Here is a 115343-nt window from a genome sequence, read left to right on the forward strand (position 1 = left end):
TAGTTATTGGGGGCGTAGCAGGGGGAGCATCTGCTGCAGCACGTATTCGTCGTTTAGATGAACAAGCAAATATTGTCATGTTTGAAAAAGGTCCACATGTCTCTTTCTCAAACTGTTCATTACCATACCATTTAAGCGGTATTGTTGAAAATAGTAACCGTTTAGTACTCATGAATCCAGAATCATTTGAAGCAAAATATAATATTGACGCACGTGTTGAAAGTGAAGTGGTGAAAATTAACCGCGCTGACAAAACCGTGACAGTCAAAAATTTAGCAACAAATGAAACATATGACGAAAGCTACGATGAACTGATTCTTTCTCCTGGTGCCAGTCCAATTGTGCCAAGATTAGAAGGTGTAGATTTACCGCATGTATTTACGGTGCGTAATGTAGTCGATATTGAACGTTTACAGCAAGCGATTGTCGAAAAAGAGGCAAAAAATATTGCGGTCATCGGTGGTGGCTTCATCGGTGTTGAGGTGGCAGAAAATTTAAGACTGGCAGGTCGTGGTGTCACACTCGTCGAATTTGCGCCACAAATTTTAACACCATTTGATGACGATGTGGTGCAAATCTTGCATAAAGAAATGGTGGATCATGGTGTCGAGTTAATTGTCAACGACGGCTTAGCGAAAATCACAGAAACAAGCATTACGTTAAACTCAGGCAAAGAAGTTAAGGCAGATATTGTTGTGCTAGCCATCGGTGTTCGCCCAGAAACAACGCTAGCAAGTGAGGCTGGCCTTGCAATTGGTGAAACAGGTGCGATTAAAGTAAACCAGTTCTACCAAACATCAGACCGACATATTTATGCAGTGGGTGATGCGATTGAAGTGTATCACCGCATCATGCATAAACCAACTCGTTTAGCGTTAGCTGGTCCAGCACAGCGCCAAGCACGCGCTGTTGCCGATCATATTTACGGTATCCCTACGACAAATAAAGGGGTTATTGGTTCATCGAGTATTCAAGTGTTTGACTACGCAGCGGCAGCAACAGGCTTAAATGAGCGCACAGCGAAACAAATAGGCTTAAATGTAGAGGCAGTTTATATCATTGCACCAGACAAAGTAAGCTTAATGCCATCGAGCAATGTGTTACATTTTAAATTGATTTATGAAGTACCAACAGGACGTATCATTGGTGCACAAGCGATTGGTAAAGGGAATGCGGATAAACGTGTTGATGTCATTGCAACTTTAATTACGATGAATGGCACAATCGAGGATTTAAAGGAGCTAGAGCTTTCTTACTCACCGATGTTCAGTACAGCAAAAGATGTGGTAAATCTCGCTGCACTGGTAGCCACAAACATTATGCAAGGTCGATTCAAGCAAGTACGTGTTAGCGATGTACGGGATTTAGTAGAACAAGGCGCTGTCATTATTGATGTACGTGAGGAAAATGAATTCGCAGCGGGTCATGTAAAAGACGCTAAAAACATTCCGTTAAGTCAGTTCCGCGAACGGATGGATGAAATTCCAAAAGACGTGCCCGTATATGTACATTGCCGTTCCGCACAACGTAGTTATAATGCAGTGATGGCATTAGAAAACAGTGGCTATGACCATGTATTTAATATTTCAGGATCATTTTTAGGCATATCTTTATACGAATACTATAAAGACCAAACGGAAAACCGCGAACCAATCGTTACAACATATAACTTTAAATAATCAATGTGGCAGGAATAGCATAGTGCTTTTCCTGCCATTTTAATAGGTAACAAAAGGGTAAGGCACAAGCTCAATTAGATTGAGCTGTGCTTTTCTAAAAGGGGACATATCCAGTTATTAGCCATTACGTACAGTATTATTCATTTTTCATCATTATATTTTTATATTAATACAATTTTCACAATGAATCGTTAAGCTACAAAGTAAGGGAGGGAAGTAAATGAAAAAAAATATACTAGGGCTACTCATTGTATCGTTACTTTTAGTTTTTGTAGCGGTCAATTTGTTAACAAGCGATGAAACGGCATCTTCACTTGAAATACAACAAGCCGAAAGTAAAGTAGGGGAAGAGACGGTCGAAGTAAATACAGAGGTCAATGCCGAAATACCGTATGCGAAAGATTTTACCTTACCCAATTTGCAAGGTGAGGAAGTTAATTTATCTGATTATAAAGGACAAATTGTCATTTTAAACTTTTGGGCAACATGGTGTCCGCCATGTAAAGAAGAAATGCCACATATGCAAAGTTTTTATGAAAAACAGGATGATATCGAAATAGTAGCCGTCAATTTAACGAGTATGGATGTAGGGTTAGATAAAGTGAAGCAATTTGTAGATGCCTATGGACTCACTTTCCCCATCTTATTAGATGAAGAGGATATCGTCGGTCAGCAATACGGCATTATTACTATCCCAACGACGTATATTATCGACCGGGAAGGAAAGGTATTCCAAGAAATTGTTGGCGCTGTCGATGAACAGATGTTAGAAGAGATGATTGATGCATTAAAAAGTCATGATGAATAATTGTGAAAGGGAGTGTCCGAGAAGGTATTCTGGGACACTCCCTTTACGCCGAGGATGGTGGGAATTTTATTTCTACCACCGCAGAAGCACCGCCTGCAGCGGATATTGAACATACGAACGAAGCACTGTCCGAAAAAGTAACACTTTTCGGACAGCCCCGATAGTTTATTTTGAATTGGTTAATAGCTGTTTATATTCTTCTTCAATACGCTTTGTATCAATGCGTTCAAACAGTGGGGATACGTGCCCGATTGTCGTTGGTAGCAACGTATGTTCCTGCCATTTTTGCTGCTTGATATTGAATAATTGGTATAAACGTTGTGTTGTAAATGGTAAGAATGGTGCTAATAATGTAGCTAAGTTCACAATCATATAGCTACATGTTCGTAATGTTTGTTCGCATCCTTTTAGATCTTCGTTTAATTGAATCCAAGGTTTTTGCGCATCGAAATATTTATTGCCTGCTCGTACATAGTCAAAAACAGCTTCGAGTGCTTGCTTGCAATGTCCCTTTTCAATGAGCATGCCAACTGTATCGTACAGCGCTTGCGTTTGAACTTGGATGGCCGTATCAATTGTCCCTACAGGAATGTGTGAGCTAAAGGATTTTTCGATAAATTTCAATGTCCGATTGACAAAATTACCAAAAGCACCGAGTAACTCACTATTATGACTGTATATAAACTCACGCCAAGAAAAATCCGTATCCCGCTGTTCAGGCGCATTGATAGTCAAAAAATAACGAAGCGAGTCTGGATTGTAATTTTCTACTATATAGGGTACCCATACAGCCCAATTCTGACTAGTCGATAGCTTACGTTTTTCTAGTGTCAAATACTCATTTGAGATAATATGTGTTGGCAGAGCCTGTTGACCGATGCCCATTAAAATAGCTGGCCAAATGACGGTATGAAACGGGATATTATCTTTTCCATGAATATAATAAGAAATCGTATGTTCATTCCACCAATTGTCAATGGATTCATTATGTTGCTTTGCCCATTCTAAGCTTGCCGTTAAATAGCCAGAAACGGCCTCAATCCATACATAAATTTTCTTTTCTTCAAATCCTTCGACAGGGACATCGACACCATTCGGTAAATCTCTTGTAACAGCGCGGTCACGTACACCTTCAGCTAAATAGCGTTTTGTTAATCGGATTGCGTTATCTCGCCATAAGCGGCTTGTTTCTGCATGTTGAACGAAGCTTTCGAGCTGTTGCTGTAGCTTACTAAAAGCAAAGTAAAAGTGCTCTGTCGAACGAATAATAGGCGCATTGCCACAAATTTTGCAACGCTTTTCGCCTAAATCAAGTGGGTCTAAAATAGTAGAGCAATAATCGCATTGATCGCCGCGTGCCTTCGATCCACATTGTGGACAAATGCCTTCCACGAAACGATCCGGTAAAAACTGTTTGTCTGTTTCACAATAGGCTTGTTCAATTACTTTTTTATACAGCCAACCGTTTTCTAGTAATGTTAAAAAGATGTGCTGTACGGATTCGTGATGATGTGTAGCATCTGTTCTTGTGTACAAATCGTAGCTAAAGCCGAGCTTCGTAAAACAATCGACAAATTCTTCATGATATTTAGTCACAATCGCTTCCGTTGTCGTTCCTTCTTGAGTTGCCCGAATGGAAATAGGTGTTCCGTTGCAATCACTGCCCGATATGTATAAAACTTTTTCTCCTTTTAAACGATAATATCTTGCTAAAATATCTCCTGGTAAAAGTGCTGAAATATGCCCGAGATGTAAAGAGCCATTTGCATACGGCCAAGCGCCGCCAATAACGACTGTCATAAAAAAATTCCCTCCTAAAAATAAAAAAAACGCCCTAATCTATAAAAGATTAGGACGATCTAGTCGTGTTACCACCTAAATTTACAAACTGCTCACACAGCTTGCCTCTGCCAGTACGTCAAAAGAGATACCGCTTCCGTTGTAACGAGTGTCATCTCGTCGTAGCCTAACTAAATAGCTCGGTACGAACGCTCCAAGGCCATTTTCAGTAAGGTTCAAATGCTTCATTTCCACCAGCAGAAGCTCTCTATCAAAATCCACTTACGTACTTTCCTTTTCATCGCGTAGGTTATTTAATAGACTATTATAGAGGAACTGTTTGAAATTTTCAACAAAATAGTAAGGAGTGAGCAAATGACGATTAACAGCTGGCATGTGACATACGAAGGGATCACATTCCGAAACAGATTCAAAATAACTTTTTAGCCATGGCTTACAACAAAGAGACGCTGCAGAAACGTCGTGAACAAACACCGTTCTATGTAGCAGAGGAGAATGGTAGCATTAGTGGCTTTGCTAATTTTTCAAATGTCAAAGCCCATGGTGAGGTGGAGCTTACGGCTATTTATTTACTACCTGAAGTTAAAGGAAAAGGAGTCGGCTCAAAGCTACTAACATTTGGGATTGATCAATTATGCCCTAATGCCGTTTACATCCATGTTGAATTGGACAACCAAGTAGGCAAGCAATTTTACCTCGCTAGAAACTTTAAAGTAATCGATGAATTTGAAGAAAATTTTGATGGTCATTTATTACAAACGACGAGAATGGTTTTAGAAGTATTACGCTGACAGCACCAGAGCTTGATGGTATGCATATGATGTGTTTAAGTTGGTCTTATTTTGTGGATATGGAGGATTGGCTGATGAACAATGAAAAAGACTCTAGTTTGAATAACCAAATCCTTGATGCAGAAAGCCAAGCAGCTAGACTCGCTATTATTGCCAGTACGATTAGCATATTTGGTGAATCATTAGGAACGATAGCAGCTGCGCTTGCATTAGAAGAGGCAGAACAGAAAAAGGCGAATAATAACAAAGATATGGAGACGATTAAAAAGCAGTTAGATTATTTGACCTATGAAATGAAGCAAATTAAAAAGAGGTTGAGGTAATTGTGTCGGGGAAGTACCAGGTACGTACCACCGTGGTACCAGGGAAGTACCAGGTACGTACCATCGTGGTGCCAGGGAAGTACCGAGTACGTACAGTACATAGGCAATCGAAAAGAAAACGGATTTGAAAAAATCCGTTTTCTTTTCGTCCTTTTCACGTCGAGCATCGTTTGTAATAGAGAGGGGGGAGACAGATGAGAGATGAGGAAGCAATAAATCAGCTAATGTTGATACATACGTCCCTACTATTTCGAATCGCCTATTATTATACGAAAAACTTACATACAGCTGAAGATATCGTGCAAGATGTCTTTATTAAATTTTTTCAAATGGATATCCCATTGGCTGAACACGAAGTCAAACCTTATTTACTGAAAATGACAGCCAATAAAGCAAAAGACTATTTAAAGAGCTGGCATTACCGAAAATTAATTTTACAAGAAAAATGGTTTCTCCATAAAACAATGACAGAAAAAGATGCCTTAGTGCAGCAAGATGAGGAGGAGGAAATCAGCAAAGCTATTCTTTCCTTACCGCTCAAACAACGAGAATCGATTGCTTATTACTATTTAGAAGGATTGAACATTAAGGAAATTGCTTCTTTGTTACAAGTTCCAGACAGTACCGTAAAATCGCGCCTGTCGAAAGGGCGAGCACAGTTAAAAGAAAAGCTGAAATCCATTGAGTGGGAGGTGCTTTTGCATGAGTCCATATAAATTAAAAGAGCTACGCAATACAGAGCGACACGAACAGGCGATTATCCAACAGGTAAAACAAAATCTTTATAAGAAAAAAAAGAAGACCTATATTTTAGCGCCTGTATTGGCAATAATCGTGACCGCAGCCACATTTTTATTTATCATTGGGCAATTGAAGGGCGATACAGAATATTATCAAATGGCTTCAGGTTATACGCTATTAAATGTCTTTGAACAGGTTGATGGAGACGGGGTCGCCTATAGTGAGCTATTTAAGGATTACGATTCTCAATATTTGCGCCAGTTAACGTATTTCAAGCCGGTCGTATTAACAGAATTTATTCATGCGAATCATGTAAAAATCCCTAAAATAATCGAACCATTTCAAGAAGCGAATGCAGAAGTGCTAGCTGTAAATGATGGTATGCAAACAGAACTACAGTTTACATTTACAATTGAAAATGAAAACACGGAAAAGCCCGAGTATATTATCATTTCGGTTGCTAAACATTTTATGGATATTATGAAGACGAATGATTTTTCGACTTTACATGAAGATGCTGTAGGCAACTTAGTGTTACATGAGCTGCTAGATGAGACGACACCGCTTATGCACCAAATACGTACAACCAATAGTGCGCTTGTCTATCGCTATTTCACATATGATGAAGGTTCGAATAAAGTGAATGTAACAGCAACAAGTGCCAATGAGTTATACACGTATTATAACGGCTTTATTTATCATGTAGGCTATGATGTGGAAGGTAACTCGCATAAGGTGGTTTCCTATGTGAAGGACTTTATATTACACAACAATTTACATGAGCTCAATATGGAACAAAACACAATGGGTGAGAAAGAACAGGCAACAGGAGGACAAAGCATCATGATGGCAATCGGGATCTTATTGATTGGGCTCATAGTAGCTATTGTATTAACGAAAGGGACAACTAGCAAATATAAGCAAATTATTTGGGGCATTACGACGATGTTGGTCATTGCACCATTATTATCTTGGCTTTTAGGCATAAGCTACGGGATTTACGAGGGAGAAGGTTTTGCTGCAGCGGGAGTTATCGTTATTTTATTCCCAATTTTATTTTTAACGGGGCTTGTACTTATGATAAGAGGAATCTTCAAAAAAGAAGTCATGTAATCGAGGTGCCGAGTGGGTGAACCGCGAAAAGCCCCTATTTGCTCCGCTTTCGTCATAAATGAATTAGGATAATATAGTAAAATTATTAATTATTTAGGTTTTTATTCTGTCGTATTATTCCGCTCTTTCCTGTATATTGTATATGTTTGTTATACTCATTTAATAGAAAAGAGGAACATAATGAAAAGGGCCATTTTCTTCGTTTTATTTTCCGTTTTTTTAGTTGCGTGCAATTCTAGTATGAACAATGTTCGGCAAGTTCCTGAAGGGAAAATGATTATAGATGACCAAGAATATATAATGGAATCTTATCGATATAACTGGAAAGAAAAAAATACTGAAATGAAACATATTCGAGCTAACACGATAGAGGAGCTAGCTGAGGAACTTCAAAACATATCGGTTGCTAAAAATAGTAAATTAAAATTTAGCTTCGAAAAAAAGCCGCTCTCCATTTCAGTGTATCAACATGATCAAGAGAAGAAACTGACAACAGTAGATGTAAAGGAAAATGAGCTAACATTACCAGCTGATGAGGGGTACTATATGTATGAAGTAACGGCAGAATGGCAACAAGGTGTAATCACTTTTATATTCGATGTCGAGGTAAAATAATGAGGTAGGTGGAAGTGATCTGCCCATATTCTATTTTGATAAACTTGTAGCACAACCTCTCGGAATTTTTCGGTTTTCTTCTATCATTAATTGTGAAATTTTAGAACGATCATAAAATCAAATTCAAATGTTTAACCTATTATTTGAATAATTGTTTTTTATTTTAGTATAGTAGTGTGGTGCTTACAAATCTTTTCGAAAGAGGCGATACAATTGACGGAATTGAAGAAAATGACAATTCACCGCGCATTAACAGAACTAAAGATGTTACATAACCGAATTGAGAGCGTTACAGGACAAGTAATGGCTGCGGCAGCCCATCGCAAAAGCGAGACAAAAATCAATGGTGTTGACATAGATGAGTTTATGAAAAATATGCAAGGCTCCTATGATAAAGTGGTAGGGTTAATTGCCTATCGAAATCGATTAAAAGCATTAGTTGTGGAATCAAATGCGAAAACAATAGTCAAAGTTAATAACGAACAAATGACGGTTGCGGAAGCGATTGAACGAAAGCAATCGATTCAATATGAAAAAGAGTTATTGGGCATGCTACATAAGCAATATATGAGTGCGATGCAAAGAGTAGCAACGAACAACAATGCTCTACCCGAAAAGCTTGAAACATATTTAGTGAATATTTTAGGGAATAAAGACAAGCAATCACCTGAAGAAGTAAAGCTACATACGGAAACCTTTATGAAACGGAACGAGTATGAATTACTCGACCCACTAAATGTAAAGAAGGTAATCGATACATTAGAAGCGAAGATTGACGAATTTGAATCAGAAGTAGATGCGGTACTCTCTGAATCAAATGCCACAACATTTATCGAAGTACAACAATAAATCCTTTGCATAGTCTTGCGAAAACAGAAAACGATTAGTCACTCGTTTTTGGTGTGCACGAGTTAAAATAATGAACACCCTTACAAATACTTTTAATCAACTAATATAATTAATAAAGGCTCAAAGCTAAAAGTTTAAAAGTTAAAATTCACGCTTCAAAGTTCTTAAAACATCAACGTTAAAAGTTTAACGCTAAAGCCTCTTTCAAATCCTGGGGCACTGGTTGAGGTAATGACTAATCAGGACCGTCTGTAATCCACCAGGCAGCTTGTGCTGTGCATATACATATAGAAAATCAAGATTGCGCATTACGTAATCTTGATTTTTTTATTTTAGTATGGAAGCAGTGAATAATTTTCTCTTTTTGAGCTATACAATCAATAAGCAAAGAGGGGAGGCTACTCATTTGTCTATCGCCAATAGTGTTGGAGTATTATTTTTCTTTGTAATGTTTGTCGTCGGCATGATGTTTTCCAGTCAAATCCCGTTTTTAATCGTTGTGGGAATTGTCGGTTTAGTTGGTACTTCCTATTATATAACGCGTATCGTCTCGGCTATGCTGAGGGATATGCGAAGGAGAAATTCGTAGCTGGTGCCACCGAGGTACCACCATTGTACCAGGTACGTACCAGCGTTGTACCACCCTTCTCCCTGGTACAACAAAACAAAAACCCGGAAACTAACTTCCGGGTTTGATTTCACTGAACTCTTCATAATAATTTAAAACTGTCGAGCTTTTGCTTCTGATCTCAATATTTGGTTATGAAGAGAAATCTCCGTTTGTCCATTTACTTGAGATTTAGCGTGCTTGATATTGGTCCAGTTCTGGTGGATCTTCTGAGATTTTGGATCTAAATAGTCCTTCTTGCTCATCGGTATCTCCTCCTTAATAATTATGAAGATTTCTAATGTGAAACCGCAGTTAGTATAACTCCATTTATCGATATTATGCCTCGTAACATAGCTCTATTTGAAAAAACTATTACTATATAGAAGGCATTTGTTTTTTAGAGTCACAAAGAGTATTTGAAATAGGTGAATGCACTACCTTTGTTAAATCAGCCTCCTTTTTTAACTCTAAATTTTAAAAACCGACTATATAGTTTTGCAAACAAATACGTAAATCCCCTTCCCTTATTTACCAAAAGATTTTTAATAAATTCAAAAATAGCGTAACTTCCTCTCCAGTTAATAGTCTAAATTTATAACAACAATGCACGAGGAGGGAGCGTATGCGGAGTAAACCGTTAGTAGCTGCTACAAGTTTACTAGTTGTATTCATGATTTTTTATTTACCGAGCCAAGCATTAGGGACAAGTTGGGCGTATTCATTTGTTGTATGGGATGATCATATTTATGTCATAAGTGATGAATACGTTACACATATAAATGATGAGATCGGTCATGTAACGAACTATTCGGATATGGAACAGTATGGTGGCAACTTTTCAAACACCTATAAAAAAGGAACAAAATACTATTCAATTCAAGGAATCAGCACAGATGTAGCAATAGCCGTAAAAGAAGGGAATGGAAAGTATAGAAAGGCAATGAGGGAAGGGGAGTACACTTACAACAAAGGAGTATCTGCCTATGCAATGTCTGTTTTAGGTACGGTAGCAGTCCTCCTCATTTTGTTTCTTGTTTATACGCGTTTTTTTTAAAAAAGAAAGGTGCCTACTTGTCTTTTCTCAGCGAAGGCACCTAGTCAACTATTATTATTTTGGATTCAACAACTGCAAAATCGAAAAAGCTTGTTGTCTATGCAAAGTCATGGCATACATCGCTGCTTGCATCAAAATACTTACCTTTGTCATATTCATCATTTCTTTCGCAATATCGGCATCACGAATGCGAGATTCAGCAGCTGTTAAATTTTCTGCTGTGTTTTCTGTCACATTATAAGCATGCTCTAACCGATTATAATAAGCACCTAATTGCGCACGCTCATGTGAGACGTTTTTTAATGAGTCATCTAATGCTGAAATGGCTGCATCTGCATTTTCCCTTGTTTTTATATCCAAGCTATCGAGACCAATGGCTGCTCCGCTCATTCCATTAATAAAAATGTCAATAGACTGTCCGCTATTCGCACCGACTTGAATTTTGAGTGGGTCACTAGCATGATCCCCATTTAATAGTGTTTTCGTATTGAATTCAGTATCTCTTGACACACGTGTAATTTCTTCTTTTAACTGCTGGAATTCGATGTCGAGTAGCTCACGGTCTGCATCGGTTAGCGTGTCATTGGCAGCTTGTACGGATAGCTCACGCATGCGTTGAATCATCGCATGTGTTTCGTTTAAGGCACCTTCTGCTGTTTGCAATAATGACATCCCGTCTTGAATATTTTTACTCGCCATATTTAATCCTCTAATTTGAGCCCGCATCTTTTCAGAAATAGCCAGCCCTGCTGCATCGTCAGCGGCACTATTAATACGATACCCCGATGAAATGCGGAGAAGAGCCTTATTCATCGCATTCATATTCCGCTGGTAATGACTATACATCATCATCCCCATTGCAGACCAATCACCAATACGCATATCGCCACCCCCCTTTCCATATTGTATCGGTATTTCCATTTTTATTTAAAGACTAGTCAGTACTAGATTTCTTACCAAAGATATTGTGGGTCATCTGTAAACTGAGCTAAATATGGAGGCAGAACGATACTGAAAATGATGGAGTACCAACCGAATATCCCAATTAAAATAAATAACGGAATCCCTAGTAGCCCAAATATAATATAGCCCGCAATAAACACCCCTGAAGCAAGGTGAAACTTTCTTTTAGATTGTTTAGTAAGGTAAAGCCTTTCATCGCAATACGGACATGTTTCCTTAGCAGAATATCGCAGTCTCCTAGTAATGAATTTTTGGGGTAACGGTTCTTTGCAACATGGGCAAGTAGGATGAGGCGCATCTTTTACAAGCCATAATAAAAGAAGTGTAGCATGAATGTTATAAAGTAACAGAAAATAACCGTGCAGGATCGAAAGGGATTCCGTTACGATTACAGCACCACTGGCGATACATAAAACCAGTCCAATCGCGAAAATAAACAAAATCAAATGATGATTTTTCTTGAATGTCAATAAGCGTCGACCATATTGAATGGCACGTACATTATTCCAACGTGTAGATTTGAATAGTAAAAGAACAGCGAATACGCTTGCTAATACAAAAGAGATAAGGGTAGCAACACCCCATTGGATTATATTTTTCGGCATGTCACTGATAAATGATTCACCTGCATCACTTGCTGTAACAATCGCATTTTCACTACTAGGCTGTAGAGAGATAAATAATAGAAAAAGGGTCATTGCTACAAATGAGGCGAGGACAGCCGGATATGTATAGTTTTTTGGCGCACGCTTTGTATAAATCGTTGTTTGTAGCTGCTTTTTTTGTGCGGCCGATAAACGGATTTCTTTTAGCTGTTGTTCAAATTTATTTAACTCATTATTCATCAAATAACACCTCCCAGTCGATTTTGGCAAGTTTTGGCTTCAGCTCCTGACGAGCACGTTGTAGTCGAGATTTAATAGTCGATTCGGGTGTAGCAAGAAAATGTGCAATCTCCTTTGTTGTCATATGTTCATAGTAATAAAATAAGAGCACCTCTCGATATTTAACAGGCAATGTTAACACAGCCGATACGACTTCCCCCCGTGCTTCCTTTTTCAAAAGCGGTTGATCGGCCCGCTCCACCTTTGACTCAAATAGCTGAAATAATGGAAACGTCCGTGCCTTCCAGCTTCGTAAATAATCATAGCTCCGATTAATCGTCATTTTCACTAAATAGGTTTTCAACGAACTTTTGCCTTGGAATTGTTCACGCTTTTTGTAATAAGTAAAAAAGACATCCTGCACAACTTCCTCTGCTACTCGCTCATCCTTCACATAAATGAAAGCAATTTGATACAAATAATCACTGTAAGTTTCAATCAATTGTTCCAGCTCCATTCGGCAACCTCCTTTCTACTATAATAGACGGATAGTAAATCGGTTTGGACGAAAAATCCACGAAATTATAAAATTTTACCAAATTTATATCATTGAAAGTTGAATAGGGGGTTTTTCAATGCTCTTAAAGTTTAGATGAACAAACCCCTGAACTGAATCCAAATGAACGGATTGGGTTGAGAGGCATTTTGTCGACACTGGCGCAAAGTAAAATAATTTTATTGTCGACTCATATTGTGTCAAATATCGAGTATATTGCAAAAAACGTAATTTTTTTAAAGCATGGGAAAGTTGGGGGAATGTGTAATTTCTTATAGGAGTTTGCTATTGATCAGGCAAACTATGCCGTTTCTAATATCCAATACAATCAATCGAGTATTACGATTTGATGTATATCACATGAAAATCCACATACAGCAGCTATAACTGTACAACCAAGATGTGTATTATTTTGGCACGCACTAAATTGAAGCGAGGTGATAAACGCTTTCGGTAGGGATATTTGGGCAGGTATTATGATCATCTATTAAGGGAGGAGAAACAATGAGAAATGTGGCGAGTGTTCTATTGGTAGCCCTTTTGTTGTTCGGGTCACCATTTTTGAGCAATCAGGAAGTTCCATCCATTCTGTTTTTGTTTATTGGTATTGTCCTTCTCATTACAATAGTAGCGATTGTATATATCCATCAAGCATACCCAAATAAACATAAAGCAATGCTGAAATTGAGTGTGTATGTCTTTATTGTTGTCATATTTGTGCCTTGTTTTGCAAGGATAAACATTTTAGACGAGACGATAACGGATTGGACGTTCATCCGCTATGTAGCAATATTTATCACTGCACCAATCATTTTAGCGAGTACTGTTATTTTTGGTTATCGTCATCATTTAATGTTGAAAAAATAATACGATTAACTGTTCTTTGAATAATAGACAGTATTATTCGAGGGGCAGTTATTTTATATATTTTGAATCACAAAAGGTTCAATTATCCTTTTCTCCTATGAAGATAGTACGATATTCGTCGAGGGTGTGCCGTATTGCATGGATACATCGATAAAGTGTTCTAAACTTTCTACAGAATTAAGTAACTACTTTTGTTTGCTAACGCTTTACAATCTTTTGATTTAAGCAATATAAGGACCCAAATAGGACGGTTCATTTTTTGAGAGAGACATGTGCATAATATCCTTCAATCATTTGTTGTTCCTCTAATTTAAGACAGCTAGAGAAGATAAATGAACAGCCACCGCTAGTTCCTTCGTCGAAATTTTTGCATTCCCCTGTAATATTTTGATCCATACATTTCGGTATTAGAGCATATAAGTTAAGTACGTAACAGCAATATATAGAGTAGGGTCTTGTGAAAAGGAGGCAGGTTAAGTGACGGTGGAATGGGAGTATTTAAAAGTGATTCGAGCTAGATTTGAAAGTGTGAAAAAACTTGGGGATGGTGCTATTCAACAGGTAACGAAAGAAGAAGTCCATTGGCAGCCGAACGAGGCATCTAATAGTATCGCCATAATAGTAAAGCATTTAAGTGGGAATATGATATCAAGATGGACCGATTTTTTAACGACAGATGGTGAAAAGCCCGATAGAAATCGTGAACAAGAATTTCAAGATACGATATCCTCATTAGAACAACTTTATTCACTATGGGAAGAGGGATGGGCTACGGTTTTTGATACGTTAAATACATTACAAACAGATGATTTGTTAAAGACAGTAGTGATTCGTGGGGAAAAACATAGTGTAATTGATGCATTAGAAAGACAGTTGGCTCATTATGCGTATCATGTAGGGCAAATGATATATATTGGGAAGCAATTGAAGGGAGTGAATTGGGCAAGCCTTAGTATTCCTGTTGGGAAATCAGAAGCATATTTGCAAGAGATGTTAAAAAAGCATAATGCAGAATAGGGGGATTGTATCATCATACGAAACGGCGACGCAAAAATAAAAGTCGCCGTTTTGCTTGTCCTTCTGCTTTAAGTTTTTGGAATAATATTAATCGCAATCGTTCTTGTTTCTGCTTCTTCCGTTAGGTTGTTCATTTGATAGTATTTTGTCACTAAACCGTTGAGCTCTTGATGAAAATATGTGAATTGCTCGTCTGTTAATGTTAGCTCTATGAATGAAAAGGTAGCTGAATCTTCATCTTGTGCTTTATCCTCAAGCGATTGTAAATAATGTTGATATTGGGATAGTAATACTAATTGATAGTTGGAGATGTAATTTATTTTTTGTTCTTTCGATAAGCCTTTCCAGTCGGCATCATTCAGTCGAGCTGCCCCTTCATGTAAAGAATAAAATTTCTCCGTGACGGAACGTACTTTTCTTTCTTTAATAACGTGAATAATATTTTCATCCACTAATATTTGAATATGTCGATATAAAGTAGCTTGCGGAACATCTTTAATGACGGTAATCATCTCCAATGTACTTAAACCACCTTCTTTATTTTGCATAAGTGCCTGTAAAATTTTCATTCTCACAGGGTGCATTAACACTTCTGCTTTGCTTCGCATCATGAGCGCCTCCGAATCATTTAAAAGTTGTAATCACTGCAATAACCAATCATTTTTATAAAAAGTGATAATGTTATCACAAAAGATAATACAGAATAAATGGCTTGTAAAGTTAAAAAAAGATAGTGAATTTCCTTCACCTTTATATTATCATTATTGATAATGATAACAAAAGGGGATGAAAATATGCAACTGCACTATGGATTTGATGAACTAGGGGAAATTGAGTGGGGCGTGATTTTGCCCATTTTAATTCCATTTGTCGTATTGTCACTGTTATTAATTATGATTGCTTTAATGGACTTATATCGTCATCGAAAGGTACGCGAAAATGTCTTAAAGTGGACGGTCATTATTTTATTATTTAATACGATTGGACCGATTTTATATTTTACTACAGGTAGAAAGGATGTAAGTAAGCGTGCGATTAGAGATTAATAACATTACAAAGAAATTTAAACAACGAACGGCTGTCGAACAGTTTTCAATGGTGATCGAGAAGAATGAATGTGTAGGGTTAATTGGACCAAATGGGGCAGGTAAAACAACGCTAATACAAATGATTGCCGATATTTTAGAGGCTGATGAAGGAAATATTTTATTGGATGGTCAAAAAATAGCTGCTCAGAAAAATCAAATTGGTTATTTGCCTCAGTATCCTAGCTTTTTCACATGGATGACAGCTTACGATACATTGCAGTTTATGGGGACTTTATCGGGGATAGCGAAAGAGCAATTGCATATGGACATTCCAAAAATTTTAGCCAACGTAGGATTAGCAAATGAAGCACAAGCCAAAGTGGGAACCTTTTCAGGGGGGATGAAGCAACGTTTAGGGATTGCACAAGCCTTGCTGCATAAACCAGCGTTACTTATTATGGATGAACCTGTATCAGCGCTAGATCCGATTGGCCGAAGAGAAGTGTTAAATTTGCTAAAAGACATTAAAAAGGACACGACGATTTTATTGTCTACACATATTTTAGGGGATGCGGAAGAAATTTGTGAGCGCTTTGTCATGATGAAAAACGGGAAGAAAATAGAAGATGCTACAAAAACGGACCTACTGAATCAACAGCGGGAAAATGTCATTTATATAACAATCCAATTAGAAGATGAGCAAAGGTTAAAAAGGCTGGAACAGTTGCCATATATACAAAAAATAGAACATGTACATGGGCGTTTTAAAATTTTTATAGATGATGTAGAAAAAAATACACATCATTTCTTGCAGCATGTACTAAAAGAACATATTCGCTTTCAAAAGTTCGAAATAGGCGGCAACGAAAGCCTGGAAGAGAAATTTTTATCATTGGTGGTGGATGTATGAGTACATTTTTTGCACTAAGTAAAAAGGAAATCAGTCAAATGATGCACGACTATAAAATCATTTGGCTACCTATTGTGTTTATATTGTTAGGGCTAACTCAACCGATACTGATGTTTTATTTGCCTGTTATAGTAGAAATGTTTGGTGGAGTAGAAGGCATTACAATTGATCCGGCTATGACTAATTATGATGGACAGGAAGTACTCGCCTCTACATTAAGCTCACAATTTGATCAACTTGGTATTATCATTCTTGTCATTGCAACGATGGGCGTTATTCAAGCAGAAAGAGCCAATGGCATGCTGGCATTTATTTTAACAAGACCCGTTTCCATTGCTTCTTATTTAGGGAGTAAACTGATTACACACTATGTATTAGCTGCTAGTTGTGTAGCAATTGGTTATTTTGTGTCATATAGTTACACAGGCTTTTTGTTTGCTGCTGTACCACTTGCCAATATGCTACTTGCATTAGCGGTTTATAGTGTTTGGCTCCTATTTGTCATGACGTTTGTAGTCATGCTTAGTGCTATGTTTCATAGTCAGGCATTTATTGCGTTAGTGAGTATTGTCGTGCTTTTGTTGTGTCGATTCACTGCGGGGCTACATCCATTGCTTGATCTAATCAATCCTGGCAGTATGAGCGTTCGAGCCATTTCGACGCTAATGGTCGGTAGTATGGGAGAGGCATGGCTCCTGAATATGGCTGTAACACTTCTCATCATAATTGGCATGGTGCAAATGATGCACTACTGGATTGGAAATAAAAAATATTAAATGAAAAATCCTTTACTTTTCTAAGTAGTGTGACATATTATATAGTCAACAGTTAATATTCAACGTTGAGTATTTGTTGTTGACTAAAAGGGGGTTAATAATAATGTATATTCAGGCAATAAATCTTCAAAAGTCGTATAACAAGCGTAAAATTGTGAAAGGGATTCATTTGGAGATTGGGCAAGGGGAGATTTTAGCTGTTATTGGTCCAAATGGTGCAGGGAAATCAACGACACTCGAAATATTGATTGGTCTTAGAAAGGCAGATGCAGGGGAAATCAATTATTGGTTGGATGCATACAAAGAAAAAATTGGCGTACAGCTTCAGGCAGCACCATTTTTTGTAGGTCTCAATGCCTTTGAAAATTTAAAGCTTTTTGCTGCTTTTTATAAAAAAAAATTAACAGATTGCCAAGTGAATGACATGCTAAAAATATGTGGTTTATATGATGTAAGGAAAGTGGATGCGTCCAAACTTTCGGGTGGACAGCAAAAAAGATTAGCGATTTCGATTGCACTCATTCATAATCCAGACCTTATCTTTTTAGATGAACCGACAGCAGCGCTCGATCCACGTGCGCGTCAGGAAATTCATCATCTCATCAAGCAGCTTCATAAGCAGAATAAAACTGTTGTTTTTACTTCACATGATATGGATGAAGTCGACAAGTTAGCTACAAGGGTGATGATGATTGACGAAGGAGAAATCATTGCACAAGGAAATCCAAGTGCATTATGTAGGGAGCATCATGTATCGAATTTGGAGCAATTGTATTTGAAATTGGCTATTGGAGGGGAACGCAATGTTTCAAGTAATTTTTAAATCGATGCTTGTTACGGCTGTAAGAGATAAGATTACGGTATTTTATTCATTAGCCTTTCCGTTACTCCTGATGATTGGTTTAGGCTATTATTTCGATCAAGGTCAACAGCAACTGCAAATTGTTGCAGGGATTACAGCTATCAGTACAATATTTTGGGGAATGCAAGGGATTGCGTTCCAAGTACATGCACAGCGAAATCGGGGCGTGTATAAATTAGTAAAGCTAACACCTATGCCACTCATTTTATTTATCTTTATCATGGTACTGGCAAGGACATCTGTTGGTGTACTCATTAATTTCATCGTATGGCTCACGGGTATTTTATTGTTTGATATAAATGTAACGGGCAGTACACTCCTGCTAACGTTTTTACTAATTGTCATAGGGACACTTTGTTTTACAAGTATCGGTTTTGTTATAAGTAATTTTGCGCGTAATGAAGCACAAATTAGTATGGTTTCTAATTTCATACAGCTGCCTATGATTTTTATGAGTGAAGCTTTTTATAGCCTTGATCGTGCACCAGCATGGGTAGTGTTCATCGGTAAAATGTTGCCGTTTGAACATTATGTGAAGGCACTTCGAGGTTTATTGTTAGTAGAAGAGGGCATATTGTTGATCGGCTTTGGTATCCTATTCGTTTATTTATTATTTGCTTTGTTCCTATCGATTCTAACCTTTAAATGGGAGAGTAGTGAGGAGAAACCGAGAAGTTGGAAGAAGCGTACGTCCTAATTTTCATGTTATAATACTCAATATTGAATATTTAATATTGAGGTGTATGCACTATGACAAGATTAATGGTCTTAGGATTGTTAAAATCAAAACCGATGTCTGGGTATGAGATTCAACAATTATTAACGAAGAGTCAAACGGATGCATGGGCAGGTATTTTACCTGGGTCGATTTATCATGCACTTAAAAAAATGGAGAAGGAAGCATTAGTTGAAATTGATTCGATTGAACAAACGGGTAATCGTTCGAAGGCGATTTATAAAATTACAGCAGCAGGAGAAAAGGAATTTAGTCAGTTATTAGTAGAGGCATTGCAAGTGTCTTCTGTCCATTTGCCGAGTCAGCTATATACGGGTCTGAGTTTTATCCACTATTTAGAGAAGGATGAAATACGCCAAGCATTACAAAATCAACAATTATTATTAGAAGCACAATTAGCTCAACAAAAGGCAGGAATTGAAGTAAAACGAAATCATATGCCGATGGATGAAGTGACAGAAATGCTTTTTCAAAATGTTTTTAAGCAATATGAGCTGCAATTGGACTTAATTGGAAATTTAATTCGACATTATGAATCATAATTAGAAATAGAGTGACAAAGGCATTGGTCACTCTATTTTTTATGAGAAACACTATTTTCATTTGCATCTCACGTTACGTTAGCTTTTAAAATAAGTATAAGCATGAAGCAAGGAGGGGACATAGTGTCTACACAATATTCTATTGGGGAGTTTGCTAAAAAAACAGGCATGACCATTCGGACATTGCATTATTACGACGAAATGGATTTATTGAAGCCAGCCTTTCTTTCGGCATCTGGACGCCGTTATTATTCAGATGAAAATATTATTCAGCTCCAAAAAATTGTCTCTCTCAAATTTCTAGGCTATTCATTAGAAAAAATTCACGAATTAATTTATGTAACCGATTGGGATTTACAAGAATCTCTCCAATTTCAAAAGCAAGAGATGGTACAAAAAAGGGAGCATCTTGACCACGTCATTCGTGCACTTGATCACGCATTATTTATGATGGAGGAGCAAGGAACAGTGAATGCGAATGTGTTTATGGCGCTTATCCACAATATTCATAAAGAGGATGAGCAAAAGGAATGGTTGAAAAATTATTTTCCAAAGGATTCTGTTGAGCAAATGTACAGTTTATCGGAAGAAAAGCAAATGGAGTTAAACAGTAAAATGGCGCGGCTTTTTGATGAGCTAAAAGGGGCTTTTGGACAAGATGCAGCAAGCCCGACTGTTCAAGCATTGATTGAACAATATTTTGCCTTAGCGCTTGAAGTATACCCAGGCACAATGGAGCTTGTGCAAGAATTACAGGGGCAAGAGATTGAAATGGAGGACAACACCGAGCTTTTCCCTTCGCCTTTTTCAAAACAAGAAGAACAATGGATAGCTCAAGCAATGCAATATTATTGGGATGATAAGATGAGTAAGTAGTATAGTGATGTGGATAATCATAATTAAATATAAAGTAGGAGAGTCAAGTGTAACTGAATGTAAAGTACACTTGACTTTTATTTTAGTGCGATGTAAAGTTTGTTTAACGTAAAGTTGACTTTACTTTTAGATGGAGGAAATATGAAAAACAATATAAAAAAACTACGAGCACAACATCATATGACGCAGGATCAGCTAGCTGAATTATTAGCTGTCTCAAGACAAACGATTATTTCGCTTGAAAAAGAAAAATATAATCCATCCATCATCCTCGCATTTAAGCTAGCAAGTGTGTTCAACTGTCAAATTGAAGATATCTTTATTTATGAGGGGGAGAATAATGAATAGATCACTTTGTATCATTATGGGCTTTTTCTTTTTAATAGTAGGTGGACTCATCAATTGGGCTCATATTAGTCAAGGGAAGTTTCCAGAAAGTTTAATGATAATCGGTATAGCGATTATGTGTTTTTGCTTAGCTTATTTAGACAGTCATTTTAAAGCGAAGGATGAAAGAGCTCAAAAGATTAGAGAGCGGGGCATTTACATAAGTTATTTTTGGCTTTTAGCTATTATGTTAATTTTACTCATTTTAGTGAACCCTTATTTTAATATAATTTCTATTAGTGCTTACCATTTACTGTTAATCGTTATGACTTGTTATATATCCATTGTGTTTATAAATTTGGCTTACTACGCATGGAAACTTTAAGGATAATGGCCCTCAAAAATCATCAACCCATTATTGCACTAGTTACTTTTCCCAAACATAGCTTTTTCTTTTTTGGGTAATCTAAGCGAAAACGTTGGGAGGTGGCGGGGATAATTATTGAAAGGTCGTCTGAATGGCAAGAGGGATTTATAGAGCGATTAGAACAAAAAGTCCCTTGGGATAATTGGCAGTTATACAAGATGAGTTATGAAGTGGAGAAAATGAATCTAATTCCTGATTTCTCTGGTTTACAATGCCCTAAAATTCTGTCCAACCTTTCGCCATTGCCACATCAATTGCAAGTGGCTGAAACGGTCATTGAGCGAATGAATGGCAAGGCGATTTTAGCCGATGAGGTAGGTCTTGGGAAAACAATTGAAGCAGGGCTTATTTTAAAAGAGTACCTTATTCGTGGGCTTGTCAAAAAAGCACTAATCTTAGCACCAGCCTCGCTTATAAATCAGTGGGTAGATGAGTTAAACAGTAAATTTTTTATTCCAGCGCATGCCTATAAAAAGAATACCCAAATTGCCCATTATCCAATCATCGTCATGAGTATGGATACAGCGAAAAAAAGTCCACATAGGGAACAAATTTACATGCAGCAATTTGACATGATTATTATTGATGAAGCACATAAATTAAAAAATCATAAAACTCAAATCTACCAATTTGTCCAAAGCTTAAAGAAAAAGTTTTGTTTATTGTTAACGGCTACACCGATTCAAAATAATGTGTTCGAGCTATTTTATTTAATTTCTTTATTAAAACCAGGTCATTTAGGAAGCTTTGAGGCATTTCAATCTGCCTTTTCTGCAAGTAAATATGATTTAGAGCATGATGAATTTTTAAAAGAGCTTGTGCATCAGGTGATGGTAAGGAATCGTCGTCAGGATACAGGTATTGAATGGACGAACCGCTGTGTTGAAATGGTGCCTATTTGTTTTACAGATGAGGAGCAGCGGGTATATAACCAAATTCTACATTTAAAAAATATCTCATCTATATTTTCTGGCGCATTCTCGATGATTACGTTAATTAAAGAAATGTGTAGTAGTAAGGAAGCGACCTATTTAACGCTCAATATGATGCGGCAAAAATGTACGAATGAAGAGGAAATTGATTATATTGAAAGGCTCATTGAAGAGTTAATGGCATTAGAGATCAACTCAAAGGCAGAAAAAACACTCGAAATCATTCAAGAAGCGAATGATAAAGTACTAATTTTTACAGAATATCGTGCAACACAAGCGTATTTACAATGGTATTTGCAGACAAAGGGGATAACGAGTGTTACTTTTAACGGGAAATTTAGTAAAAGTAAGCGCGACTGGATGAAGCAGCTTTTTAGAGATAAGGCGCAAGTACTCATTGCGACTGAATCGGGTGGAGAAGGAATCAATCTACAGTTTTGCTCGCATGTCATTAACTATGATTTGCCGTGGAATCCGATGAAGCTCGAGCAACGGATTGGTCGTGTCCATCGTTTAGGGCAGGAGCAGGATGTGCATATTTACAATTTAGCCATTCAACATACGATTGAAGAAGACATTGTTCGTTTGTTAAGTGAAAAAATTGATGTGTTTGAAAAAGTAGTAGGGGAGCTAGATGCCATTTTATCGGAAAAATCGATTTGATTCATTGATAAGTGAGGGATAATGATGTACCCACAACAAGTGCAACAATATTTACAAACATTTTTTACGGAAACAGGTTGCGACATTGTAACGAGTAGTCCACATGTAATGACAGTCCAATTAACGATTGATATGGATAAAAAAATGATGAATCGCCCTTTTTATTGGCAATATATTGAGAGCACAAATGGTGAACCTAATCCGATGCAAGTGACGTTTATTACGGATGCACACTATATGCAAAAGGGCCTTGCTGGAGAAATTGTCAACTATGGTTCGCCGCGGCTTACCCAGTTGTTTCGTGTCACAAAAGAGCTAGGGGCTTTTGTCCAAATGTTTGAACAAGTAGAGCGCGGGGCGACGCTCACACCTTGGCTTTGTGTTAATTATAAAGTGTCATACAAATGTGATCTCGCGAAAGAAAAGTTGTATTCATTAGGGATTAATTTAATGACAGGTGAGATGGAGGACGGTTTCCATGAATCACTACACACCGTTCATTTGACGCCTAACATACCAGAGGATGTGTATGCACTTCCATATATTATTAAACCATTGCACGCCCTGAAGCGGTTAGATGAAACAATCGAAGCGCTTATTCATCAGGAGGACCACACTTGGGCAAGTGATGCACAGCAACGTTTAACCAAGGAGCTACGTGTACTGGATTATTTTTATGAAGGGGTAGACAACAAACCAGAATGCTATGAAATTGAAAAAACAGCATTAGAGGAGCGTTACACACCGCGAATTTGCATTGACATTATGAGCGGGGGCTTATTTTATTTGACGTAATCATTGCGAGGTTTTAGCTGTTGAAAATAGAGAAGGGAAAGCGGCGACTAAATGATACGATAAGTCGCCGCTTTGTATTGCATATTACTTTAGTTTCGCAGTGAAGTGTCATCGTTCTAAAAAAGATTAAAACTTAAATTTCCCTACTTCATCATTTAACGTTAAAGCAAGTTTACTCAATTCGTCCGTTGAGCCTGTAATTTCCTCCACAGAAGCATATTGCTCCTCAGAAAGTCCTGCAACAGTTTGTGCTTTTGAGGCGGTGTTTTCTGTAATAGACATTACTAATTCAAAGGAAGTATTGACTTGATCAGCACTAGCGGCTATTTGTTCGGAAATAGCGGATACTTCTTGGATTTGACTGGCTATAGAATAAGTAGAGTCCAATATTTCTTTAAATGCCCCTCCTGTATGTTCAATCATTTTCACACCATCTAATACACTTTCCGTAACATGATTCATTTGCGTTACTGTTGCAAGTGTATCAGATTGGATCGATTGAATAATTTGTGTAATGTGCTGGGCAGATGTATTGGATTGTACAGCTAGTTTTCGCACTTCATCGGCCACTACAGCGAACCCTTTTCCATGTTCTCCAGCCCGTGCAGCTTCAATGGCAGCATTCAATGCTAACAAATTTGTTTGGTCTGCTATATTGGATATGGCAATAATAATTTTCTCGATTTCTTTTGAACGTTCATTCAGTAATACAATCGATTGTGCCGTCTTTTTCACCGTTTCTTCAATTGTTCGCATTTGACCGATTGCTTGCGTAATACTTTTTTCGCCCATTTGTGATTTCTGTGTTGTCTCTTCCGAAGATTGTGCAACAGAAGACGTATTATGAGCGATCAGCTGAAGTCCTCTAGAAACTTCCGTAATTGTTTGCGTACTTTCTTGTATTTGTTGCAGCTGCAGATTTGCCCCATTTGCTACTTCTTCAATAGAAGAACTCACCTGATGTGCTGCTTCACTCGTTTGTGCTGTACTAGCTGCTAATTGTTCAGAAGAAGCCGTTAAATTTTCACTTGCTCTACTTACGGTTGTTAAGATTTCTCTTAGATTAATGGCCATTTGATTAAATGAAGACGCCAACTGAGCCACTTCATCTTTTGACTTGACTGTTAAGCTGTCTATTTTTAAGTTTCCAGAGGCAATTTCATCTGCCGCTTGTGTCAGCTTTGCTAGTGGCTTCACTTTCATGTATAAAAGGATAAATGCAATAAGGATAGAGACAATGACAAGCGAAGCAGAGACTATTAATATGATTAATCCCGTATGTACATTTTGTTTGGTCTTTGCCACTTTGGCATCTGTCCAAGAGGCTAGTTTTGTATTAAATTCCACTAAAGATTGTTCAATGATGCCTTTGTTGATTTTATATTTTGGACCAAAAACGAGAAATCTTGCTTCTTCAAAATCCCCTTCTGCCACTGCTTGGATGGCTTCTTCTTCTAGGGATACTAATGCGCTGGAATTTTGATATGCAAATTCAATCAATTCCAATAATTCAGTAGGAACCTCGAGTTGTTGGAGGTTATGAAAAATGCGTTCTTGTGTTTGAGTTTCTTCTACTTCTTTCCAATAATTATCGTAGTGTTCTTTCTCTCCGAATTGCGTATATGCTCTTACTTCGTTTGTTATGTAATCAGAAGATGATTGCAGTTGGTTGACTAATGAGGTTACCTCTTCATCTAAGGCTAAAGCATCCGTTTCGCTTTCTAAATGTTTTAATAAAGAATAAATACTCCAACCATTTACCATTATTAAGATGAACGTAATGGTTGCGGTAGTTTTTAATAATGTACTAATTTTCATGTAGTATCTCCTTATGCGATGCGCATTAACATTTTCTTCAATATAAATAGTTAGGATCATAGTTCATAAAAGAGAATTAACAGGGCTGAGCAATACGCCTTTTGCATTTTAGTAAACAAATTGAACAGCATATATCCGATGAAATATGACTAAAGTTAACAATTAATAGGTAATTATTCATTATTGTACCATTAGTTTGTAAGTCGAAAAGTAATGTTTTTGTATAGATATTATTACATTGTAAACAAGAATCACATGTTCATTATAATTTTCACTGTTATGACAGGATTAAGAGGTTGAAATCGTAGATAACAAGTTGATGTAAAAGTGTAAAATACTGTGTATAGTAGTTGTTGAAATAGTGGGGTCTACCATTATATTTCGAGAGGAGTACATAAACGATGAAAAAAATATGGCGAGAAGAGATAGACTATTACCGATTACCCACTTTAACAGATGAACTCGTAGCTTTTGCAGAGGAGAAGTTGAACATCACATTACCACAATCGTATATTAATTTATTGAAAGAGCAGAATGGTGGATATATTCACTATAATGCATTCCCTTCTAATGTCCCAACTTCTTGGGTAGACGATCACGTTCAGGTTGAATATATTTTAGGGATAGGGGAGGAAGAAGGTATACTACAAAGTGAATACTTCATTCAAGAATGGGATTTGCCGAAAAATATTGTGTTGTTTTCAGGAGATGGACATTCGTGGCTTGCTTTTGACTATCGGTATACAAAACAAGAGCCACCGATTATATATATTGATGTGGACTATGAGCAGGTGATTGAATTAGCACAAAACTTTACCACATTTTTAAATAGGTTATACATAGCAGAAGTTGAAGTGGACGATGCTCCCTTTGTCCCATTTGAAATCAACTTGACGATTGCAGAAGTGGAAGCAGCGTTAGCATCTAATCAGGAACAACAAATTATTTTAGGGTTGAACTACCTTCACGAAAATACAAGAGGCAATGAACAATTAATCGAAAACAAAATCATTACACTCTTGCAACATCACAATATTGAAATTAAACAATTAGCTGCTAATTTTGGGCTGCATTTTTATGATAGCGGAATTTTTTCTCCTAAAGGTGTGGAAAAAATGGTGTCTATTATTCGGCAGGATGAAGAAATCGCTTATTATGCAGAAAATAGATTTGGTGAACATGCATAACAGACTAAGTACGGAAACACCGCGTTATTTGAAAAGGAGTGTAGTCATCAAGTATATGATGAGGTGAATCGTATAAGCTTAAAAGGCTGGCGTATATGTTTCTTTATGTGCCAATTGATAGGAGTTATCCCCATTACTTTAGCTGCTTTTAACATCGGTAGAGATTTTATGTCACAATACATATTTTATATTGTAGCCATACTTTGGATTGGCATCATCGGTAACTATATCGTCAAAAAGGTTGAGCAGAAAAAAACATAAGGCTTTTTGAGGTTGTCGGCAGTTTATGCGGCAACCTTTTTCTATAAATAAAATAGGTGAATACTTGTGGAATATATTGTATGAAAATAGAAGGTACTATGACGTGATGGTGTACTTTTTACTATAATACATGATAAGGAGGTGCGAAATGTTTGGAACGATTGTGAATGTGAGCACGATTATTATAGGTACGATCATTGGCACGGTGCTTAAAAAGGGCATTAAGGAAGAGTATCAAACAGCTTTATTTAATGCGATGGGTTTTGCGGCTGTTGCGTTAGGGGCGAATGCGATTGTTACGAATATGCCAAATAGTATATTTCCCGTGCTATTTATTATTAGTTTAGCTGTCGGCAGTTTAATCGGAACTATACTCGATTTAGAAGGGCATTTTAATCGGCTTGTCGGACGTTTTGGCAATTCAGAGCTGAGCAAAGGCTTATCCACTGCGATTTTATTATTTTGTGTGGGGACGTTATCGATTTTAGGACCGATTGAAAGTGCGTTACATGATAATCATACATATTTATTGACGAATGCGACGCTTGATTTAGTGACCTCCATGGCACTAGCCGCCACGTATGGGATTGGTATTATGTTTTCGGCTGTCGTTCTTTTTTTATGGCAAGGTGGTATTTATGTAAGTGCGCAGTATATTGAACCTTTTTTAACGGCGGAACTTATGACAGAAGTGTCCATCGTTGGCGGTATTTTAATTTTTGCATCAGGCTTATCGATTTTAGGTATTAAAGATAGCAAAACCGTGAATATGCTGCCTGCGCTGTTTATTCCTGTTGTTTGGTTTATTATTCAAGGATTATAAAGAGTATTGTTGAAAGTAAGTATTTTTATCGTAAGTACAGGCGGCTAAACATGTAGCCGCCTGTAAATATTTATAGAAGTGTAAATGTGATTATTTTTCTAAAATAAACGAGCTGATGTCTTCCACTAGCCCTTCAGCAAGAGGGAGCGTTGGATTTGAATAAGTGTCCATATTCCCTTTTGTGTCAGTTGGTGCTTCTTTTAATACATGGTTCATCGTATCCAAATAAACGACCTCAGCACTTGGATTTGCTTTACTTAGACGCTCTGCATCAGTTACTTTTACTTGTAAATCATTTTTCCCTTGGATAATAAGTGTTGGAATGTCCAAAGATTTTAGAACATTAGCCGGATCATACTGTAACCAAGAAATGAGATACGGCTGAACAGATGGTCTAAATAAGGAATACAATGTTTCCGGTACATCGTCCACAAGCTCGCCTTTTTTCAATGACGCTAATATATCTTTACTTAAGTTTAGTAAGTCTGCTGGTAGTTGAGGTGTTAATTGTTCCATTAATACTTCATCAATTGGACGCCCTGCACCAGCGATGGAGATGATGGAATCGACTTTTGTAGATGTAGCAGCAACCATCCCTACTAATGACCCTTCACTATGACCAATGACATGCACTGCCGAGAAGCGTGCATCGGTATTCACTGCTTTCACAATACTTTCGACATCTTGTGCAAAAGTATTAAATGTTACATCTTCTTCTTTTTTAACGAGGCTAGCATTATCGCCCACACCACGTTTATCGAAACGAATTGTCGCGATTCCTTGTGCTGCTAAATCTTCCGCAAGCATTTTTAAGCTATTATTTTCACCAAGAACCGTATTACCATCTTTTGTTGTAGGACCTGAGCCTGCAATGATAATGGCAACAGGAACGGGTGCATTTGCTTCAACAGTTGGCCATTCTACCGCTACTTTTAATTCGCCATCTGTAACAGGGACTGCCCATTCTTCATATGTTACTTCCGGTGCTTCGGAAGGCGCTTCGTAAGGTGTGAATGTCACCGGGAAAGTCATGCCGTTTTGTGTGAAAGTAGCTGTTATTTGATTTTCTTTTACAGTCCCTTCAACGATGATGGAAGAACCTGCTAAATCAATCTCCATACGAACAGCATCATCTTTTACAGTTACCGATTTAATAGGGTAATCGGTTAGTCCTTGTGCTGGAACAGAGAATGTACCAGTGCCGTCTTCTTTTAATGTTAATTGAACACTTAAAGGAATTTGAGGAATGTCAATCGTCCCACTCCAATGACCGATATGTTGGTTCATAACTGACTCCTTCTCGCTATGCAGTAGTCGATATAAAAATAGCGCATAATGACCTCTTGTTAAGTTTTCATTTGGCTCGTAAAGCCCATTGTTCGCTACCGTTGTAACCCCTGTCCCAGCAAGAGCCTGAATATAGTCGTTACTCCAATGGCTTGCTGGTACGTCTTGGAATGTATAAGTTGTATCAGCTTGTAAATTAAAAGTAAGTGCTAATATTTTAGCTATTTGAGCACGTGTGATCGGCGCATCAGGTTTGAATGTCTGGTCTTGATAACCGTCGATAATGCCCGCACGATAGGCATTTTGAATTGCTTCATAATAAGGATGTGTAGTCGGTACATCCTTGAAAGTTTTTCCATCACGAACAGGTGTCAAATCCGCAATTTTACTTAAAATCGAGAGCACATGTTGTCTAGAGATGGTTTCTGTTGGACGAAATGTTTGATCACCATATCCGGTAATTATATTTTGCTCCTTTAAAAATTCCACTGCCTCTGCATATGGACTTGACACGGAAATATCAGAAAACGATGTTGCAGCACTTGCCGGTACAACAACTGCTGGCACAATAAGTGCTGATGCTAAAACAGATGTATAGATTTTTTTCTTCATTTTTTATTCCTCCGATATTATTCTATTAAACTGTTAATCATTTCATATACGGATAAAGCGGATAAATGTTTCAAAAAATAACTGTAGAAGAAATGATTTCCTCTATAAGTCATTCTATAAATTCATATAAATTTCCTTTATGTATATAAATCATCTTAAAACTATCGATATTGAACAGTCAAAACAAACTAGTGTGAGCAAAACCCTGCCGTATCCGAGCAAACGCGCGCGGTAAACGGTCAAAAAGCTAAAGTATCCGAGCAAAAAGTCGCTGCATCCGAGCAAAACACATCGGTGCGAGCAAAACCCTGCCGTATCCGAGCAAAAGTGCGCGGTAAACGGTCAAAAAGCTACGGTATCCGAGCAAAAAGTCGCTGCATCCGAGCAAAACAAACCGGTGGGAGCAAAATACTACCGTATATCCAGTCCAAATCCTACATTGAACCGTTCAAAAACATTTATTTTTAGCGGAAATGCAAGCAAATGAGACGATAAGCTCGCAACACGGAGGCTGATTTTTAAATTCAATTGTTATGTTGGAACATTAAAATGCACATATACAAAAAATATTATGTTAAATAATAGGGAAGGTGCTAGGTATCAGGTGTTGGGTTTTCATCCCCAAGCAGTAGTACCTAGCACGATTTTACAGTTCTATATTAGCTCGAATAGCTTCGCTGTCCGTTTTTCCAATTCGTTTAGATTTAGTGCATCATCGACCATTTCTCGGACTTTTCGTTCTTCCTCGGCATATAGTTTGGCAAAATGGGTTGCTTCGCTGATGGCAGCTTTGTATTTAGCGACAATGTTCTTAATATTTTCTTCCTCTACTGTTGTTGGCTGGCAGTGCTTGGCAATGTCAAAAATGGCGTCACCTGAACGATTTTCATCCGGGAAGTAGACATGTGGCTCGGTGCTATCAAAAATACAAAACTTCAATTCAGGTAAAATAACCATATCAATTGAATTAGAATCTAACCCACACCACACGAGTTGCACATCAAATCCACGGTTTAATGCTTCGTTTGCTAGTTTTTTCATCATAGAAGACTTTCCTGTACCGGGATACCCCTTTATGAACAATCTTTTTTCCAAATTTTGAGTAATGCTTTGCACGGTATCACGAGCTCCTGCAGGCGTTAATGTACCAAGCAGTCGATGGGTTAATGTAGAAGGCTTCTCTAGCTTTTTCTCTTCAAAAAGATGAGTGACTAACTCCGCATATTGCTGATCTAATCCTTTCCAATTCATCTGTTTTCTCGTTTCCACTTCCCAGTCATCATGGATATGAATAGCGTTTGCGAGCGCGGCGAAGCATTGCTGATAATAGGCTTTTTTTGTTTCTATTAGCGTGAGAAACGTTTCATTGGGGGCGAGCTTTTGCTTATCTACACAATCAGAAAGGGAAATGACATGGTTTCGCTTATTTATAAAAGTAGGTTCAATCGTTAGGTGTGTTGCCTGAAGAAATAAAATAGGATGCAGTGTTTTTACAAATACCGCTTCAATTGTTTGTTCAAATAGAGGATCGTGAAAATATTCGATTTCAGCACCCTTTTCATGGTAGTAGTTACCTAATTTTTGTAGAAGTGTAGCTACTTGAAAGCCGTGTACCCCTTTTAAGAGATATACGGTTTCTGCTTCATTCATTAAGTCTTTATAAATATTTTTCATGCCTTGCCCGGTCATGGCGTGCCCGAAAAAATGTGTAACAGTCTTACTCAAAACGTCATCCTTCCATCAGCTTATTAACCTTATTTTTATGTGAATAGCCTACAAAAGGTACCAAGTATGTGGGGACTGGCTCGTTTCGAAGGGGAAATATGTACCTGATTGTAAAACGTAAAGAATCTAGTCCTAATAAGTGCAGAATTTTTTAGGAAATTTTGCATCCGTTATCCAATTACTTCCGTCAATACAGGTGAAAGGAGGGCGCAACATGGATATTCAGCAATTAATACATACATATAGTGATTATTTATATAGAGTTGCTTTTATTTATACGAAAGACGCCAGTGCTGCTGAAGAAGTAGTGCAAGATGTGTTTTTTAATTATTATCGTAAACAGTCCCAATTTAAAGGGGAAGCGAAGTTGAAAACTTATTTAGTTAAAATGACCATTAATCGTAGTTATGATTATTTACGTAGTTGGAAAAATAAGCGCCTAGTCTTATTAGAAAAAATTCATGGAAAACCTAGTGCAACAACTGAGCAACTACTACTTAATATGGAAATGCGCGGGGAAGTCACGCGAGCTGTCCTTGCACTGCCAGTAAAATACCGGGAAGTCATTGTATTGTATTATTATGAAGATTTTTCGATAGGTGAAATTTCTGCTTTAACAAGTGTGTCAGAGTCAGCGTTAAAATCAAGGCTCCAGCGTGCGCGTAAAAAATTAAAAATCATATTACAGGAAGAGGAGGTTTGGGGGCATGAGGAAAGAGCAACTAACAAGGGAGCTAAATAGTGTACGATTATCGGATGAACAAAAGGAACAAATGATACAGCAAACTATATATGGTCATAAGAGAAAGCAGAGTAGCTGGGGCTATCGATTAGTTTTACCAAGCTTTGTTGTTATGGCAATTTTCTTTGTCATGTTATCACAAACGTCTCAAGCACCAAATATGACGACAGCAGGAGAAGCTGTACTTGAGGTAACACATGAAAAATGGTTCGATGAGACGCTTATCCTTTTTGCAGTGAATGTTTTTCTTATAGTGACAGCGATTGGACTAAGTATTCGACTTTTATTTGTAATCGAACGTTGGCAACACATTCCACGAGTTATACGAGTAAAACAAATTTTACGAGAGCATAAAAGACTATGGAAATTACATGTCGTGGCCTTTATTTTAAGTATCTTTACTTATCCGTTTTGGTTTGGTATGCCATTTTTTATTGTTGGGGAATTTTTATCCATAAATAATGCCATTGGGATAGCAGCGATTGCATTACTATTGAGTGCAATGGTCGTTACATCGTATTTACTACTAATTTATATTCTAGTGGCAGTTCGTATTGACTTGGTAACTTGGAAAGATGTTGTACGCTGGCAAGTGTATACGATTGGTGCTGTGTATATAGGCTTACTTATGTTTGCTATCCCATTTATGGGGAGTAATCCATTTGCATGGTTGATCAATTTGCTTTGTTTGTTAATTACATTAAATATTTGTTTACTCATCACATTTGAGTTACGCAATGTAAAACAACCGACATGTCCTCATTGTCAGCACATTTTTACGGCGACACAAAGTAGAAAGAAAATTTATATGTCTTTTCGGATTAAATGTGATAATTGTCAAAAGCAAATTTATTTAACAAAAAAAGCACGGATGAGCACGTCTATTTTTTCATTTTTAGCACCTTTTCTTTTAATATTACTACCGAATATTTTTAAGCCTTCTTTTATCACGATGATTATCATATTCATTGGCTTTTTCTGTTATTTTGTATTTTATTATGCACCACGTGTTGCTGAATTTGAAACCGACGAAGAAGAAATTAAACCGTTATGGTGAAGGGATTATAAAATATCCTTTAGTTGTTCTTAATTAGTTATAGATAGAGTAGGTACTCCAAACCTTTTCCATAGAGCGGATAAAAGTTGATTGGAGTGCTGGAACGGAAATCAACATTTCATCCTTTTGATTGTATAAATAAAAAATTATGAAAGAGTGCCGGGTGCTATGTATAGCACCCGATATTTTTTTTGAAAATGTAAAATATTTGAATCGAAATGTCATTTGTAGGAGTCTAATGGGTGGAAGGGGGCGTTTCATATCGTTACAAAGCACATCAATTTAGTCCAGCTTGCCCAAGAAGGGGACGAGGAAGCGTTTTATGAACTAATCGAGCCATTACAAGGGCAGCTTTACCGCATTGCCTTTGTGTATGTGCAAAATGAAAATGACGCTGTCGATATTTTACAGCAATCAATGATACGAGCGTATGAAGGGATTCAGCGGTTAAAAGAGCAACAGTATTTTACAACATGGATGACGCGTATTGTGATTAATTGTAGCAAAACATACATAGCGAAAAAGAAACGAGAAGATATGATTGAACCAGCTGAACTAGATTTACTAGAAGGACCATCTTCTAGTCATATTGAAGAGGAGCTCGATTTATGGCAGGCACTGTGCCGATTAGAAGAAAGGTATAAAACAGTGTTGCTACTCCGGTTTTATCAAGATTATTCCGTCAAGCAAATTTCAGCCATTTTGGAATGTCCAGAAGGTACGGTGAAAACACATATTCGACGAGGGTTACAAGCTTTAAGACAACAGTTAAAGGGGGCGTACATAGATGAATGGGTTCAATCCGTTGAAGACAGTCATTGATAAAATTCCGATTCCGACGCAGCGGTTAACAGAAGTGTTAAGAGTAGAGGGGATATCGAAAGTATTTAAGCAAAAGGAACATACGGTCAATGCATTAAAAAATATTCATTGTACGATTTATCACGGTGAAATGGTGGCGATTATGGGCACGAGCGGCTCGGGGAAAAGTACCTTTTTAAATATGATTAGTGCAATTGATGCACCGACAGAAGGGAAAATTTTATTGTTTGGGGAGGAAGCAAACGATATTTATAAAGAGCCTAATGCATCAAAATTTCGAAAGGAAAATATCGGCTTTGTGTTTCAATCATTCCACTTACTGCAAGATTTAAATGTAGAAGATAATATTGCCTTGCCCCTTATTTTAAATGATGTGCCGAGTAAGGAGATTAAAGCGCGGGTAGAGCAAGTGATGAAACAACTACATATAGACAAATGGCGAAAGCATAGACCACATGAGTTGTCGGGTGGGCAAAAACAGCGAGTGGCGATTGGCCGAGCGATTATTACGAATCCGCCCATTTTACTTGCCGATGAGCCAACTGGAGCACTCGATGTCAATACGACCGATGACATTTTGCAGCTACTTGTATCATTGCAAGAGAATATGGAGCAAACGATTTTACTTGTGACACATGACCCATATGTAGCGACCTACGCAAATCGCGTGTTGTTTTTCCACGACGGAGCGATTATGGATAGCTATCACAATCAAAAAACAGCAGAGGATTTAGATGCGATTGTTGCTAAGTTTAAGGTCATTTCAAGAGGTGAGCACTAATGTTTAACCTAAAAGCAATTGCTCTAAAATTATTTCGAGCAGCGTCTACACAAATTATGACGAGTATTAGTATTATTACAGTTTCTGTGTGCTTAATACTGACGATGTCCATGTATATTTGGAATGCAAAAGCACAAATGCAGGAAGAAATTTACGCGTTATTTGGTGAAGCAGAGATGTTTGCTGGTTACAACCCAGAACAAGCAAAATGGGTAACAAGTGAGCAATTAACTGCCATCACAGCGATGGATGGTGTAACTGGGGTATCACCAATCCTTCTTACACATACAAGTGTTGAGGGACAATTAGATAATGTATATACAATTGGAGTGGAAAATGACGACCTTGTAAAAAGTCGCTATCATTTCAATGAGAATATTGAAGCCAACGAAGTCGTAATTTCAGAAAAAATTGCTCAGCTTTCCAAAAAACAAGTAGGTGACACAATCGATATTGAATCTAATCCCTATATAGTGAAAGAAATTTTAACACCTTTACCTAATGCGTCAGATGTAAAAGCAATCATATTAGCAAATGATACAGTAAGAAACTGGCTGACGATTAAAGATTATGAAGTCGGTGTGTATACGCTAATTGATATTGATAAAAGCGCTTCACCACAACATATTACCGAGCTTTTACAAGGATTAGACAATGAGCTACGGATTGATATTGTAAATGAATATGATTTCGCCAAACAGAATTTCCAAGCGTTATCAATTTTTATTATTGTTTTATCCGTTTTTGTTTTATTGATTACGGTAGTATTACTCATCTCAACATTCCAACTTGTTTTCTACAAATTGAAGGAACAACTAATGGTATTACGTGCACTTGGGGCAACAAAACATCAAGTTGGACAAATCGTACAAACACAGCTGATGACAATTTTGACAGTCGGTTTGCTGAGTGGGGTATTGTCAAGCTTAGCGGTTATAAAATTGTGGTTGCCATTCCTTGTTGAAACAATGCAACTGCCAGCAGCGCGGACGGAATTTCCTATCTGGCTAGTATTGATTATTACAGCAGCTATATTTGTCATATTACAGGTGGTGATTCAGTGGCAAGTTCGAAAAAGCATGCGATTATTACCGTTACAAATTGCAACGGATAATTATTCAACTGCATTACGACTGACAAAAGGTAAGCGCTTTGCCATGTCCCTTGTATTCGGTAGTGCAATGCTATGTTTTTTACCTGCAATGGTTGGTATAAATTCAGGAGAAAGAGATTTATTAATATTAATTGGCAGTTTATTGATGAGTTTAATTATTCTTTATACGATGCCATATATATTTACCTTCTTACTAAAAATAGGAATACAACCAGTACGCATATTACTTGGGAAAGAAGCGTATTTAGCTTGTCAGCAACTCATGCCTCAAGTACGCAAAAATATGCCGATTGTGTTAAGTATTATTGGCTTAATGGTTATTCTTATTTTCGGGACAACCTTATTTAAATCTGTTCAAGAAAATGAAAAAGATTATATCGATTATTTATTTGAAACACCGATTGCTATTAAAAATGACTTATGGGATCCGACCTTTCCGAATGAGGTTGTAAAAGATATTGAAGCGTTACCATCTGTTGATTTTGCCTATGCGAGAAGTAATAATTCCCCAATTGACTTGTTTATGAATAACGATTGGATCGGGGCTCAAATGACAGCTGTAGATATAGAACAGTTAATAGAGCGCGGCAAAATAGATGAAATAACAGGTGATATTAGGAACGGGATGATTGTCACAACCGACTATGCTGCACTACATGAATTAACGATTGGCGATGAAATTCGTTTAGGTGTATGGAATAATGCATACCAAAGTGTAGATGAAATCTCTTCAGCAGAAGTAGTTGCGATTGTTGAACCGAAAACGATGGGGAGTGAGGTGTATCTTGACTGGTCATCTGAAATTGTGCAAACATCACCATACGTTATTGTAACAGATGTTATGGTCCAAACAGCTCATATTCAACAAACATTAAATGAATTAAGCTTTTTACACGAGCAATGGCCAGCACTCACATTTTCTGATTATGACACATACATGGAAGAAAATAATAAGATGTTTTACCAACGTTGGAGCTTATTTGTCGGCGTTTTAGTTGTCCTAATTGTCGCGACATGCTTAGGGGTAATTCAAACATTATTGCACACGATCTACAGTAAGCGCGTGGATTATGCTACTCAGCGACTCGTTGGGCTATCACCAAATGGGTTAATGAAGCTGATTTTATCCCAAGTATTGTTGTTTGTTGTATATGGGCTTGTAGCTGGAAGCATCATTGGTACAACATTTACAAAATTGTTAGCGCTTGTAGATGTTGGTTCGGAAATTGTGTTCAATGTAAAAATACTGCTGGTTGTAAGTTTACTATTTTTATTTACGATACTAGCCGTTTTCTCTCTACAAAGTTATTGGATTAGTCGGAAAAAATTAGCCGATGAGTTGGTAGAGTAAGCGCACTGAATTTAGTATATAAAACACCCATCCTCATGAAAAGATGAAGGGTGGGTGTTAATGTTGCTTATGAAATAGCTTGCCAATCAATTTCTGTAATCGGTACTGCACTTGGTTTACTAAATAAGTAGCCTTGAAATAATTGATAGCCAAGCCCTTTTAAATATAAATAGTCTTCTCTTGTTTCGATGCCTTCAGCTAGAGGGGTTGCGCCAATTTCGTTTGCTTTTTCTAAAAAGAATTGAGCGACGGACTGTAAATGAGGATCGTGTGCTACACCGTCTACGAATTTACGATCTAGTTTCATATAGTGTGGTTGCAAATCTGCTAGTAAGTCAGCTGTACTAAAGCCTTCGCCCACATCATCTAGCGCGTATTCAAACCCTTTTTCACGATAATAAGCTAAAATCCGTTTTAAATGCGGCAGATCGTCTACTTGTTCTGTCTCTACGACTTCAAAAATGAATCGTTTTGGTTCGATGTTTAATTGGCGAGCGACTTGTTCTGTGGAACGCAAACAAAATTCAGGTGCATAAATGGATGTAGGGATAAAATTAATAAAGATTTTCCCCGATAAAAACTTTCCATAACGAACAGCTGTTAAGCGACATGCACGGTCAAGTGCATATAGGCGTCCACGCAATTTAGCTGCTTGAAAAACAGGATAAGGTGATAGGATGTCCCCGTTTTCTGCGATGAAGCGTGCTAATACTTCATGTCCAAAAATCGTTTTGTCTGCTTGAATGATTGGTTGCGAATAACAGATGATTCGATTTTGTTTAATAATTGCATCTACCCATGAAGCGCTGAATACATGATGCACTTCAGATAATGGTAACCAATCTTCATCAACAGTAAAAGTAATATTTGATATATCCCCGAAATCTTCACAAAAATCAGTGAGTTCATGCATCGCTTCTTCACATACGACAAGATAGTTATCTTTTTCTACGACATCATAACTTAAGCGCATTAAATGCTCAGTTAGTAGGGGAATGATTGCTTCGTTTTTCTCCCCGGTTAATTTTACTTGGAATTGGACAGAGCCGACAATACAGTTTTTACATGTCATATTTCCACCTCGTTTAATATATCTTGTAAATCATTAATATAACGAATTGTATGTAAAGTGTGTGTTTTTAAATACTCTTTTGTGCCACTTCCACCAATAAACATATGAACTTCAGGGTAATCTGCTGCAAATACATCAAGTGCTGGTAGTACATCCGGATAGGTTGTAAATGGTAACTCACTCATAGCCGAAAGTAATACCACTTTTGGCTTAAAATAAATAATTAGCTGTTCAATGGCTCCTGGAGCAGGTGAGCTTGAAATTAAATATACACGATATCCATGCATTTGCGCCTTGAGCAACAAAATACATAAAGGTAAATCATGGGATTCACCAGGCAAGCAAGCACCAATCAACAACGGGGCATCATCTGGCATATGCATGTCATTCCGAAGACCGACTAAATAATCTCGAATAACGGTGGAAGAAACACTCTCTTGAAAAGGATTCCACCTATCTTTTTCCCATCTGATACCGATTTCGAACATAACAGGAACGACGACTTCATCTAAAAAACGTTCTATCCCTAGTTTATGGTGTGCCTCTTGCAAAATTCGTTTAATCGAAATGACATCACAAGTTGAGCCATATTCAAGTAAACGTATACAATATTCATTATGAATCATTGGTTCGCATGATTCAAGTGTAGGTAATGGTGTGTTTTCCTGATGGGCTTGTATAGTTGCTTGTTGAATTGTGAGCCCTTTATCTACAAGGTTACGAACAGTAAGTAGTATTTTAACATCTTTTTCTGTATAAATACGACGCCCATTAGGTAATCTTTGGGGTGTTACAGTATGGTAGCGGTCTTCCCATTTCCGAATGGCCGGTTTAGATAAACCAGTGATTAATGATACTTGTTGGATGGATAACATTTTTTCATTGAAGTTAGACAAAGTGTTTGCCTCCATTTCCAAGTTTTTATACGTATAATACATGGAATGTAAAAAATATTCAATTTTTTTGTCTCGTTTTTGTCTAACTTCAGCTTCTGATTATTTGACAATGTTTTTTTTCAATTTATAATGGAATTATACTCTAAATGAAGGAAGATGATGGTATGTTTGGTCTCTTTATGAAGAAACAACAACAACCAATAAACAATTTGGATCATTTTCAGCCTGTAATTGATAAAAAAGAATTAGGTGCCATTCAAAAGCAATTGAATTTAATTAATTTAACAGATGAAGATTTCAAAACACTTATGTCATTTCAGTCAACAATTAAGCAACATGTGAATGAAATTACAAATGTATTTTATGATAAAATCCTGGAAGTACCAGAGTTAAAGCAACTCATTGAATCACGCAGTAGTGTGTCAAAGCTAAAAGCGGTTGTTGGTGAACATACGATTTCAATGTTTAATGGTCGATTAAATGAAGAAGTGATAGAACGAAAACGTCATTTAGCACGCATCCATTTTAAAATGGGGTTAGACCCGAAATGGTATATGGGAACGTTTCAACAGATGCAAGAAATTATGGTTCGTATTTTAGTGGAGGAGCCTACTGTTCAGGTGGAGGCATTGCAAATTGTAACGGTTGTGTCCAAGTGGATCAATTTTGAGATGCAAATTGTATTAGAAGAGTATGAGCGTGAAAACCGTCGTTTAATTGATGCGCAATATACAGTTGTGAAAGAAGAGTTAAAGGGCAGTATCTCATCGATTAGTGAAGATTTAGCACGGCTAACCGATGAAACTACGAATCAAATGGACAACATACAGTGTTCAACCACTACACTGAATCAAAATATTACAAACAATGTGGAAACTGTGAAAAATGTTTCTGCTCGTGCCGTGCAAGGAAGTAGTTATATGAAACAACTAGAACAGCAAATTGCACAAATGGTGACGAAAATGGATGATATGACTGCTGTAGCAAATGAGCTAGCAACGTCTTCTCAAAAGATTTACGATGTGTTGGCGATTGTTCAGTCTATTGCAGATCAAACGAATTTACTTGCCCTCAATGCATCGATTGAGGCAGCAAGAGCAGGTGAATACGGCAAAGGTTTTGCAGTTGTGGCACAGGAAGTCCGTAAACTAGCAGAACAATCGAAGCAATCGGTCGCCCATATAGCAGAGCTTGTTAACACAACCTCCCGTTTATCGCTGCATGTCAGCTCTTCTTTAAAGGAAGTAAAAACGGCTACCGCAGAAAGTCAAACGGTATCTTATGATGCACAGGCAGAGTTTGACCACATTTTACAAGAAGTCGAGCATAATGAAAAGGCGATTCAACTCATAGCAGCCGAGCTTAAACAGCTTATAAATGGCGTAGAAATAATCGATCATGAAATTCATCAAGTGTCCACTACTGCCGAAAATCTATATAACACTGCACGTAATTTGTAGATACAATGTATTTTCATAGCTTTATAGACGAGTTGAATTTTATATGAATAATGCCTACAAAAATCACGACAGATGTACTTATATTTTGGAGGGGGTTAAATGTCACGCTTTATCTTCCATACGCTTGTTTATAGTATTATCGCAGGTATCTTTTTAGGATTGTTAATGAAATGGATGCAATATGTGACAGGCTATAAAATCTATACATTATTGATGAATGTGGACTATATTCCCATTGTAAAAGAGTACACATTCCCAGAGTGGGTGGAGTTTACGTTTCATCTTATAATCGCTGTGATTTTAACGTATGTCATCGTATGGATTGCTTGGAAAAAGTCCTTTACAAGTAAACAACTCATTTCATTTACAGTTATTGTGAATATAGTCATTGCGATAGCGCTGTATCCAACGACTGCATTATCAGATCGTACACCGCCCCTTTTGTCGGTGCCATCCTTTGGTTTATGGCTAGTAGCGCATATTGCATATGGTGTAGTGCTAGGCATTTTGCTCGCTCGGTTAGTGCCGACTCGTTTGAAAAATAGGAGAGAAGGGGCCGTCTGAAAAGACATTTTGAGACGGCACTTGCGACCACCGCAGGAGCAATAGTTCTTAATGGATCATGATGAAGGATTAAAGAGGGGGTTCTGAAAGTTTTTACTTTCTGTACACCCTCTTTGTTTATTTATTTTTTAGTTTAAAGATCAGAAGGGAGATTGTTGCTAGTGCAATGGTCGAACCAATGATTACGATATAGCTCACACTTGTTGATAAAAGGGTATTGTTCCATTCATAGACTACACCGAAATTCTTTTTATATTGTGCCAGTACTTCCGGAGTACCTGCAAATACGTTGTCTAACGAATGGACCATTAATTTCTCTCGGAATAATACGGTCGAATGGCTAATCGGAAAAAACATGATGACGTTTTGTACCGCATTGGGTAATGAGCCCATCGGTACATATACGCCGCATAAGAAGCCGATTGCTGTTCCGATAATTGTGTTCAATGTTGAAAAAGCGGTTTGTGTAGAAACGAGTAATGTGAAAAATAAGTTAAACATGCTACTAAGGGACACGGATAATGCAATAATGCCAACGATTTCAATAAATGTTCCAGCATCCACCAGATGACCGCCTGTTGAAACAATAAACAGTTCACATAAAATAAATGCTACGACAGATAAAATAAACCCGATCATCCAAGCATTTGCAACATAGCTGAATTGTAGCGTTGCACGAGAGGTAGGAGCGGTCAAGAGATCAGCCAATCCCTTTGTTTCTAAATCGCGAATGTAAATGCCGAATGCCGCAAGCGTTGTTGTAACGGTCACGATGGATAACAACCCAGCTACCATCCATTCATTGACAAGTGTTGTAATCTCAGAAGAAGCGGGGACGATTTCTTCAATAGCATCCACTTGTAATTTTTGTAGAAACACGGCATATAAAGTAATCACAATTAATACGGATAAAAAAGAAAATAAAACAAGCGTTTTATCGCGGCGATATACTTTATTGTGGCGGTTGATTAGACTAAATATAGTACTCATATCGCAACTCCTTCTTCATTAATACACATAAATACATCGTCCATGGAACCTTTGATTACTTCAAATGACGCTAAATTTTCTTCTAGTTCCTTTAAAATATGCAGTGCATCTATTGTGGAACGAATACGGACATAATACACGCCATTTTTCTCTTGGAACGTGAGGTTTTGGTTTTGCAAATACTGTTCCCCTATCGTTTGATCTTTAAATAGCAATGTCATTTGGTCGAATGCATACTGATCTTTTAACGCATGCGGTGTCCCTTGTGCGACAATTTCTCCTTGTTTAATAATGACAATATCATCTGCGACCGCTGCTTCCTCCATGTAATGAGTTGTTAAAAAAATCGTCATATCGGTTTCTTGTTGTAGCTTTTTAATCGCTTCCCAAACGAAAATGCGTGTTTGGGGATCAAGTCCAGTTGTAGGCTCGTCCAGAAACAAAATACTTGGTTTATGGATGAGGGCACGGGCAATATCTGCACGGCGTTTTTGACCACCTGACAAACAGCCATATTTTTTATGTTCGATATCTGCTAATTGTAAATAGTGCGATACGAAAGCATAATTTTCTTGTAAGGTTGTTTTTGTTAATTTGTACATATTCCCTCGGTGCATAATATTTTCATACACGGATAGTTGACTATCTAAAATACTTTGTTGGAATACAACCCCGATTTCTTTGCGAATCGCATCCTGATTTTTTAAGGGCTGTCCTGCGATGGTTACTTCACCAGCCGTCTTTTGAGTAAGCGTGCACAGGATCTCGATTGTCGTTGATTTGCCTGCGCCATTCGTGCCTAAAAACGCAAACAATGCGCCTTTTTTGACAGAAAATGATATGCCTTTCACAGCTTCATAGTTGCCGTATTTTTTACGCAAATTATTAACTTCTATGCTGTTCATCTTCTCGCCTTCTTTCTTGAATTAATTGATTTAATTGTGCTACTTCTTGTTTCATTAAAATATAAATAACGACCCAAATAATGAGGTAGGCAATGACTTCATTTATAAATACTTTCATGATGGAGCTTGGTTCATTGAAGTCAAACCATTGACCAACGATCCCTGCAGACATGACGACGAATGTAACGACCGTAAAATGTATAATTGTCGCGATAGTAAAAGGGAGTTTGTCTACTACATAAATGGTCGTAGCAAGACCGATGACAATGCCCATGACGATCGCAATGAGTAACTGATGCAGTAGCTCGTCACCGGAAATAGCACGATTCTCAGTAAAGATACTTAGCGTTACAATAATATAAGATGTACTTAATGAGATTAATACACCTAATAAACAGCTTCTTAAGTACGTCATCCGTTTTCTCTCCCCATCATTAATTTTTCCTTCAGTAGCTTAAAATATTTCCGACTAATATGTATCGTTGTTTCGTTGTCTAGTAAGAGTTGCGGGGTAGAGACAATGCCCATTTGAATGGATACAATCTTGGATAAATTCACGAGTGTAGATTTATTCACTTTGACAAAGCTCGCTTCAAACAATGCTTCAAGCTCATATAGTTTGCGCTTTGATTCAAATTCCTCTTCTGCTGTTTGAAAATACACTTTTCCATCTTCCACATAAATCGTGAAAATATCCTCTAATTTCAACATGCGAATTTCTGTAGCATTATAGCCGTCGATCATAGAGATTTTGGGGGACTTTAATGTTTTCATGAGCTGCTCTACTTCATTTGTATAAGCATCTGTAAACACATGTACCTCTATTTCTTTATATTGCTCATGAACGGTTAGTTGGACTTTCATTTGCAAAGCTCCTTTCTGTCTCTAGTGTAGCAGGTGATAAACGCTCTTTTCGCAACCTAAACGTAAGTGGTTAAAAAAGGACTGTATGTGGTATTTATTGTATAGTGAATGGTTGAGGGAATAAATGTTAAAGTATATAAATGGATTAATTTTTGTTGGGAAGCAATGGTTGAAAGTGAGGGAAGGTGGACTTCAATATAAGGGGACTTGGTTTTTAAAACGTGAAGAAGTATGCACTTTTGGCGAAGGGCGAAGACGGTAATAGGACGTTGAAGTTTATAGTTATGGATCCGCGGAAAGCATTGTCAAAAAAATCTTGTCTTGCGTTTTAGTGAATTCATGTTATTGTTATAAATAGTAATTAGAACACACTAGGGGAGTCTTATTTGAAGGCTGAGATTGAACAATTGTTCTAAACCCTTTGAACCTGTACTAGTTCACGCTAGCGTAGGAAAGTGGTTGTCGTAGGATAAGAAGGACTTATTCTCCCCACTCATCGCTTTGTGAGTGGGGTTTTTTAATTTTATACGAATAACACTACTAGGGGCGCCGTATTGGCTGAGATTGTACCCTTTGCACCTGATCTAGTTCATGCTAGCGTAGGAAAGTAGGGAATAAAGAGCTCTATGCTTTTTATAGCCGCTTTCCATATGGGGAAGCGGTTTTTTTAAAAGATAAGAAAGTATAAAATTTTTCTAGTTTAAAGAGTGTCTAGCGCAAGCGGACCAGCCCCTCGTGACGTTTCGAAAGTCTCTTCGTGTGGCAAGCACACTGTGAGCCTTTCTCCAACGCATGTCGGGGCTAGAGAGGGCGCTTGCGCTTTTCTTAGTAGACAGCAAAGTATTTCATGAATATCCGTAAAGATGCGACAGTACCTCTCCCTATTTTGAGCGAGATGTGTCTTTCTAATAGTATTAAGTTTAGGAGGAATTGAAATGACGAAATTTACAAATAGGCTTTATGAGAATGTGCAACCGATTTGGGAGAAGAATCATCAGCACCCATTTGTACAGGAGCTGGGACAAGGAACATTAGCGGAGGAAAAATTCATTCAGTATATGAAGCAGGATTATGTATATTTAATCGATTACGCGAAGCTATTTGCAGTAGGTGTGACGAAAGCACATAATTTAGACATGATGAACAAATTTTCTAAAGTATTGCATGATACACTTCATTTTGAAATGGAGTTGCATCGTCAATTTGCGGCTGAATTTGGTATTACACGAGAAGAGCTTGAGCAGACTAAGCCAACACCAGACAACTTAGCTTATACGAATTATATGTTAAATGTTGCTCAAAATGGTAGTTTAGCAGAGGTTGTAGCGAGTCTTTTGCCTTGTGCATGGGATTATTGGGAAATTGGGAAATTATTAAGAAAGCAATACGGGGATCAATTAGCATCTAACCGTTATGCAAAATGGATTGAGACATATGACTCTGAGGAATTTGCACAAGGAGCGAAATGGTTAATTGATTTAATGGATGAGCTAGCGGATGGGAAGCCAGAACGAGAGCTAGCTGTACTTGAAAAGCATTTCCAAATTACATCGAAATATGAGTATTTATTTTGGGATATGAACTATTTCAAACGTGATTGGCCAATCTAATTCTTTTAGCAGGTGTAAAATACAAGCTGAAAGAAGTGAAAGCCTTTGGCGGACGCAATGACGCCCAGGCAGAATTGATGTTGTGGAGTTGGTGGAACGAAGATGACACTCGTATTGAAAAATGTATCCTATTCCTATGATAAACAGGCAGTGATTTCTAATTTGGATGTAGAAATCAAATCGGGCGAGTTCGTTTCATTAATAGGGAAAAGTGGTACGGGAAAGAGCACCATTTTGAAATTAATTACGGGTCTTTTGCAGCCTGATGAGGGGGAAATCACCATAAATGGGCGCCCCATCAAGCTGGGCGATGTAGGCTATATGCCACAGCGTGATTTATTGTTGCCGTGGCGAACAGTGTTGGACAATATGATGCTGCCATCAGAAGTAAAAAAAGACCAAAGCTATACGAAGGAAGAGGCAAGACAATGGCTGGAGCGTGCGGGCCTATTAGCATATGAACATGCGCTTCCCCAGCAATTATCGGGTGGCATGAGGCAAAGAGTCTCCTTTTTACGGGCGCTGTTAATAGGGGAGGACGTACTGTTACTGGATGAACCTTTTGGTGCGCTGGATGCTTTTACGAAAAAGGATATGCAAGCTTGGTTACTGTCGATTTGGCAGGAGCTTAATAAAACGGTATTATTTATTACCCATGATTTAGATGAGGCCTGCTATTTAAGCGACCGTATTTTATTACTACATGCAGACAAAAAACTTGAACAGATTCCCGTCCCGTTAAAACGCCCACGTCGACCAGATATGTTACATGAGATGGAATTTGTGACTTTAAGAAAAAACGTAGAGAGAAAGATTGCTCATGAATACGATTAAAAATTGGTTTAAAACGTATTATTTATTTCTTTTGTTTAGCTGCACCATTTTACTAGCTGTTGAGTGGGCGGTACGTGCTGACATGGTTCCGGCGTTTATTATTCCAGCGCCAACGGGTGTATTGATGCTGATTATTGAAAATTGGCGCCCGCTTTTTTTAGAGCATTTGCCTGTGACATTATTAGAGTTTACAATCGGGTTTGTCATTGCAGTAGTGGGCGGTGTTTTACTAGCGGTCAGTATGTTTTATTCTAAAACGATCGAGAAAATGCTGTATCCAGCTGTTCTCATTTCGCAAATGATCCCGATCATTGCCTTATCCCCAATCTTTATCCTTTGGTTTGGTTATGAGATTTGGAGTAAGGTTGCCGTTACGATTTTAATTTCATTTTTCCCTATCGTAGTGGGTACTTATGATGGTTTAAAGGCGACAGATCGGGAGTATGTAGACTTATTCCGATCAATGGGCGCCACTCGTTGGCATATTTTTTGTAAACTACAAATTCCAATGGCGCTACCGTCATTCTTTTCAGCATTAAAGCTATCGATTGTTTACGCTTTAGTCGGTGCAACGATTGGAGAATGGCTCGGAGCGAGTGAAGGGCTCGGCTATTATAGTAGACGAATGTCAGGTAATTTAAATGCAGAAGGTGTATTTGCAGCTATTACCATTTTAACTGTATTAGGAATCGTGTTATTTACGATTGTTTCTATAATTGAACAACGTGTATTACGATGGAAAAACAAGTAGAAGGAGCATTTTTAATATGAAGAAACTTTATGTATGGACATTATTGCTAGCAAGTTTCGCCATGATTATGGCGGGTTGCTCGGATAAGGATAGTGAACAAGGAACGAAGGATTTAGAAGAGATTAGTATTATGTTAGATTGGTATCCAAATGCCGTGCATTCTGCGATTTATGTGGCGAAAGAAAAAGGCTATTTTGAAGATGCAGGTTTAGATGTGGAAATTCAAATGCCTGCTGATACAAATGATCCTTTAAAGCTAGCGGCTACAGGGAAAGTGGATTTAGCAATTAGCTACCAATCACAACTATTAGTTTCACGTGCTGAGGATATCCCTGTTGTATCAGTGGCAGCACTAGTAAGACATTCATTAGATGCGATTATGTATAAAGAAGAAAGTGGGATCCAATCGCCGAAGGATTTAGAAGGAAAAAGAGTAGGTTATCCATCCACAACAGTAAGTGAAGCGATTGTCGCTTCAATGGTTGCCAATGATGGTGGTGATGTGCAACAAGTAAAAATGACGGATGTTGGTTGGGACTTAATGCCATCATTAGCAACGGATCAAGTGGATGCTGTTGTCGGGGCGTATATTAATCATGAAATGGTATTACTTGAAAAAGAAGGCTACAACATCGATTTACTAAAATTAGATGACTATGGTGTTCCAAATAGCTATGAGTTAGTAGTTGTAGCAGGTGAGAAGACGTTCGAACAGAAAAAAGAGCAAATTACGAAATTTTGGCAAGCTGTGACAAAAGGTCATGAGGATGTGAAGAAAGATCCAAATGCAGGGCTAGAAGTACTCTTTAACCATGAAAATGAGAGCTTCCCATTAGATCTGGATGTTGAAAAAGAAAGCTTAAACATCCTTTTACCATTAATGGAGGATGAAGGTGTGAAGTTTGGCCATCAGGAGCAAGAGGCATGGGATAAAACAGCGAATTGGCTATATGAATCTGGTGTGATTAAGGTAAAGCTAGATGCGTCAGAGGCATTTGTGAATTTATAAGGATTTGTTCGTAGAAATATAAAAACGGTAGACAAGGCTAATGCTTTGTCTACCGTTTTTTAGTAGTTTTCAATGTATTGTGCGATATCGAAATAGCCGTAATCCATCGCATATTGATAGGCGTCATAGCCGCTAGAATCTTTCATTGTTTTATCTGCCCCGTGTGTTAACAGCAGTTCTACCATTTCCGAATCTCCGTACGAAGCAGCTTCAATTAGTGGTGTAAATCCATAAATATCCATTGTGTTTGGGTCTGTCCCTTGTTCTAATAAATAAGAAGCGATTTCGTGATTGCTTTCCATTACAGCAAGATGAAGGGCTGTATATCCTTCATCACTTACATCATTTAGTGCCTGGTCATCTTTTGCATATTGTTGGACAGCGTTGAAATCCCAGTCCACAACCGCAAGCATTAAATCACTCATACTTGCCTTGTCATACGTATAGGAATAATCTCCACTCATACTACCATCTTCTAATGGTAAATGATTCCCTAGTAGCAGCTCATCTTCTAGTTGAGAAACCGTATTAAGCGTCCACCAAATGGCAATGAAGAATAAAATAGTGAGCACAATTAAGCCAACGATTCCGAGGATAACGCCTTTATAAGAAGGTTTTATAACAGGTGTCTGATCTGCTTGGAAGAAGCCACTAATCGCATGGACACGTTTTGGTAAATTGGGATGTGTGGACAATATTTCATCGATCCAGCTAAACATGCCTGATTCTGTTTCGATTTGCTTCATAAATGTTACTTGATCTACCTGCTTATATAATTGAGGCCCAATCGCTAGCATTACTAGTGCATTTTTTGCTGCTTCATGGGACTGACTGTAATAGGCACCGTAGCGGTCGCACGTAAATTCACAGGCACGTGAATACGCATTACTTAAAAAAGGCACAAGTAAGCCTGGCATTAACAGCCAACCTAGCCCTACATGTTTGCGTTTTATATGCGCAAATTCATGTGCTAAGATAAAGTGCACTTCTTCTTGACCTTGTTCATCTATTAATGAAAAAACATCTGCATATAATACAACCATGTTTTTTAAGCCGAATTTTGTTGCAAAGGCATTTAAAATACCTCCCGATTGCATGACATAAATATCTGGTACCTGTGTCAGATTCATGCGTTGTGCGATGTCTTTCGCTTGTTCATAAAAATGAGGAAACTGTTGCTCATTTAGTTTGACACCGTTTTTTCGAATATTAACAATTGCTAGATTATGTATGAACCAGTAGAAAAGGAATAGGAACAAGATGACAATGATACCGATGATGGATATTGCTGCCACAATATAAACAAGTGCACTAACGATGCATAAAATGGCAAAATAAATCTTTTCCTTACTAGTTACTAAATCTTTCTCTGAAAATGTCATTGCTTCTCTCCAATCTTAAATTTTAATAACGTTACTAATATACACATATCAAGTAAAAAAAGGAATGAGAAAAAAGAATGATAGGTCATCCGTAATAGTTTTTGGTGATACTTTTCTAAATTAATGGTGAATGGCCTAGTATAAAAAACAGGTAAGTGTGAAATGTTGATGCTCGATGTTAAAAATTATGGCATAGTATAATAACAGATAAAAAGTTCTAGGAAAATGGATAGGATGTATTTGAATGGAAGGAAGGTTGTTAAAATGGCTACTTCAGAAAAAAGTAAAAGAATATGTGATAAGGGACACACGTATTATAAAAGCTCGGCTTGTCCAACCTGTCCAACTTGTGAAGGTGAGCGAAAACCTAACACAGGCTTTCTTTCGTTACTTGCGGCACCAGCAAGACGAGCATTACAATCGAATGGAATCACGTCTTTGCAAGAGCTATCACAGTATAGTGAAAAAGAGATTTTGCAACTTCATGGCATAGGCCCGTCTTCTTTACCTAAACTGAAAGCTGCTTTACAGGAGAATGATTTAACATTCAAAGAGTAAGCAGCTTTCATTTTGCACCAATGCTAATTATGTTATTTTAAAATATGACAACATGTAGATTCTGACATCAACCAATCATCAAATCCCCATTTGGATAGCGGAATCGATTCGCTGGACGGGCGAGCAGTACATATAAAATTGTTAAAGTACCGAGTCTCCCAAGAAACATCGTCAACATAATCATGATTTCACTTGCTGGAGACAATATTGGTGTAAGACCAAGCGATAGTCCTACTGTTCCAAATGCACTTGTTGCTTCAAACAAATAGGTCATCATCGTATAGCCCTTCGTCGTCATAGCGAGTACAATCGTAGTTAAAAAAACCCAAAGAGCGCTACAGCTAACGAGCGTAAAAGCCTTTAGAACAAGCGAATTAGAAATGGTCCGTTTCCATAATACCGTTTCAGTTGAACCACGTAATTGACTCCAAATCACTGCACCGAGCAGCGTAATTGTCGCGATTTTTACTCCCCCCGCAGTAGAACCAGAACCACCGCCAATAAACATAAAAACAATCGTCATAAGTAAAGTTGGAATAGTGAGCTCATCCATTGGTAAGGTATTTGCTCCAGCTGTTCGAGGCGTTACACTGTGAAAGAAAGCCCCTAAAAATTGCTCTTTCCATGTCGCACCCACAAGGGCACCACCATGTCTTGTTTCAAAAAACCAAACCGCTATTGTTCCGCCAATGACAAGAAAAGCTGTCATAGATAAAATGACTTTGCTGTATAAAGAAAGGCGCTTTCCTTTTCGAAAGTGTCGTAGCTCGTCGATGACAATAAAGCCAAGCCCACCAAATAAAATAAGGGAACAGACTGTAAAAACAATCACAATGTCATTTTGATAACTTGTTAAGCTCGAAAAACCGCCAAATAGGTCAAACCCTGCATTGTTAAACATCGAAATAGCATGAAAAATACCATAATAAATTGCTTTTGTAATGGGCATATCAAACGAAAAACGCATTGCTAAAATAACGGCACCAATCAATTCAATGATGAGTGTATACATGACAATCCGCTTTAATAAATATAGCGCTTGCTCGATGGAGTAGGCATTAAAAGACTCCTGCAAGATGAGCTTATCTTTTAAGGAAATTCTCCGTTTAAAAAACAATAATAAAAAAGAAGAGACGGTCATAAACCCAAGCCCGCCAAGCTGAATGAGCGTAAGTACCACTATTTCACCGAACATCGTAAAGCTATCTGCGGTATCCATGACGACAAGCCCCGTTACACAAACGGCAGATGTTGCTGTAAAGAATGCATCAACCCATGAAATAGGCGCGGTAGTCGCAAACGGAAGCTTCAATAAACAGGCTCCTAGTAAAATCAATCCTGCAAAGCTGGCCATTAAAATTAGTGTCGGTTTTTTCGCCATCGTGATTCCTCGATTCCTTTTTGAGATTAATCCATTACGATAAGGTAAGACAAAAGAATTTGTATCAATAAATGTAATAGGAGACGAAGTTCTGTTTAGTTTGATAATAAAAAATACTACATCGAAAAGTGAAAAGATGTAAAGAGAATTTTTTAGGGTTATTGTTGAACTGGAAAAGTACTAAATACAATATCCTAAAAGTAATTACAACCTCTTTTTAAATTTATGTTTATAAATGGTGAAAGATATTATGAAAATATAACATTCATATCTTCCACTATTGTCTATGTAATAACTGAAATTTTAAATAAAATATAACAAAAAATACAAAGAGGTTTTTAGTATGATAAACCGCAAGAAAAATGTAGGTGGACAATATGCTTTCATCCGTAAGTTGAAAAAGGGCTGTTTCACACTAGCTGTATTATTAGTTGCACAATGTATTTTAATTTATTTTCAATGTCAATTTCAGTTGGGAGATGTCGTGTATTATACACAACATTATTGGCATAATTATATTTTTGATATCATTTTGTTATACGTTTTGTATTTAGCATTTCTTGTGATTGTTAATCGGAAAATATATGCTTCCTTTTTACTCCTTAGTACAACGCTTCTTTTCTCCATTGCCAATTATTTAAAGCTCAGTTATAGAAATGAGCCGCTTTTACCGAGTGATCTTACAATGATTTTTGAAATCAATCATATTATCCAAATGATTAATAAAGTGCATATAATTGTGAGTATCGGTGTTATCTTCTTGCTAATCACTGCTTTTTTTCTCCTCAAATATTTTAAATCTCAGCCAGTCCATACAGGAAAACAAAGGCTTCTCGTATCCTTGCTGTTATGTTTCGTGTTTTACAGTTTTCTAAATAGTAATCACGCGAATAATCCTTATAAAGTCATCGCTACTTCTTTCGGTATTACAGATAGTTATTGGGATTTAAAGGAGGATTATAGCTCGAATGGTCCGATAGCAGGGTTTATAAAAAATTTAGATATTCAAGTGATGGAAGAGGTGCCCGAAGACTATTCTTATGAAGCGGTAAGCGATATTGTTGAAAAATATAAAGAGAAAGCAATAGAAATGAATTGTGACAAAGGAACATTAGAAGATCATACTGTGATCTTTGTGTTAAGTGAAAGCTTTACGGACCCTCTTAGAATACCTGGACTAGAACTATCAGATGACCCCATTCCTTTTATTCGATCTTTGTTCAATGAAACGACTTCTGGGGTATTATTAGGTGCTAATTACGGTGGAGGTACAGCAAATGTTGAATACGAAGTGTTAACAGCATTTAGCACCAATTTTTTTCACCCATCGCTACTTATTCCATACACGTTATTAGTGCCCAATTTAGAGGAAGCACCAAGTTTTCCTCATTTATTTGATCAAAAAATAGCTGTCCATTCGTATAATGCAAATCTTTATAGAAGAAAAGACGTGTTTGAGCAGTTTGGATTCGACCCTTTCATTTATGAAGGGGGCAATATGGATCTTTCCTATAAAGAAAAATTAGACAATAGCACGTATATTAGTGATGCATCTGCGTATGAGGAAGTATTAGATATTGTTCGTGAGGATACAGAGGGGAACTTGTTTATGTTATTAACGACGATGCAAAATCATAGCCCGTATGATGAAAATAAATATAATAATGACTTTGAAGTATTCAATGAGCTAGACGAACAAGAAAAAGCGCGCATTGAAACGTATGTGCAAGGCTTACACTATACAGATTTGGCTACAGCACATTTTATCGAAGAAATTGAAACAATGGATAAACCGATTACTGTCGTATTTTTTGGCGATCATTTGCCGCCCGATGTGTTCGAAGGCTTTGATGAAGAGGGCGAACAAGAAAATGAAGTATTTTACGAGACAGATTATTTTATTTACAACAATTTTGAAGCGGAAATTTTAGACGATCCAATCGTTAGTCCGAATATGATTAGCTCGATTGTACTTGAACAGTTAAATGTGGAATTAACACCGTATTATGCGCTTATGTTTGAGCTGCAAAAAACAGTACCTGTAATGCGGTGGGGAGAGTACTTTTTACGGTCAGATGAAATATTTGTTTACGAAGATGAATTGCCAGCAAACGTTCAAGAGCTAATCAATGATTACCGCATGATTCAATATGATATTAATGCGGGAGAGCAATATGCAGTGGAACTCGGGATGTTTGATTTAGAAAGGTAGAGATTTCTTGAAATTACGCTATACAGCATTTTTGAATGAGTATTCAATGGGAAGCGTATTTCTGTTGAATACTTTTCATTTGTGTAAAGGGGGGTTACTTATCATAGATAGAACAGTTTATTAGAGGGGATGAACAAGTAGCAATTTCCTCATGTATTTTATGAAGAAAGAGTCAAAATGATTTATACTAAGTGTAAAAGTACACGAGGTGTTACAAATGGATCGAGATCAGTTGATTCAAATTGCGTCTGAAAGTTTAAAGCTTATTCGGACAGAAAATGGCTATACACAGGAAAAAATGGCTGAACTATTAGGTATTTCTAAAAAGACGCTTGTCCAAATTGAGAAAGAACGCATGGTAGCGAATTGGACCGTCACTATTGCCATTTGTGCATTATTTCGCAACAGTTTAATCTTACAAAACCGTGTGGGCGGCGATCCAATGGAAGTGATTGAATTAACGACTCATGATGTAATTATTATTCCGAAAGAAAAGACAATGGGCGGATACATATGGTGGAAAAATATTGAGGAATACGAGGGACATCGCCTGCAGCAAAATCTCTTAAGCAAGCATTATCGTATTCTAGATCATGAAAATTACCGCTTGATGAGTACGTTAGACGAAGCTGTAGCATATGAAAAATGGGAAGCGATTAGACAAACAATAAAATAAACTATTAACTAAAATAGTCTAATAGTGTAAAATTACACCATCAGGCTATTTTAGGAGGTATGTATGGCTCAAGTAATCATATTCATTGTTACTTTATCGTTAACATTTTGTTTAAATTTTTGGTCAGCACTTAAATATCCAGATATAGAACTGACCTTTATTGGCTTTGTGGCAACATGTATATATATTAGTGTCGTAGTCATGATGAGTAAAAAATGTGCACGTAATTTTTGTGTAATCGGTGCCATTAGCAGCTTGTTAGTAGCACTTTTAATTAGTTTTGAAACAGTTTTAACGGAGAATATGTTGTTAAATATGATTTTTAGTGTTCAATATCCCCTTTATGTTGTATTTATCATGCCGTTATTTGGGTTGAATTTTATGACAGATTTGCCTTTACAATGGTTTTCCTGTATTTGTATAGGTATTTATACGGTGCTGTATTTTAGATTGAAAGGGCGAGTTGTATAAAAAATTAACATTTTTATGTATACAACTAAATCAAAAATAAGTGGCTAATTACTATACTATAAAAATATATTTCAATTACTTATTTGTGTAGGTGATGAACATCATTTTCTTTCATGATAGTGAATTGCATATGTGTATGTTATAAATAAAAATCTGCTTCTCCTAAAAAAATAGGGGGAGCAGATTTTTCTCGTTATTGATAGGGATTATTAGTTGAAAATGCATTTATTACATAGCCTCAATAATGCCTTTGTACTCTCCATCCTTAATACTTACAAATCCTTTAGTAAAATAATGATGTTTACTCTATTTTAGGAAAAATGATTCTCGGTATTCATGGATTACGTACAGCCTAATTGAAAAAAATTTTCAATTAGGGATTGCATTCAGTAGTTATATATAATACACTCTTAATTGTTAATGATAATCATTTTCAATATAAAAAGAAGGGATCTATAACTAATGAAAAACAAATTTTCACTGTTTTTCTTCATGCTTTTTGCAACTGTAATGGTGCTTGCGGCGTGTGGAGAAACGACTAAGGAAGAAGCTTCGAATGATGCAAGCAAAGGTGAAGCTTCGGAAGAATCAACAACACGTGAAGTAACACATGCTCTTGGTACAACAACAATTGAAGGGAAACCTCAACGTGTCGTTACGCTTTATCAAGGCGCGACAGATACAATTTTAGAGTTTGATGTGAAGCCAGTTGGTGTGGTGCAATCATGGGTGCAAGTACCAATGTATGATTACATAAAAGAAGAATTAAAAGATGTGCCATTTGTAGGGCAAGAAACGCAGCCGAACCTTGAAGAGATTGCGGCATTAAAACCAGATTTAATTATTGCTACTCAAATTCGTCATGAAGAAATTTATGAGCAACTATCTCAAATTGCTCCAACGATTGTCAATACAACACTTTATGATTTTAAAGAAACAACAACGTTAATTGGTCAAGCTTTAGGAGAAGAAGAAAAAGCTAATGCTTTAATTGCTGATTGGGAAGCTCGCGTAGCTGACTTTAAAGAAAAAATCGCTTCAACTGACAATTGGCCACTTAGTACAGCAGTTCTTAATTACCGTGAAGATCATGCACGAATTTATGTGACTGGTTTTGCTGGATCAATTTTGACAGAGCTTGGCTTTAACGGACCTAAAGATTTACAAGGTGAAAATTTAGAAATTGTTAAGCTGACAGATAAAGAAGGTATTCCACAAATGAATGCAGATGTTATTTTCCAATTCATGGAGGATAACGAAGCGGTCAAAAAGACACATGAGGAATGGACAGCGCATCCGTTATACCAAAACTTAGATGCAGTGAAAAACAACCAAGTGTACACAGTAGATGAAGTAGCTTGGAACATGGCAGGCGGTTTACAAGCTGCACATCTAATGCTAGATGATATTTACTCACACTTTAAAATTGAACAGTAAATAGAAAATAGGGGGAAAGGGGCCGTCTGAAAAGACATTTTGAGGCGGCCCCTTTGCGACGAGGATGGTGGCATTTTGATGCGACCACCGCAGGAGCAATATTTCTTAATGGATAATTATTAAGGAGTAAAAGGGTGTCCAGAAAGTTTTTACTTTCTGGACACCCCCTTCTATGGAAGAAGAGGATCTATTATGTTACAAACATCATTTTCTAAAACTGTAGGCTTAATAGGACTTTTAGGATTAGTGGTTGCTTTGTTTTATTGTAGCTTAGCTATGGGGCAAACTTCTATTTCATTTAAAACGGCATGGGATGTAATGACGGATTATGACCCGAACAATACGGAGCACTTAATTATTGCAACGAGTAGGTTAACAAGAGCGGTCATTGCCTTAATAATTGGTATGAACTTAGCCATTGCAGGCATTTTAATTCAAACATTGACAAGAAATCCTTTAGCCGCGCCAGATTTACTTGGCGTAAATGCAGGTGCTATTTTTTTTATTGTCGTAGCCATTACTTGGTTTAATATTCAATCATTAACACACTATATGTGGTTTGCTTTTCTCGGCGCAGGTATTGCAGGGGTAGCTGTATTTTTCTTAAGTAGCTTCGGGAGAGACGGTCTCACACCGATTAAAGTCATTTTAGCGGGTACAGCATTATCTGCCTTATTTATCTCCTTTACACAAGGCTTATTAGTCATTGATGAGCAGTCCTTTCAAACGGTCTTATTTTGGCTTGCAGGCTCTGTTGCAGGCAGAGATATGGAGATGCTGTTATCTGTATTACCGATCTTAGTAATAGCCCTGATTTTAAGCTTATTCATCGGAAAAGCCATGAATATTTTTAGTTCAGGAGACGATGTAGCAAAAAGTTTGGGCCAAAACGTCGGAATGTTAAAAGTTTTCATGGGGTTATTAATTATTGTATTAGCTGGTGGTTCTGTAGCAATCGTTGGCTCTATTGGATTCGTTGGGCTGATTGTTCCTCATATCGCAAAAGGGTTAGTAGGCAATGATTACCGATGGACGATTCCGTTTGGGGCATTGCTTGGTTCATCTTTATTATTAGCCGCCGATATTACAGCGAGATTTTTAATTATCCCACAGGAAGTGCCGATTGGTGTAATGACCGCATTTATTGGTGGTCCTTTCTTTATTTACTTAGCGAAAAAAGGGGTGTCTAAACAATGAAAGCTTGGACATTTCGTTTATTTAAAGGAAATATTTCGTTTCAAGTACCAAAGCAATGGCTGCTTGTCCTATTGATTTGTTTAATCACTGTACTTACTATTTTTTTATTCAGTTTATCAGCAGGTAGTACATGGATTCCTTTATCTGAAGTATTCCTTCAACTAGTTGGTCAAATCGATGAGCATACTTTTGTCATCGAAACATTGCGTCTACCACGGACTCTATTAGCGCTTCTTGTTGGTGCCGCTCTAGGTGTAGCGGGGCTTATTTTGCAAAGCTTAGTGCGAAACCCTCTTGCTTCTCCTGATATTATCGGGATTACGAGCGGTGCTTCCTTTGGGGCTGTTGCATTTATTGCGTTAGGAACAGGTGTAATGAGCATGGCTTTTCTGCCGTTTGCAGCAATTGCTGGAGGGCTATGTACAGCTATTTTAATTTATATGGTTTCTTGGAATAAGGGTGTCACACCGATTCGTCTCGTACTAATTGGCATCGGGATTTCAGCTATTTTAAAAGCGGGTGTGACATTTATGCTCGTATTTAGTAATACGTTTATTACATCAAAAGCGTATGTGTGGTTAACAGGTAGCTTATATGCAGCGAGCTGGAGTGATGTTTCCTCTATGTTTTTATGGTTGCTCTTACCGATACCGATTTTGTTGATTTTCGGTAGAAGCTTAAATGTAACAGAACTCGGTGATGATGTATCGATAAGTATCGGCATTCGTGTACAAGTTCAGAGATTTATATTTTTAATATGTAGCGTGATTTTAGCCGGAACTGCTGCCGCCTATGCAGGGGGAATTGAATTTGTTGGATTAATGGCCCCTCATATTGCTAGACGTCTTGTAGGGAGGTCTTTTGTAGGTCTTGTGCCTATAACTGCGCTGATTGGTGCTACATTAGTGTTAGTGGCAGATTTAATTGCTCGCACAATGTTTTTACCTTTAGATATTCCAGCAGGTGTATTTACGGCCGCTATTGGTGCACCATTTTTCATCTATTTACTATTCCACAATCGAAATCGTTAGGAGAGGTGTAAATGAGCGGATTACAAACAAAAAATTTAACGTTAAATTATGGCGATCAGCATATTATTCATGATTTAAGCTTTGAAATGCCACTTGAAAAAATTACGGTGCTGGTTGGTGCGAATGGGAGTGGGAAATCTACATTATTACGCTCATTAGCCCGCCTTTTAAAACCTATATCGGGAGAAGTACTACTGGATGAACAACGATTACAGTCGATTTCAACAAAAGAAATTGCCAAAAAACTAGCTATTCTTCCACAAGGACCTGTTGCACCAGAAGGCATTACGGTACAGCAACTCGTCAAGCAAGGCCGCTACCCACATCAACGGTGGTTTCAACAATGGTCTGAGGAGGATGAACACTTAGTTGAACAAGCGTTGGCAGCTACGCAACTACTTTCTTTTAAAGATAAGCCAGTGGACGCTTTATCGGGTGGACAGCGACAAAGAGCTTGGATTGCGATGACACTCGCACAACAAACGCCGATTTTGCTATTAGATGAGCCAACGACTTATTTAGATATGACACATCAAATTGAATTACTCGATTTTTTATTTGATTTGAATAGACAGCATCGCCGAACAATTGTGATGGTGCTGCATGATTTAAATCTTGCTTGTCGCTATGCCGATCACTTAGTAGCCATTCATAACCGAACGGTTGCTGTACAAGGACCTCCTGAACACATTGTGACGGCTAAAATGGTACAAGAAATTTTTAATATGGAAGCGATGATAGAAGAAGATCCATTTTTCGGTACCCCTTTATGTATTCCTAAAGGAAAAGGGCGATATGTCAAATGAACTTAGAGCTATATGGTATAGAAAAACGTAGCGCTGATGAAGGCATTCCTTTAGTTCACTTACTTAACAAAGACATACTAATGCCAATCGTTCAACAATATGCGACCTCTCTCGGTACAGAGTCGTTAGCGATAGCAGGTTCTTTATTTATAAAACGGTATGCCGTCCTTGTGGCAGCTTCCTCGCTCGATTATTTCGGTCTCCAAAAGGAAACGAAAGATTGGTGGTCAACGGCTCGATTTGAGCCAAAAACATTTACACTTCTCATGGAAAAAGATGTACAGAAAGCATGGGTGGAAGACTGGAAAGAGCGGCTTTTTGCTGAGCATTTGACGCCTCTTGTAGAGTTGGTTGCAAAAGAATGTAAAGTACCTCAAAACATACTTTGGGAAAATATAGCCGTTCGTTTACAAGCTGTTTTGCGTAAACAGGAAAAAGTATATTCGACTTTTGTATTAGAGCAACAATTTACAGAACTAACCTGTGTTGAGGCGCATTGGCTAGGGAGAACAGGCAATCCGTTGCGAAAGTATCTCCAAAAAGGGCAACAATGGAGTCAGATACCAATAAGAAAGACTTGCTGTCGTTATTATCAAGTCAAAAAAGAAGATGAAAATCCATACTGTGGCAATTGCCCGCTTAAGAAAGATTAAAGGAATAACGCCTGGTGTTCGTAACTTAATAGGATGCTAGTAAAGTGAAAAGTCGATTTGTACCCATAATTTTGGTATCAATCGGCTTTTTTGTGATCTCTTTTTAAAAGTTTTTCTCTGCAAACTGAATACAAAATGTATGCGTTTTTTGTTAAATATTAGGTGATTAAAGTGCGATATAGTTTTAAAATAAAGTAAACAGCATACCTTATTTTACTAAAAGGTCAGTTTAGTACAATGAGAATTTGGCGTGTTAGTTAAACATGGCTCTAATGGGGAACTGTAGAGGAGGCGATGGATATGAGAGGTAGAAATAATAGAGATGATTATATGCATAGTAGTTCAGAAAAAAATGCAACGACAGGTTGGACAATGAAAGGGTTTATCTATTTTTTCATTATCGTAATAATTGTAGGAATAATTAAGTGGCTATTTTTGTAGATTTGGGTTTTAGTAGTTACTTTTCAAACAGAGAAATAACAGTATTTGTTTTTGTTCAATCCAATCCAATCCAATCCAAATCATTATGTAACCCCTTTACATAAAATTGGTTTTAAAAATAGGCTGTAATTGGTACTACTTCAAACCAATTATTGGTGTTAACCTTACGATAAAATATTTTGTTTGGGATTACTAGTTGGGGGGATGAAGTGAATACGGGCTATTTAAAAATACTAGTGGCTATGTGTATTGTAGGCAGTTCAGTCGTTGTAGGAAAATTAATCGTGCAGGATATCCCTATATTTATTGCATGCGTATTAAGATTTCTCATTGCATCAATCATTCTTGTTCCATTGTTAATTTTAAAAGAGGGGATTCCATCTTTGACTAAAAAAGAGTTTTTAGTCTTATTTGGTCAAGCAATAAGTGGGGTATTTTTATTTAATATTTTCATGCTTTACGGATTGAAATATACATCTGCTATTGAAGCAGGAGTCATTACAAGTACTATTCCAGCAGTTATAGGGATACTTTCTTTGTTCTTGTTAAATGAAAAATTGACGAAGAAAAAGAGTGTAGGCATATTTTGTGCGATGTTAGGGGTTTTATCTATGAATGTATTGAGCAGTAGTTCCGAGCAAATGAGTTCCTTGGGTGGAAATCTTTTAATATTGGGCGCTGTACTGGGAGAAGCGTTATTTATTATATTTGGAAAGTTATCATCTAATCGAGTAAGCCCTCTTACGATATCAACAATGGTGAGTATTTTCGGTTTCATTTTGTTTTTACCCTTTGCCATTTATGAAGCGAAAGAATTCAACTTTTTAGATATTAGTTTGGGGAACTGGGGGAATATTTTATATTTTGGAATCGTTGTAACCGTAATTGCGTTTCTTTTAATGTATGACGGATTAAAAACAGTATCAGCGAGTTCAACAGGCGTACTAACAAGTGTGCTACCAGTCAGTTCACTAATTCTTTCGTTTTTAATTTTAAAGGAAAAATTAATGTACATACATTTTGTAGGAATGCTGTTAGTCATAGTTGCCATTTTCCTGATTTCAATGGAACCTTCAAATCAGGAAGGAAGAAATATTTGATTAAATGTAATAATATGTTAAATTCTCTGTTTTATTATGCTAAAGTATAGTTAATTCTTAGTATAAGAGGTGAGTTTAGATGAGTAGAGTTGAGCAGAGAGCAAAGTTAGATTTAGAACGGATTGTGTTTATTGGAAGAACCTTTGAAGAGTATGTGGATATGTTTTCTCTTTCAATGAAAGAATTGGAAGGAAAGAGCATACTCGATTGTCCAGCAGGGGCTTGTTCTTTTACAGCTGTTGGTCACAAATTAGGTTTAGATATTACAGCGTGTGATATCGCTTATGATCATCCCGTAGAACAGTTAGAAAGTAAAGGACTTCAAGATATTGAACATGCAATGAAAGGTATGGAGAAAGTAAAAAATAATTATATTTGGCGCTATTTCGATAGTATAGAGACGCTTAAAAAACATCGTGTACATGCTTTAGAACATTGTACGAGTCATATGAGGGAATCAAGTAAACATTATATTCCTGTCACGTTACCTGTCTTACCGTTTCAAGATCAAGAATTTGATATACTTCTATCGGCACACTTTCTATTTATGTATGCCGATAGATTAGATCATCAGTTTCATATACAGACATTAAATGAATTATTAAGGGTGACAAAAGAAGAAGTTCGCATTTTTCCGCTCGTCGATTTAGAGGGGAAAAGATACCCGTATTTAGAGCAGCTAATGGTTGATCTAATGGATAAAGGCTATGTAGTGGAGGAAGTCAATGTTCCGTATGAATTTATGACAAATGCCAATGCAATGTTAAAAATAAAGATAAATGCATAAATTGAAGTGAGCAAGGGGGAAGCGGTAAGTGGGACAAATTAAAATTTACGGGGTAAAGGATCGATTAATTCCAATTAGAGAAATGCTATCAGAAATTATTCATTCATGCATGGTAGCGGCTTTGGCATTGCCTGCTGATAAGAAATTCCACCGTTTTTTTCCTATGGAGAAAGAGGATTTTTATTTTGCAAACGGAAGAACGGAAGCCTATACAATCATTGAAATTAGTATGTTTGAAGGGCGAACAGTAGAAGCTAAAAAGCAATTAATCAACCTGCTATTTGAACGTTTAAATAGCGAATTAAACCTTTCTCCTCAAGACGTTGAAATAACAATTTTTGAAACGCCCCAACACAACTGGGGAATAAGGGGATTACCTGGGGATGAGTTATCCTTAAATTATAAAGTCAATGTATGAAAAACTAGCAGCCACTTTTTTGTAAAGTAAATTAAGTATCGGATGTGAAATAAAAAGACTTGATTCATTTAACCTCTATGAATCAAGTCTTTCTTTTAAGGAAAGCTCTATTTTAATTAAACTATTGATATTTTACGCCTCTTTTATTCGTAGAAATTGAGGGACACTTAGCAAGTAACGATAGCTTGTCACTATATAGGGTTTAATTTGAATATGCATTGAGAGGGAGTTTTAATATCTTAAATGGCTATCGTAAAGTTGGGACTATAAATTATGTATATAAAATTAGTTGTTAACATTAAATAAATCCATCAGTTCATTTATTTTTCCTTTGAGTTCAGTATAAGATTTAATCAATCTAGGGTTGCCATTTAAATTTTCTAAATTAGTATAGTAACTTAATGCAGAATGTAAAACGGCTTTAAAAAAAGGGTGCGCTGAAACAACGCTACTATAATCTAAATACGTAATAGGATCCCGTATTATACGTATGGTACACATGTAATTCTATATTATTATTGTTTAAACTTATCATAATTCCATCAATGCCAAATGTCGCTGCTCCATTTCCATTTTCGATGTAGATTTCGAGTCCCCGAATTAAATCTCTCCACAGATTTAATCCCTTCATATCTGGTCCTAAGATAATATTGTTATTATAATTAATTATTATTGAGATGTCTAAATACTCAATAAAGTCATACATTAATAGATGTTTTATCTGTTCTATATCTTCAAATTTATAGTAACATTCTGATGGATACTGTTCATAGTGTAATGCAGAAAAACATCCGAATAATACTTTTTATCAACAACTAATTTTAAAAAAATAGAAAAATTAAATGGTTCTACATATTAGATATGACTAATATGTAGAACCATTTCTTCTTTTACTAAAGCCTCCGTTAGTTGAAGAAGGATTTACAAGTAGGGCCACCCTACTAATAACTATTTCTCTGATGACTCTTTGTACTTCTTATGTTCTTCCCTAACAAAGACAATAGCCTTTTCAACAGTTAATATATTTTCCTTGTGCCAATTTTCACCCATTTCTTTTACCAACGGGTGAACTATTCCGATTCTACTAAAAATTGCAACATAATCAAGTAATACATTTATTACGCCATCTTTTAATCCCAATAACTGCAAATCCTTAATAAGTTTTATATCATCCTCGGTAACAGTATCGTAGCGTTCTTTAATAAAATCAAAAGGCATTGTAGATTTAACCTGTTTTATATACCATTCATCGGTCGTCATTCCAGTTTTAGCTTTGAATTGTTGTTCGCTCCATTCCTCTATTGTCATTCCGTATATTTCTTGAAATCGTTCTTCAGGTGTCGTCCCATGTATTACCTTACCCTGTACTTTTTTATCTTTGGTCATTTATTCTCTCCTTAATATTCCCATCTAATCTTATTGAACTAAACTGCCTGGTTAGTTGAATAAGAAGGGGAGATTTATTCTACTTCTTGTTTATTTTTAGCAAAAAGCGTCTCAATAAAAATCATGTATACCTCCTAAAACTTTCATGCATATATTTGTTATTTAAAAAATTCATAAAGCCTCTATTTATCTGTAATCACAGCACCAGTCATCGCATCGATATACCGGATCGAATTTCTTGTGTGCTGGTCACAGAGTTGATAAGTAAGAAAATAGGTATCTGTTTCGCTATCGTAATCTTTTTTCCATGCTAATTCAAAATCCATATGATTACATACAATTTTTTGTGCGTCGTGTAAGGAGATAGCAGGTTCGGTTGGTAGCGCGCGCAGTTGCTCTATATGAATGCGTGGTCCACTGTAATAATCAACCAGTCCTGTTGTCCGATTAACAGCAACGACTACTAATTCTTGTATAGTGATGCCATGGCGATTGTGCAAATAAAATACGAATGATTCTTTCATCGAATTATCATCTTCCTCACGCTCTCGAACAACTTGCTGTAAATAGGGATATACATCTGGCACGATGATTTGTAAAAATTGTATAGCCTTTTGAAAGCACTCTTCATGATTTAGCTGAAGATCCCCTTGTCTTTCAAGAAACCACATAAAACTTCGCACTTTGCCAGTTTCTTTTGAAATGAAGGCTTTCACCGTATCCTCTGAACGTTTCATGAAAAAGCTATTCATTGAGTAATCCTCTTTTTTCATCGCCCACTCTTTATCTCGCCACACAATCCCTATTTCATAGTCCCAATCAACTTCACGAATTATTTCCATATTATCTGTAATGCCAATGATCTCTTCAATCGATAATTGTTTATCAACAGTTGTAAACGAAAAAGGGGGTACCGACATATAGTTCTCAGGCTCGTGTTCTTCATGCACAATCGTTAATGTTGACTGCAACGTGTCAGCTTTATATTGATGAAAGGAATTCACTTCGTACACAAGTCGGAGTCCGTTTTCACTTACATGATGAACACTTTTAGACAAATTCGTAATCGTTAGCTGTAAATCAAGATGATTTCGTACATGTTCTTGTAGTGCTTCTTTAGAAATGAACGTTGTTGGTATTTCAGGAATGGGCTTTACGCCATTATATGTAAAGGTAATAATATCCCCAGAAGAATCAATGTCAATAAAGCATCCTGCTCTTGGTAAAGGCAAATTGAATACAAGTTGTTCATAATAAAACCGATCTGCACAAGAAAGCTGCTTCGTTTGATAGAAGGTTAAATTGTTTAATGCGTCAGGATAATGACTTAACAAAAAGTGTTCTGCTCGAGCTTTTTTTTCGTCTATTGTTAGTGACGATACATCCGAGCAATCATTGCTTGTATCAATGGATAAACGAGTTAAGTTACCGAATGAATCCAGCTCTACGCTGATCCCTTCATCTTTTGCCTCATTAATCCAAGAAAACATAGCGCCCTCGTTATATTCTTCTATGACAAGTTGAAAATCGTTTCGTAATGGCACCAATGATTGCGCACGCTGTTTTAAGCTTTCTTTTTGCAAGAAAAGCACCTCCGTTTATTCTGACAAGAGAATATTTGTTCTTAGTATATCCATTATTATCCTTTTATTCAACGAGAAACCTGATTGTGTCCTTACACGCATCACTGCAACGATTCATACTATAAAAAGATTAGCGATTAGCTAGGAGGAATTTTGTTGTATTACAATTCTTATCCGTATTATGTATATCCACTTCATTACCCTGTATGGTTGATGCCGCAACATGTTGCTACGCCATCTCAAAGGCAAATAGCCATGCCGACAAACGAACCGAACCGTAGCCCTTACCCTCCTGTGAATATTCAAAAATTAGAAACATCGGTGAAACAAATGCAAAACATTGTCCAACAGGTTCAATTGCTACTTGATAAAATCGCCAAATCGGAGCAGTTTGCACATGAGCTCATGGACGAGGCACAACGTTCCAATCAAGCAGCTGTTGATCGATTAATTAAATCAGTAGGTATTACACTCCAATTTGAGGCGAAATATACACCAGACGGTATTCGCATTGTGTTTAAAGAAAAGGACTGCTGTGGTTTAACGGTGATTTTACAGTGGTGAATGAATTGTAGGGGAAAAGTATATAAGTTTTCATACAGCTGATGAATTAAAGCATGTCAGGTACAATGAGATGGCGATACAGGTACCTGACACGGATGTTAATAAAATAATTGCTTTTGCAAAAGCTGCAATGCTTGCTCGATGCTTCTCAATTCCTCTTGAGAGGCATTTTGTATTTTTTGTTGGAAAAACACTTCAATTTGGTCGAATGTTGTTTTCATCACCTTTTTACCTTCTTCTGTTAGATGCACAGTCTGCTTTCGTCTATCGTCTGTCGCTGTGTGCTTTTCAATTAGTTGTTTGTCCTGTAATTTTTTTAACTCACGGCTTGTGTTCGGTAGTGACATATGCAGACAATCGCTAATGTCACTTGGCGTTACAGGTGGGCTTACATAAATGTATTCAAGAATGTTGTATTGGACAGGCGTGATATATGGTGGCTTTACCTGTTTTTTGATGTCATGTGTCACTTCATGTACCGCAGCTGAAAAAGCAACAAATTGTTGAAAAAGCTTTGTTTGATCCATAGAGCAATCCCTCCTTTATTTACAACATAGCAAATTTGTTATCATAAAACAATTATCATTTGACAACTAAAGGAGAGGTAGGTATTATTTAGTTATCAAAAGATAACTAAAAGGGGGAATTATATGAGAGTGTTAATCGTTTACACACATCCGAATCATCACAGCTTAAACTATGCTTTTTTACAAAGCGTGTTAAAAGGGAGTCATGAAAATCCACTTATTCAAGACATTCAAGTATTGGATTTATACGAGGATGGCTTCAATCCAATTCTTGAATTTAATGAAGAGAAGCGTCGACGAGATATGCACACCGATCCAAAGTTTGAAAAGTATAGAAAGCAATTGATGTGGGCAGATAAAATTGTTTTTATTTATCCGATTTGGTGGGGAAGACCACCTGCGATGTTACTAGGCTATATTGATCAATTATTTGCGGCCAATTTTGCTTACCGAGACAAAGGGGGATGGTTTACTGAAGGGTTGTTAAAAGGGAAATCGGTTGTGTGTATTTCAACGATGAAGGGCCCTGTACATTACCCGCTGTTCTTATTAAATAATAGTCATAAAGCGTTAATGAAAAAGGCTGTTTTTAATTTTGTCGGCATAAAAAAAGTGAAGTTTTTTGAATTTGGTAATATGGAAAGTAAAAATGGAGGGCAGGATAAAAAGCTCCATCAAATTTATCGTTATTTTCGTCAAGTCGCTCATTAAAATGGAAACTAGTAAACTTGCAATAGTTTACTAGTTTTTCGTCACTTTAAACGTTTCATTCGTGCGGCTTCTTGCTTGTCATGTCAAACATAATACAGCGGGCAGACAAATTAAAATAACACGTACGATCGTTAAGAACATCACAAAAATAATGCTTTCGTCTCCGCAGAAATATTGATATAATTGATAATCATTTTCAATTATAAATGAAATGGAGACAACGTTATGAATGTTACAACAAATGAGTTAATAGAGTATTTTGCCACATCATCAATTCAATTCATGAATGTTTTTATAATCACATTACCTGCACGGAAAATGGATACAAATCGAAAAACAGATCATCAAATATGTGGGCTATTCATTCCACTAAAAGGACAGGCACGCTTTTCACTCAATGGTATTCCATATAAGGTGAATACTAATACGATTATCCATGCTAGTTCTAGCATGGATATCGAGATTAAAACCTTTGATGAGGATTTCACCTATGTTGTTGTACAGTATAAAATTGTGCAAGCTCAGGAAGCGTTTAAGCAACTTTTACATAAGCATTTTTCGATAACTGTAGATGATATGACAGCTATTATGGCGAGTGTACAGCAACTGTTAAGTAAAAATGTGCACCCAGATTACTTTTCTCGTTTTGAGTTACAAGTTATTTTTATGAATTTAATCCAAGCTATTTTAAACGGAGCTCGAAACAATCAATATGATGGGATGTTACATGTCATTACGAAAGTATTGGAATATTTTCATACGCACTATGAAGAGGAAATTTTAATTAGTGAGATAGCCGATATGTTTGAGGTGGATCGGAGAAGGATTGCTTATTTATTTGAAAAGGTGACGGGGTTAACACCGATTCAATATTTAACGAAGTATCGTATATCGAAGGCGAAGGAGCTACTAGCTTTAAGTGAATTATCCATTTTGGAAGTGTCCGAAGCAGTGGGCTATCAAGATAGCTTCTATTTTAGTAGGGTATTTAAAAAGCTAATGCATCTGTCGCCAAGTGAGTATCGGAAAAATGTACAAAATCAATCGATATTTCATTATGGGGTGTAGGCGAACAGTTAATCGACATTACATATAATTGACCTGTGAAGTATAGTAGTACCTGCTTTATTTTGTTTACTCGGTTGGTGCTGCTTGAAGCTTGTTAGAAGAAGGAATACAATTTTTTGTTTAACCTGAATGTTAGATAATTCAAGTAAGGAGGAAGGGGCGTTTGAGAAGCTATTTTGAGACACCCCCCTCTTCTACATCTAATCTAACAACACTTATAACTCATAACGAGTAAATTCTAAAACATATATTACCATTTGAGTAACCGTTGCTTTCCGCTGCGGCACTCGCTTTCCACGGGCGAGATCAAGCCTCCTCGTCGCTCATGCTTCGCTGCTCCTGTCGCTACGCTTTCGTCGCAAATAAATTTCCTGCGGGGTCTTGATTGTCTCGCTTTTCCCGTAGGAGTCTCGTGCCTCCGCTACAAGCAACTAGTGTTCAATAAAAAAGGGTTTGCTAAAAAATAATAAATATTCTCATAGGTTACAGGGGTTAGGTGACGATATGTGTAAATCAAAAGAAAATGATTTCTTTTAAAGAAGAGAAATATTTTTCTAGAATATCGAGAAGTATTCACTTTTGCCGTAGCGCGCCATAGCCACAGGAGCCGGAACAGGAGATCCAAACAGGCCGCGCCTGTTTTAGCTTCTGTGTAGGCTGTGGCAAAGCGCGGAGGCTATGATACATACCTTTCACTATTTAACTGGTATTTTTAGGATGCATCTTCTATGGGCTTAATTCAATATGTTCGAGGTAAAATTTTTAGAATCTGGCCCTCCAGCAACTTTAAACTCTTCATGTTTATGCACATAATCCTTAGGCAAAGGTAACTTTCCATCCTCACCAATCCGATATTCTATCCCTTGTACTATAAATACTGAATTTTCATCATAACCGAATATACGCCAGTCTATTTCACGTGTCGATTTACTCTCTAAATCTACATTATAAATTACACCCCTTGTATCAATGCGGTAGCGTGTAGAGCAATTATTAATTGTAAAATGTTCGTTCGGATTAATCCCAAATTGTTGGAACTCCTTTAAAATTTCATCAGCTTCAAAAAACACTGAAAAGACGTTAAGATCTCTGAATTCAGCAAACCATTGAAGCTCGTTTAAAAATTGACCTTTGCGCTCTAAATGTACTCTTTGCTCATCCGATATTTCATGATCAAAGTGATCTATTTTCACATAGTTATAGCCATTATCATTAATTAAGTGATAATTTACATACCCGTAATCGGTCATTAAACTATACACTTTGTTGCTTCGAATCGTTAAATTATGATGTCGATCTATATAGAGTTGATTTGCTAAAATAGGGTCATAGATATTAATTTCACTAATCCCTTTATTCTGTTTATCAGACATGGCTGTTTTAATAGGAACTACGTTTTTCTCCATTAATCTACCGATAATAGATGCTACATTTCCTAATGATTGAAATTTCATAATCTACTCCTTTTTTAGTGAATAATTTACATTACCTCGTTTTATAAGAGGGATAAAGTTGTAATAAGGAAGTCAGTTAAATAGCCTCATCAGAGGGGGGAGTATTGGCCTTTAGTAAATTAATACTAGTAGTGTTGATTGAAGTGGACGTTGGAGTACTTAGGTTAAATTTATAGTTGTTACTACAATGAATTTCATATTGGAGATGAATTCGATGTCAATTACACTTGCCGCCTTTCACTTCAATCAATAGAAGGACAATTAAATTTTAATTGCTCCTTTATAAAGTGTTCTTCATGATATTCTAAGTGACGCAACTAGTTTGAATATTTACTGGCTTCCCTAAAGTGAATCTTATTCATAGTGTATGCTATAACAATAATAACTTTTAGTAAGTTATCTCAATCCTAGCACTCGATATACCGACATTACAACCGACAATTTTTCTGTCGGTATACCGACAATTGAGCGATATTATATAATGGATACTTATTCGTTATATCTGTCTATAAAAAAACTAGTACCTGCTATTAAGATAGACAGGTACTAGTTTTATAGTAATAGGAAACTTATAGTAAGTTCTTTTCTTTTACTAGTTCAATCGCTTCTAGGCGAGAGGGGACATCCAATAATGTAAAGAGCTGTGTTAAATAACGTTCAACGGTACGTTGGGTGACACAAAGTTTATCGGCTATCATCTTATTTGTATCGCCTTGTATAAGCATGAGCATAAGTTGTTTTTCTTTATTGGTTAACTTGAGATTATCATATTTATCGACCATTCTATTTGTAATATAATCAATAAAATCAGTAGATAAAACTAAATCTCCATTCATAATTGAACGAATGGTTTGTATAACTTTTTCTTGAGAAGCGGTTTTAGATAAAATGCCATCAATTTTTTTTTCTATAAGTAATGGATAATAAGATTGGATATCATCACCTGTATATAAAATGATGCGTGCATTTTCTTGCTCCGCTTTAATATCTGCCGCTAGGGAAATACCATCTTGAATCGTCATATTTACATCGATTAAAAATACATCAAAATGGGTATTCTCCATTCTGCTGAGAACTTTTGCTGCATTCTCTTCTGTTTCAATAAATACATCATTTAATCCTTGAAACAAACTTTTGGAACCTTGTAAAACAATAGGATGGTCATCTACTATTAATACTGAAATCAAGTACGTCACTTCTTTCAATGATTTTAATGTGAATAGACATGCCTTCATTCATATTAGAATCAATTGTCATATGTCCGTTAAAAGCTTCTACCCTTTCTTGCACACCTTGTAACCCCATTGATTCACCATGCCAAATGTCTGATAAGTTACAACCGATCCCGTTATCACGATAGATTAATTCAAATCCATTATCTAGTTCTTGAAGATAGAGTTCGACAATTTGTGCCTGCGAATGTTTTAACGCGTTATTTAATAGCTCTTGTACAATCCGATAAATGACTAAAGTTAATTGCTCATCTTCTAAATACAATCGGTCAAACTGTGTGGTTAGTGTGAAACTCGCTCGTTTCGCTGTTCGCTCGCTAAGCCTTTCAAGTGCAGCATTTAACCCCATATTTGCTAATAGTGGAGGCTTTAATGTTTCACAATATGCTCTTAAACTATGGATGGATATAACCATTTGTTCGTGTAGATTTTTTAATTTTGACTGAACAACTAATGAATCCGTTTCATAGATCAATCCATCTACTTGCCTGGCGATATGCAAATGTTCCTGTAAAACAGTGTCATGTAATTCTTGTGCTAACTGAAACTTTTCATCATCTACTCTTATCCACACTAATTTTTTGAGCCATGTCGGTTCTTTTCCATCTATTTGCCGTAGTTGTTGTAGTTCATCTACTAGTTCTTCAATTACTTTAGTACTTTCAATAAAAGTATTCGTATATGTAAGTAATAGTTCTAGCCATAACAATTCATCTGCTTTTAAGCGAATCGTCTGCTCATGGTTAATAATTAGCCATCTTTTACAGTGAGTATCTTGATGAATTAAAGCTAAATAGACATGCTCTTTTCTGATAATTTCACCAAGACTTAGCTTCTGAAATGATAAGTCATCTATTAAAGTAAGATGGTCATTTGTAGATGTCATCTGCCCTGTTGTAAAATCGTATGTGATGACGGCGACTTGTTTTACTTCTAAATGATAGACGATTTCTTCTGTTAACAACTTTAGCATTGGCTCTACACGATGGGATTTTCCCAATTTATCAATCGTTTGATATAGTTTATGAATGTGATCTCCTTTAGTAGAAAATAATATTTTACGACCACGATAATCAATTTTTTCTTTAATGTATAAGAAAATAGTGATTGAAGTGAGTAAAAGCAGAGTGACCTCAAATAGTTTAGTGAGTGCTATATCTGTGATGAAATAAATGCATCCAATTAACCAACATGTGATAAATAATGCAAGAGTAAAATAATAACGGAAACGCGAAACGTGGTAAACAATGTCAAATAAACGCTCGGTTAGTTGTATAAAAGTAATGTTGAATGGGATTAATAGTAAGAATAAAGCACAAATATCAGCATTAACAATCGATTGTTTAAATAAAACTTCTGGCAATACAAAAAGTACTAGGAATGGTAAAAGAGGTACAACCAAACCGAGAAATAATATTTTTAGTGGTGCTGATTTATACTGAATATAGCTGTAGGTTAAAATAAATAAAATAACTGAAAGTAAAAATATAAATAGAGCAAGAATAATAAAGGGGCTGACTGAACTAAATGATGGATAGAACAGTCTTATTATTCCAAAAAAAGTAGACAACAAAGGAATTATGTATAAAAAGTTCGTATTTTGAATAAATGGCCATTTAATATTTAAAAATAAAAAGTAATGTTTTAGAAAATTTAGCAACAAAACAAGGCAAAGAAGTAAGCAACTACTATTTACAATAATCCCGATGCTGTCTAATTTTGCAGAGGCGCCACTGCTAATATAGGCTAAGGATACGATAAGAATAAAATAAATTAGAAAGTTTACATATGGTACATGTCTTTTAAAATAGTACAAATAAAATGAGACACATAATGCTAATAAAAAATAAATACTCGGAAATACAAAAAGCATATAAAACTGTTGAGGTATATCCGTATGTTGAATATCAATAGTTAAGAGAGAACCATCCGATTTTAAAATGGATAATTCAGTTGCTCTTCGAATTGATGGATCATATTGTATCTGGGATATATCGTGTATAGGGATTCCATCTATTTTTACTACAATATCCCCAATAGAAATTTGTTCGTTGTTAGCCCACTCTTTATAACCTATAGATTCAATTTTCCATTGTTCATCTTGTTGTTTTAAATCAATGTCTACAAAAGGAGTTGCAAAAGAAACGTAAAGTACATATATTCCTAAAATAAGGTAAACGTAAATCAGCAACCAAAATGAATTGTACTTAAAAATTTTATTGCCAATAATTTGATCTTTCAAGTTTTAGCTCTTCCTTAAAAGCCTCTAACATAGCTTGTGTTTCCGTTTCAGTAACGCCTACTAAAGAAACTTTCTTCTCTTTTAGTAACTCTACAATATTTGCATTTTCTTGTAAGAATTGAATCATTTTAATCATGGCTTTTCCTCATTTCATTATTTTTTTTAAATATTCTTTATTTGCTGCATTCATATTGCTGTTTTGAATCATGTTTAATGCTTGATTTCGGTATAGATTTTTAATCGCAAGAGCATAGCGAATCGCACCACTATTTGTTAGTGCTTCGATGATATTTGGTTTTGCTAAAATAATTTCTTCTTGACGAGCGTAATATTTTGTTATCTCTTCCGAAATATCATTCTTCAACGAAAAAAGATAAATAATAGGTAGAGAATATTTCCTATTTAACAAATCATTTTTACAGTCCCATTCTTTTAAATCTTGAATATCATTTTTAATTTGCTGTACGACACCGATAGATTTTGCATATTGTTCAACTTGTACGGATTTCTCTCCACAAGCAAGAGTGCAACCTACTAAGCAACTCATCGCCGTAAGAGAACCAGATTTTTGCTCAATCATTTGTAAATAAGAAGATTCATCTTGACAAACATTCAGTAAATCTAGTTGTTGACCATTGATACTGAGTAAAGTGTATTCTTCAATTATTTGTAAGGCGAGGTCTCGATGTTCAAAATGACTTTGACGTAGTATTTTAAACGCTATCATCATCATGGCTAGAACTGCATTTAGCGATAATTCGGGTGTTTTTACCCATAAATAATTACTATCGCCATCTTGTAAGTCGTCAATAATATCAAACGATAAAATAAGCAATTCAATTGCAGCAGCTATTTTGTAAATATCTTGGTTAAAGTGATCTGCATACTCTTCATAATGAATGATACACAAAGTTCCAAAGTGAAATCCCAATGTCTCTTTTTCATTTTTAAAGCTTTGTAGTATACTTCTTAGTTCATTTCCAATTAATTCCTCAGTAGCAATGATTTCGTCTAACAAAATACTAATTTCTTTATTTAATTGCTCCAATTTTTTGAACCACCCCCTTAATGGATATAATATATAAAATAACATAAAATTTCCATATAAATTTCTAGTTTAATACAAATTATTCCTAACTTATTCACATAAGTAACATAATAAGAACCGCTAAACACTACAGATGTCGGATCTATTTTGTTTAACCTTGTTAAAATGCAATGTCTCCCAATTGAATTCTTTCGTTAAAAATTGTTTAATGTTTTTAAAGGATAATGAAAGTAGGTTGTGACATGCAAGATTTAGGGAGCCGCATTCGCCAACTGCGAAAAGAACGAAAATTAACACTTGCACAGTTGGCGGGGGAGCGTTTAACGAAGGGAATGCTTAGTTTAATTGAAAATGGAAAAGCACAGCCTTCCATGGAAAGCTTGCATTATATTGCACAGCAGCTTCAAGTAGATGTTTCGGCCTTACTTGGTGAAGAAATTGAGTCATTGAAAGAGTTAATGTTAGAAGTGGAAGAAATGCGTGTGCAATTAAATGATCATCCAGATGATAAAGTGCGTGCACAAATCATCATCGATAAAATTAATCCTATTGTAGATAAATTGCAAACAGATCGATATGAACATATAAGACTAAAAGAAATCTATTTAATTTCCTTAACGCTTATTAATAACAAGCTAGATGAACACGCATTATATGACGTTATGAACTGGTATGAAGGTGTACATGCGTATGGCCGTTTACTTAGTTGTTATAACTTTTTATGTTGGTATGCCTTTGAAAGAAAAGATTATGAAAAGGCACTGGATATGTTAAAGCAAGGAGAAAAACGAATCGAGCCGTATTGGTTCATTCTGGATGATATTAGTCGAATTAGCTTATTTTACAACTTAACGGTTATGTACTATGCAGTAAATGATGTAAAAAACGGTTTATTGTATAAAGAAAAGATGCTGCAAATTGCAGAAAAAAAGAAAATTTACTACCGTATGGACGATTTTTATCGCTTGCTATTTATACAGGCAATATGTGACCATGAATTTGAAGTGAGTAAGCAGTATTTTAAAAAGGTGCAACTAATTACAGAACTTGCGGAAGACAATGAAAAGGCTTTTTATTATTTATTTTGCAAAGTGCATTATATAAGCGTTGTAGAGAAAAATTATGAGCAAGTGCTAATTATATTAAATGAAGAAATCTATTCACAACGAGATGCGTCCAGCCAGGAAACGAAAGATCTTTTCCTGATGGAAGAAGCGATTGCATTGTATCATTTAGAAAAATATGAACAAGCTTTAGCTATTTGTGAAGGAATTAAAGCACCTAACTATTTAAAGCATCCAGTTGATTTAGCGATATTTTATCGCTTTGTTGCATACCGGGCGTTAATGTATAAACAGCTTGGTGATATAGAATCAGCAAAACGCGATATTTTATATGCGGAAAAAAGTGTCGAATCATTTGCATCCACATACTACACGGACTTTATTCGTCAAACATATAAAGAAATTATGACATAATGAAACAAGCCTCCACTGTCTGTTCAGGGAGGCTTTTGTTTATTTGTCTTTCATATTGAGTCGGCGTTCTAATAGTTTTTGACGATATTTATAGACACCGTATATAACAGCTAATAGAACAATTACAAGAACGAAAGGTTGTAAATATTGTTTAAATAATGGTCCTGCTTGTTCCCAATTTTCCCCAAGCTTTACTCCTAAATAGACGTAAAGGGCTGTGATAGGTAACATAGCACAAAATGTATACACGGAGAATTTCGTAAGTGACATTTTAGCCATGCCACATGGTACGGAAATCGCGGTACGGACAACAGGCATAAAGCGACCGAAGAAAGCAACCCCTGCACCGTATTTGGCAAAAAATTTATCTGCTGCGTTTACTTGTTTCTCATTAACTAAAAAATATTTACCGTACTTTAAAACAAGTGGACGGCCCCCATAACGACCAAGTGCATATAGTGTAATTGGGCCAATTGTACCACCGACTGTACCGGCAAGTACCATTAAATAATAGTTGAATTCTCCTTGTGAAATCCAGTATCCAGCAAGTGGCAACACCGCTTCGGCAGGAATAAATTCAAAACAAAGCGCTAAAAGCACACCGAAGTAGCCTAACCCTTTAAAAAATTCAATCATTGGCATAACGATTGCATCTAACAAATTCAATCAACTCCAAAACATAGACTATCCCTTACGACGAAATACTTGTCCTAAAGTTTCATCATACCATGTCTTTTCTTGCTTGAACAGATTTGTATCGTGTATCGAGCGCTTGAAAACGTGATTCTTCAAAGTCTTTTTGTCCACGTAAATATTTTTCTTTCAAGTTAAAATAACATATTTCAAAATACGTATCATTATGATGATTGTGGAATGGTTTTTCAATATTTACCGTAGGGTCAATGTCTTGAAAGTAATGATTCATTTTATCAACGGTACGTATTTTAATCGCACGCTCCCTCATTTCCTGTAAAACGAGCTGTGTATAAACATACAAATGTTCCTTAGGGTATTCATAAATATAGTTAATTAAAATGTGTCGATCTTCTTTAGCAAAAACACTATTTAGTTCCCGCCATTGGGCAAGAAGCTGCGATTTTGGTAGAAGATCCATCATATCTTGATGCCATAAACGCATATTAAAACCTCCTTTAGACTGAAGAATAATGAACTATTCAATAGCAACTATTATAAACATTTTCCTTGCATATTCAACACTATATAAATGGAAATAACTGCTTGTGAATGTCCATGTGATAAGTAGGTAAATTGCTTTTTAATGCCCCAACATGGATCGCTTCTTTCGCTCCTTACAATTTCTTCTGCACACAAATGGTATACAAAAATGATGTAATCTATAGTATAGTGATGATATTTATCGAGAAGTAGGTGATGTTTTTGTGACGGTTGTGATAGGTATAATAGCCGTACTAGTCGACCGGGTATTTGGGGATCCGAAAAAGTGGACACATCCAGTGATATGGATTGGGCGGTTAATCGCTTTTTTAGAAAAGCATTGGAATAAGGGAAATGTGCGGAAATATAAAGGTTTCTTTGCTGTTGTCGTAACCGTTTTAACAACGGGTTTTGTTGTAGGGGGAATTGTTTGGTTCAGTTATACTGTTCACTGGGCAATAGGTATTGCAATAGAAGTTATACTCATTAGTTTAGCTTTAGCACAAAAAAGCTTAGAGGAAGCGGCGATGCTTGTATACCGCGCATTAGAACAACAAGATTTCAAAGAAGCACGGGAAAAGCTTGGATGGATTGTCGGACGAGATACGGAGCATTTAGACGAAAGTGAAATTGTACGTGGCGTTGTGGAAACGGTGTCTGAAAATACGAGTGATGGTGTAACGGCGCCATTATTTTACGCACTGTTATTTGGCGCGACAGGTGCGTGGGTGTATAAGGCCATTAATACGCTGGATTCGATGATTGCCTACAAAAATGAGCGTTATCATGATTTTGGCTTTGTGGCAGCAAAGCTAGACGATGTCGCTAATTTCATTCCGAGTCGTATTACAGGCTTTTTATTGCTTATTGGCACAAAATCAGTTGTGCAACAACGACTCACATATCGATTTGCACAGTGGATAGGGGATGCTAGGAAACACCCAAGTCCAAACAGTGGCTATTTAGAGGCAGCGACGGCTGTACAGCTTGGTATTCGTCTCGGCGGTGAAAATGTATACGGCGGCAAAAAATCATTTCGTGCGTATATGGGGCAGCTTGTTTTTGAGATGCATCGGGGTCATATTGTCCAGTCCATTCAACACATGTATATCGTCACATTCTATTTTTTAGTTGTAGTAGGAGGGATTATCATTGCAATATCCAGCACATGGAGCTAATGCGGATGCTCTGTATAAGGCACTTCGTATACAGATGCCAAATAAGGTCATTGATTTAAGTGAAAATGTCAATCCAGCAGGTGTTCCGCCAAGTGTACAGCACGCATGGCCATCATTAATCAATCACATTACGATGTATCCAAATGAACAAGCGGAGCCATTTCGTTCAAAGGTTGCGGCGTTCCATGACGTCAAGCCTGAGCACATCATTGTTGGCAATGGGGCAGCAGAATGTTTAATGGTGTTAGCTCGGTATTTTAACGGAGGAACAGTGGGAGTAATTGAGCCGTCCTTTTCTGAATATAGACGGACTTTACTGCAAGAAAATGTGACGGTTCAGTCGATTGTGGTAGACGATATTTGTACATATAAATTTTCAATGGAACAAGTGAAGGCAGCGATGCATGCGGTTGATGCTGTCTATTTATGCAATCCAAATAATCCAACAGGTGCACTGACAACAAAAATGGACATTCAGGCGTTACTCGAATATGGGCAAAAAGTAAGTTGTACTTTAGTCGTGGACGAAGCCTTTATGGATTGGACAGATGAAGTAGAAAGCGTTATTTCACTTGTTGAAAAGTATGAGAATTTAATCGTGTTGCGCTCCATGACGAAAATGTATGCGCTAGCAGGGATTCGACTTGGTTATATAGTTAGTCAAAAAGCGCCGATGCTTGCAGGATTTTTTCCCCATTGGAATGTGAGTGGGGTAGCGAATCAGGTAGGTTGTCTTTGCTTAGAAGAGGACCAGTACGTTGCACAAGCGAGACAAAGTAGTGCACAAATACGGGAAGAAATGACAAACTTTTTGAAAGATTATGCATGCGAAGTATCGAATAGTGCGGCCAATTTTTTGTTGTTTCAATTGCCGCAGCCATACAACCCAGATCATTTTTTTAAAACGCTTTTGTCAGCGGGAATTGTGCTTCGTCATACGAAGAATTATGTCGGTCTAGACGGACAGTGGTTCCGACTTGCGATGAAGGAGCCTGAAAAAATGACATCGTTTATGCGAGTATTTACTGACTATGTGCAAAACAATTAGAATTTATCGCCATGGTGAAACAGAGTGGAACAAGCAAGGGGTGTTACAAGGCTGGCTTGATTCACCTTTAACGGAATATGGCAAACAACAAGTGCAAGATGTGGACTGGCAACCGGATATCGTCTATGCAAGTGACTTACAACGTGCTATTTCTACTGCTACATGGATGTTTCCGAACATGGAAATTCATACAGACGCACGCCTTCGTGAAATTTATTTAGGTGATTGGCAAGGGCAGCCAATTGTACATCTTCAGCAACAAGTAAATTATCAATACTACAGCGAAGCACCTGAAAAATTTATCGCAGACTCACAAGAATCGTTTGAGCAAGTGGCAAATCGGTTACTCGCCTTTTTACAAAGCATCAAAGAAATCCCACAGCAACAGATTGCGGTTGTTTCGCACGGTGTAGCCATTGCCTGTTTACAATGGGCAATCGAGAAGCGTTCACTGGCGACATTATGGCAAAAGGGAATGCTTTCAGGTGGGGACTTTATTTCTTTGTATTTAGATGAGGAAGAGTGGTATTTGGAAAAAATAACTTTACAGAAAATTTAAAGACATGCTATACTAAAATCTGTTAAGATAAAACAATATATTGTATTAGTTCTAGCGAAGGTACTACTATATGTAGTTTAAAAGGGAAGAACGGTGTAAATCCGTCGCTGTCCCCGCAACTGTAAACGCTGACGATGACGAAAAATCCACTGTACTTTTGAGTATGGGAAGGAACGTCAAAGGATGAAGCGAAGCCAGGAGACCTGCCTACCTAGACGACTGTACATTTCTTCGGGGGATAGGAAATGGAGGCGGGTTCTTTTTTGACGTTTCCATTTCAAGCTACCTCATCGTGAGGTAGCTTTTTTATTTTGAATAAAAATTGCGTCACACTTATGACATGTGGACAATGCCTAGCTAGACGTATTTTTATTGTATCTTCCACCGTTTGAAAGAAGCGGCTCATCGCATAATGCCGATACGTCGACGAGCCAGTAAAAAGCGTGGTGTTCTCATACACCACCTTTTTTAGCAGATAGGGCAGAATCAGCTTTATGGATATCTGCATAAGAAAGACGATTAAAATTAGATAAAAGCAGCATCATAAAGTATTCCTCTGTCAAACGGGGCTACCTGCTTTATGATGCAAAACTTACTTTTCGCTGAGAGAAGCATAGGTGAGATAGGCTTTTTTATTGGAGGGGACATGTTGAAGAAAGGGAAAATATTCGTCGTTGGCTTTGGTCCTGGCGATTATGAACATATTACAAAACGTGCAGTTGATGCATTAAAACAGAGTGATTATATTATTGGCTATAAAACATATGTAGAACTGATCGAGCATTTAGTAACGGCGAAATCCATCGTAAGTACAGGGATGACAGAAGAGGTTTCACGTGCACAGGAGGCGGTACGACAAGCAGAGGCAGGTCATATTGTATCCGTTATTTCAAGCGGAGATGCTGGTGTATACGGCATGGCTGGACTTGTATATGAGGTACTAATCGAGCTTGGCTGGACAGAAAAAGACGGCATAGCAGTAGAAGTGGTCCCAGGCATTTCAGCGATTAACTCGTGTGCGAGCTTGCTTGGTGCCCCAGTGATGCACGATGCCTGTACGATTAGCTTAAGTGACCACTTAACACCATGGACAGTCATTGAAAAACGTATTGAAGCAGCAGCGATGGCTGATTTTGTCGTTGCCTTTTACAATCCGAAAAGTGGACGTCGTACAAGGCAAATTGTCGAGGCACAACGGATTCTATTAAAATATCGTTCACCTGCAACACCAGTAGGTTTAGTGAAAAGTGCTTACCGTGAAAGTCAGAATATTGTGCTAACAACACTTGCTGAAATGCTAGAGCATGATATCGGCATGCTCACAACAGTAGTAGTGGGCAATTCATCGACATTCTTCTACGATAATAAAATAATTACGCCACGTGGTTACCAGCGCAAATATACATTAGGCGAGGATGTACAACCGTTAAAACCGCACCAGCGTTTACGAAAAGAAAATGAACCGTGGGCACTGGATCAGCAAACAGGTGAAGCCCAAACGGGTTTTGAAAAAATAACGGTGCCTGCTCCAGAAAAGCCAAAAAAAAGTGCATTGGAAATGGCGCAGATGGCATTAAAGCTTGTCGGTGGTGAACCATCTGTATTAGTGCAACAAAAAGTAGAGTCGATTTTTGAATTTGCGGTTAGTCCGGGCGTAGCGAATAAAATGCTTACCCCCCAACAAATGATGCTGTTAGCCGAAATTGTTGGTGAACAAGGGACGCTTGAATATACGCCGGAGCATCGTATGCTAGTAAAAGTGCCAACTGAGCAGCCAGATGAGCTCGTTGCACGTTTACGTGAGGTCGGTTTACTTGTTTTACCGATTGGCGATGTGCTCAATATAAAGGCATGTGATTTTTGCTATGGCGAAAAAGCAGAGTCCATTCCATATGCAGAGGAAATTGCCCAAACGCTTGGTGGGATGAAGCTACCGAAGGAATTGCATGTCGGCTTTAATGGTTGCGGAATGGCTTGCTACCGCGCTGTTTTTGATGATATCGGCATTGTGTATCGCAAGAAGAAATTTGATTTATTTATTGGGGCAAAGCCGGTTGGACGAACAGCTCATGCAGCACAGCCTGTTGCAGAGGGGCTTGAACCGGAGGAACTAGTACCGCTATTAACGAAAATCATTGAAGAATATAAGCAGCATGCTCATCCGAACGAGCGCTTGTTCAAGTACTTTAAACGTGTGAAAAAAATATTGCATTATACATATCACGATATGAGCTGCAAAATCGAAGTAGAGCCAGCTCCATGTGGTGATTAACGAAAGGGAGACTGAAATGAAATCCATTTTATTTGTAGGGCATGGAAGTCGATTAGCAGCAGGAAATGAGGAAATCCAGCGCTTTGTAGATAAAATACGCCCAGACTTAGAGGATCAATTTTTAGTGGAGACGTGTTTCTTGGAGTTGTCACGACCTTCGATACCAGAAGGAATTGAAGCATGTATTCAAAAAGGTGCGAAAGAAGTATATGTAGTACCCATCATTTTATTGCATGCGGGTCATTCTAAACTACATATCCCGGCAGAAATTCAAGATGCGATCGAAAAGTATCCAAATGTGAAATTTACATATGGCGAAACGATTAGTGTGCATCCACAAGTGTTTGATATTTTAATAGATCGCTTGCAGGAAGTAGGAATCGATACAGCTGCTCAACATGACGATACAGCGATTTTACTTATCGGGCGTGGCGGCAGTGACGCAGAGGCGAACAGTGATTTTTATAAAATTACTCGTTTACTGTGGGAGAAGCTGCAGGTGAAATGGGTCGAAAGCGCATTTATGGGTGTTACAAAACCACGCGTTGATGAAGGTATCAAACGTTGCATTCAGCTTGGTGCGAAAAAAGTAATCATGCTACCGTACTTTTTATTTACGGGTGTGTTAATGGAGCGTATAGATAAGATGTTACAGCAGTACAGCGAGCAATATCCGAAACATGAGTTTGTGCTAGCGAAGTATTTTGGCTATCACCCAACGTTACAGGAAATTTTAAAGCAACGTGCAATGGATGCAGTAGAAGGGCGCTCAACAGGCGAACGCGATATGGAGAAATATCGCGCCTATGTAGCAGAACATGGACCGATTCATCGCCATTGCTTTGACTGTCATGTGCGTTGTCATACACCGGAGCGTTGTTATAACTGTCCTCATGCACATGATGACCATCATCACGATCATGACCACGAGCATCATCACCACAGTCATGCACATGATGGAAAGGTGGAGCATACAACATGATTTTCATGTTAGCAGGTACAAGTGATGCGAGAGAGTTAGCCATTCGCTTGCAGGACAAGGGGCATTCGTTAATCGCGACTGTCGTAACAGAATCAGCAGCTAGTAGCTTAAAGGAAGCAAATATTTCGCATCATATAGGGCGTTTACATGCCATGCAAATGGTAGAGCTTTGTCAAAAGTTAGGTTGTAATAAAATTGTCGATGCCAGTCATCCATTTGCAGAAGAAGCATCAAAAGAAGCGATTTCTGCTTCGAACATTCTTAATATTCCTTATATTCGGTATGAACGACGGAATGAGCAATATGATCACCCACTCATTTCAGCGGTTGATACATATGAGGAGGCCGCACTGTTAGCGAAACAAAAAGGCGGCACGATTATGCTAACGACGGGTAGTAAAACACTTGCTACGTTTACGAAGCATTTATTAGACGATGAGTGTATTCGCTTATTAGCTCGTATGCTGCCGAATAAAGAAAATATGGAGAAATGCGATGCGTTAGGTGTAGTGCAAAAGGACATTATTGCGATTCAAGGGCCTTTTTCGAAACAATTAAATGCCGCATTGTATGAGCAATACGGTGTTACATTAATGGTGACAAAAGAGAGTGGGAAAGTCGGCTCAGTCGATGAAAAGATTGAAGCGGCGCTCGAGTTGAACATCGAAATTATTTTAATTAAACGCCCTCAAATTGCTTACGGAGAAGTGTATGCAACGTTTGAGGGAGTAGAGCAAGCAATCCAACAATTAGGAGGAAATAAACAATGACAGCCAATATGAATTTTAATACAGCATTTACACCGCTAACAGTAGATCCAGATAAAATTTACGATTATAGTTTTTCCATCATTAAAGAAGAAATGGGCGAGCATCCTTTCACAGATGAGCAGTGGATGGTTGTACGCCGTGTGATTCACGCGTCAGCAGATTTTGAATTAGGACGTAGTGTCATGTTTACAGAGGACGCAATAGAAGCGGGCGTTCAAGCCATTTTAAGTGGAAAGCATGTCATTGCAGATGTACAAATGATTGAAAGTGGTGCAGGTCGCAAGCGTTTCCAAAAGCATGGCGGCGATTTACACTGCTACATCGCAGACCCAGACGTATGGGAAGAAGCAAAAAAACAAGGAACAACACGTGCGATTATTTCGATGCAAAAAGCGGTTCGTGAGCATGAAGGCGGTATTTATGCGATTGGGAATGCACCGACAGCATTACTTGAACTAATTCGTTTAATTAAAGAAGGGATTGCAAAACCAGATTTAATTATCGGGATGCCGGTTGGGTTTGTATCAGCGGCTGAATCGAAAGAAGAGTTAGCTTTATTAAAGGGGATTCCATTTATTACAAACGTAGGACGTAAAGGTGGTAGTACGGTAACAGTAGCCGCACTAAATGCCATCTCGATTTTAGCAGATGAACGTGCAAAACAAGAAAAGTAAAAAAGACCCTTCTGAGATGCGTCATGGCTACACGACAGGGGCTTGTGCAACCGCGATGACAAAGGCGGCATTACTTGCGCTCATTACAAAGGAAGTACCAGAGCAAGTAACGATTTATTTGCCAGTCGGTCAATTTGCAACATTTCAAGTAGAGTCTTTTCAAGTAACGGAAAATGCAGTGATGTGTGAAACAATTAAGGATGCAGGGGATGATCCAGATGCGACACATAAGGCACGCATTCAAAGTACGGTTCGTTTATTAAATACGCCTGATATACGGATTGATGGTGGTATTGGCGTTGGGCGTGTGACAAAGCCAGGGTTACCTGTTCCGGTGGGAGAAGCAGCGATTAATCCTGTGCCACGCAAAATGCTCTATCAAGTGATTGATGAAGTGAAGGAGCAGTATAGTCTTACACAAGGTGTGGAGGCAGTCATTTCAGTGCCAGATGGTGAGGAAATTGCTAAAAAAACACTAAATGGTCGTTTAGGCATTATCGGCGGTATTTCGATTTTAGGGACAAGAGGTACCGTCGTCCCATTTTCAAGTTCTGCCTATATGGCAAGCATTGTACAGGCGATTAGTGTCGCAAAAGAGGCAGGCTGTGATCATCTTGTCATTACGACAGGTGGGCGCAGTGAAAAATATGCGATGCAGCAATACCCGGATTTACCGGAAGAAGCTTTTATCGAAATGGGTGACTTTGTCGGCTTTACGTTAAAACATATAAAAAAACAAGGAATTCCGAATGTCTCTCTCGTTGGGATGATGGGGAAATTTTCAAAAGTTGCACAGGGCGTCATGATGGTACATTCCAAAAGCGCACCTGTCAGCTTTTCATTTTTACAGCAGCTTGCAAAGAAAGCCGGTGCACCAGCCGAGTTGGTGGAAGAAGTATTGCAAGCGAATACAGCCTCTCAAGTAGGGGAATGGATGCTCGAGCATCATGTGCCACAGTTTTTTGAGGAGCTCTGTAAAAACTGTTGCTACCATGCCATTGCACATGTGAAGGGGGGCATCAATGTGTCGACGTCCCTGTATTCGATGAAGGGTGAATGTTTAGGAAAGGCTGAAAATATACATGAAATCAATGAAAATGATTGGTATCGGGGATAACGGTATTGAAGGGTTATTACCGCAATATAGACAATGGATTGAAGAAAGCGAAGTACTTGTTGGCGGTGAACGCCATTTAGATTTCTTTCCGCAATATAACGGAGAAAAAATAATCCTAAAAGGCGGGCTAACTAAAATTGCGAGCTATTTAATAGAAGAAACTCGCTCAGTTGTCATTTTAGCATCGGGCGATCCGTTGTTTTATGGTATTGGTGGCGTATTAGCGAAGAAATTACCACTAGAAATTTATCCGTATACAAGTTCTATTCAATTAGCCTTTTCTCGTATGCAAGAATCTTGGCAAGACGCGTATATTACAAGTTTGCATGGACGTTCTATCAAAGGGTTTGCCCAAAAAATTGATGGCTATAAAAAGGTCGCGATTTTAACGGATGAGCATAATACGCCAAGCAGTATTGCGAGCTATTTAAAGCACTATAACTTAACTGAATATGAAGCGTTTGTTGCGGAAAATTTAGAAGGGATCAATGAACGTTGTGGCTTTTATTCTTTAGATGAAATGGAGCAGCAAACGTTTTCTCCATTAAATGTTGTCATTTTACGTCAAATCGCACAGCCACCTCAGTATGCACTTGGGATTGAGGATGCACTATTTATCCAGCGTAAACCAGATAAAGGACTCATTACGAAAAAAGAAATTCGCGTGCTCAGTTTGCAAGCGATGCAGCTTACGAAGGATAGTGTTGTGTGGGATATTGGGACGTGTACAGGTTCTGTTGCGATTGAAGCGGCAAAAATTGCACGAGAAGGTGCCGTTTATGCGATTGAAAAAAATGAAGCAGACCTTGAAAATTGTTTTGCCAATCAGCAACGATTTCGCGTTGATGTGACGGCAAAGTTAGGGAAGGCACCAAGTGGGTTAGATGAGTTCCCGGATCCAGATGCCATCTTTATCGGTGGGAACGGTGGCGAGATGGAACAATTACTGACACTTTGTATCCAGCGCTTAAAAGAGGGCGGTCACTTTGTTATGAATGTGGCGACGATTGAAAATTTATATAAAGCAGTGGAATGTCTAAAATCACTAGATTGTGAGGTTAGTATTTTACAGGCACAATTAGCGAGAAGTAAACCGATTTTGGATATGACGCGCTTTGAGCCACTAAATCCGATTTTTATTATTACAGCAACAAAGAAAGGAATAGGACAATGAGTAATTTAGGTGTGTTATACGGATTAGGTGTAGGACCTGGAGACCCAGAGCTAATTACAGTAAAGGCATTCCGTTTATTACAGGAATGCCCTGTGATTGCGTATCCGAAAAAATTAAAAGGTAGTAAAAGCTATGCACATCGCATTGTTGATGTGTATATTAATCCAGCTGAAAAAGATATGCTTGGTCTTGTATTCCCGATGACGAAAGATGAGGACGTTTTAGCGCGCGAATGGAAAAAATCTGCTGAGACAATTTATGAATATTTAGCACAAGGAAAAGATGTGGCTTTCGTAACAGAAGGAGATCCGATGCTATTTAGTACGTTTATTCATTTAATGAAGCTGATGCAATCGATGCATCCCGATGTGCAAATTGTAACGATTCCAGGCATTTCTTCATTTAATGGTTCAGCTAACCGTTTAGGTATTCCATTAGCAGATGGTGATGAGCATGTGGCGATGATTCCTGCTCATGATGATATGGATGCGATGCGTAAGGCAATCGAAGATCATGATGCTGTCGTGTTTATTAAAGTAGCAAAAGTAATCAACGAAATGCTTGCTTTATTAAAGGACATGGGGCTGTACGACCGAGCACATGTTGTGACGAAGGTAACGTCAGATGAGGAAATTATTTGGGATTTAGATGATTTAGCAGAGGCTGAATTAAATTATTTATCGTGTATGGTGGTGCGTAAATAGTGGAGAAGATTTGGATTGTTGGAGCAGGACCGGGAGACCCGGATTTAATAACGGTAAAGGGCTTGAAAAAACTAAAAGAGGCCGATGTCGTGATGTATACGGACTCGTTAGTGAGTGAGGATTTAATCGCACAAGCAAATCCGGAAGCAGAAATCATTCGGACAGCAGGGATGCATTTGCAGGAAATGGTGGATTGTATCGTCGAACGTGTGAAAGCAGGTAAACTGCTTGTACGTCTTCATACAGGAGATCCTGCGATGTATGGTGCCACAATGGAGCAGGTAGCGCTTTTAAAAGAGCATGGGATTGGCTATGAAATCGTACCAGGTGTAAGTTCAGTTTTCGCGTCAGCGGCAGCAGTTGGAGCAGAGCTGACGATTCCAGACTTAACACAAACGCTCATTTTAACACGAGCAGAGGGACGTACACCCGTACCAGAAATGGAGCAATTACATAAATTAGCGAGCCATCATTGTACGATTGCGTTGTTCTTAAGTGCGACGTTAACGAAGAAAATTGTCAAAGAATTGCAATCGGCAGGCTGGGCAGACAACACACCGGTAGCGGTGATTCAACGTGCTTCTTGGCCAGACCAAAAAATTGTCCGTACGACATTAATTGAACTAGATGAAGCGATGCGCGTAAATGGGATTCGTAAGCATGCGATGATTTTAGCAGGATGGGCACTGGATCCACATATTCATGAAAAAGAATACCGTTCAAAATTATATGATGAAACGTTTACACACGGTTATCGAAAAGGTGTGAAAAAATGATTGAGTTGCAAGAAGGCGTACTGCCAGAAATCACGGTCAAAAAGCCATATGCCTTAGTTGCGATTACAAAACACGGTGTAGCGAATGCAAGACGCTATGCTGCGTTATTCCCGTATGTAGATGTGTATTATATGGGGAAGTTTGCGCACGGAGACGAGGAAATTCGTGGCATTCAATTATTTAACGGATCGGTTCGTATGTTATTCCCAGCTCTTTTTAAACAATATAAAGGCATGATTTTGATCATTTCATTAGGTGCGGTTGTGCGGATGATTGCCCCGTTATTAGTCGATAAAAAGCAAGATCCAGCTGTACTTGTCATTGATGATAAGGGGGAGCATGTCATTAGTGTCGTATCGGGGCATATTGGTGGAGCGAATGCCTTAACGAACGAGGTAGCAGAAGCCATTGGTGCACGTCCGATTATTACAACGGCTTCAGACGTTCAAAAAACAATTCCGGTTGATTTATTTGGCGCTCGCTTTAGTTGGGTGTGGGATGCAGAGGACAAACTCACACCAGTTAGTGCCGCAGTTGTAAATGAGGAACCTGTTGCCATCGTACAAGAAACAGGGGAGCGCGATTGGTGGATGCATGATACACCGATGCCAGCTAATCTACATTTATATGACACGATAGCAGAAGCGATCGATGCAAAGCCGAATGCCAGCTTAATTATTACGGATCGTTTATTGACAGCAGAGGAGCAAGTATTACTTGAAAATGGTGTTATCTATCGTCCAAAATCGCTTGTTCTTGGGATGGGCTGCAACCGTGGGACGTCACTTGAAGAAATCGAGTCGGTTATTTTGCAAACGCTAGATGAGCTTCAGCTTTCCATTAAAAGTGTCAAAGCATTAGCAACAATTGATCTAAAAAAGGATGAAGAAGCCTTTTTACAAGTGACTGCGAAGTATGACTGGGAATTTGTCACATATACACCAGCAGAGCTAAATGAAATGCCATTACCAAGCCCATCCGAAACGGTATTTAAATATACAGGGGCATATGGTGTTAGTGAGCCAGCAGCGATGCGTTATGCGAAAACGACTGAATTATGCTTACAGAAAAAGAAAAGCGGCAACGCTACCATTTCCGTAGCACGTCTGCAATTTGAGGAGGAGTAACATGAGTAATCGATTTGTCATTGCAGGTACGGGGAGCGATGTAGGAAAGACAACACTTACGATTGGGATTATGCGTGCGCTGATGGACAGAGGGCTTCGTGTACAAGGGTTTAAATGTGGACCGGATTATATCGACCCTTCTTATCATACTGCGGTAACAAAGCGTCCATCGCGTAATATTGATAGCTGGATGCTGTCGCATGAAATCGTTCAAACGATTGTGAGTCGTGCCTCAAAAGATGCGGATGTTGCCATCATTGAGGGCGTCATGGGACTTTACGACGGAAAGTCTCCTCTTGCAGATACAGGCTCAACCGCTGAAATTAGTCAGCTAACAAATAGCCCGGTTATTTTAATTGTCAATGCCGCAAGCATGGCACGGAGCGTCGCCGCTATTGTGAAGGGTTTCCAAGTATTAAATGAAAACGTGCACATTGCGGGTATTATTGCCAATAAGTTAGGGAGTAAAAGTCACTTTGATATCGTAAAAGCAGCGATTGAGCAAGAATGTAATGTTCCGGTCATTGGCTACTTATTAAAAGGAGCTGTCCCAACAATCCCAAGCCGCCATTTAGGGTTAATTCCAGCCATTGAACGCGGGGAGCTTGATGATTATTTTACTGAGCTTGCACAAAAAATTGAAGAAACGATTGACCTTGATCAATTACTAGCGATTACAAAGGCAGAACCGCTTGAAGCGACTTCAGCCATTTTTGAAAAGCGTCATACAGAAGCGGTGCATCTTGCAGTCGCAAAGGATGCGGCATTTAATTTTTATTATCAGGAAAATTTAGAGCTGTTAGAGGCAGCCGGAGCGGTCTTGCATTACTTCTCACCGCTTGCCAATGAAACAGTACCAGCAGAAGCGCAAGGCTTGTATATTGGTGGTGGTTTCCCAGAGGAGTTTGCTGAGCAATTAGCGGCTAACACGGAAGCGAATGAATCGATTCAAGCAGCGATTCGTAGTGGTCTGCCTACATTAGCGGAATGCGGTGGCTTTATGTATTGTACAGAGGCGATTGTAACACGTAGTGGTCAGCGTGTCCCAATGCTAGGCGTGATTTCAGGTCAGGTCGTGATGCAAGATAAGCTTGCGGCATTAGGTTACCGTGAAATTACGGGTATGGCAGGGAACTTTTTAATTGGTGAGGCGGAGCAAGCAAAAGGACATGAATTCCATTATTCAACATATGATGGGCACCATGAAACACCTGCTTATTTTTCAAAGGGACGTTTCCGAGCACAGCAGGAAGGCTATTTACACAAAAATTTAGTAGCCGGGTATACGCATTTTCATTTTGCGTCGAACCCACAGCTGATTGATAATTGGTTAACAGCTTGCAAGGAGGCTAGTCGATGAATTACTATCCAATTTGTTTAAATATTGATTATAAAAAAGTCGTCATTGTTGGTGGTGGTCATGTAGCAAGACAAAAACTGCAATCGCTACTACCAACAAAAGCACAGGTTGTTATTGTGAGTCCAACGATTGTATCAGAAATTCAAGCCTATATAGAGCAAGGTGTAGCGACTTGGCACGAAAAAGCGTTTGAGGCGAGTGATTTAGACGGGGCAGCGTTAATATTTGCTGTAACGAATAACGAAGAAGTCAATGATGCAGTAGAACAAGCTACACAGCATTGGCAATTACTAAGCCGAGCAGATGCGAAAGGGCATGTGGATTTTATTAATCCAGCCGTTGTTCGTCGTGGTGAATTTATGCTAACGGTATCCACTTCTGGTGCGAGCCCGTCGTTAACGAGAAAGGTAAAGGAAGACTTAGCCGAAGTGTACGATGAATCGTATGCAGACTATGTTACTTTTTTAAAGGAAGCCCGCCTTGATTTGCTGGAGAAATCGCTAGATCGTGAAGTAAAAAAACAAGCGTTACAGGCATTGCTTACACCAGAAGTGTTGTCATGGATTCGTCAAGGTGACACGGAAAAATGTCAGCAATTTTTACAACAGCTAGTACAAGAGGAGAAAACATTGTGAGTGGAATCGTTTATCTTGTTGGGGCAGGACCAGGTGATCCAAAGTTAATTACTGTATACGGCTTAGAGTGTATTCAGCGTGCGGATGTGATTGCCTACGACCGTCTAGTCAACAAAGAATTATTAAAGCATGCAAAACCTACTGCTCGCCTTATTTATTGCGGAAAAGAGCCAGGAAGACATGGGCTTATCCAAGATGAAATCAATCAATTACTTGTTGCAGAAGGATTAAAGGGGCACTGTGTTGTACGCTTGAAGGGTGGAGACCCATTTGTATTTGGTCGCGGTGCAGAGGAAGCAGCTGTTTTAAAAGAGGCAGGCGTTCCATACGAAATCGTACCCGGGATTACAGCTGGTATTGCAGCACCAGCTTATGCAGGGATTCCAGTGACACATCGCGATTTTGCGACAAGCTTTGCGATTGTAACAGGGCATGGCCGAGCAGAAAAAGGACAAGATTTCTTAGATTGGGCTTCTTTAAAAGGCATCGATACAATCGCGTTCTATATGAGTGTCGGGAATATCGCGCATATTACGGCACAGTTAATTGCTCATGGGAAAGTACCGACGACACCTGTTGCGGTCATTGAATGGGGAACAACGAGTGATCAGCGTACATTTACGGCGACACTTGAAACGATTACGGCTTGTATTCAAAACGAGCAAATCGTGAATCCAGCCATGATTTTAGTCGGTGAGGTTGTCAAAGTAAGAGAACAAATTGAATGGTTTAAAGAAGGGGTGTTGAGCAAATGACAATGCTTGAAAAATTAAAGCAACGCCGTGCCATTCGTCAATACGAACAAAAGCCGGTAGAGCGTGAAAAAATTGAGCAATTATTGCAAGCAGCAACGTATGCGCCCAACGACCGTATGCGTGAGCCTTGGCACTTTTATGTACTACAAGGTGATAGCTTAAAGCGTTATGAAGAAATGGCGAATGCTTATTTACAGGAACGTTTCCCAACGAAACCTCATTTAGTGGCAAGCTCACTAGAAGTGATTCAAACGACACCACTTGTGATTGTGGTAACGGCGGATAAAGTTGCTGGAGACGAAGGGGCTACAAAGGACAATGAATTTGCTGTGTGTAGTGCCATTATGTCCATGTGGCTTGCAGCGGAAGAATTAGGACTTGGCTTTGTATGGCGTACACGCGGTGTAGGGCTTGTTCACGATGAGCGTATGCACCAATTTATCGGTGCGACAGAAGAGCAACAAGTAATCGGTACGCTATTTATCGGCTATCCTGCAGAAACACCAACAACGGAGAAAAAACGCTCACATTTTAGTGAGAAGACGACGTGGTTATAGGGGGAGCGGCATGACAAAAAGAGGACTTGTACTCGTTTATACAGGGGATGGCAAAGGAAAAACAACTGCTTCACTCGGTGTCACATTACGTGCGATTGGTCGAGGCATGAACGTCAAGTACTTGCAATTCATTAAATCACCAGAGCGTACATACGGTGAGCAACTGGCGCTACGTAAATTGGGTGTCGAAACGGAACAGCTAGGTATCGGCTTTACGTGGACAAAAACACCAGAGGAACATCGTGTTGCCTTGCAAAAGGCGTGGAGTAAAGTGAAAAAAGCACTGCAAGATGAATCAATTGATTTACTTGTCTTGGACGAATTAAACAATGCACTGGCGATTACCAAATTCCCAATCGATGATGTACTCCCTTTAGCAGAAGTGTTAGAAGCGATTCAAAACCGACCGCCCCATATGCATTTGGTCATTACGGGACGTTCTGCCAACCCAGCGATTGTCGCGTTAGCTGATTTAGTATCGACAATTGAACCGACGAAGCATTATTATGCAGACCAAGATGTGTCTGCTGTGAAAGGACTTGAATTTTAATGAAAGCCATTATGGTTCAAGGGACAGCTTCAGACGTTGGAAAAAGTGTGATTTGTACAGCTTTATGTCGTATTTTAGCAAATGAAGGTTACCGCGTTGCTCCATTTAAATCCCAAAATATGGCGTTGAATTCATATATTACAGAAGACGGTGGCGAAATTGGACGTGCGCAAGGTGTGCAGGCAGAAGCCGCACGCACCATCGCGACAACGGATATGAACCCGATATTACTAAAGCCAAAGGGCGATATGGTATCTGAGGTCATTGTACACGGGAAGCCTTTTGCGAATATGGACGCTGTTTCGTACCGCGAACAGTTTGTTGAAGAAGTGATGCCACTAGTAAGATCATCTCTTCAGCGTTTATCACAACAATATGATGTGCTTGTGCTTGAAGGCGCTGGCAGTCCCGCAGAAATTAACTTAAAGGCAAGAGATATTGCCAATATGCGCATGGCACATGAAACGGATGCGGCAGTTATTTTAGTGGCAGATATTGAACGAGGTGGCGTTTTTGCGTCGATCGTCGGTACGTTGATGTTGTTAGATGAGGCGGAGCGAGCACGTGTAAAAGGCATTATTATTAATAAATTCCGCGGGATGAAGGAGCTACTTGATAGCGGGATTACGTGGTTAGAGGAATATACGAATATTCCAGTGCTCGGTTTAATTCCACATATCGATGTGCAAATCGAGGCAGAGGATTCGATGGCGTTATCGAGCTTGCGACTAAAAAAACCACAAGCTGAGGAGTTTCCAATCGATGTGGCGGTCATTTGTTTCCCGCGCATTTCGAACTTTACCGATCTCGACCCATTAATGGACGAGCCACAAGTAGGTGTACGCTTTGTCAAATCTGTGGCAGAGCTTAAAAATCCAACGGTTATTATTTTACCAGGGACAAAAAATACGGTAGAGGACTATGAATGGCTTGAAAAAACGGGGCTGGCACAGGCGATTCAGCAACATGTACAAAAGGGTACGTATATATTTGGTATTTGTGGTGGCTATCAAATGCTTGGGGAAACATTAATCGATGAGGAAGCGATTGAAGCAAGTGGTGGTCGGACTAAAACACTAGGGTTAGTACCGTTAGAAACGGTTTTTGTAGCAGAAAAACAAACGGTTCAAGTATCAGGCCAACTGTCTACTGGCGAACAGGTAACAGGCTATGAAATTCATTTAGGACGTACACGAGCAAACGATTTAGTGAAACCTTTTGTGCAATTGCATGACGGTCGAACAGATGGCGTTAGAAGTGACGATGATCGCATGATTGGTACGTATTTGCATGGAATTTTCCATAACCGACAGTTCACAAGAAATTATTTTAATCGAATTCGTCTTGAAAAAGGATTAGCAACAATTGATACAGCCGTGCAATCCGAAGCAGAGCGTCGCGAACAAGCCTATGAAATGCTTGATGTGCATGTGCGTCGCCACCTTAATATGGAGCTTTTATATACATTAATTACATAACATGTTGTTTGGTGTAGTGAAAACTACTTAATAGGGAAGTGTGATGCAAATTCACCACGGTACCCGCCACTGTGAAACGGAGCAACAAATCGACACCACTGCGTATGCGGGAAGGGATTTGTCTTGTGAGGATGTGAAGTCAGGAGACCTGCCAAATCAACACGAAATGTACCCACGGGATTATGGGAAGCATTGTACTACATATGATAGTGCTTGCTTTGCAATATTTCTGAGTAGACATTAATCAAAAGGTAAAGGGTGGGTCCTGAAAGCTTTAACTTTCTGGCTCCCCTTTCTTTGTTTAAAGGAGGTCGTAACTTGAAAGGACCATTAGCAATTGATTTTGAAAAGCTATGGCAGGAAGGGATGCTTGATTGGCACGGTAATATGCCAGAGCGAATGGTAGATGATTCGCTAGAGGAAGCCTTTTGGGCACAGTCGATGCAAAAAAAAGCGTACAAGCAAACCGAAGCCCATGCTATACCGATTTATAAAGTGATGAAAAAGTATATTGGACAGGAAGATTCCGTCATTGAAATCGGTCCTGGATGGGGAAATTATACATTTCCACTAGCAGAGGATGTAGCGAGATTAACATGTGTGGACGGTTCTGAAAGTGTGCTTTCTTATTTAGCCCAGTATTTTGAAGGAGCGAACCATGTGTCATTTATGCATGCGAAATGGGAAGAAGCAGCGCTGGAGCAACATGATGTCGTGTTAGGCGTGAATTGTTTTTACCGCATATACGAGATGCTCGACACGCTCAAGAAAATGAATGCACTAGCAAAAAAGCGAGCAATTATCGGCCTGACAACTGGACCGATTCAACCGCATTACAAAATATTAGATGAAAAATACGGCTATTCGATTAAATACCCACGCCGCGATTATATTGAAATTTTAAATATGCTGTATCAACTTGAGATTTATGCTGATTGCGAGATGATTCAACTGGAGCGTACGTATCATTATCCGACAATGGAAGCGCTAGTTGCTGCACAAAGTAAAAAAATCATCGACACGGACTTTTCAACGGAGCATGTACTTGATTCATTAGCGCCGTTTATTGAGCAGGATGCAGACGGAGTGCATTATCGCCATACATTTTATGCCGCGGTCATTTCGTGGGAGCCAAAAAAGGAGCTGACAACATGACAACATGGAATTTACAAGGGATGCAACGCCATTTGTTAATTTGTAACGGTAGTACATGTATGGGTGCAGGTGCTGAAGAAGTGACACTTGCTATCCGAGATGAAATTACAAAAAACAATCTAGATGAAATGATTCATACATCACGTACACGTTGTAACGGCCGTTGTAAGGATAAATGCGTCGTTATTTCCTATCCAGAAGGAAAATGGTATAGCGTACAAGATGAGCAAGTAGGAAGAGATATTGTAACAGGTCAAGTGGAAGACCAGCACATGATTTACAATATGACGCAAAATGGTTTAGCACAAGCAACGCCCACTTTTACAAAAGGTATATCGAAAACGAAAGTATTAAAACGAAAAGAAAAATCCAGTGCGACAAAAAAAGCGATATTATTCGTTGGGCATGGCAGCAGAGTAGAGGCTGGAAATGATGAGGTACGTGAGTTTATAGAACGTACAACCTACTTAATCGACCCTGCTATTTTAGTAGAAACATGTTTTTTAGAATTCGCTTCACCGAATATTGAAGACGGGATCGAGCTTTGTGTGGAAAAGGGCGCAGAGGAGATTCATGTGATTCCCATCATGCTACTCCATGCGGGACATTCTAAAATGCACATCCCAGCAGAGATTGAGCATGCAAGAGAACAATTCCCAGGAATCACCTTCACGTACGGGCAAACGATTGGGATTCATGCGGGAATTTTTGAAATTTTATTGGAACGGTTAAAAGAAATTGGCTTTGACCCATACGAAAAACATGAACATACAGCTATCTTATTAGTAGGACGCGGTGGAAGCGATGAAGAAGCGAACGGGGATTTCTATAAAATTTCACGCTTACTTTGGGAAAAGCTTGACGTTCCTTGGGTAGAAAGTGCGTTTATGGGTGTAGCAACGCCAACAGTTGACGAGGGCATTGAGCGCTGTGTGAAGTTTGGGGCGAAAAAAATCATTATGCTGCCATACTTCCTATTTACAGGTATTTTAATGAAGCGCATGTACAAAATGCGTGATAACTACGAAGTGACCTATCCAAATGTGGACATTCAAATTGCTAATTATTTTGGCTATCATCCAAAGCTACAACATGTGCTTGTAGAACGTGCCGAGCAAGCGATGAATGGGTCATCGACAGGGATGCAAGATTTAGAGAACTTTAGAAAATATGCAGAAGAACATGGATATGAGCATCATCACCATCATCATTAAAAACCATGCTTACGATGTTTTATAAAAGGGGGCTTATTCACTTATTGAACAAGCCTCCTTTCGTGTGCGCTAAACCATCTTCTGACAAATTTTGCGAAGGTGTTCACTATCCAATGGAGTAAAGTCGTGTATGGAGTTTCAGAATGAATGGTTCCGTCTGAAAATGCATTTTGATGTGACCACCGCAGGAGCAATATTTCTTAATGGATAATTATTAAGGCAGGTGTGTTGATTATCAAAATATTTCCTGTATAGAAGCGTGTTTTTTAGATGAAATGTAATCAAAAATGACTTGCTAGTTGATTGTAGCCGAATGGAGCGGAAATCAACGTTTCACACGATTTAATTAACAATAAAAGGTAAATCGACACGCTTGTTATTAAGGAGTAAAGGGATGTCCAATTTTGTCGTCCGATGTATAAAGAAATAGCATGATTTTACGCTACTTATGAGCTAAAAATAACCGAATGGAATCAAACTTTGTAAGCAATTTCAAAAATAGCTTTGCAGAACATTTCAAGACATGCTATACTAAGTTCTGTTGAAATAAAACAATATATTGTGTTAGTTCTAGTGAGGGTACTACTATATGTAGTTTAAAAGGGAAGAACGGTGTAAATCCGTCGCTGTCCCCGCAACTGTAAATGCTGACGATGACGAAACAATCCACTGTACATTTTTGTATGGGAAGGAGCGTCAAAGGATGAAGCAAAGCCAGGAGACCTGCCTACCTAGACGACTGTACATTTCTTCGGGGGATAGGAAATGGAGGCGGACTCTTTTTTGACGTTTCCATTTCAAGCTACCTCATTGTTAGGTAGCTTTTTTTATTTTTATATGAGAAAGGAAGAATAGTATGAAACTATATACAAAAACAATTTGCCCAAAATGTTTATGGGTGAAATCAGAACTACAACAGGCAGGCTTATCAGCAGATTGGATTAATATTGATCATGACACAGCGGCTATGGAGAAAATACAGCAGGCAGGCTTCTCTTCTGTACCAATTTTAGAAGTGAATGGTGAACTGATTGGGGATATTCCAAACATCCTCTCGAAAATTGAAGCGATGCAAGCATGATTGTATATGCAAGTCGCACTGGAAACGTACGCTATGTGACACAAACTTTACAACTCCCAAACATTGAAATGAATGAAGTACAACAACTGACAACACCCTTTTTATTATTTACATATACAGATGGTTTAGGCGATATTCCAGTACGAGTAGAACAGTTTATGAAACAACATTACAAGCTTTGTAGAGGGATCATTGTTAGTGGGAATAGCAATTTTGGTCATCAAGTGTTTGGACAAGCAGGCGATAAATTAGCCGCGCTGTATAACATTCCACTTGTATGTAAATTAGATTTGCGTGGCACAGCGAAGGATTATGCGGCAATTCAAGCATTTTACTATGAGCATATACAGGAGGGACAGCATGAAGCAGTATTTGAAATTAAATAATGAGGTGCTTAATCGTTATCGTGCAACAGGCGAGCTTGATTTAGTGAAGGACTTAGAGGCAACGAGACGCTATTTTTTAGAAGATGTCAATGTACGCATGCGTTATTTCATTGATTTAGAGGAAAAGCTTCGCTATTTAGTGGATGAAGGCTATTATGAGCCAGCATTTTTAGACATGTACTCATTTGACTTTATTAAGCGGTTATACAAAAAGGCGTATGCGTATCATTTTCGCTTCCCGTCTTTCATGAGTGCCAGTAAATTTTATGAAAGCTATGCGATGAAAAGTCGCGATGGCAACGAGATTTTAGAAAAGTATGAGGACCGAATCGTTATTATTGCACTATATTTAGCACAAGGTGATGAGCAGTTAGCAGAGCGCGCGGTAGAAGCGATAATGGAAGCATACCAACCAGCTACCCCGACAGCGCTTAATAGTGGGAAAAAAGCACGCGGTGAGTTAGTAAGCTGCTTTAAGCTAACAATGGACGATACGATGAACTCCATTGCCGAAAATATTGGCTACTGTTTAGAGCTTTCCCGCCTTGGTGGTGGTGTTGGTGTGAACTTGACAGATTTACGCCCACTCGGTGATCCGATTAAAGGCATACTGAACCGAGCAAGTGGTGTGATGCCTGTGGCGAAGTTACTTGAAAATTCGTTTAGCTACTCCAATCAACTCGGACAACGTAACGGATCAGGTGTTGTGTATTTAAATATTTTCCATGGCGATATCGAAAGCTTTATTTCATCCAAAAAGCCAAATGCCGATGATAAAATTCGGCTTGCGACATTATCAACAGGCATTATTATTCCAAGCATTTTCTTTGAGTTAATGCGAAGAGACAAAGATATTGTTCTATTCAGTAGTTACGATATTTATAAGGAATATGGCAAACGGATGTCTGAAATGTCAATTTCAGAGATGTATTATGAGCTACTCGATAATCCGAATATTCGTAAATTGAAGAGACTAAATGCGAGAAAGCTTTATACAGAAGTGAAAAAAGCGCAGTTTGAATCGGGCTATCCGTTTGAAATCTTTGATGATAATGTGAACAATGCCCATCCGTTAAAAAACATCGGGCGTGTCAAAATGTCTAATTTGTGTACAGAAATTTTGCAATTTCAGGAAACGAGTGTAATTACCGATCAAGATCAGCCAAATGAATACGGCATGGATGTGTCGTGTAATTTAGGCTCGATTGATATTTACAAAGCGACGAAAGTAAAAGATTTTGATGTGCTCGTAGATACAGCGGTACGTTTACTGACGAATGTATCGAAAATGACCTACATTAAAAACGTACCATCTGTCGCAAAGGCAAATGAACGTATGCATTCGATTGGATTAGGTGTCATGAATTTACACGGTCATCTCGCGACGGAAGGGATTCGTTATGGCTCAGAGGAATCCATCGAATTTATGGATCATTTTATGGAAGCGATCAATTACTTTAGCTTGAAATCATCAATGGAAATTGCAAAGGAAACAGGGCAAACATTTTACCGATTTGCGGACAGTGATTACGCGAATGGTGAATATTTCAATCAGTATACGAACAAAGAGTTATCGCAATTATCGGATAGCGCGAAAAAAGCGTTAGGTAATGTGCCGTTCATTACAAAGGGAATGTGGCAGGAACTTCAGCAACAAGTAGAGCAGTATGGTTTGTTCCATGCTTACCGACTTGCGGTTGCTCCGACTGGGAGTATTTCCTATATCCGCTCTTGCACGGCTAGCATTAGTCCGATTACAGAACGCGTGGAAATTCGTGATTATGCAGATAGCCGCACGATTTATCCGATGCCGTTTTTAACAAACGATAATGAGCATTTATATACAGAAGCATACGATGTCAATCCGTACGATTTAATAGACTTATACGCAGCAGCACAGCAGCATGTTGACCAAGGCATTTCGATGACACTTTATGTAACAGATGCGTGGACAACTGAGCAGCTTGCCAAAGTGTATATTTATGCTTGGATGAAAGGCATTAAATCCGTTTATTATGTGCGTCAGCGTCTACAAAGCTTGGAGGAGTGTGTGGCATGTCAAATTTAACTTTTGAGGCGGTCAACTGGAATAAGCCGACAAGTGATTTAGCGCAAGTTTTTTGGGATCAGCAGTGGAAGCAAATTTGGTTTCCAGAAGAAATTGCGGTTTCAAAAGATGTCAAGCAGTGGCAAAGCTTTGAACATCAAGATACGTATAAAAAAGTATTTGGTGGGCTGACATTACTGGATACCGTACAAACAAATATTGGCATGAACGAGATTGCCAAGTTTACACCTGATTTACAGGAGAAGGCTGTACTAACAGTTTTTGGAGCATTTGAGGCGATTCATGCTAAGTCGTATTCGTATATTTTTACGACGCTTTGTACAAATAGCGAAATCGATGAAGTATTTGAATGGGTCAAAAAAAATGAGTTTCTTCAATATAAAGCAAACCGTATTAGCGAAGTGTACCAGGCAATTGAAGAAGATAATCCAGAGTCACTTTGGAAGGCGATGTATGCGTCGGTTATGCTCGAATCGTTCCTGTTTTACTCCGGTTTCTTTTACCCATTGTATTTAGGGGGACAAGGGTTCTTGCGTAATAGCGCGGAAGTGATTTCGTTAATTTTACGTGACGAGTCCATTCACGGTGTCGCAGTTGGTTTCTTTGCACAAAACTTATTTAAACAGTTTAGCCAAGAACAGCAAGATGCTTTAAAGCTATGGGGCTATGAGTTTTTACTTGATTTATATCAAAATGAAATGAAATATACAGATGATGTCTACGCGGAAACAGGTCTTTCACCAGAAGTAAGGGCGTACGTTCGTTACAATGCGAATAAAGCATTGATGAATGTAGGCTTTGATGCGATGTTTCCTGAGGAAGAGGTTAATCCAATCGTTATGAACGGTATTCGCAACGAAGGCTCAACTTACGACTTTTTCTCGCAGAAAGGTGCAACGTATGCAGTAGCGAAGGTAGCGCCGATAACAGATGACACCTTTAATTTTGAAGCAAGAAAGAAGGAATAAGGATGGCAAAAGATTGGCGTTATTCATGCTATCCATTTATGCGTGAAAAAAGTTGTCTAGTCGATTATGAAATTCGCACCGACTCGCTCACAACACGTATCGGAGACGCGATTGCTATATTAGAAGAATCGGAAAAAAATGCGGAAGTCATAGCGATTTTACGACAAATTCAACCGTTAGCCTATCATGTAAATGGCTCTGTTCGAGGGAGAGTGGCTATTACAACAGAGGATTTAGCATGGCTAGATGGCATTTATGATGAATTTGTGGAAAGAGCAGGAGAAACGATTCAACAATTTGTGCTACCGCAAGGGCATTCAGGTGCAACAGCGTTACATATTTGCCGAAGCGAAGCAAAGAAATCTTACCGTGCACTGCATAAAGTGAGTGAAGAGCGCGAAGTCCAAGAGATATTATTTCAATTTTTAGGACTACTTGCCAATGTATTTTTTGTACTAGCTGTGGAAGTAAATACAATTCATGGTGTAGAAGAAATACCATTTAAATCAAAATCATATGGAAAAATTGAGGGATAAACAATGAAGTACAAAATGAAATACGTAGCCCCACTTGCAGCCGCGCTTTTATTAGCTGCTTGTGGCGCTAAAGAAGAAGGGTCGACATCAGGGGCAGCACCTGCACCAGAAACAGAAGAAGCAGCTGAAGCTGGGCCATATACAGTTGTCGATGACCGAGGCAAGGAAGTGTCCTTTGAACAAGTACCTGAAACAATTGTTTCATTACAACCAAGTAACACTGAAATTTTATTTGCGCTTGGTGTAGGGGATAAAATCATCGGGGCAACAGACTACGATAATTATCCAGAAGCCGCTCAAGACATTGAGCGTGTATCGGATTCTTACACATTTAATGCTGAACGTATTATCGAAATGAATCCAGATGTAGTCATTGCGTATACAATTGGTGACGAAGCACAAGTGGAACAGCTAGAAGCAGCGGGTGTGAAAGTATTTGTGATTTCATCTGCCACATCGTTTGAGGATGTTTATGGTGATATTGAACAGCTTGGTGATGTTGTCGGGCAAGCCACAGTGGCAGACGAAGTAGTAGAAGATATTAAAGTGAAAATTTCTGAAGTACAAGAAAAAACAGCGGATGTAGCAAAATCAAAAATTTACTTTGAAATTGCACCTTCTCCAGATATTTGGACAACAGGTAGCAAAACATTCCAACAAGAAATTTTGGACGCAGCCGGTGTAGAAAATATTTTTGCTGATCAGCAAAAAGACTGGTTTAGCGTGTCAGCAGAAGATATCATTGCACGTAATCCTGAGCAAATTTTCACAACGGTCTACTACACAGAGGACCCAGTTGCTGAAATTAAAGCGCGCGCAAGCTGGGATCAAATCCAAGCGGTGCAAAACGACCTCGTATTCAAAATCGATGCAGATATAACGGGTCGCCCAGGTCCACGTATCGGGGAAGCAGTAGAGCTTGTGGCGAAAACGGCCTATCCTGAGTTATTTAAATAGAGAGAAAGCACCTTGGATGGAAGTGACCTTGAAAAATTATACAGGTTATTTCATTAGATAACGTGCTTAAAATGAGTTCGGTATGGCACCGAGCTCATTTTTAATTTTACCTTTATCCATTTGGTTCGTCACCAAAAGTCATGGGTGACAAAATCAGCAACCTATTTCCCATCGATAGTCAAAACCTTGTCTTTTGATGAATTTCATTTTATTGTTCGTGCCGTCCATAAAGCCATTCGATAGTAGCGAAAGAATAGTATCCAGTAACGCTTTTTCACGTGTTACCAATGTTTTCGCAATTTTAGAAACGGCACCATACAGATGAAATTGAAAGCACTTAAACCATGCTGTTGATTGTCGTCGCTTTCAACACGTATTTCAGAGGATTCAATGCTTGATAAATATGTTTTGTATGCAAATCTTCTTGGTGCTACTGTGCCACAAATCAACGTTCTTGATCAGATGGAAAAGAAGATTTGAAAAAGATGGTAACGTTAATAGCGTTTTGATAAACTTGGAGTACAAAGTGAAAACTCCTCCCGTGGTTTGTCTATTCAACAATTACAATACTTGAGTTTTCGCTTTTCTTCTATAATTAAATGTAAAAATATTGAATTAATAGAAAATAAATATTCTTTTTTATGGTGGAGAACAAGAATATAGGTGATAAATATGAAAGGAGGATTTAAACGTATTGTGTTGATAATATTTACAGTTATTATTTCGTTTATTGTGTTGATTCTTTCTGTGAGCTTTATTAAGCATAAAATACAACTGTCAAAAGAAGAAGAACTATTTGTTCCGACTGGGCAACTTGTAGAAGTTAATGGTCATCAAATGCACGTTTATATAGAAGGAAAAGGAGAAGAAACGCTTGTTTTTATGTCTGGTGGTGGCACGAGTTCACCTGCATTAGATTTTAAATCACTTTATTCCTTGTTAAGCAATCAATATAAAATTGTTGTTATTGAAAAGGCAGGCTATGGATTTAGCGAAGTGACAGATACTGATCGTGACATTGATACAATTCTAGCTGAAACAAAAGAAGCTCTTTTTAAATTAGGAGTTGAAGGCCCATATATTTTATTTCCTCATTCTATGTCTGGCATTGAAGCTTTGAAATGGGCGCAAGACTACCCTGATGAAATAAAAGCTATCATTGGATTAGATATGGCTGTTCCAACTGCATATGAAGATTTAGATATCAATATGTTCCTCGTTCGATTAGGTGCTTTAGCTGCAAATATTGGTTTAACCAGGTGGATTCCAAATCTATCAGAAAGTGCCGCAATAAAATATGGAAATTTAACAGATAAAGAGAAAAAGTTGTATAAAGTAATTTTTTATCGAAGAACATTGACTCAGGATATGATCAATGAAATAAATAATATAAAAGCAAATGCACAAAAAGTCAAAAAAGTTGGAATGCCGAACATTCCTATACTTTTGTTTTCATCCAATGGTCAGGGAACAGGCTTTGATAATAAAACGTGGAATGGAATTCAACATGATTTTATTAGTATGATTTCTAATGGGAAATTAATTAAGTTAGATTCATCTCACTATGTTCATAGTATTGACTATGAGCGAATAGCTGAGGAATCAGAAGAGTTTATAGAAAGTTTAAATCGTTAATATAAGCGAATATTTAACTCTTATGCATACCTTTTTTTCTTAGTTGTACTAACGGTGCGGTTTAAGAAGAAGTGTTTAAACAATGTTGTCAGCGTTACACTTATTGGCTTTGAAATTCAGATGAGTAGAATAAAAGGAAAATAAAACTTTAGTTAAAACCATTCACTAGAAAGACAGAAAAATGTAGTACGTGGATTAAATTCGTCGGATCAATATAATGCGAAAGAAATTGCAATGTTAATGGAAGAACATATAGAAAGGGAAGATAGGTATGGAGATTGAACAATTGACGGAAAATCGTTTAGAAGAAACAAGCAAGTTGCTCGATGAATATCGCCAGTTTTATGAACAACCAAGTGATGTAGCAGCGGCGAAGTATTTTTTACAACAGCGCTTGGTAAACAAAGATTCTATAGTATTTATTGCAATAATTGAACATGTGACGGTTGGATTTGTCCAGCTTTATCCTACGTTTTCTACAGTTGGGCTAAAGCGAGCGTATATTTTAAATGATTTATACGTAAGTCCAATTGCTCGGCAAAAAGGCGTAGCACAAGCGCTCATTGAACGATGCTTTACTTTTTGTGAGGCGCAAAATGCACGTTATATTACATTAGAAACATCACTCTCCAATGTACATGCGCAAAAAATTTATGAAAAAGTCGGAATGCATATAGAAGATAGCGTCTTACATTATATTAAATATTGGTAGGGGAATTTATAACTTAACCGCATAGAAACTCGGACAGTAGCGTATAATCAGAAAAGTCAAACTATTACAAAAAATCTAGGCTTCCAAAAGAAGATTATAAAAAACTTTGACTAGCGAAAAATCGCTATGCTATAGTGAAACTAACAAACATGAAGGGAAGATGGGTGGCCGATGTTAAACTAATCTTATTTTTTGGACCAAATCGAACAGTCGATTCAACAAACAATAGGATTAGTCTGCCCATTTCCATAAATAACGTAGCTTATCTTTAAAGGGATAAGTGTATTTGTGTATGCTGTAGATTAATCCTTCCAATTCAATTTGGGAGGATTTTTTTGTTCCTCCCAAGCTTAGGAGGGGTTTATGTGAAAGAATTATTAAAGCTGAACAATGTCATGATTTCGATTCAAGAGCAAATGCTTCTGAAAGAAATCACGTTAACGATTAAAGAAAAAGAAGTAATCGGTATTATTGGAAAAAATGGAGTGGGGAAATCGACACTGCTAGAGGTCATTGCTCAAAATAGAAAACCATCAAACGGAACGATACAACATCTACAACCAATCGAAATTGCTTATGTCAAGCAGGAGGTAGCACACTTTTTACCTGAACAAATAAAGCCGCTATGGTCGATTCCGAAAGCTCCTTATGAGGATTTAAGTGGTGGGGAGAAGTTAAAGCTACGATTAATGCAAGGGTTTCAAGCAAATGCACATATTTTATTATTAGATGAGCCTACGAATCATTTAGATGCCCAGTCGTTACCGCTACTCATAGAAGAAATCAAAAATTATCAAGGTGCTGTCGTGATTGTCTCCCATGATCGTTACTTTTTAGACGAAGTGGCGACAACGATTTGGGCCATTGAAGATGAGCGAATAACGCCGTATCAAGGGAACTATACGACCTATCAAAAGCAGCGAAATGAACAGCGGAAGGCACAGCAACATCAATATGAAGTGCAGCAAAGGGAAATGGAACGCGTTGAGCAACAACTAGCTAATTTAGCCTCTTGGTCAGAAAAAGCACATCGGCAATCAACGAAGCAGGAAGGTTTCAAAGAGTTTTATCGTGTCAAGGCAAAGCGGATGGATGCGCAAGTAAAGTCCAAACGTAAACGGTTAGAAAAAGAGCTTGACAAGCATCAAGTAGAGGCAGTGAAAGAGGAATATGCGGTTGATTTTTCCATTCCTCAGAGCAGAAAGCGCGGAAAGCGATTAATGGAGCTAAAAAATGTTAGCAAAAGCTATAGCAACTATCACTTATTCAAGCACGTGAATGGAACGATGCTTACAGGTGATAAAATTGCGCTCGTTGGTCCAAACGGAGCAGGGAAAACGACATTACTCAATATACTAATGGGGCTTGAATCGGCTGAAGGCGAGATTTGGCTTTCACCAACAGCACAAATCGGTTATTTAACACAAAATGTATTTGATTTGCCACTAGATCAAACGCCGGAGCAGTTTTTCTATCAACCGACATTTGAAGGGCGTGGAAAAGTACAACATTTAATGAAACACCTTGGCTTTACGAGTGTACAGTGGGCACAGCCTTTTGACAGTATGAGCATGGGGGAGCGTGTGAAATGTAAACTGATGCAATACATTTTAGAGCAAAAAGATTTGCTTATACTTGATGAACCGACAAACCATTTAGACTTGCCATCACGTGAGCAACTTGAAAAAATATTACGTGATTATACTGGTTCATTGCTTGTTGTCTCACATGACCGCTATTTTATCGAAAAAATAACGAATAAAACGTGGGAAATAAAAAACGGTCAAATTCAAGCGCCAACAGTAGTCCAAAAGACAGATGCAAATGAAGCAAGGCGGCTGCAGCTATTAAACGAACAGCAAGAGATACTAGGAAAATTATCGTTTATGAAGACGAGTCATTCGGAATATGCCCAGTTAGATCAGCGTTTTAATGAAATCGTAAATGAGTTAAAGAAAATAAAAGAGTAAGATAGTAGAAGTGGCAATTGCTACTTCTACTATTTTAGTTAACTATAATAAAAAAAGAGTTGACATAAAAACGTATATTCTTTAATATTTTTGTTAACATAAAAATTTTTAAGGTTAACTTATAAATTCTATGCGATATAGGTGATTTTTTAGTCATTATATGATTCTTTTTTCTGCCTATATACGATTTCATTAATTGATAGGAGTGTCTTTTGTGGAAACAGTATCAAAACCTTTACCAAAGTGGCGCGTCGTTGATTTAGTGCATAGCGGATTATTTGCGACGCTAATGATGATCGGTGCCAATATTACAGCATTTGCGCCGTTTTTAGTAATCGGTGGTGTACCGATTACACTACAAACATTTTTTGCGATTCTCGCGGGTCTTGTGCTTGGTAGCAGAAAAGGGGCTATTGCTTGTACAGTTTATATGTTGGTTGGTCTTGCAGGTGCGCCAGTCTTTGCAAAATTTAGTGGCGGCTTCTCATCTGTTCTATTGCCAACATTCGGATTTATCGTAACATTTATTTTAAGTGCATTTATAGCGGGCTGGATTGTGGAGCGTTTCCAAACGTTTACGTCTTATGTTGTTGCAGCTTTACTAGCAATGGCTGTAAACTATGTAGTTGGGACAAACTGGATGTACTATGCTTATACATTATGGGCGGGGGCACCAGAAGGGTTCTCATACAAAATGGCTTGGGCTTGGATGATTCCGCCAATGCCAAAAGATATCGTTTTAGCCATTTTTGCAGGTTTCTTCGCTTATCGTATTCAGAAAACATTGAAATTTATTCCGATTAAATAGAAATAGAGAAATCCAGTTACTTGTTCTGTAAGGTACTGGATTTTATTATTTTTACAAAATGGGTATTGCTCATTAACGTGCTTTCGTTCGAGAGTTTTTCTTTTTTATGTAGAATATCTCTATAGAAAGAATATTCTGAAATAATATTATATTGCATAACTCCTTCCTTCCTGTTAAGATAGTAACTATCTTGAAATAACATCACCTTGTCAAGAACAAGGCATATACAACGCGTTGAATGCTATGGATCACACTATAGCAGGAGCATTTTCTGGAGAGAACGCATAAAGCGTCGCCGAAGGGTTCACTATCTCAGGCAAAAGGACAGAAGGGTAATAAAGATCAGCTATTTTTAGCTGAATGGTTTACATGTTACACGTAAATTTGACGATTTTTTGTCAATGTCGATTTATAGCTTTAACATGTCGAATTTTTTTGTTATTCTTACGTTTAATGAGACTAGTGCTATTTGCCACTAGTCTCTTTTGTATTTTATAGCAAATATAAGTCTATAAAATTGTCGTAAGTGAACTCGCGAATATGTTGTTTCAAAAGTACAACTTGGGGGAATCAGCATGGAATTAAAGCGAGATTTAAAAAATCGCCACGTACAGCTTATTGCGATTGGTGGTACGATTGGTACAGGTTTATTTTTAGGTTCTGGTAGGGCGATAGCACTTGCAGGACCAAGTATTATATTGGCCTATTTAATTGTCGGAATTGCATTATTTTTTGTGATGCGTGCACTCGGTGAATTATTATTGTCAAATGCAGGATATACAACATTTACCGATTTTGCGACAGAATATATTGGACCGTGGGCAGGGTATGTAACAGGTTGGACTTATTGGTTTTGTTGGATTATGACGGCAATGGCAGACATCATTGCTGTAGGTATTTACGCACAATACTGGTTTGATATTCCGCAGTGGGTACCAGCACTGATTTGTGTTGTCGTATTGCTTGTTTTAAATTTATTAACTGTAAAACTATTTGGGGAATTAGAGTTTTGGTTTTCACTTATTAAAGTGGTGACAATTGTTGCGATGATTGTTATTGGGCTATATATGATTGTAACAGGGGTACAAACAGATGCAGGTACAGCGAGTGTATCAAATTTATGGGCACATGGTGGATTGTTCCCGAATGGCATTAGTGGGTTTTTACTCGCATTCCAAATGGTTGTCTTTGCCTTCGTTGGGGTGGAACTCGTTGGGGTGACAGCTGCTGAAACAGCTGATCCGAAGAAAAACATTCCATCTGCGATTAATAAAATTCCTGTACGTATTTTATTATTTTACGTAGGGGCGCTATTTGTTATTTTAGCCATCAACCCTTGGAATACGATGACAGCCGATAGTTCGCCATTCGTACAAGTATTTACATTGGCGGGTATTCCGATTGCAGCGGGTATTATTAACTTTGTTGTGATGACTTCTGCTGCATCAGCAGGGAACTCAGGGATGTTTTCAACGAGCCGCATGTTATTTAATTTAGGTTCAAATAATCAAGCGAGTGCAAAATTTGCGAAGTTAAATAAACGAAGTGTACCGCAACATGCATTAATCGTATCAACGATTGTCGTATCAGTAGGTGCATTACTAAGTAAGTTAATGCCGGATGATGCATTTAGCTTAGTGACAACGATTAGTGCCATCTGTTTTATTTGGGTGTGGAGCATTATTTTAATTTCACACATTATTTATAAAAAGAAAAATCGTGCATTACATGAAGCATCAACATTCAAAGCACCGTTTACACCATTTATAAACTATGTAGTACTCGCATTCTTTGTATTTTTATTAGGGGTTATGCTGTATGCAGAAGCGACACGAACAGCATTGTTACTCACACCCGTTTGGTTTATTTTATTAATCATCTTATATCGTATTCGAATGAAAAAAAGCGCTCAGTAATGAGTGCTTTTTTTATACGTTTAAACAGATTTCTAGACGATGGGGAATGGTTATGTTATTATTATCTCGAATTAGAGATAATTGAATTTGAAATAAAAGAGGTGCAAGGATGGAACAACGCAATCAAGTATTACATGCGATTACTGTGTTACTTCGGGCCTCAAGGTCTTTAGAGGATTTATTGAAAAAGGATATGGCACAATATCAGTTAAATGCAACGGAATTTGCCGTGCTTGAATTTCTATATCATAAAGGGGAACAGCCGATTCAAGTGATTGGGAATAAGATTTTGATTGCAAGCAGTAGTATTACGTATGTCATTGATAAACTGGAGCAAAAGGGGTATGTGAAGCGACGTGGCTGCCCAAATGATCGCCGCGTCATTTATACAGGCATCACAGCTGAAGGGGAGACATTTATGAAGGAGATCTTCCCTGCGCACGAACAAAAGATGATAGAGCTATTTTCGTGCTTATCGAATGAGGAAGTGGAACAGATGATTCAACATCTCAAAACAATTGGCTTAGCGGCGGAAAACAACTAGGAGGTATTCAGATGGAAGTATTAAAAGGAATTCACCATGTAACAGCGATTACAAGTAGCGCAGAGGAAAACTATCGATTTTTTACGTATGTACTTGGCATGCGTTTAGTGAAAAAAACGGTCAATCAAGATGATATTCAAACATATCATTTATTTTTCGCAGATGATAAAGGAGCAGCAGGAACAGACGTCACATTTTTCGATTTCCCAGGTATCCCGAAAGGACAGCATGGAACAAATGAAATTGCGATTACCGCATTTCGTGTGCCAAATGATGAAGCATTAACTTATTGGGAAAAGCGCTTTACACGATTAAATGTGAAACATGCAGGAATTCAAGAACAGTTCGGCAAAAAAGTATTACCGTTTGTTGATTTTGATAACCAACAATATCAATTAATTTCAGATGAACACAATCAAGGCGTTGCTGCAGGTACGCCGTGGCAAACTGGTCCGATTCCACTTGAATATGCGATTACGGGGCTTGGTCCAGTCACAATTCGTATTGCCGACTTTGATTTCTTCCAGCAAGTGCTTGAACGTGTTTTCCAATTTACATTAACAGCAAGTGATGGAAATACACATTTATTTGAAGTAGCGGAAGGTGGCAACGGTGCAAGTGTTATCATCATTCACGATGAAGCAAGTCCAACTGGCAGACAAGGTTATGGCACAGTGCATCACGTAGCGTTTCGGGTGGAGGACAAAGAGGCATTAGCGGCATGGCAAGAGCGGATTGAAGCTTTTGGTTTCCAAACATCTGGATTTGTGGACCGTTATTTCTTCGGCTCGCTCTATACAAGAGTCGCTCCCCAAATATTATTTGAACTAGCGACAGACGGGCCAGGATTTATGGGAGATGAGCCATATGAAACACTTGGTGAAAAACTATCTTTACCACCATTCTTTGAAGAAAAACGTACACAAATTGAGCAATTAGTACGCCCAATTGATACAGTACGTAGCACAATCCAATTTGAAAAAGAATATGAGTAGTTATATGTCATCTGTCATGTAATAGTCATAGATATTTTCTCATCCATAGTCAGATTATTTGGTTTATTCGTCGAAGTATTTTTAATGGGGGCAATGATGGAAATAAGACTTGCTGCATTCGGTCTAAACATCCCCGTACGAGCAAAACACTACCGTTATAGTGGAACATTAAAATGCACATATATATAATCGGCGTGTCCGTGATGGAGAAATAATAAATATGTAAATATAGTGAATGGAGTATCAATAATAGTGATATTATTGGTACTCTTTTCTTATTGTGTAAAAATAGTATTTAAACATACAAATTTTTGTCGTTTGTTCGTCTAATGTAGAAAGAGGTGAGTGAAGTGGATTTTGAAGAGCTGTATGAAAGGTATTTTCATTCGATTTATCGCACGATTTTTTACATGGTAGATGACGAGACGTTAGCAGAGGATTTAACACAAGAAACCTTTTTACGTGTTTATAAAGGTAATTTTAAACGGCAAGCGACATTGTCAACATACATACACCAAATTGCAAGAAATTTAGTCGTCGATCATTATAGGCGAAAGGCGTTAATTCGTTGGCTCCCTTTTCAGACGAAGCATGAGAAAACGGAGATACGTTTTGTGCCACATACATGGATTGAACAAGAAGAAAGTCGAGCGATGTTATACGCTGCACTACAAACATTAAAAAGAGAACACCGAGCAGTCGTAATTTACCGAAAAATCGAACAGCTTTCAATCGAAGAAACGGCGCATATTTTAGGATGGTCCACGACGAAGGTTGCTAATACACAGCGTACAGCAATGAAAGCATTAGAAAGGTTACTTAGGGGGGATGAAAATGGATTTGCATAAACGATTACAAGAGCTTGAAAAATTACCTGTGGACGAAGGAATGAAAAGAGCGATGTATCATCAGATTCAGCGCCCCAAAAAGAACAATTATATTTGGAAAGAGCTAGCATTGATTGTAGGCATTGTGCTACTTGCGATTGTTTTAATAATCCCTCCCCAATCACAGTCTACTGCTACAGGTACTATTCAAGAAGTGTATAAATATTTTGGCGGAGATGAAGGCGCATTTTATGGTCGTGCCTCAACGCTTTATATTGGTGTAGACCGTGTGGTAAATGAAGAGGTAAAGACATTTTTTGCTACCATCGAAAAAGAAGAGTTTACAAAAAAAGGTAAATTAGGGCGTCATATTGCGGATGTAGTGGTCGTGCAAGATGATGGAGCTCAACATCGTTATCAAGTGTCTGAGTATGATATGCTCGATGTGGATACAGGACTGTATTATTCGGGGGAATCGGAACAGTACAGCGAAGTATTTAACGAGTTATATAGTGTAGATGTATTACCTATGTGGTCACAATTGATCGTGCTTATTGTATTAATTCACCGAGCGATATTAAATCGCATGTATAAAAAGAAGGGGTTTCATCGTCCGAAGCATTTTAAAGGCGCATATGTACTAGTTGGATTGTTTGTCGGGATTTTTAGTAGTTCAGTACTGTGGCATATTTATATCGGTCCACTGTATCAACCGATATTATTAATAGTTTGCATTGCTTGGGTCTATATAGCTTGGAGAGCCCTAAAGCCACAACTCCCAACGTCGTTATTTTATACAGCGGAAAAAATAAATCTGCTCCTTATACTACTTGGGGTCATCATGGTTATTTTGACCTTGTAACAGATTGCCAAAGAAGGGTGTTAACAATCGCTAACACCCTTTTACTTATGTAACAGTACTTATTTAATCCCTTCAGTACACAATGCCCCATAAATCTTTCTGTATGTTTAGGGGTGTGTCATACATTAGAAAAATTGTATATTTTCAAGTGTTCTATCATACGCTTTTATGAAAATTCATTCATTATACATTTCAGCAAGTGAAAGGACGTTTCATCCAAATGAGTGCTTTTACCGATTTCATTAAATAGGAGGAATGAGGATGTCAGAGACACTTGTACAAACGAGTTTCGGACAAGTGATAGGGGAAAACGTTGATGGAATTGCGGTTTGGAAAGGGATTCCTTATGCTAAAGCCCCAATTGGAAAACTCCGATTTAGTCCACCGCAAAGTCCTGATGCATGGGAAGGGGTATATGAAGCGACACAATTCGGTCCTTCAGCTATACAGCCTGAAAGGGAGATGATGAGGTTTCTAGATGCTCATGTTGAGGAAGATGAGATGAGTGAAGACTGTTTATATTTAAATATTTGGTCACCCGGAGCAGATAATAAAAAAAGAGCGGTGATGGTATGGATTCATGGCGGTGCATTTATGAACGGCTCAGGTAACAGCAAATCTTACAATGGTGCATCGTTTGCAGCCCATCATGATGTAGTCGTGGTCACCATCAATTATCGACTAGGCGTTTTCGGATTTTTACATTTAGGTAGTATCGATAATGAGCAATTTGCGGGTACGGGAAACTGCGGCATACTTGACCAAATCGCGGCGCTAAAATGGGTTAAAGAAAATATTGAAGCATTCGGCGGTGACCCGAATAATATTACAGTATTTGGTGAATCTGCGGGGGCTATGAGTATTGGTATATTATTGGCCATTCCTTCTGCAAGTGGTCTATTCCAAAAGGCAATTTTACAAAGTGGGGCTGCACGAAATGTATTGCCATCGGTAGTGGCAACACAAGTATGCACAGACATTTTAGCAAAACTCGGAATCGATAAGGAGCATTTATCGAGATTAGAAGAGGTGTCAACAGCAGAATTATTAGAAGCATCAAGGCATGTATCACCGATGTTACTTGGTCCGGTCATTGATGGTGTCGTAATTCAAGAGCCACCTGAACTATCTATTGTCAATGGGGCAAGTAAGCATATCGATCTGTTAATCGGAACGACAAAAGATGAATACTGCTTATTTACGTATGTTGATGCGCCATTAGATGGATTAGATGAAGAAGGGATTGATCTGTATTTAAAGAAAATGCTCACACATAAATGGGATCAAATTAAACTAAATTTACAGCACGAAACCTTGAATAAAGCGTTAGTGGAAAAAGTACTCACATTTGATATATTTACAGCGCCTGCCATTTGGCTAGCAGAGCAGCAAGCAAGGCAAGGTGCATCTGTTTGGATGTATCGATTTGATTGGGAGTCGCCTGTATTAGATGGCGAATTAAAAGCATGTCATGCACTGGAAATCCCTTTTGTCTGGCATCAACTCAATAAAAGTACAGAGTTTTTATTAGGTAACGCTCCTGACTACGCACTCGCTCACCATATGCATAAAGCATGGGCTACTTTTGCGAAAGAAGGCGACCCGAATATTGAAGAGCTACCGACATGGCCAGCATATCATGTGAAAAATAGAGAAACGATGCTTTTTGATGTAAACTGTCAAACCGTTCAAAATCCTGATAAACAGTACCGATTAATTTGGGATGCTGTATCACTTAGTATTAATTAGGCATGTCGTAACGTATGAAGAATTCATTGTATAAAAATAGCATGGCTTGAACGAAATGAATATCGGATAGCCTGCTAAAGACGAATCCAGTAGGCTATCTAGATTTATGAAAGAGGATGTCATCACTGGACAAGTGATTATAGACAGAGGCAGCTCTTGATAAAAGAAATGCAGAACGGAGTGGGTGTATGGAGTTTAGGTTAACG

Annotated in this window: 118 protein-coding genes, 2 pseudogenes, 6 riboswitches and 1 other annotated feature (2 of these 127 cut by a window edge); of the genes and pseudogenes, 91 read left to right on the top strand and 29 right to left on the bottom strand. The window is 38.0% G+C overall.

What is annotated here, in order from left to right:
• Together AAGS61_RS12765 and AAGS61_RS12770 are read left to right on the top strand one after the other, a co-directional pair.
• On the top strand, positions 1 to 1679 hold the 3' portion of the coding sequence (locus AAGS61_RS12765) for an FAD-dependent oxidoreductase (protein WP_391372371.1). It extends 13 nt beyond the left edge of the window; the window shows 1679 of its 1692 coding nt (coding positions 14–1692); the start codon falls outside the window, past its left edge; the stop codon is at positions 1677 to 1679.
• A 220-nt stretch (positions 1680 to 1899) separates the two neighbouring features.
• Entirely contained in the window at positions 1900 to 2487 is a 588-nt protein-coding gene (locus tag AAGS61_RS12770; protein ID WP_391372373.1) for a TlpA family protein disulfide reductase, read from the top strand.
• 165 nt (positions 2488 to 2652) lie between these two features.
• Here AAGS61_RS12770 and metG read toward each other — a convergent pair whose 3' ends face one another.
• Positions 2653 to 4287: a methionine--tRNA ligase gene (metG, locus tag AAGS61_RS12775; protein ID WP_391372376.1), complete on the bottom strand. Its 1635-nt coding sequence runs from the start codon at positions 4285 to 4287 to the stop codon at positions 2653 to 2655.
• Positions 4288 to 4334: 47 nt separating this feature from the next.
• Positions 4335 to 4577: a binding site (T-box leader), on the bottom strand.
• Positions 4578 to 4715: 138 nt separating this feature from the next.
• Between metG and AAGS61_RS12780 the strand changes: the two genes are divergently transcribed.
• The 7 genes from AAGS61_RS12780 (at position 4716) to AAGS61_RS12810 (ending at position 9308) form a co-directional block, all read left to right on the top strand.
• Positions 4716 to 5078 (top strand): GNAT family N-acetyltransferase, encoded by a 363-nt coding sequence (locus AAGS61_RS12780; protein WP_391372378.1) that lies wholly within the window; start codon positions 4716 to 4718, stop codon positions 5076 to 5078.
• Between the two features lie 26 nt (positions 5079 to 5104).
• On the top strand, positions 5105 to 5401 hold the full coding sequence (locus AAGS61_RS12785; RefSeq protein ID WP_391372381.1) for a hypothetical protein: 297 nt from the start codon (positions 5105 to 5107) through the stop codon (positions 5399 to 5401).
• A gap of 194 nt (positions 5402 to 5595) precedes the next feature.
• Positions 5596 to 6117: a sigma-70 family RNA polymerase sigma factor gene (locus tag AAGS61_RS12790; protein WP_391372384.1), complete on the top strand. Its 522-nt coding sequence runs from the start codon at positions 5596 to 5598 to the stop codon at positions 6115 to 6117.
• A complete protein-coding gene (locus tag AAGS61_RS12795; RefSeq protein ID WP_391372387.1) occupies positions 6104 to 7255 on the top strand; it encodes a hypothetical protein in 1152 nt (383 codons plus the stop codon). Before AAGS61_RS12790 ends, AAGS61_RS12795 begins: the two co-directional genes overlap by 14 nt.
• Before the next feature lie 180 nt (positions 7256 to 7435).
• The gene (locus AAGS61_RS12800; protein WP_391372390.1) at positions 7436 to 7870 is read left to right on the top strand and encodes a hypothetical protein; all 435 of its coding nucleotides are present in this window, start codon (positions 7436 to 7438) and stop codon (positions 7868 to 7870) included.
• Between the two features lie 213 nt (positions 7871 to 8083).
• Entirely contained in the window at positions 8084 to 8719 is a 636-nt protein-coding gene (locus AAGS61_RS12805; protein ID WP_391372393.1) for a hypothetical protein, read from the top strand.
• Between the two features lie 406 nt (positions 8720 to 9125).
• The gene (locus tag AAGS61_RS12810; protein ID WP_391372395.1) at positions 9126 to 9308 is read left to right on the top strand and encodes a hypothetical protein; all 183 of its coding nucleotides are present in this window, start codon (positions 9126 to 9128) and stop codon (positions 9306 to 9308) included.
• Between the two features lie 131 nt (positions 9309 to 9439).
• Here the strand turns inward: AAGS61_RS12810 and AAGS61_RS12815 are convergent, their stop codons facing one another.
• The gene (locus AAGS61_RS12815; RefSeq protein ID WP_391372398.1) at positions 9440 to 9592 is read right to left on the bottom strand and encodes a YpzG family protein; all 153 of its coding nucleotides are present in this window, start codon (positions 9590 to 9592) and stop codon (positions 9440 to 9442) included.
• A 359-nt stretch (positions 9593 to 9951) separates the two neighbouring features.
• Between AAGS61_RS12815 and AAGS61_RS12820 the strand changes: the two genes are divergently transcribed.
• Entirely contained in the window at positions 9952 to 10383 is a 432-nt protein-coding gene (locus AAGS61_RS12820; RefSeq protein ID WP_391372401.1) for a hypothetical protein, read from the top strand.
• 54 nt (positions 10384 to 10437) lie between these two features.
• On the opposite strand, the gene AAGS61_RS12825 is transcribed toward AAGS61_RS12820, so the two are convergent.
• From AAGS61_RS12825 to AAGS61_RS12835, 3 genes are all read right to left on the bottom strand, one after another.
• Positions 10438 to 11265 carry a flagellin gene (locus AAGS61_RS12825; protein ID WP_391372404.1) on the bottom strand — a complete coding sequence of 276 codons (828 nt, stop codon included), beginning with the start codon at positions 11263 to 11265 and terminating at the stop codon, positions 10438 to 10440.
• A 71-nt stretch (positions 11266 to 11336) separates the two neighbouring features.
• Positions 11337 to 12191, bottom strand: a complete 855-nt coding sequence (locus AAGS61_RS12830) for a hypothetical protein (protein ID WP_391372406.1) — start codon at positions 12189 to 12191, stop codon at positions 11337 to 11339.
• On the bottom strand, positions 12184 to 12687 hold the full coding sequence (locus AAGS61_RS12835; RefSeq protein WP_391372409.1) for a sigma-70 family RNA polymerase sigma factor: 504 nt from the start codon (positions 12685 to 12687) through the stop codon (positions 12184 to 12186). The genes AAGS61_RS12830 and AAGS61_RS12835 overlap by 8 nt, the downstream gene beginning before the upstream one ends.
• A gap of 543 nt (positions 12688 to 13230) precedes the next feature.
• On the opposite strand from AAGS61_RS12835, the gene AAGS61_RS12840 reads away from it, so the two are divergent.
• Positions 13231 to 13593, top strand: a complete 363-nt coding sequence (locus AAGS61_RS12840; RefSeq protein WP_391372412.1) for a hypothetical protein — start codon at positions 13231 to 13233, stop codon at positions 13591 to 13593.
• Positions 13594 to 13688: 95 nt separating this feature from the next.
• On the opposite strand, the pseudogene AAGS61_RS12845 reads toward AAGS61_RS12840, so the two are convergent.
• Positions 13689 to 13985, bottom strand: a pseudogene (locus AAGS61_RS12845) (AsnC family transcriptional regulator).
• 85 nt (positions 13986 to 14070) lie between these two features.
• On the opposite strand from AAGS61_RS12845, the gene AAGS61_RS12850 reads away from it, so the two are divergent.
• Complete coding sequence (locus tag AAGS61_RS12850; RefSeq protein WP_391372415.1) at positions 14071 to 14610, top strand: DUF1572 family protein; 540 nt, start codon at positions 14071 to 14073, stop codon at positions 14608 to 14610.
• A gap of 68 nt (positions 14611 to 14678) precedes the next feature.
• Here the strand turns inward: AAGS61_RS12850 and AAGS61_RS12855 are convergent, their stop codons facing one another.
• Complete coding sequence (locus AAGS61_RS12855; RefSeq protein ID WP_391372692.1) at positions 14679 to 15218, bottom strand: helix-turn-helix domain-containing protein; 540 nt, start codon at positions 15216 to 15218, stop codon at positions 14679 to 14681.
• Positions 15219 to 15404: 186 nt separating this feature from the next.
• Between AAGS61_RS12855 and AAGS61_RS12860 the strand changes: the two genes are divergently transcribed.
• The 11 genes from AAGS61_RS12860 (at position 15405) to AAGS61_RS12910 (ending at position 23484) form a co-directional block, all read left to right on the top strand.
• Positions 15405 to 15656 (top strand): PLD nuclease N-terminal domain-containing protein, encoded by a 252-nt coding sequence (locus AAGS61_RS12860; protein ID WP_391372418.1) that lies wholly within the window; start codon positions 15405 to 15407, stop codon positions 15654 to 15656.
• Positions 15640 to 16548: an ABC transporter ATP-binding protein gene (locus AAGS61_RS12865; RefSeq protein WP_391372421.1), complete on the top strand. Its 909-nt coding sequence runs from the start codon at positions 15640 to 15642 to the stop codon at positions 16546 to 16548. Before AAGS61_RS12860 ends, AAGS61_RS12865 begins: the two co-directional genes overlap by 17 nt.
• The gene (locus AAGS61_RS12870) at positions 16545 to 17324 is read left to right on the top strand and encodes an ABC transporter permease (RefSeq protein ID WP_391372424.1); all 780 of its coding nucleotides are present in this window, start codon (positions 16545 to 16547) and stop codon (positions 17322 to 17324) included. Before AAGS61_RS12865 ends, AAGS61_RS12870 begins: the two co-directional genes overlap by 4 nt.
• A gap of 103 nt (positions 17325 to 17427) precedes the next feature.
• Positions 17428 to 18147 (top strand): ABC transporter ATP-binding protein, encoded by a 720-nt coding sequence (locus AAGS61_RS12875; protein WP_391372426.1) that lies wholly within the window; start codon positions 17428 to 17430, stop codon positions 18145 to 18147.
• Positions 18128 to 18883, top strand: a complete 756-nt coding sequence (locus AAGS61_RS12880; protein WP_391372428.1) for an ABC transporter permease — start codon at positions 18128 to 18130, stop codon at positions 18881 to 18883. The genes AAGS61_RS12875 and AAGS61_RS12880 overlap by 20 nt, the downstream gene beginning before the upstream one ends.
• A 53-nt stretch (positions 18884 to 18936) precedes the next feature.
• Complete coding sequence (locus AAGS61_RS12885; RefSeq protein ID WP_391372431.1) at positions 18937 to 19464, top strand: PadR family transcriptional regulator; 528 nt, start codon at positions 18937 to 18939, stop codon at positions 19462 to 19464.
• A gap of 123 nt (positions 19465 to 19587) precedes the next feature.
• A complete protein-coding gene (locus tag AAGS61_RS12890) occupies positions 19588 to 20340 on the top strand; it encodes a MerR family transcriptional regulator (RefSeq protein ID WP_391372433.1) in 753 nt (250 codons plus the stop codon).
• Positions 20341 to 20481: 141 nt separating this feature from the next.
• Complete coding sequence (locus AAGS61_RS12895) at positions 20482 to 20688, top strand: helix-turn-helix transcriptional regulator (RefSeq protein WP_391372436.1); 207 nt, start codon at positions 20482 to 20484, stop codon at positions 20686 to 20688.
• Positions 20681 to 21052 carry a hypothetical protein gene (locus AAGS61_RS12900; protein WP_391372438.1) on the top strand — a complete coding sequence of 124 codons (372 nt, stop codon included), beginning with the start codon at positions 20681 to 20683 and terminating at the stop codon, positions 21050 to 21052. The genes AAGS61_RS12895 and AAGS61_RS12900 overlap by 8 nt, the downstream gene beginning before the upstream one ends.
• 110 nt (positions 21053 to 21162) lie before the next feature.
• Positions 21163 to 22689, top strand: coding sequence for a DEAD/DEAH box helicase (locus AAGS61_RS12905; RefSeq protein WP_391372695.1), 1527 nt, complete (start codon positions 21163 to 21165; stop codon positions 22687 to 22689).
• Positions 22690 to 22713: 24 nt separating this feature from the next.
• On the top strand, positions 22714 to 23484 hold the full coding sequence (locus AAGS61_RS12910; protein WP_391372440.1) for a YqhG family protein: 771 nt from the start codon (positions 22714 to 22716) through the stop codon (positions 23482 to 23484).
• A gap of 126 nt (positions 23485 to 23610) precedes the next feature.
• Here the strand turns inward: AAGS61_RS12910 and AAGS61_RS12915 are convergent, their stop codons facing one another.
• Entirely contained in the window at positions 23611 to 25302 is a 1692-nt protein-coding gene (locus tag AAGS61_RS12915) for a methyl-accepting chemotaxis protein (RefSeq protein WP_391372443.1), read from the bottom strand.
• 401 nt (positions 25303 to 25703) lie between these two features.
• Between AAGS61_RS12915 and AAGS61_RS12920 the strand changes: the two genes are divergently transcribed.
• Entirely contained in the window at positions 25704 to 26489 is a 786-nt protein-coding gene (locus AAGS61_RS12920; RefSeq protein WP_391372446.1) for an SMI1/KNR4 family protein, read from the top strand.
• 409 nt (positions 26490 to 26898) lie between these two features.
• On the top strand, positions 26899 to 27573 hold the full coding sequence (locus AAGS61_RS12925) for a DUF554 domain-containing protein (protein WP_391372449.1): 675 nt from the start codon (positions 26899 to 26901) through the stop codon (positions 27571 to 27573).
• 90 nt (positions 27574 to 27663) lie between these two features.
• Here the strand turns inward: AAGS61_RS12925 and AAGS61_RS12930 are convergent, their stop codons facing one another.
• Together AAGS61_RS12930 and AAGS61_RS12935 are read right to left on the bottom strand one after the other, a co-directional pair.
• Positions 27664 to 29472 carry an alpha/beta fold hydrolase gene (locus tag AAGS61_RS12930; RefSeq protein WP_391372452.1) on the bottom strand — a complete coding sequence of 603 codons (1809 nt, stop codon included), beginning with the start codon at positions 29470 to 29472 and terminating at the stop codon, positions 27664 to 27666.
• A 654-nt stretch (positions 29473 to 30126) separates the two neighbouring features.
• Positions 30127 to 31197, bottom strand: a complete 1071-nt coding sequence (locus AAGS61_RS12935; protein WP_391372455.1) for a nucleotide kinase — start codon at positions 31195 to 31197, stop codon at positions 30127 to 30129.
• 214 nt (positions 31198 to 31411) lie between these two features.
• On the opposite strand from AAGS61_RS12935, the gene AAGS61_RS12940 reads away from it, so the two are divergent.
• The 5 genes from AAGS61_RS12940 to AAGS61_RS12960 all read left to right on the top strand — a co-directional run bounded on the left by AAGS61_RS12940 (position 31412) and on the right by AAGS61_RS12960 (position 37064).
• Complete coding sequence (locus tag AAGS61_RS12940) at positions 31412 to 31939, top strand: RNA polymerase sigma factor (protein WP_391372458.1); 528 nt, start codon at positions 31412 to 31414, stop codon at positions 31937 to 31939.
• Positions 31905 to 32996 carry a TIGR04104 family putative zinc finger protein gene (locus AAGS61_RS12945; RefSeq protein WP_391372460.1) on the top strand — a complete coding sequence of 364 codons (1092 nt, stop codon included), beginning with the start codon at positions 31905 to 31907 and terminating at the stop codon, positions 32994 to 32996. Before AAGS61_RS12940 ends, AAGS61_RS12945 begins: the two co-directional genes overlap by 35 nt.
• Positions 32997 to 33272: 276 nt before the next feature.
• Entirely contained in the window at positions 33273 to 33818 is a 546-nt protein-coding gene (locus AAGS61_RS12950) for a sigma-70 family RNA polymerase sigma factor (RefSeq protein WP_391372697.1), read from the top strand.
• On the top strand, positions 33784 to 34599 hold the full coding sequence (locus tag AAGS61_RS12955; RefSeq protein ID WP_391372462.1) for an ABC transporter ATP-binding protein: 816 nt from the start codon (positions 33784 to 33786) through the stop codon (positions 34597 to 34599). Before AAGS61_RS12950 ends, AAGS61_RS12955 begins: the two co-directional genes overlap by 35 nt.
• Entirely contained in the window at positions 34599 to 37064 is a 2466-nt protein-coding gene (locus AAGS61_RS12960) for an FtsX-like permease family protein (RefSeq protein ID WP_391372465.1), read from the top strand. Before AAGS61_RS12955 ends, AAGS61_RS12960 begins: the two co-directional genes overlap by 1 nt.
• A 67-nt stretch (positions 37065 to 37131) precedes the next feature.
• Here AAGS61_RS12960 and AAGS61_RS12965 read toward each other — a convergent pair whose 3' ends face one another.
• Positions 37132 to 38136, bottom strand: coding sequence for an EAL domain-containing protein (locus AAGS61_RS12965; RefSeq protein ID WP_391372468.1), 1005 nt, complete (start codon positions 38134 to 38136; stop codon positions 37132 to 37134).
• Entirely contained in the window at positions 38133 to 39032 is a 900-nt protein-coding gene (locus tag AAGS61_RS12970; RefSeq protein WP_391372470.1) for a MerR family transcriptional regulator, read from the bottom strand. The genes AAGS61_RS12965 and AAGS61_RS12970 overlap by 4 nt, the downstream gene beginning before the upstream one ends.
• A 146-nt stretch (positions 39033 to 39178) precedes the next feature.
• On the opposite strand from AAGS61_RS12970, the gene AAGS61_RS12975 reads away from it, so the two are divergent.
• On the top strand, positions 39179 to 40492 hold the full coding sequence (locus tag AAGS61_RS12975; protein WP_391372473.1) for a protoglobin domain-containing protein: 1314 nt from the start codon (positions 39179 to 39181) through the stop codon (positions 40490 to 40492).
• A 99-nt stretch (positions 40493 to 40591) separates the two neighbouring features.
• Entirely contained in the window at positions 40592 to 41056 is a 465-nt protein-coding gene (locus AAGS61_RS12980) for a hypothetical protein (protein WP_391372475.1), read from the top strand.
• Between the two features lie 117 nt (positions 41057 to 41173).
• On the opposite strand, the gene AAGS61_RS12985 is transcribed toward AAGS61_RS12980, so the two are convergent.
• The 4 genes from AAGS61_RS12985 to AAGS61_RS13000 are packed head-to-tail and all read right to left on the bottom strand — an operon-like array spanning position 41174 to position 43815.
• On the bottom strand, positions 41174 to 42046 hold the full coding sequence (locus AAGS61_RS12985) for an ABC transporter permease (RefSeq protein WP_391372478.1): 873 nt from the start codon (positions 42044 to 42046) through the stop codon (positions 41174 to 41176).
• The gene (locus AAGS61_RS12990; RefSeq protein WP_391372480.1) at positions 42043 to 42951 is read right to left on the bottom strand and encodes an ABC transporter ATP-binding protein; all 909 of its coding nucleotides are present in this window, start codon (positions 42949 to 42951) and stop codon (positions 42043 to 42045) included. Before AAGS61_RS12990 ends, AAGS61_RS12985 begins: the two co-directional genes overlap by 4 nt.
• Positions 42932 to 43366 carry a DUF3021 domain-containing protein gene (locus tag AAGS61_RS12995; RefSeq protein ID WP_391372483.1) on the bottom strand — a complete coding sequence of 145 codons (435 nt, stop codon included), beginning with the start codon at positions 43364 to 43366 and terminating at the stop codon, positions 42932 to 42934. The genes AAGS61_RS12990 and AAGS61_RS12995 overlap by 20 nt, the downstream gene beginning before the upstream one ends.
• On the bottom strand, positions 43363 to 43815 hold the full coding sequence (locus AAGS61_RS13000) for a LytTR family DNA-binding domain-containing protein (protein WP_391372485.1): 453 nt from the start codon (positions 43813 to 43815) through the stop codon (positions 43363 to 43365). The genes AAGS61_RS12995 and AAGS61_RS13000 overlap by 4 nt, the downstream gene beginning before the upstream one ends.
• A 124-nt stretch (positions 43816 to 43939) precedes the next feature.
• On the opposite strand from AAGS61_RS13000, the gene AAGS61_RS13005 reads away from it, so the two are divergent.
• From AAGS61_RS13005 to AAGS61_RS13025, 5 genes are all read left to right on the top strand, one after another.
• Positions 43940 to 44077 (top strand): hypothetical protein, encoded by a 138-nt coding sequence (locus tag AAGS61_RS13005; protein ID WP_391372488.1) that lies wholly within the window; start codon positions 43940 to 43942, stop codon positions 44075 to 44077.
• A gap of 101 nt (positions 44078 to 44178) precedes the next feature.
• A riboswitch (TPP riboswitch) is annotated at positions 44179 to 44286 on the top strand.
• 61 nt (positions 44287 to 44347) lie between these two features.
• Positions 44348 to 44438: riboswitch (TPP riboswitch) on the top strand.
• Positions 44439 to 44750: 312 nt separating this feature from the next.
• Complete coding sequence (tenA, locus tag AAGS61_RS13010; RefSeq protein WP_391372491.1) at positions 44751 to 45425, top strand: thiaminase II; 675 nt, start codon at positions 44751 to 44753, stop codon at positions 45423 to 45425.
• A 102-nt stretch (positions 45426 to 45527) separates the two neighbouring features.
• A complete protein-coding gene (locus AAGS61_RS13015; RefSeq protein ID WP_391372494.1) occupies positions 45528 to 46259 on the top strand; it encodes an ABC transporter ATP-binding protein in 732 nt (243 codons plus the stop codon).
• A complete protein-coding gene (locus AAGS61_RS13020) occupies positions 46246 to 47010 on the top strand; it encodes an ABC transporter permease (protein WP_391372497.1) in 765 nt (254 codons plus the stop codon). Before AAGS61_RS13015 ends, AAGS61_RS13020 begins: the two co-directional genes overlap by 14 nt.
• Before the next feature lie 16 nt (positions 47011 to 47026).
• Positions 47027 to 48019 (top strand): ABC transporter substrate-binding protein, encoded by a 993-nt coding sequence (locus AAGS61_RS13025; protein ID WP_391372500.1) that lies wholly within the window; start codon positions 47027 to 47029, stop codon positions 48017 to 48019.
• 59 nt (positions 48020 to 48078) lie between these two features.
• Here the strand turns inward: AAGS61_RS13025 and AAGS61_RS13030 are convergent, their stop codons facing one another.
• Positions 48079 to 49401: a M48 family metallopeptidase gene (locus AAGS61_RS13030; protein ID WP_391372503.1), complete on the bottom strand. Its 1323-nt coding sequence runs from the start codon at positions 49399 to 49401 to the stop codon at positions 48079 to 48081.
• 264 nt (positions 49402 to 49665) lie between these two features.
• Here AAGS61_RS13030 and AAGS61_RS13035 point away from each other — a divergent pair, with 264 nt between their 5' ends.
• Positions 49666 to 49959 carry an RNA polymerase alpha subunit C-terminal domain-containing protein gene (locus tag AAGS61_RS13035; RefSeq protein ID WP_391372506.1) on the top strand — a complete coding sequence of 98 codons (294 nt, stop codon included), beginning with the start codon at positions 49666 to 49668 and terminating at the stop codon, positions 49957 to 49959.
• 67 nt (positions 49960 to 50026) lie between these two features.
• On the opposite strand, the gene AAGS61_RS13040 is transcribed toward AAGS61_RS13035, so the two are convergent.
• Positions 50027 to 51340 (bottom strand): TrkH family potassium uptake protein, encoded by a 1314-nt coding sequence (locus AAGS61_RS13040; RefSeq protein WP_391372509.1) that lies wholly within the window; start codon positions 51338 to 51340, stop codon positions 50027 to 50029.
• Positions 51341 to 51683: 343 nt separating this feature from the next.
• Between AAGS61_RS13040 and AAGS61_RS13045 the strand changes: the two genes are divergently transcribed.
• From AAGS61_RS13045 to AAGS61_RS13100, 12 genes are all read left to right on the top strand, one after another.
• Positions 51684 to 53552, top strand: coding sequence for an LTA synthase family protein (locus tag AAGS61_RS13045; protein ID WP_391372512.1), 1869 nt, complete (start codon positions 51684 to 51686; stop codon positions 53550 to 53552).
• Between the two features lie 217 nt (positions 53553 to 53769).
• Positions 53770 to 54228 carry a helix-turn-helix transcriptional regulator gene (locus AAGS61_RS13050; RefSeq protein ID WP_391372514.1) on the top strand — a complete coding sequence of 153 codons (459 nt, stop codon included), beginning with the start codon at positions 53770 to 53772 and terminating at the stop codon, positions 54226 to 54228.
• Between the two features lie 63 nt (positions 54229 to 54291).
• Positions 54292 to 54699, top strand: a complete 408-nt coding sequence (locus AAGS61_RS13055) for a hypothetical protein (protein ID WP_391372517.1) — start codon at positions 54292 to 54294, stop codon at positions 54697 to 54699.
• A 462-nt stretch (positions 54700 to 55161) separates the two neighbouring features.
• The gene (locus tag AAGS61_RS13060; RefSeq protein ID WP_391372519.1) at positions 55162 to 56136 is read left to right on the top strand and encodes an ABC transporter substrate-binding protein; all 975 of its coding nucleotides are present in this window, start codon (positions 55162 to 55164) and stop codon (positions 56134 to 56136) included.
• A 192-nt stretch (positions 56137 to 56328) separates the two neighbouring features.
• Positions 56329 to 57333, top strand: coding sequence for a FecCD family ABC transporter permease (locus AAGS61_RS13065; protein WP_391372522.1), 1005 nt, complete (start codon positions 56329 to 56331; stop codon positions 57331 to 57333).
• Complete coding sequence (locus AAGS61_RS13070) at positions 57330 to 58364, top strand: FecCD family ABC transporter permease (protein WP_391372525.1); 1035 nt, start codon at positions 57330 to 57332, stop codon at positions 58362 to 58364. The genes AAGS61_RS13065 and AAGS61_RS13070 overlap by 4 nt, the downstream gene beginning before the upstream one ends.
• An 11-nt stretch (positions 58365 to 58375) precedes the next feature.
• Positions 58376 to 59170, top strand: a complete 795-nt coding sequence (locus tag AAGS61_RS13075) for an ABC transporter ATP-binding protein (RefSeq protein ID WP_391372529.1) — start codon at positions 58376 to 58378, stop codon at positions 59168 to 59170.
• The gene (locus tag AAGS61_RS13080) at positions 59167 to 59823 is read left to right on the top strand and encodes an IucA/IucC family C-terminal-domain containing protein (RefSeq protein WP_391372531.1); all 657 of its coding nucleotides are present in this window, start codon (positions 59167 to 59169) and stop codon (positions 59821 to 59823) included. The genes AAGS61_RS13075 and AAGS61_RS13080 overlap by 4 nt, the downstream gene beginning before the upstream one ends.
• 300 nt (positions 59824 to 60123) lie before the next feature.
• Entirely contained in the window at positions 60124 to 60264 is a 141-nt protein-coding gene (locus AAGS61_RS13085; RefSeq protein ID WP_391372534.1) for a hypothetical protein, read from the top strand.
• Positions 60265 to 60473: 209 nt separating this feature from the next.
• Entirely contained in the window at positions 60474 to 61364 is an 891-nt protein-coding gene (locus AAGS61_RS13090) for a DMT family transporter (RefSeq protein WP_391372537.1), read from the top strand.
• 79 nt (positions 61365 to 61443) lie between these two features.
• On the top strand, positions 61444 to 62151 hold the full coding sequence (locus AAGS61_RS13095) for an SAM-dependent methyltransferase (RefSeq protein WP_391372540.1): 708 nt from the start codon (positions 61444 to 61446) through the stop codon (positions 62149 to 62151).
• A 28-nt stretch (positions 62152 to 62179) separates the two neighbouring features.
• On the top strand, positions 62180 to 62569 hold the full coding sequence (locus AAGS61_RS13100) for a tautomerase family protein (RefSeq protein WP_391372543.1): 390 nt from the start codon (positions 62180 to 62182) through the stop codon (positions 62567 to 62569).
• 948 nt (positions 62570 to 63517) lie between these two features.
• On the opposite strand, the gene AAGS61_RS13105 is transcribed toward AAGS61_RS13100, so the two are convergent.
• Together AAGS61_RS13105 and AAGS61_RS13110 are read right to left on the bottom strand one after the other, a co-directional pair.
• Complete coding sequence (locus AAGS61_RS13105; protein WP_391372546.1) at positions 63518 to 63955, bottom strand: DnaD domain protein; 438 nt, start codon at positions 63953 to 63955, stop codon at positions 63518 to 63520.
• 182 nt (positions 63956 to 64137) lie between these two features.
• A complete protein-coding gene (locus AAGS61_RS13110; protein ID WP_391372549.1) occupies positions 64138 to 65538 on the bottom strand; it encodes a YcdB/YcdC domain-containing protein in 1401 nt (466 codons plus the stop codon).
• Between the two features lie 156 nt (positions 65539 to 65694).
• Here AAGS61_RS13110 and AAGS61_RS13115 point away from each other — a divergent pair, with 156 nt between their 5' ends.
• On the top strand, positions 65695 to 66102 hold the full coding sequence (locus AAGS61_RS13115) for a hypothetical protein (RefSeq protein WP_391372552.1): 408 nt from the start codon (positions 65695 to 65697) through the stop codon (positions 66100 to 66102).
• Between the two features lie 98 nt (positions 66103 to 66200).
• Here AAGS61_RS13115 and AAGS61_RS13120 read toward each other — a convergent pair whose 3' ends face one another.
• Positions 66201 to 66629, bottom strand: coding sequence for a MarR family winged helix-turn-helix transcriptional regulator (locus AAGS61_RS13120; RefSeq protein WP_391372554.1), 429 nt, complete (start codon positions 66627 to 66629; stop codon positions 66201 to 66203).
• A gap of 123 nt (positions 66630 to 66752) precedes the next feature.
• On the opposite strand from AAGS61_RS13120, the gene AAGS61_RS13125 reads away from it, so the two are divergent.
• Positions 66753 to 67340: an NAD(P)H-dependent oxidoreductase gene (locus AAGS61_RS13125; protein WP_391372557.1), complete on the top strand. Its 588-nt coding sequence runs from the start codon at positions 66753 to 66755 to the stop codon at positions 67338 to 67340.
• A gap of 225 nt (positions 67341 to 67565) precedes the next feature.
• On the top strand, positions 67566 to 68408 hold the full coding sequence (locus tag AAGS61_RS13130) for a helix-turn-helix domain-containing protein (RefSeq protein WP_391372560.1): 843 nt from the start codon (positions 67566 to 67568) through the stop codon (positions 68406 to 68408).
• A 734-nt stretch (positions 68409 to 69142) separates the two neighbouring features.
• On the opposite strand, the gene AAGS61_RS13135 is transcribed toward AAGS61_RS13130, so the two are convergent.
• The 5 genes from AAGS61_RS13135 to AAGS61_RS13155 all read right to left on the bottom strand — a co-directional run bounded on the left by AAGS61_RS13135 (position 69143) and on the right by AAGS61_RS13155 (position 74384).
• Positions 69143 to 69862, bottom strand: coding sequence for a hypothetical protein (locus AAGS61_RS13135; protein ID WP_391372563.1), 720 nt, complete (start codon positions 69860 to 69862; stop codon positions 69143 to 69145).
• A 569-nt stretch (positions 69863 to 70431) separates the two neighbouring features.
• Positions 70432 to 71049 (bottom strand): response regulator, encoded by a 618-nt coding sequence (locus AAGS61_RS13140; RefSeq protein ID WP_391372566.1) that lies wholly within the window; start codon positions 71047 to 71049, stop codon positions 70432 to 70434.
• Entirely contained in the window at positions 71024 to 73336 is a 2313-nt protein-coding gene (locus AAGS61_RS13145; protein WP_391372569.1) for a sensor histidine kinase, read from the bottom strand. The genes AAGS61_RS13140 and AAGS61_RS13145 overlap by 26 nt, the downstream gene beginning before the upstream one ends.
• Positions 73311 to 73472, bottom strand: a complete 162-nt coding sequence (gene comX / locus AAGS61_RS13150) for a competence pheromone ComX (protein WP_391372572.1) — start codon at positions 73470 to 73472, stop codon at positions 73311 to 73313. The genes AAGS61_RS13145 and comX overlap by 26 nt, the downstream gene beginning before the upstream one ends.
• Before the next feature lie 9 nt (positions 73473 to 73481).
• Positions 73482 to 74384, bottom strand: coding sequence for a polyprenyl synthetase family protein (locus AAGS61_RS13155; protein ID WP_391372574.1), 903 nt, complete (start codon positions 74382 to 74384; stop codon positions 73482 to 73484).
• Positions 74385 to 74626: 242 nt separating this feature from the next.
• On the opposite strand from AAGS61_RS13155, the gene AAGS61_RS13160 reads away from it, so the two are divergent.
• Positions 74627 to 75862, top strand: coding sequence for a helix-turn-helix domain-containing protein (locus AAGS61_RS13160; RefSeq protein WP_391372577.1), 1236 nt, complete (start codon positions 74627 to 74629; stop codon positions 75860 to 75862).
• Positions 75863 to 75901: 39 nt separating this feature from the next.
• On the opposite strand, the gene AAGS61_RS13165 is transcribed toward AAGS61_RS13160, so the two are convergent.
• On the bottom strand, positions 75902 to 76504 hold the full coding sequence (locus AAGS61_RS13165) for a DedA family protein (protein WP_391372700.1): 603 nt from the start codon (positions 76502 to 76504) through the stop codon (positions 75902 to 75904).
• A 79-nt stretch (positions 76505 to 76583) separates the two neighbouring features.
• Entirely contained in the window at positions 76584 to 77000 is a 417-nt protein-coding gene (locus AAGS61_RS13170; RefSeq protein ID WP_391372580.1) for a pyrimidine dimer DNA glycosylase/endonuclease V, read from the bottom strand.
• A gap of 262 nt (positions 77001 to 77262) precedes the next feature.
• Between AAGS61_RS13170 and cbiB the strand changes: the two genes are divergently transcribed.
• The 26 genes from cbiB to AAGS61_RS13300 all read left to right on the top strand — a co-directional run bounded on the left by cbiB (position 77263) and on the right by AAGS61_RS13300 (position 103119).
• Positions 77263 to 78216: an adenosylcobinamide-phosphate synthase CbiB gene (gene cbiB / locus AAGS61_RS13175; RefSeq protein WP_391372582.1), complete on the top strand. Its 954-nt coding sequence runs from the start codon at positions 77263 to 77265 to the stop codon at positions 78214 to 78216.
• Positions 78191 to 79264, top strand: a complete 1074-nt coding sequence (locus AAGS61_RS13180) for a pyridoxal phosphate-dependent aminotransferase (protein WP_391372585.1) — start codon at positions 78191 to 78193, stop codon at positions 79262 to 79264. Before cbiB ends, AAGS61_RS13180 begins: the two co-directional genes overlap by 26 nt.
• Entirely contained in the window at positions 79248 to 79823 is a 576-nt protein-coding gene (locus tag AAGS61_RS13185) for a histidine phosphatase family protein (RefSeq protein WP_391372588.1), read from the top strand. Before AAGS61_RS13180 ends, AAGS61_RS13185 begins: the two co-directional genes overlap by 17 nt.
• Before the next feature lie 41 nt (positions 79824 to 79864).
• Positions 79865 to 80048: riboswitch (cobalamin riboswitch) on the top strand.
• Between the two features lie 421 nt (positions 80049 to 80469).
• Positions 80470 to 82095 carry a precorrin-3B C(17)-methyltransferase gene (cobJ, locus tag AAGS61_RS13190; RefSeq protein ID WP_391372590.1) on the top strand — a complete coding sequence of 542 codons (1626 nt, stop codon included), beginning with the start codon at positions 80470 to 80472 and terminating at the stop codon, positions 82093 to 82095.
• Between the two features lie 16 nt (positions 82096 to 82111).
• Positions 82112 to 83077, top strand: coding sequence for a sirohydrochlorin chelatase (locus tag AAGS61_RS13195; RefSeq protein ID WP_391372593.1), 966 nt, complete (start codon positions 82112 to 82114; stop codon positions 83075 to 83077).
• Positions 83074 to 83847, top strand: a complete 774-nt coding sequence (gene cobK, locus AAGS61_RS13200) for a precorrin-6A reductase (protein WP_391372595.1) — start codon at positions 83074 to 83076, stop codon at positions 83845 to 83847. The genes AAGS61_RS13195 and cobK overlap by 4 nt, the downstream gene beginning before the upstream one ends.
• An 8-nt stretch (positions 83848 to 83855) precedes the next feature.
• The gene (locus AAGS61_RS13205) at positions 83856 to 84521 is read left to right on the top strand and encodes a precorrin-8X methylmutase (RefSeq protein WP_391372703.1); all 666 of its coding nucleotides are present in this window, start codon (positions 83856 to 83858) and stop codon (positions 84519 to 84521) included.
• The gene (locus AAGS61_RS13210; RefSeq protein WP_391372598.1) at positions 84496 to 85638 is read left to right on the top strand and encodes a cobalt-precorrin-5B (C(1))-methyltransferase; all 1143 of its coding nucleotides are present in this window, start codon (positions 84496 to 84498) and stop codon (positions 85636 to 85638) included. The genes AAGS61_RS13205 and AAGS61_RS13210 overlap by 26 nt, the downstream gene beginning before the upstream one ends.
• A complete protein-coding gene (cbiE, locus tag AAGS61_RS13215; protein ID WP_391372706.1) occupies positions 85613 to 86812 on the top strand; it encodes a precorrin-6y C5,15-methyltransferase (decarboxylating) subunit CbiE in 1200 nt (399 codons plus the stop codon). Before AAGS61_RS13210 ends, cbiE begins: the two co-directional genes overlap by 26 nt.
• A complete protein-coding gene (gene cobI, locus AAGS61_RS13220) occupies positions 86809 to 87516 on the top strand; it encodes a precorrin-2 C(20)-methyltransferase (RefSeq protein WP_391372600.1) in 708 nt (235 codons plus the stop codon). The genes cbiE and cobI overlap by 4 nt, the downstream gene beginning before the upstream one ends.
• Positions 87516 to 88292, top strand: coding sequence for a precorrin-4 C(11)-methyltransferase (cobM, locus tag AAGS61_RS13225; protein WP_391372603.1), 777 nt, complete (start codon positions 87516 to 87518; stop codon positions 88290 to 88292). Before cobI ends, cobM begins: the two co-directional genes overlap by 1 nt.
• On the top strand, positions 88289 to 89419 hold the full coding sequence (locus AAGS61_RS13230) for a cobalt-precorrin 5A hydrolase (RefSeq protein WP_391372605.1): 1131 nt from the start codon (positions 88289 to 88291) through the stop codon (positions 89417 to 89419). Before cobM ends, AAGS61_RS13230 begins: the two co-directional genes overlap by 4 nt.
• Before the next feature lies 1 nt (position 89420).
• Positions 89421 to 90779, top strand: coding sequence for a cobyrinate a,c-diamide synthase (locus tag AAGS61_RS13235; protein ID WP_391372608.1), 1359 nt, complete (start codon positions 89421 to 89423; stop codon positions 90777 to 90779).
• Positions 90776 to 91414 (top strand): precorrin-2 dehydrogenase/sirohydrochlorin ferrochelatase family protein, encoded by a 639-nt coding sequence (locus AAGS61_RS13240; protein ID WP_391372611.1) that lies wholly within the window; start codon positions 90776 to 90778, stop codon positions 91412 to 91414. The genes AAGS61_RS13235 and AAGS61_RS13240 overlap by 4 nt, the downstream gene beginning before the upstream one ends.
• Entirely contained in the window at positions 91408 to 92169 is a 762-nt protein-coding gene (gene cobA / locus AAGS61_RS13245; RefSeq protein WP_391372709.1) for a uroporphyrinogen-III C-methyltransferase, read from the top strand. The genes AAGS61_RS13240 and cobA overlap by 7 nt, the downstream gene beginning before the upstream one ends.
• Complete coding sequence (locus AAGS61_RS13250; RefSeq protein WP_391372613.1) at positions 92166 to 92726, top strand: nitroreductase family protein; 561 nt, start codon at positions 92166 to 92168, stop codon at positions 92724 to 92726. Before cobA ends, AAGS61_RS13250 begins: the two co-directional genes overlap by 4 nt.
• A 10-nt stretch (positions 92727 to 92736) precedes the next feature.
• A complete protein-coding gene (locus AAGS61_RS13255) occupies positions 92737 to 93276 on the top strand; it encodes a cob(I)yrinic acid a,c-diamide adenosyltransferase (protein ID WP_391372616.1) in 540 nt (179 codons plus the stop codon).
• Positions 93276 to 94754 carry a cobyric acid synthase gene (locus AAGS61_RS13260; RefSeq protein WP_391372618.1) on the top strand — a complete coding sequence of 493 codons (1479 nt, stop codon included), beginning with the start codon at positions 93276 to 93278 and terminating at the stop codon, positions 94752 to 94754. The genes AAGS61_RS13255 and AAGS61_RS13260 overlap by 1 nt, the downstream gene beginning before the upstream one ends.
• Positions 94747 to 94925, top strand: a riboswitch (cobalamin riboswitch). It overlaps the preceding gene by 8 nt.
• A 147-nt stretch (positions 94926 to 95072) precedes the next feature.
• Positions 95073 to 95909 (top strand): class I SAM-dependent methyltransferase, encoded by an 837-nt coding sequence (locus AAGS61_RS13265; protein ID WP_391372620.1) that lies wholly within the window; start codon positions 95073 to 95075, stop codon positions 95907 to 95909.
• Entirely contained in the window at positions 95906 to 97123 is a 1218-nt protein-coding gene (locus AAGS61_RS13270; RefSeq protein WP_391372623.1) for a CbiX/SirB N-terminal domain-containing protein, read from the top strand. Before AAGS61_RS13265 ends, AAGS61_RS13270 begins: the two co-directional genes overlap by 4 nt.
• 560 nt (positions 97124 to 97683) lie before the next feature.
• Positions 97684 to 97868, top strand: a riboswitch (cobalamin riboswitch).
• Positions 97869 to 97979: 111 nt separating this feature from the next.
• On the top strand, positions 97980 to 98204 hold the full coding sequence (locus AAGS61_RS13275; RefSeq protein WP_391372626.1) for a glutaredoxin family protein: 225 nt from the start codon (positions 97980 to 97982) through the stop codon (positions 98202 to 98204).
• Positions 98201 to 98590 (top strand): class Ib ribonucleoside-diphosphate reductase assembly flavoprotein NrdI, encoded by a 390-nt coding sequence (nrdI, locus tag AAGS61_RS13280; RefSeq protein WP_391372629.1) that lies wholly within the window; start codon positions 98201 to 98203, stop codon positions 98588 to 98590. Before AAGS61_RS13275 ends, nrdI begins: the two co-directional genes overlap by 4 nt.
• Positions 98565 to 100658 carry a class 1b ribonucleoside-diphosphate reductase subunit alpha gene (gene nrdE / locus AAGS61_RS13285; RefSeq protein WP_391372632.1) on the top strand — a complete coding sequence of 698 codons (2094 nt, stop codon included), beginning with the start codon at positions 98565 to 98567 and terminating at the stop codon, positions 100656 to 100658. Before nrdI ends, nrdE begins: the two co-directional genes overlap by 26 nt.
• Positions 100646 to 101626 carry a class 1b ribonucleoside-diphosphate reductase subunit beta gene (gene nrdF / locus AAGS61_RS13290; protein WP_391372635.1) on the top strand — a complete coding sequence of 327 codons (981 nt, stop codon included), beginning with the start codon at positions 100646 to 100648 and terminating at the stop codon, positions 101624 to 101626. The genes nrdE and nrdF overlap by 13 nt, the downstream gene beginning before the upstream one ends.
• 2 nt (positions 101627 to 101628) lie before the next feature.
• Positions 101629 to 102162 carry a hypothetical protein gene (locus AAGS61_RS13295; protein ID WP_391372637.1) on the top strand — a complete coding sequence of 178 codons (534 nt, stop codon included), beginning with the start codon at positions 101629 to 101631 and terminating at the stop codon, positions 102160 to 102162.
• A 3-nt stretch (positions 102163 to 102165) separates the two neighbouring features.
• Positions 102166 to 103119: an ABC transporter substrate-binding protein gene (locus AAGS61_RS13300; protein WP_391372640.1), complete on the top strand. Its 954-nt coding sequence runs from the start codon at positions 102166 to 102168 to the stop codon at positions 103117 to 103119.
• Between the two features lie 153 nt (positions 103120 to 103272).
• On the opposite strand, the pseudogene AAGS61_RS13305 reads toward AAGS61_RS13300, so the two are convergent.
• Positions 103273 to 103458: pseudogene (locus AAGS61_RS13305) on the bottom strand (transposase); the annotation flags it as partial.
• A 333-nt stretch (positions 103459 to 103791) separates the two neighbouring features.
• On the opposite strand from AAGS61_RS13305, the gene AAGS61_RS13310 reads away from it, so the two are divergent.
• From AAGS61_RS13310 to AAGS61_RS13360, 11 genes are all read left to right on the top strand, one after another.
• Positions 103792 to 104754 (top strand): alpha/beta hydrolase, encoded by a 963-nt coding sequence (locus tag AAGS61_RS13310; protein ID WP_391372643.1) that lies wholly within the window; start codon positions 103792 to 103794, stop codon positions 104752 to 104754.
• A gap of 271 nt (positions 104755 to 105025) precedes the next feature.
• Positions 105026 to 105466 carry a GNAT family N-acetyltransferase gene (locus AAGS61_RS13315; protein WP_391372646.1) on the top strand — a complete coding sequence of 147 codons (441 nt, stop codon included), beginning with the start codon at positions 105026 to 105028 and terminating at the stop codon, positions 105464 to 105466.
• A gap of 365 nt (positions 105467 to 105831) precedes the next feature.
• A complete protein-coding gene (gene abc-f / locus AAGS61_RS13320) occupies positions 105832 to 107436 on the top strand; it encodes a ribosomal protection-like ABC-F family protein (protein ID WP_391372649.1) in 1605 nt (534 codons plus the stop codon).
• Positions 107437 to 107650: 214 nt separating this feature from the next.
• Positions 107651 to 108244 carry a biotin transporter BioY gene (locus tag AAGS61_RS13325; RefSeq protein ID WP_391372652.1) on the top strand — a complete coding sequence of 198 codons (594 nt, stop codon included), beginning with the start codon at positions 107651 to 107653 and terminating at the stop codon, positions 108242 to 108244.
• A gap of 261 nt (positions 108245 to 108505) precedes the next feature.
• Positions 108506 to 108582: riboswitch (glycine riboswitch) on the top strand.
• Positions 108583 to 108819: 237 nt separating this feature from the next.
• Positions 108820 to 110160, top strand: coding sequence for an amino acid permease (locus AAGS61_RS13330; RefSeq protein ID WP_391372654.1), 1341 nt, complete (start codon positions 108820 to 108822; stop codon positions 110158 to 110160).
• 109 nt (positions 110161 to 110269) lie between these two features.
• Positions 110270 to 110704, top strand: a complete 435-nt coding sequence (locus tag AAGS61_RS13335; RefSeq protein WP_391372657.1) for a MarR family winged helix-turn-helix transcriptional regulator — start codon at positions 110270 to 110272, stop codon at positions 110702 to 110704.
• An 11-nt stretch (positions 110705 to 110715) separates the two neighbouring features.
• Positions 110716 to 111699 carry a ring-cleaving dioxygenase gene (locus tag AAGS61_RS13340; RefSeq protein WP_391372660.1) on the top strand — a complete coding sequence of 328 codons (984 nt, stop codon included), beginning with the start codon at positions 110716 to 110718 and terminating at the stop codon, positions 111697 to 111699.
• Positions 111700 to 112049: 350 nt separating this feature from the next.
• On the top strand, positions 112050 to 112547 hold the full coding sequence (locus AAGS61_RS13345; protein ID WP_391372662.1) for an RNA polymerase sigma factor: 498 nt from the start codon (positions 112050 to 112052) through the stop codon (positions 112545 to 112547).
• The gene (locus AAGS61_RS13350) at positions 112534 to 113388 is read left to right on the top strand and encodes a hypothetical protein (protein ID WP_391372665.1); all 855 of its coding nucleotides are present in this window, start codon (positions 112534 to 112536) and stop codon (positions 113386 to 113388) included. Before AAGS61_RS13345 ends, AAGS61_RS13350 begins: the two co-directional genes overlap by 14 nt.
• A 261-nt stretch (positions 113389 to 113649) precedes the next feature.
• Positions 113650 to 115137: a carboxylesterase/lipase family protein gene (locus tag AAGS61_RS13355; protein ID WP_391372668.1), complete on the top strand. Its 1488-nt coding sequence runs from the start codon at positions 113650 to 113652 to the stop codon at positions 115135 to 115137.
• A gap of 188 nt (positions 115138 to 115325) precedes the next feature.
• On the top strand, positions 115326 to 115343 hold the 5' end (the start) of the coding sequence (locus AAGS61_RS13360; protein WP_391372671.1) for an acyl-CoA dehydrogenase family protein. It continues 1155 nt past the right edge of the window; 18 of the gene's 1173 nt are visible here — the first part of the coding sequence; the start codon lies at positions 115326 to 115328; its stop codon lies beyond the right edge, outside the window.

Origin of the sequence: Lysinibacillus sp. KU-BSD001 (assembly GCF_042920265.1) — a bacterium.
Classification (GTDB): domain Bacteria; phylum Bacillota; class Bacilli; order Bacillales_A; family Planococcaceae; genus Lysinibacillus_B.

Bases quoted from the DNA above. Each gene is read 5' to 3' on its own strand.
- AAGS61_RS12770 (WP_391372373.1), top strand. From the start codon at position 1,900: ATGAAAAAAAATATACTAGGGCTACTCATTGTATCGTTACTTTTAGTT.
- metG (WP_391372376.1), bottom strand. From the start codon at position 4,287: ATGACAGTCGTTATTGGCGGCGCTTGGCCGTATGCAAATGGCTCTTTA.
- AAGS61_RS12780 (WP_391372378.1), top strand. From the start codon at position 4,716: ATGGCTTACAACAAAGAGACGCTGCAGAAACGTCGTGAACAAACACCG.
- AAGS61_RS12785 (WP_391372381.1), top strand. From the start codon at position 5,105: ATGATGTGTTTAAGTTGGTCTTATTTTGTGGATATGGAGGATTGGCTG.
- AAGS61_RS12790 (WP_391372384.1), top strand. From the start codon at position 5,596: ATGAGAGATGAGGAAGCAATAAATCAGCTAATGTTGATACATACGTCC.
- AAGS61_RS12795 (WP_391372387.1), top strand. From the start codon at position 6,104: ATGAGTCCATATAAATTAAAAGAGCTACGCAATACAGAGCGACACGAA.
- AAGS61_RS12800 (WP_391372390.1), top strand. From the start codon at position 7,436: ATGAAAAGGGCCATTTTCTTCGTTTTATTTTCCGTTTTTTTAGTTGCG.
- AAGS61_RS12815 (WP_391372398.1), bottom strand. From the start codon at position 9,592: ATGAGCAAGAAGGACTATTTAGATCCAAAATCTCAGAAGATCCACCAG.
- AAGS61_RS12820 (WP_391372401.1), top strand. From the start codon at position 9,952: ATGCGGAGTAAACCGTTAGTAGCTGCTACAAGTTTACTAGTTGTATTC.
- AAGS61_RS12825 (WP_391372404.1), bottom strand. From the start codon at position 11,265: ATGCGTATTGGTGATTGGTCTGCAATGGGGATGATGATGTATAGTCAT.
- AAGS61_RS12830 (WP_391372406.1), bottom strand. From the start codon at position 12,191: ATGAATAATGAGTTAAATAAATTTGAACAACAGCTAAAAGAAATCCGT.
- AAGS61_RS12835 (WP_391372409.1), bottom strand. From the start codon at position 12,687: ATGGAGCTGGAACAATTGATTGAAACTTACAGTGATTATTTGTATCAA.
- AAGS61_RS12840 (WP_391372412.1), top strand. From the start codon at position 13,231: ATGAGAAATGTGGCGAGTGTTCTATTGGTAGCCCTTTTGTTGTTCGGG.
- AAGS61_RS12855 (WP_391372692.1), bottom strand. From the start codon at position 15,218: ATGCGAAGCAAAGCAGAAGTGTTAATGCACCCTGTGAGAATGAAAATT.
- AAGS61_RS12860 (WP_391372418.1), top strand. From the start codon at position 15,405: ATGCAACTGCACTATGGATTTGATGAACTAGGGGAAATTGAGTGGGGC.
- AAGS61_RS12870 (WP_391372424.1), top strand. From the start codon at position 16,545: ATGAGTACATTTTTTGCACTAAGTAAAAAGGAAATCAGTCAAATGATG.
- AAGS61_RS12875 (WP_391372426.1), top strand. From the start codon at position 17,428: ATGTATATTCAGGCAATAAATCTTCAAAAGTCGTATAACAAGCGTAAA.
- AAGS61_RS12880 (WP_391372428.1), top strand. From the start codon at position 18,128: ATGTTTCAAGTAATTTTTAAATCGATGCTTGTTACGGCTGTAAGAGAT.
- AAGS61_RS12885 (WP_391372431.1), top strand. From the start codon at position 18,937: ATGACAAGATTAATGGTCTTAGGATTGTTAAAATCAAAACCGATGTCT.
- AAGS61_RS12895 (WP_391372436.1), top strand. From the start codon at position 20,482: ATGAAAAACAATATAAAAAAACTACGAGCACAACATCATATGACGCAG.
- AAGS61_RS12900 (WP_391372438.1), top strand. From the start codon at position 20,681: ATGAATAGATCACTTTGTATCATTATGGGCTTTTTCTTTTTAATAGTA.
- AAGS61_RS12910 (WP_391372440.1), top strand. From the start codon at position 22,714: ATGTACCCACAACAAGTGCAACAATATTTACAAACATTTTTTACGGAA.
- AAGS61_RS12915 (WP_391372443.1), bottom strand. From the start codon at position 25,302: ATGAAAATTAGTACATTATTAAAAACTACCGCAACCATTACGTTCATC.
- AAGS61_RS12920 (WP_391372446.1), top strand. From the start codon at position 25,704: ATGAAAAAAATATGGCGAGAAGAGATAGACTATTACCGATTACCCACT.
- AAGS61_RS12925 (WP_391372449.1), top strand. From the start codon at position 26,899: ATGTTTGGAACGATTGTGAATGTGAGCACGATTATTATAGGTACGATC.
- AAGS61_RS12930 (WP_391372452.1), bottom strand. From the start codon at position 29,472: ATGAAGAAAAAAATCTATACATCTGTTTTAGCATCAGCACTTATTGTG.
- AAGS61_RS12940 (WP_391372458.1), top strand. From the start codon at position 31,412: ATGGATATTCAGCAATTAATACATACATATAGTGATTATTTATATAGA.
- AAGS61_RS12945 (WP_391372460.1), top strand. From the start codon at position 31,905: ATGAGGAAAGAGCAACTAACAAGGGAGCTAAATAGTGTACGATTATCG.
- AAGS61_RS12955 (WP_391372462.1), top strand. From the start codon at position 33,784: ATGAATGGGTTCAATCCGTTGAAGACAGTCATTGATAAAATTCCGATT.
- AAGS61_RS12960 (WP_391372465.1), top strand. From the start codon at position 34,599: ATGTTTAACCTAAAAGCAATTGCTCTAAAATTATTTCGAGCAGCGTCT.
- AAGS61_RS12965 (WP_391372468.1), bottom strand. From the start codon at position 38,136: ATGACATGTAAAAACTGTATTGTCGGCTCTGTCCAATTCCAAGTAAAA.
- AAGS61_RS12975 (WP_391372473.1), top strand. From the start codon at position 39,179: ATGAAGGAAGATGATGGTATGTTTGGTCTCTTTATGAAGAAACAACAA.
- AAGS61_RS12980 (WP_391372475.1), top strand. From the start codon at position 40,592: ATGTCACGCTTTATCTTCCATACGCTTGTTTATAGTATTATCGCAGGT.
- AAGS61_RS12985 (WP_391372478.1), bottom strand. From the start codon at position 42,046: ATGAGTACTATATTTAGTCTAATCAACCGCCACAATAAAGTATATCGC.
- AAGS61_RS12990 (WP_391372480.1), bottom strand. From the start codon at position 42,951: ATGAACAGCATAGAAGTTAATAATTTGCGTAAAAAATACGGCAACTAT.
- AAGS61_RS12995 (WP_391372483.1), bottom strand. From the start codon at position 43,366: ATGACGTACTTAAGAAGCTGTTTATTAGGTGTATTAATCTCATTAAGT.
- AAGS61_RS13000 (WP_391372485.1), bottom strand. From the start codon at position 43,815: ATGAAAGTCCAACTAACCGTTCATGAGCAATATAAAGAAATAGAGGTA.
- AAGS61_RS13005 (WP_391372488.1), top strand. From the start codon at position 43,940: ATGTTAAAGTATATAAATGGATTAATTTTTGTTGGGAAGCAATGGTTG.
- tenA (WP_391372491.1), top strand. From the start codon at position 44,751: ATGACGAAATTTACAAATAGGCTTTATGAGAATGTGCAACCGATTTGG.
- AAGS61_RS13015 (WP_391372494.1), top strand. From the start codon at position 45,528: ATGACACTCGTATTGAAAAATGTATCCTATTCCTATGATAAACAGGCA.
- AAGS61_RS13020 (WP_391372497.1), top strand. From the start codon at position 46,246: ATGAATACGATTAAAAATTGGTTTAAAACGTATTATTTATTTCTTTTG.
- AAGS61_RS13025 (WP_391372500.1), top strand. From the start codon at position 47,027: ATGAAGAAACTTTATGTATGGACATTATTGCTAGCAAGTTTCGCCATG.
- AAGS61_RS13030 (WP_391372503.1), bottom strand. From the start codon at position 49,401: ATGACATTTTCAGAGAAAGATTTAGTAACTAGTAAGGAAAAGATTTAT.
- AAGS61_RS13035 (WP_391372506.1), top strand. From the start codon at position 49,666: ATGGCTACTTCAGAAAAAAGTAAAAGAATATGTGATAAGGGACACACG.
- AAGS61_RS13040 (WP_391372509.1), bottom strand. From the start codon at position 51,340: ATGGCGAAAAAACCGACACTAATTTTAATGGCCAGCTTTGCAGGATTG.
- AAGS61_RS13045 (WP_391372512.1), top strand. From the start codon at position 51,684: ATGATAAACCGCAAGAAAAATGTAGGTGGACAATATGCTTTCATCCGT.
- AAGS61_RS13050 (WP_391372514.1), top strand. From the start codon at position 53,770: ATGGATCGAGATCAGTTGATTCAAATTGCGTCTGAAAGTTTAAAGCTT.
- AAGS61_RS13055 (WP_391372517.1), top strand. From the start codon at position 54,292: ATGGCTCAAGTAATCATATTCATTGTTACTTTATCGTTAACATTTTGT.
- AAGS61_RS13060 (WP_391372519.1), top strand. From the start codon at position 55,162: ATGAAAAACAAATTTTCACTGTTTTTCTTCATGCTTTTTGCAACTGTA.
- AAGS61_RS13065 (WP_391372522.1), top strand. From the start codon at position 56,329: ATGTTACAAACATCATTTTCTAAAACTGTAGGCTTAATAGGACTTTTA.
- AAGS61_RS13070 (WP_391372525.1), top strand. From the start codon at position 57,330: ATGAAAGCTTGGACATTTCGTTTATTTAAAGGAAATATTTCGTTTCAA.
- AAGS61_RS13075 (WP_391372529.1), top strand. From the start codon at position 58,376: ATGAGCGGATTACAAACAAAAAATTTAACGTTAAATTATGGCGATCAG.
- AAGS61_RS13080 (WP_391372531.1), top strand. From the start codon at position 59,167: ATGAACTTAGAGCTATATGGTATAGAAAAACGTAGCGCTGATGAAGGC.
- AAGS61_RS13085 (WP_391372534.1), top strand. From the start codon at position 60,124: ATGAGAGGTAGAAATAATAGAGATGATTATATGCATAGTAGTTCAGAA.
- AAGS61_RS13095 (WP_391372540.1), top strand. From the start codon at position 61,444: ATGAGTAGAGTTGAGCAGAGAGCAAAGTTAGATTTAGAACGGATTGTG.
- AAGS61_RS13105 (WP_391372546.1), bottom strand. From the start codon at position 63,955: ATGACCAAAGATAAAAAAGTACAGGGTAAGGTAATACATGGGACGACA.
- AAGS61_RS13120 (WP_391372554.1), bottom strand. From the start codon at position 66,629: ATGGATCAAACAAAGCTTTTTCAACAATTTGTTGCTTTTTCAGCTGCG.
- AAGS61_RS13125 (WP_391372557.1), top strand. From the start codon at position 66,753: ATGAGAGTGTTAATCGTTTACACACATCCGAATCATCACAGCTTAAAC.
- AAGS61_RS13130 (WP_391372560.1), top strand. From the start codon at position 67,566: ATGAATGTTACAACAAATGAGTTAATAGAGTATTTTGCCACATCATCA.
- AAGS61_RS13135 (WP_391372563.1), bottom strand. From the start codon at position 69,862: ATGAAATTTCAATCATTAGGAAATGTAGCATCTATTATCGGTAGATTA.
- comX (WP_391372572.1), bottom strand. From the start codon at position 73,472: ATGATTAAAATGATTCAATTCTTACAAGAAAATGCAAATATTGTAGAG.
- AAGS61_RS13160 (WP_391372577.1), top strand. From the start codon at position 74,627: ATGCAAGATTTAGGGAGCCGCATTCGCCAACTGCGAAAAGAACGAAAA.
- AAGS61_RS13165 (WP_391372700.1), bottom strand. From the start codon at position 76,504: ATGCCAATGATTGAATTTTTTAAAGGGTTAGGCTACTTCGGTGTGCTT.
- AAGS61_RS13170 (WP_391372580.1), bottom strand. From the start codon at position 77,000: ATGCGTTTATGGCATCAAGATATGATGGATCTTCTACCAAAATCGCAG.
- AAGS61_RS13185 (WP_391372588.1), top strand. From the start codon at position 79,248: ATGTGCAAAACAATTAGAATTTATCGCCATGGTGAAACAGAGTGGAAC.
- cobJ (WP_391372590.1), top strand. From the start codon at position 80,470: ATGTTGAAGAAAGGGAAAATATTCGTCGTTGGCTTTGGTCCTGGCGAT.
- AAGS61_RS13195 (WP_391372593.1), top strand. From the start codon at position 82,112: ATGAAATCCATTTTATTTGTAGGGCATGGAAGTCGATTAGCAGCAGGA.
- cobK (WP_391372595.1), top strand. From the start codon at position 83,074: ATGATTTTCATGTTAGCAGGTACAAGTGATGCGAGAGAGTTAGCCATT.
- AAGS61_RS13205 (WP_391372703.1), top strand. From the start codon at position 83,856: ATGAATTTTAATACAGCATTTACACCGCTAACAGTAGATCCAGATAAA.
- AAGS61_RS13210 (WP_391372598.1), top strand. From the start codon at position 84,496: ATGAACGTGCAAAACAAGAAAAGTAAAAAAGACCCTTCTGAGATGCGT.
- cbiE (WP_391372706.1), top strand. From the start codon at position 85,613: ATGAAAATGATTGGTATCGGGGATAACGGTATTGAAGGGTTATTACCG.
- cobI (WP_391372600.1), top strand. From the start codon at position 86,809: ATGAGTAATTTAGGTGTGTTATACGGATTAGGTGTAGGACCTGGAGAC.
- AAGS61_RS13230 (WP_391372605.1), top strand. From the start codon at position 88,289: ATGATTGAGTTGCAAGAAGGCGTACTGCCAGAAATCACGGTCAAAAAG.
- AAGS61_RS13235 (WP_391372608.1), top strand. From the start codon at position 89,421: ATGAGTAATCGATTTGTCATTGCAGGTACGGGGAGCGATGTAGGAAAG.
- AAGS61_RS13240 (WP_391372611.1), top strand. From the start codon at position 90,776: ATGAATTACTATCCAATTTGTTTAAATATTGATTATAAAAAAGTCGTC.
- AAGS61_RS13250 (WP_391372613.1), top strand. From the start codon at position 92,166: ATGACAATGCTTGAAAAATTAAAGCAACGCCGTGCCATTCGTCAATAC.
- AAGS61_RS13255 (WP_391372616.1), top strand. From the start codon at position 92,737: ATGACAAAAAGAGGACTTGTACTCGTTTATACAGGGGATGGCAAAGGA.
- AAGS61_RS13260 (WP_391372618.1), top strand. From the start codon at position 93,276: ATGAAAGCCATTATGGTTCAAGGGACAGCTTCAGACGTTGGAAAAAGT.
- AAGS61_RS13270 (WP_391372623.1), top strand. From the start codon at position 95,906: ATGACAACATGGAATTTACAAGGGATGCAACGCCATTTGTTAATTTGT.
- AAGS61_RS13275 (WP_391372626.1), top strand. From the start codon at position 97,980: ATGAAACTATATACAAAAACAATTTGCCCAAAATGTTTATGGGTGAAA.
- nrdI (WP_391372629.1), top strand. From the start codon at position 98,201: ATGATTGTATATGCAAGTCGCACTGGAAACGTACGCTATGTGACACAA.
- nrdE (WP_391372632.1), top strand. From the start codon at position 98,565: ATGAAGCAGTATTTGAAATTAAATAATGAGGTGCTTAATCGTTATCGT.
- nrdF (WP_391372635.1), top strand. From the start codon at position 100,646: ATGTCAAATTTAACTTTTGAGGCGGTCAACTGGAATAAGCCGACAAGT.
- AAGS61_RS13295 (WP_391372637.1), top strand. From the start codon at position 101,629: ATGGCAAAAGATTGGCGTTATTCATGCTATCCATTTATGCGTGAAAAA.
- AAGS61_RS13300 (WP_391372640.1), top strand. From the start codon at position 102,166: ATGAAGTACAAAATGAAATACGTAGCCCCACTTGCAGCCGCGCTTTTA.
- AAGS61_RS13310 (WP_391372643.1), top strand. From the start codon at position 103,792: ATGAAAGGAGGATTTAAACGTATTGTGTTGATAATATTTACAGTTATT.
- AAGS61_RS13315 (WP_391372646.1), top strand. From the start codon at position 105,026: ATGGAGATTGAACAATTGACGGAAAATCGTTTAGAAGAAACAAGCAAG.
- AAGS61_RS13330 (WP_391372654.1), top strand. From the start codon at position 108,820: ATGGAATTAAAGCGAGATTTAAAAAATCGCCACGTACAGCTTATTGCG.
- AAGS61_RS13335 (WP_391372657.1), top strand. From the start codon at position 110,270: ATGGAACAACGCAATCAAGTATTACATGCGATTACTGTGTTACTTCGG.
- AAGS61_RS13340 (WP_391372660.1), top strand. From the start codon at position 110,716: ATGGAAGTATTAAAAGGAATTCACCATGTAACAGCGATTACAAGTAGC.
- AAGS61_RS13350 (WP_391372665.1), top strand. From the start codon at position 112,534: ATGGATTTGCATAAACGATTACAAGAGCTTGAAAAATTACCTGTGGAC.
- AAGS61_RS13355 (WP_391372668.1), top strand. From the start codon at position 113,650: ATGTCAGAGACACTTGTACAAACGAGTTTCGGACAAGTGATAGGGGAA.